This window comes from Paenibacillus pseudetheri (assembly GCF_924513355.1).
Lineage (GTDB): Bacteria > Bacillota > Bacilli > Paenibacillales > Paenibacillaceae > Paenibacillus_AQ > Paenibacillus_AQ pseudetheri.
Genome location: NZ_CAKMAB010000002.1, coordinates 1 through 115,343 on the forward strand (window position 1 = coordinate 1; position 115,343 = coordinate 115,343).

Here is a 115,343-nt window from a genome sequence, read left to right on the forward strand (position 1 = left end):
AAAACGCAGAGCAGCGATTCTCCAATAACAGGAGAATCGCTGCTCTGTTGACGTTTTAAACTTTTAAGAGGATAGAGAGACTATCTCCGCTAGTAGAATATCTACTTATGGGACAGCCCCTTTTTTGAATAACAAGAAACTTCTTAAGTCCCTGCCTTAGCAACTTCATTATCAACAAGTTCTTTCATATAACGAAGTAAATCACCTTTAAGCTCATCATGCTGAAGTGCATAATGTATAGTGGTCTGGATGAATCCCATCTTTTCTCCTACATCATGGCGTTTGCCTTCAAAGTCATAAGCGATGATTCGCTCCACTTCACTTAAGCGGGAGATGGCATCGGTAAGCTGAATTTCTCCGCCTACACCTACCTGCTGCTCACCAAGCATATCAAAGATGCGTGGAGTTAAGATGTAACGTCCTAAAATCGCTAGATTAGAAGGAGCATCTTCTCTCTTTGGCTTCTCTACAAGACGATTGGCCTTATAGACCCGCTCAGCCAAAGGCGAAGCATCCACAACACCATACCGTGACACTTCTTCCCAAGGAACAGGCTGGACACCAACAATGGAAGATTTATATTCATCATAAACATCTATCATTTGTTTGAGACATGGTTTGTTTGCTTCCACAATATCATCACCTAGCAGTACAGCAAACGGTTCATTGCCTATGAATTTACGAGCACACCAAATCGCATGACCGAGTCCTCTAGGTTCTTTTTGGCGAATGTAATGAATGTCAGCCATCTCAGAAGATTTGCGAACGGATTCAAGAAGTTCCCACTTCTGCTTCTCAGCTAAGTTAAACTCTAGCTCAAAAGAATTATCAAAATGGTCTTCAATCGCACGTTTCCCTTTCCCCGTCACGATAATAATATCCTCGATTCCGGAAGCAACTGCTTCTTCGACGATATATTGGATCGTCGGTTTATCTACTATCGGTAGCATTTCTTTAGGCATTGCTTTGGTCGCAGGCAAAAAACGGGTACCAAGACCTGCAGCGGGAATAATAGCTTTACGGATCTTCATCACATTAACTCCTTCTGTCGGTTACTCTTCCATCTTAAATACTCTGTATAGTAAAATGGCATATTTCCTTTAATTATAGCAGTTATAACAGATTAATGTCAGAGTGTTTGTTATATTTGTATATCTATTCCAATCAAATCGGAGAGGGAGGAATTATATAAGTCTCTTACAAGATCCCCCCTTTGCTAACTTTCACCTATATACTATCTAGTATATGCAAGTAACAAAGAGGACGAGATCGTATCTATAAAAAAGGGCCAAGCAACTCCAGAATTACTCTGGTAGTCACCTAGCCCTATTTCTTAACCCTTATTACTTCGCGTTAACCAATTGTCCCCGAGTAACCCCCAGCTGGTTGGTAGCCTTCAAGCTCTTCCATACCTGCGTACCAGAGATCTCACCACGCAGTGCGCGGCTATACAGGCTAATTACTTCAGCCACTTGCTCTGGTGTCTCTTCCAGGAACTCCACGCGGTACGAGGATACGCCTAGATCACGGAAATTGTTCAAATACTCCGCACCGGACTGCTCCACTGCGTTATAGACAGTATTACGGCAGCCTTCATCTACACGAACTGGATGTGACATTCCTATACGGTCTTGCAGGGAAGCGCGATGCTCTTCACATGGACGGCCACAGTTCGTAAAGTTTGTGCCTTCACTCATGAAGGTACAGTATACACAGTGCTCAGTGTGGAACATCGGCAAATGCTGATGGATTACGATCTCCATACGAGAAGTATCGCTGTGCTCAAGCAGGTCGACCATCTGTTGAATGTTCAAGTCATAGGATGGTGTTACCATGTCACAGCCTGCCTCCAGGAACAGGTCCACTGCCTTATGGTTAGCGATATTCAGTGAGAAATCGCCGATTAGGCGAGGATGCACAGCATCCGGTTGCTCTTGACGGCGGCGCAGATAATAATACAGCGCACCGGTATTGCGCACTAACACGGCATCAGGCTGCAGGCGCAGAATATTGGCGTGGTAGCCGTTCTCACCCGGCATATGAATGCGCGGCGTGGCCAGCGCGATGCTGGCCCCTGCAGCCCGTACCGCATCTACCGCTGCCGGGAACTGCTTGATAAACTCGAAGTCGGCGTAGATGTTTCTCACGCCGGCCTCGAGCGCAGCCTGCACCTGCGGCAGGCTGCGGCACAGCGCGGTGAGCTCCGCTTCACCAGCGCGCTGCGGAGCGACGTCCCTACGGTTAGCGTCGCCGTAGACCTCGATCGCCCGTTTCACGTACACGGGCGGTTTCGGGCGCTCGCCCGCAAGCAGCTCCACCGCTTGGCGGCGGATGCTGTTCAGCTCGCGCATAGGGACGATGACGTCGCCTTGCAGATGCGACTCTAGCGCGTCAAGCTGGAACACGGTTCCGCCGAGGCGGCCGAATTGTTCTTCCAGCAGCGCGGTATCCATCGGACGCTTTTGTGCCGCTTCCAGCGCGAGCTCCGAGTCCACACGGACGGTAACGTTCTTCTGAACGTCCGTCCACCAGGTGGTCAGCTTCTCGCCAACGCAGCCCTGCACTCGCACATGTACCGGGAATACCCGGTAAGGCTTCTCTGTCTCATAAGTCTGACGCAACGCCTTGTCTAGCGCAGGGTCATTCGTCTTCCAAATGCGGTCACCGACATTTAGACGACGAAGATCCACATCATTACGACCCGCTACGATGTCGATGATCCAGCCTTCTCCGGCTTCGCCTTCGAGCTTCACACCTTTACGACGAAGGTCGTAAACGCGTCCACCTTCTTCTTTTTTCGTCGGATCCCCTGCATCAAACACGATTCCGTCTCCCCGCTTAAGCGGTGCATGAATACGGCAGACTACGCCATCACGAAGAATTTGTTCAACTGTTCCGAGATATACACCACGGCTTTTCGGGAAAGTCCCGTCTACGAGCTTTTTATTGTTCGTTCCATCTAGGAAACCATGCGTGAAACCGCGGGAGAAGCTTTGTTGCAGTTCACGAACTTCTTCCTTAGATGGTTTAGACATATCGCCATCAAAATACCGGTCAATTGCCTTACGGTACTTACTAACTACATTCGCAACGTATTCCGGGCTCTTGAGGCGCCCTTCGATTTTGAAAGAAGTTACACCCGCCTCGATCAGCTCAGGCATAAGATCAATAGCTGCCAAATCCTTAGGAGAGAGCAAATAAGTCACATCACCCATTGGTTTAACTTCTCCATCCACCATCAGATCATAAGGCAGACGGCAAGCTTGGGCACATTCTCCGCGGTTGGCGGAGCGTCCACCCCACATTTCCGAAGTTAGACATTGACCCGAATAAGAGACACATAAAGCTCCGTGCACGAATACTTCCATCGGCAGACGGGCTTGTTCCCCAATCGTCTTAATTTGCTTCAGATTGTTCTCACGACCCAGTACCACACGTTCCAAACTGAAAGGCTTAGTGAACTCGACCGCCTCCGGAGAAGTAATCGTCATCTGTGTCGATCCATGAATCGGGAAGTCAGGTGAGATTTCACGAATCATTTTGACCAAACCTAAATCCTGAACAATCACCGCATCCACGCCAGCATCTACACAAGCGTCAATCAGTTCTTTTGCATCGGACAGTTCATTTTCAAAAACCAGTATATTAAAGGTCAGGAAGCCCTTCACACCATAGCTATGCAAAAACGCCATAATTTCCGTCAGCTCGTCCATGCGAAAGTTGTTCGCTCTCGCCCGTGCATTAAACTTCTCTACGCCAAAAAAGATAGCATCCGCTCCGTTCGCTACCGCCGCACGCATGCAGTCCCAGTCACCTGCAGGTGCCAATAGCTCCACGTCTTCTCTGCGTATTTGTTGCTCTTTCATTTATATCCTCCCAAACCGCCATGTGGCGGGTCATTTCTAGTTGATTAACTTGATAATTGTATCAAATATCACATCTCAGCGCCATGTGTTTACCAACATTTATATAAAGAAAAGAACGCCCCACGCCATTTTGGCTACAAGGACGTTCTCGTCTAAATGAATTACACTCTACTATTAGTTAGTCATGAACTCCAAACACCTCTAAACTACTCATTCCCCGTAAACCGAAACGACTGCAGCGTTTTATCCAACAAAGCCTGCTGTTCTGTAGTGGCATTGGCATCATTCAGCGTAACAGTAATCGTGTAGACCACCTCATTTTTGCCAAAAACAACGTGCTTACTGCGGAGAGGAACACCATTCTTGATTTGATGCACAGTAAGGATCGTAGCAGGAACACCTGCAAAGGTAGACTCCACTATACTTTCAATGCGAGGACCTTTAGGATCATTATTTTTATTCTGATAAGAATCTTTGAGCATATTCACCGCATAATCGACTGAGCCCTCAGATTTCGAGTTAATCTGGAAACGTCCTCCGATGAACCGATACTCTACCAACTGTGTCTCGAATACATCTTGATTGGGTGTCCATAAACGTGGAATGTCGATGGCATAGCCGTATCTTTTGGATACTTTGGTTATCGTTTTATTCTTGATTGTCTTATAGTCATCGCTAGCGAGTCGCCCGAAGTTCTCCTTCAACAGATCAAAATCAATATCAATAGAGGATATAATAGCTTTGAATTTGGCCTTATCGTCTTCTTGTCCAGCAGGTGTCACATATTCAAAATAGTAACGGTACCCATTCTTGAGCACGAGTGCCTGATATTCTGTCGTCCAACCGTTGCCGAAATTCAGCTGTGTCTCACTTATTTGCGCAGGTACGCCGGAGATTTCAGACTTCATGCTACCTTTAACAACATAAGCGTCCGCTACAAAGTTCTCTTGCGTGTTTGTCTTCAGCTCTTCAGCCCAGCTCTCTAGTGTAGAACCAGCAGGTGCCGATGTAATCGCCACACTCAAATGACTTCCTTGTTTGCTTTCATAATAAAAATGCTGCTCATCCTTAGTCCAAGCGGCAGGAACCTGTAGTGAGATGCCATAGTCCTCATTATAGGCTTCACTCAAGCCATTCTTTACAGTAGAGAGATCACGGATTTTGTTATCCTTAGTGTCAAAAGAGGGTCGAAAAGAGCTCAGTAACCCCGCATATTTGTCTAAATCTTTATAATTAGTGGCTTTTTCATCGGTCAAATAAATCTCGTAAAGTCTACCTTCAGCATAGATCAGCCTGTTTTCCCAGAGTGCTCCGCTAGAATCTTTACTGACCAATCGTGCATAAGGTACAGAGGCTTTCGGGAACGACTCCCGGTCTAATATCAGCTCACTGCCTAACTCGACTTCCCGGACTAGTTGTTCTAATAGCCCATCTGCATCAACAGCAACTGCCTGATCACTTGCATGAATCTCCAAATAATAAAGATTGTCCGCACTGGAGAAGGTAGCCACACTCTCATCTCCACCGCTATTTCCAGCAATCAGTCCAGACGGATAATTTAGTGTCCATCGATAATAACTGTTCCCAATTTGCGTCTTCCCCACTTCGCTATCAATACCAGTATCCACTGGCACATCGCCTTCATTGTCTGCAGGAACTAAGGTAATGATGAGCTCATCCCCGTTACCGTTAGAGAGGGTTGCACCCAGTACACTCGCCACAAAACGCAGCGGCACCATCAGCACACCTGAAACCATCCGAGGCGCGGTGGTGAGTTTAACTTTAGTCTCATCCTTCCAGGCGCTAATACTACCAATCGTCATTAACCCTGTATGAGAGCCGTACGTTACTTTCACTACATCATTTCCTTCTAAGGAAACCGTGCTGCCAAATGTCTTTTTAAAAACCCCGAGCGGTACCATAACCGTTCCGTTCTCCATATAAGGCCGCTCGATAGTCACCTTCTTGCCATTCACCGTAGCTGAAGTACTGCCAACTTTAAGACTCAGCTGTAGCTTGTCTGTTTCTGCTGCCCGTGCGGTTTGTATCGGTAATATAGAAAATAGCAATAATAAGGCCAGCATCGCACACAATCCTTGTTTTAAAACTTTAAAGCCCATTTCCCGTCCCCCTCTCGAGTTTCCTGATCACTCTTCCGTATGCTCGTCCCCATCTGCTCCTGAACCCTCTTCACTTAATAGGGGGTCACCCTGAGTGAGCACCAGCTTACGGATGACGATATCCCCATCACTTTGCATAACCAGTCGTACCGTCGTACCTGGAGAATAGCTTTTAAACAATTCATTAATATCAACAAGTGAGACCACACGGTGGCCGTCAATGCTGTATAAGACATCGTCTTCGGCAACACCCGCCTTGTGTGCTTCAGCAGAAATCACTTTGGTTACAGTCAGGGGATCAAGCGTTGGCAAGCCCACAATCGAGGACCAACTCGGCTCTAACTCCAATCCAAGACTCGGGTGTTTTACTTCACCGTACTTAAAAAGCTGGTTCATAATATACTGCACGGTATCCGACGGTATAGAGAAGCCCATATTCTCTACGCCCACCGCTGAGTATTTCAGGCTGTTTATTCCCAGCACTTCGCCCTTCATATTCACTAGCGGGCCCCCACTATTTCCGGGATTAATCGCTGTGTCACTTTGGATCAGGCGGTAAGCCGCAGCTACTTCACGGTTAAGGCCACTAATAACCCCTACAGTCGCTGAATTCCTTAGAGAAAAGTTAATCGGTGTTCCGATGGCCACTACCTTCTCACCAACAACGGTTTTGCCGGTCGATGGAATAAACCTTGCAGGTTTAAGGGAGGTTGCATTGATTTTGATCAGGGCCAGATCACTAACTTCATCGAGATATGTTTCTTTAATGTTGTAGGTTTTGGAGTCCGACGTCACTACCAAGGCATTCTGCAGATCCTTGATGACATGTGCATTGGTTACGATCCATCCGTTCGATTTCACAATAATACCAGAGCCATGCGTCAGATTGTACCGATCATCCGGTCCGCTATTCCCGCCACTATCGTCTTTGCCGATAATGCCCACTACGGAGGGGGCGATACTTTTAATAATCCCTGGGACAGGGTCTTCAGCTGCTGTAGAATTTTTGATTTTGTTTTTCTGGGTTGTCGTCGCCTCGCTAACCGTCTTAGTCGTACTACCCAACGCATAAACCGACTCACTCCATACTCCGGACAGCAACACACCACACAGCAGCAGGCCCAATCCTTTCTTCACCAGCTTCTCCCCAATCCTCATCAACCTTCACCAGACCCTCTCTCTGCACATGGATAAATTTTACATTATATAATCTGAAAAAAGACACCTTCAATGCGCCCACGGCGTTAAAGGAGTCTTTTGGTGCAAAGCTGTTCAATTTAGTTCTTTCGTTAACTTAACCAATGCATCACCATGGCATAGTCAGAGATTATAAAAACCAACAAACTAACCGCTCCGAAACCAATGGCGAACTTGTTCTTCTGGGGAGCTCTCAGTAACCGAATAACTCCGACCAAAATTAGGATGGTGAATAAAATCATAAAAACATCAAAGGTATGAAATTTAGACGGTCCTTGCGCGGCAACTTCTGCAAGTAGCATTACCTTACCTCCTCAAAAATGTTGTCAAGCAAGATCCAGTATTGCCCATATCCTCTTCTATGTTATCGCTACCATTTGGGCGATGCAATAGGTTTTGTAGAAAAATTATGTATTTGTCGCAAAAAATATATTTTATGCCTGCAAAATTGAATGAATTGATGATATTGTTCATTGACGTTTGGTGCGTTTCAGTGAAAATGATGCGAGCGTAACAATTAATGCGCTATTTTATGAAGGTGATGAAAATGAAGTATCGGTTATGGATTAAAGCCTCCTCAAGTTAGCCGAGTATCGATTTGGTTTGACTTGAGTTTTTAGGGATGCTTTCCTCAATCTAGTAACCGAAGCTTTTGGTAGAGCTAAATGTATATTACAAATAGTTATTTATTTTTCAAGGAACCATCGAGCCTACTGTTATTCTATTACCCATTTAGTACACTTACAGCAACAGCATGCTCCTCATTCAATCTTACGACGGACATGCCCTACATATGCCTATCCCGTCTATTATTTGGTGTTCTTTTTATAGGAGTCATATAACGTTTACCAGAAACTCACATCAGATCGTATAATCACTCTAATTTACCGGTGAATACCAGCAATTGTACCGATTAATTGTTTTCCCAAAATAAAAGTTTCAAACAATAAACAATAAGGCCACGGCGAAATACCGTGACCTTTATTCTTTGGTAGTTATACTATCCAGCTATTTATAGCTTAGGTGGTTTCAGCCGTCTCAAGCATAAGCGCTTCGGTACGCTCCGTATCACGAATCAGAACTGGCTTCAGATACTTACCTGTGTAAGACTCCGTAACAGTAATGATCTTCTCTGGTGTTCCTGTTGCCAGTACGGTTCCGCCGCCACTGCCGCCCTCTGGTCCCATATCGATGATATAATCGGCAGTCTTAATAACGTCCAGATTATGCTCAATGACAAGAACCGATTCTCCGGAATCCACCAAGCGATGCAATACTTCTAGTAAACGACCAATGTCGTCCACATGCAGACCTGTTGTAGGCTCATCCAAAATATAGAGTGTCTTACCTGTACTACGACGGTATAGCTCAGAAGCCAACTTCACACGCTGCGCTTCACCACCGGATAATGTTGTTCCTGGCTGACCAATCTTAATGTAGCCAAGACCCACATCCATCAGCGTTTGCATTTTACGATGAATACGAGGGATATTCACGAAGAACTCTGTAGCATCCTCTACTGTCATCTCCAGCACGTCGGAAATGTTTTTCCCTTTATACTTCACTTCTAGTGTTTCCCGGTTATAACGTTTTCCTTTACATACCTCGCATGGAACGTATACGTCAGGCAAGAAGTGCATCTCAATCTTGATAATTCCATCCCCACGGCAAGCTTCACAGCGTCCACCTTTTACGTTAAAGCTAAAGCGTCCCTTTTGGAACCCACGTACCTTTGCCTCATTCGTCTTCGAGAACAGATCACGAATGTCGTCAAATACGCCGGTATAGGTTGCTGGGTTAGAGCGTGGTGTACGCCCGATTGGTGATTGGTCGATTTCAATAACCTTATCGAGATTTTCCAAGCCGCGAATTTCTTTGTGCTGACCCGGACGCACCTTCACAGCCTTATTCAGCTGCCGTGCCAAGCTCTTGTACAGAATTTCGTTAATAAGTGAAGATTTACCGGAGCCCGACACGCCAGTCACCGCTGTAAACACACCCAATGGTATCTTCACATTCACATTTTTCAGGTTATTCTCTTTCGCGCCACGGATTTCTATCCAACGATCATCGGTAGCACGACGCTTAGCGGTAACTGGAATAAACTTACGACCGCTTAAATATTCACCGGTTAAGGAATTCGGATCTTTCATAATCTCTTCTGGTGTTCCTTGCGCCATAACTTGTCCACCATGAATACCCGCACCCGGTCCAATATCAATAATATAATCGGCTGCCATCATCGTATCTTCGTCATGCTCTACAACAATCAACGTATTGCCTAGGTCACGCATATGAGCAAGCGTAGAGATCAGGCGATCATTATCCCGCTGATGCAGACCAATGCTTGGCTCATCCAGAATGTACAATACACCCATTAAGCTCGAACCAATCTGAGTTGCCAACCGGATACGCTGTGCTTCACCACCAGATAGTGAGCCTGCTGCGCGGCTAAGTGTCAAATAGTCCAATCCGACATTCACCAGGAACCCCAGACGATTGCAGATTTCCTTCAGAATGAGATTGGCGATAGCTGTCTCTTTCTCACTTAACTTTATTTCTTCAAACCAATGCTGACAGTCACCAATCGAGAGATCGGTAATATCCGAAATATTGCGTTCGTTGATCGTCACCGCCAAAATTTCTTTTTTCAGACGTTTGCCTTTACACACATGACAAGGCTTAGCACTCATAAATCCTTCGATAAATTCACGAATACCGTCAGATGCGGTCTCCCGGTAACGCCGCTCCAGGTTGGGAATAATCCCTTCAAAAGCAACCATCGCATCTTTCTTTTGTCCAAAATCATTCTCATATTTGAAGCGAACCTTCTCACTACCCGTACCATGCAGAAGTTTATTCATATGATCAGGTGTTAAACTGCTCACTGGAACGTTCTGTGGAATATTAAAGTGCTCACACACGGACTTCAGAAATTGCGGATAGTAATTAGATGTACTTCCAGTCCAAGCTAAAAAAGCACCCTCTTCAATGGATTTCTCAGCATCAGGAATAAGCAGGTCTGGATCGACCACCATTTTCATACCAAGTCCGTCGCACTCTGTACAGGCTCCAAACGGACTGTTGAATGAGAACATACGTGGTGCCAACTCTTCAATACTAAAACCACAAATCGGACAAGCAAAATTAGAACTGAACAGCAGCTCTTCCTGACCGATGATATCCACAAGGATTTTACCGCCCGAAAGCTTAAGCGCCGTCTCCAATGAATCCGTCAGCCGGGTCTCCATATCATCTTTAACGACGATCCGGTCCACAACAACTTCTATGGTGTGTTTTTTATTCTTCTCAAGTTCAATATCCTCAGACAGATCTCTTAGCTCACCGTCCACACGCACACGTACGAACCCTTGCTTAGAAATATCTGTGAAAAGTCCTTTGTGTTCCCCTTTACGCCCTGAAATGATAGGTGCCAGGATCTGCAAACGAGTCTTCTCTGGATACTGCATAATCCGGTCTACCATCTGTTCTACAGTCTGGGAGGTAATCTCAATTCCATGCTCTGGACAATGTGGGTGACCGATCCGTGCAAAAAGCAACCGCAAATAGTCATAGATTTCAGTTACCGTACCTACCGTAGAGCGCGGGTTGCGACTTGTTGTCTTCTGATCAATAGAGATTGCCGGGGATAATCCGTCTATCGAATCCACATCCGGCTTCTCCATTTGCCCCAAGAACTGACGAGCATAAGCTGACAAAGATTCAACATAACGCCGCTGTCCTTCAGCATAAATCGTATCAAATGCAAGCGAAGACTTACCCGAGCCGCTCAGCCCCGTCAGCACGACGAAACGGTCACGCGGAATCGTCACATCGATGTTTTTGAGATTATGCGCCCTCGCGCCTTTAATTACAATATTTTCGTTCGCCAACGGAACCTCTCCTTAATGAATCAAATATCAAAACTTTAACGATTTCAGAGCTTTATTAAAAGCGTTTTCGATCCCTCCCAAACCCTCCCTTCCAAGGGAGGGCCCCAAGGGTTGCACCCTCTGGACACCCGCATTTTTTGACGAAGGAGGTTGGGGGGACGGAACTTAGTGACAGTGGTGCTTGGAGCGCTTGTCCCTACGGGACCGCTTGAACGTTAGGCGCACACTAGCTAAGTGCGGGAAGTGTGAGATTACCGCAACTACTATAGCGTTGCGGAACGCTGTCCCTATGGGATGCGCGTAAGTGCCAAAAGCGTTGTGGAGCGCTGTCCCTATGGGATGCGTGGAACATCTATTATTCAAAAAGAACGGCCTGGGACAGCACCGTTCAATTACATATTTAAAATATCGGTGATGCGTTTATGGTTTATTACTCGGCCCGAAGCTCCAACAATGCATCACGCAGCTCTGCCGCGCGTTCGAATTGCAGGTTCTTCGCTGCGTCCTTCATCTCGGCTTCCAGACGCTGGATTAGACTTTGTTTTTCTTTCTTATTCATCTTGCCACCAACACCCGTGAGGTAATCCGCTTTAGACTCGGCAACCTTCGTTGCCTCAATGATGTCACGCACCTTTTTATTAATGGTGGTTGGGGTAATGCCGTGTTTCTCATTATGGGCGATCTGGATGGCGCGACGACGCGATGTTTCGCTCATCGCCTTCTCCATCGAATCAGTGATTCGATCACCGTACATGATTACACGACCCTCGGAGTTACGGGCCGCACGACCAATCGTCTGAATTAGGGAGCGTTCGGAACGAAGGAAGCCCTCTTTATCAGCATCGAGAATAGCGACCAGCGATACTTCCGGGAGGTCGAGACCTTCTCTTAGCAGGTTAATCCCTACTAAAACATGGAATGTACCAAGACGAAGATCACGTAAGATCGCCATCCGCTCCAGCGTTTTGATATCAGAGTGCATATAACGAACCTTAATTCCAATTTCCTTAAAGTAATCCGTCAGATCCTCCGACATCTTCTTCGTCAATGTTGTGACGAGTACGCGTTCGTCTCGTTCCACCCGATCACGAATTTCACTAATCAAGTCATCAATTTGTCCCTCTGTAGGACGAACCTCAATGATCGGATCCAAAAGACCTGTAGGCCGGATAATCTGCTGCACCATGGTGTCGCAGTGCTCCATTTCATAGGGTCCAGGTGTCGCTGAAACATATACGATCTGATTCACCTTTTCTTCGAATTCTTCGAACTGAAGTGGACGGTTATCCAGCGCAGACGGCAAACGGAAACCATGCTCAACCAATACCGTCTTACGCGCCCGGTCACCGTTATACATCGCCCGAATCTGCGGAAGCGTTACATGGGACTCATCAATAATGATCAGCATATCATCCGGAAAATAATCCATTAATGTATACGGAGTTGCCCCTGGTTCACGGAAGGTGAGCGGTCCGGAATAGTTCTCAATCCCAGAGCAGAAGCCCACTTCTTTCATCATCTCAATATCATAACGTGTCCGCTGTTCCAGACGCTGAGCTTCAAGAAGCTTTCCTGCGTCACGAAGAACCGTTAAGCGGTCTTCCAGCTCTTTTTCAATATTGACCAGTGCCACTCGCATCGTTTCTTCCTTGGTAACAAAGTGAGACGCCGGGAAAATAGCAACATGATCGCGCTCCCCGATCAGTTCACCCGTCAGTACATCAATCTCAGTGATTCGCTCAATTTCGTCACCGAACAATTCGACCCGTATGGCATGTTCACCCTGAGATGCCGGGAAGATCTCAACCACATCACCACGTACACGGAAGGTTCCGCGTACAAAATTGATATCATTACGCTGGTACTGGATATCCACTAGCCTGCTCAAAATCTCATTTCGGGGCTTCTCCATCCCTACCCGCAATGACAAAAGCAAGCTTCCGTATTCCATCGGCGAACCGAGGCCGTAAATACAAGACACACTCGCCACAATAATAACGTCACGCCGTTCGAACAAGGAACTCGTCGCGGAGTGGCGCAATTTATCAATCTCTTCATTAATACTGGAGTCTTTCTCGATATAAGTATCGGAGGAGGGAATATACGCCTCTGGTTGGTAATAGTCGTAGTAGCTGACGAAATAGTCTACCGAATTATGCGGAAAAAACTCCTTAAACTCACTCGCTAATTGGGCAGCCAAAGTCTTGTTGTGCGCAATAACTAACGTCGGGCGGTTTAATTTGGAAATAACTTGTGCAACGGTAAACGTCTTACCCGTACCCGTTGCGCCCAGCAGCGTCTGGTGCTTCTTGCCCTGCCGAATGCCTTGTAGTAATTCCTCTATGGCATGAGGCTGATCGCCCTGGGGTGTATACTCGGACTCCAACTCAAAAGTCTTTGTACTGACGACAATATCACTCATTTGCCCGTCTCCCCTCTATCGTCTAAACTAGATTAATATATTATAATTGTTGTCTGAATGTTCTCTCTCCATACGATAGCAAGCTAAAACGCCTTTGGCGTCCCTAAAGACGTTAAGCGTTTTGTGCGAGAATTATAAGGATTAATTAAGTATAACGTGAAACTTATACCTTCTTATAATTAAAAAATATGGAAGATAAGAATATGTGTTCCCGTTCATTATACAGTGTTGACTAGATCGTTGCAAACCATAATACATAGAAATGTTAGGAGCTTAAAGCATGGATATTACCTCAATAATCGGCCTATTGGCTGGACTGGCTGCGTTAATCGGCGGCTATCTGTGGGAAGGCGGAAGCCTCTCAGGACTGCTGCAGCTTAATGCAGCTTTGATTGTGTTCGGGGGTACATTTGCCGCTGTTATGATCAGCTTCCCGGCATCTAAGCTGCGCTCCATTCCAACAGCACTACGCATGGCTTTCGGCAGCAACCCTGATCGTGATGTAGAAAAAGCAGAAGAACTCATTTCAATGGCAACCTTGGCCCGTCGGGGCGGCGTTTTAATGTTAGAAAAACAAGCTGAAGAACATCCGGACCCTTTTACACGTGAAGGTCTACTTCTTATTGTCGACGGCACTGACCCTGAGCAGGTAAGACAAATTCTTGAATTAGAAATGGACGCACAGGAATTGAAGCATGAGAGTTATGCCAAGATTTTTGAAGCCGCAGGTGGATATGCACCAACGATGGGAATTATTGGGACGGTGATGGGTCTCATTCGTGTGCTTGGCAACCTTACAGATCCGTCAAATCTGGGCACATCTATCGCAGTTGCATTTACCGCAACACTGTACGGTGTAGCCATCGCTAATTTAATATTTTTACCCATCGCTTCCAAAATCAAATCCCGCAGTCAAAGCCAGCTACATAGTATGGAAATGCTGCTCGTCGGCATTCTTTCTTTGCAGAACGGGGATCATCCCTTGCTGGTGCGTAAAAAACTGAACTCATTCATCTCAGACACGGACACGAATGACCGTGCAGAAACTAGAGGTCTTTTATGAGACAAAGAGACCGGCGCAAACGGCGTGTAGAGACTCGGGAAAGCCGCGACCGCTGGATGATTACTTATGCTGATCTAATTACACTTTTACTTATATTTTTCGTTATATTGTATGCGATGAGCAGCCTGGATACTGACAAATATAATATTGTGACAGGCTCATTATCCGAGACCTTCAAGTCTGGCAGCACTGTCCTTGAGGGTGGGGACGGCATTTTAGATGCTGGGAAATCAACTGAGAACAAACCGGAAAGTACAGACGGGGATGGGAATGCAGCTGCAACTGCGGGACCGAATGATGGATCTGCTGAACAAACGGAGAACAAAACACCTTCGGTACGTGAGCTTGCTTTTCGAGAACAAGAGACTAAATTTGCTGAATTAATGGGTGTCATCACGAACTATGTAGAGGAAAATAATCTCGAAGAACAAATTTTTGTTGCCGACAAACCGCAAGGGATAGAAATCACACTCAGTGACCGTTTTCTCTTCGATATAGGTAAGGCAGACCTGAAGTCTCCAGCCCTCCCTGCTCTTCAGCAGTTATCTGGCTTATTCAGCGATATCGGCGCAAAGATCAGCATTGAAGGACATACCGACAATACGCCAGTATCTTCGGCTTCTCACTATAACGACAACTGGGAGCTGTCTGGTGCTCGTGCGCTGTCTGTACTGCGTTTTTTCTTAGATCGGGAGGGATTGAACCCCGACAATTTTCAATACGCAGGTTATGCTGATACCCAGCCCACCGCAGATAATACAACGGCAGCAGGTCAACAGAAGAACCGCCGTGTAGAGATCATTGTGCTTCGTCAGCTTCAAGAGGGTGACATTCAATCGAGGGATTAGGGAATCCCTCCCTGATTTCCCCAATTTAACGCAAAAATCACCACCACTATCTATATAAAAACACCAAACAGCAAGTCCCCAAAAACAGAAACTTGCTGCTACAAATATCACATGCGGCGAAATTAATATACAGTGAAAAATCCCAATTACTCTCCTACCAATGCACGATATCCGGCTGCATCCAGCAGATCTTTTACAGCATCAGCGTACTCTCCGTCCACTTCAATTTCAAAAATCCAACCTTCACCATACGGCTTATCGTTAATCAGCTCCGGACTAGCTTCTAATCCGTCATTAATCTTGGTAACCGTCCCTGAGACGGGTGAATACAGTTCCGAAACGGTCTTAACGGATTCGATACTGCCAACGCTGTCGCCAGCTGAAATGACCGAACCCACTTCTGGAAATTCCACAAATACGATATCGCCTAACAAATGCTGAGCATGATCCGTAATCCCAACACGTACTACGCGTCCTTCCACTTGCTCTGCCCACTCATGCTCTTCGCTGTAAAGAAGGTTATCTAAAACTTCACTCATTTCAAGCCGCCTCATTTCCAAATTGGAATTCTAAATTTAGTTATAGCCTAAGTGATCCCGGAGCATAATGTCAATATTACTAAAAGTAAAATAAATTTGTCGTTTTTTTGACTTTTTCTTGTTGACAGCGCCCTCCTATACCCGTTTAATGGAGACATACAAGAAGAAACGACGATGTCGTCTTTTTATAGACGATAACCGTTTCTCGAAGAAATATAAGGATAATGTATAAAGTGAAACATATACTTTCTTATATTTGAAACAAATACAGTTGCGGATGATGGCATAGGGAGAGACTGTCTCACTTGAAGACGGCGCCGAAGGAGTAAGCCCTAACAAGGGTGAATCTCTCAGGCAAAAGGACCTTTGTCGGACGTACCTCTGGAGAGCATCAGACGCGAGGCTGAGTGCGTCAGGTCACCAACGGGGAAACTTGCAGGTTAGTTACGCAGGGTAACTCTCAGGTACAAGGGACAGAGCAGAAAGCGATTAGTGCATTTATGCATGATTGCTTCTGCCTGTCCTTTTTTTCGTATGTAATCAGACTAGGGGAGTGACGATATGGATGCTTTGAAAAGAACGCCTTTTTATGATCTCTATTCCGCTTATGCGGAGTCTAGGTGCATTGATTTTGGCGGTTGGGAGCTGCCAGTACAGTTTACAGGTATCGTGAAGGAGCATGAAGCTGTTCGCCAGCATGCTGGACTGTTCGATGTATCGCATATGGGTGAATTCATGGTGATCGGAAGCGGCGCTGAAGCCTTTTTACAAAAAATGACGACCAACGATGTCAGCCGCCTCACGGATGGTGCGGCACAATATACGCTGCTCTGTTATCCAAACGGCGGTGTCGTTGACGATTTACTCGTGTATCGCTTAAGCGAAGGACGTTATATGCTCGTCGTAAATGCCTCCAACATCGATAAGGACTTTCAGTGGCTACAAGAGCATCTGACCTCTGAATTCGGTGAAGTCACACTCACTAATGTCTCTGACGAGACGCTTCTGCTCGCCTTGCAAGGTCCGCTGGCAGAGACCATACTCGCGAAAGTTACTGATGCTCCGATCTCGGCGCTCAAGCCTTTCCACTTCATCGAACACGCAGCCGTCTGCGGTGTAGAAGTACTGATCTCCCGTACGGGTTACACCGGCGAAGATGGCTTCGAGATCTACGCTCCACTAGAGGGTGCAGAAGCTTTGTGGAACGGTCTACTTGCAGCTGGCGCTCCTCACGGATTAACACCTGCTGGACTGGGCGCTCGTGATACGCTGCGTTTTGAGGCAAAATTGCCACTGTACGGTCAGGAGCTGTCGGCTGACATCACACCTCTTGAAGCAGGAATTCAGTTTTTCGTAAAGCTGGACAAAGCAGATTTCATCGGACGCGATGCGTTGATACAACAAAAAGAAGCCGGTCTTCCCCGCCGTCTTGTCGGTCTAGAAATGATTGATCGAGGCATTCCACGCTCCCATTATCCAGTCTATGCGGACGGCATCAAAATCGGAGAGGTCACAACTGGAACCCAATCACCAACGCTCAAACGCAACCTGGGATTAGCTTTGCTTGATACAGCTTACAGTGAAATTGGCACAGAGGTATTCGTAGAGATACGCGGCAAGCAGCTTAAGGCTGTCGTGATTAAGGCCCCTTTTTACAAGTATAAACGCCTTTAGCATCCATATTAGGACGGTTAGCTTTTAAGCGAGAAATAGAAGGATAAAGTATAGCGTGAAAATTGTACTTTCTTATATTTTAAAAAAAGCCAAGGAGTGAGACCTTAATGAAGCACCGTTATCTGCCCATGACAGCACAGGACCGCGTAGAGATGATGGAAGCCGTCGGGATTCAGTCCATAGATGAGCTGTTCTCCGATATTCCTGAAGCCGTCCGTTATCAAGGCACTATGCCGATGTCTGAACCACTCGATGAGTACGCCCTGCTACGTCACATGAAAGGTCTCGCTGACCGAAATGCTGACTTCGATTCGCACGCCAGCTTCCTCGGCGCCGGATTATACGACCATCACATCCCTGTGGTGATCAACCATGTCATTTCCCGTTCGGAATTCTACACTGCTTACACTCCTTACCAACCAGAGATCAGCCAAGGCGAACTGCAAGCGATCTTCGAATTCCAATCCTACATTTGCGAACTAACCGGTATGAAAGTAGCCAACGCCAGTATGTATGATGGTGCAACCGCATTATCCGAAGCAGCAGTCCTCGCAGCTGGTGCTACCAAACGCAAAAAATTAATTGTCTCTTGCACCGTTCATCCTGAAGCGCGCCAAGTGTTACGCACATCGGCTAATGCTTGGGGTCTTGAGGTAGTGGAGATTGACTATAGAGACGGTGTTACCGATCAGGCTAAGCTTGCGGAGGCCATTGATAGTGATACTGCCGCAGTACTGATGCAATCGCCTAACTTCTTTGGCAGCATCGAAGATCTTAGCACCGTTGAGCCGCTGATCCATGCTGTTAAAGGGTTGTTCGTCGTCAGTGCAAATCCGATCGCTCTTGGCGTACTAGAAACACCAGGTAAGCTCGGAGCCGACATCGTAGTCGGTGACGCTCAGCCACTCGGTATTCCAGCTTCTCTAGGTGGGCCAACTTGTGGATTCTTCGCGGTAGCTGAGCACTTGATGCGTAAGATGCCGGGCCGTATCGTCGGCCAAACGGTTGACCGTAACGGTAAACGCGGCTTCGTTCTGACACTCCAAGCTCGTGAACAGCATATCCGTCGTGAAAAAGCGACATCGAATATTTGCTCCAATCAGGCGCTGCTCGCACTCTGCGCATCCGTCTACCTGTCCATAATGGGTAAAGAAGGGATGCGTGAAGTAGGCGAGCTGAACATTCGTAAAAGCCATTACACCGCTAATAAACTAAGCGCACTAACAGGGGCTGAACTTACCTTTTCCTCCCCATTCTTTAACGAGTTTGTCTTGAAGCTTCCGGAAGGAAGCAGCGTTAGTGCAATTAATTCGAAGCTGCTGAAGGAAGGTTATTTAGGCGGTTATGATCTGGGCCGTGATTATCCTGAACTTGCTGGACATATGCTGGTAGCCGTTACGGAAAAAAGAAGCAAAAACGAAATCGACCAATTCGCTAGCGCACTGGAGGGCTGTTTATGAAACTGGAGCAAAGTCTAATTTTTGAATTAAGCCGGCCTGGCCGTTCGGCCTATTCCTTGCCACTATGCGATGTGCCGCAGGAAGAAACCTTGGAATCTCTGATTCCATCAGGTTTACTCCGTAGCGACCCCGTCGTGCTTCCAGAAGTATCCGAAGTGGACGTCATTCGCCACTACACTTCCTTGTCACGCCGTAACTTCGGTGTGGATAATGGCTTCTATCCACTGGGTTCATGCACGATGAAATACAATCCTAAAATCAATGAAGATGTCGCCCGCTTCTCCGGCCTAGCTAAGATCCACCCTTACCAGCCGGAAGAAAGCATTCAGGGAGCACTCGAATTAATGTATACCCTGCAAAATGACTTGTCCGCACTAACCGGCATGGATGCTGTATCTTTACAGCCTGCCGCAGGTGCGCATGGTGAATGGACCGGCCTCATGATGATCCGCGCCTACCATGAAAGCCGTGGCGAGACCCGCACGAAGGTTATCGTGCCGGATTCCTCACACGGCACCAATCCTGCTAGTGCTTCAGCAGCAGGACTTGAAACGATCACGATCCCTTCCACAGATAAAGGGATGGTTGATCTTGAAGCACTGCGAGCAGCAGTCGGCAGCGATACTGCCGCATTGATGCTGACTAACCCAAGCACTCTCGGCTTGTTCGAGACTCAAATCGTCGAGATTGCTGAGATCGTGCACGAAGCAGGCGGCTTACTCTATTACGATGGAGCCAACTCCAATGCCATTATGGGCATTACCCGTCCCGGCGACATGGGCTTTGACGTTGTGCATTTGAACTTGCATAAGACAATGAGCACCCCGCACGGCGGCGGTGGCCCTGGAGCCGGACCTGTCGGCGTAAAATCCATCCTGATTCCATTCCTACCACAACCAACTGTGGTAAAAAACGAAGATAACAGCTTCTCACTCGACTTCGGCGGACCTGAATCCATTGGACGTGTGAAAGCTTTTTACGGAAACTTTGGTATTCTGGTTCGTGCCTACACCTATATCCGTACCTACGGTCCGAACGGACTGCGTGAGGTATCCGAAAATGCTGTGCTGAATGCTAACTATATGATGCATCGCCTGGCGCCGTATTTTGAAATCCCATATCCGGGTGTATGTAAGCATGAATTCGTTATGTCCGGCAAAAACCTCAAGCAGTATGGGGTGCGCACCTTAGACGTTGCTAAACGATTGCTCGATTTCGGCTACCACCCGCCAACCGTGTACTTCCCATTGACTGTAGAGGAATGCATGATGATCGAGCCAACGGAAACCGAAAGTAAAGAAACACTGGACGGCTTCATTGATACGATGATCCAGATCGTGAAAGAAGCGCAGGAGACACCGGAGGTCGTAATCAACGCACCGCATACCACAGAGATTAGCCGTTTGGATGAGACACAGGCTGCGCGTAAGCCGGTATTGAATTGTTCTTGTGGTTAATAGATAGTGAGCAATATTAAAAAAGCAGGCCACGATATCGGTTATCGTCGGCCTGCTTTTCGCACTGTCCAAATACGCAAGTAAATTCTCATTTTCTAAAAAATAAGGCCCTTCCCAGCAACATTTAAATTGTCTGAGAAGAGTCTGTTTCAGTTATTTATCACTATAACTTCTCGTTATTAAGCACCATGCGTCGGAGTTTCTACTTTCGCCACACCTTTACGTTCCTTAGCTGATTTACGGAAGTAGAACAACTCGTAAATCGCCGGCACTACAACCAGCGTAAGCAGCGTTGCGGCGGTCAAGCCGCCGATAACCACAATCGCCAAGCTTTGCGAGACAATGCTGCCCATCTCGGCATGGCCGAACAGCAGTGGAGTCATGGCGCAAATGGTAGCAATTGCCGTCATCAGAATCGGACGCATCCGTGTTCCGGCCGCTTCCAGAATGGCTTCGCGAATACCCATATGCGTTTCATTCTGCTTAATACGGTCGATAAGCACAATCGCATTCGTGACGACGATACCAATTAGCATCAGAGCCCCGAACAGGGCAGTGAAATCAGGTGTTACGTCGGATACGATCAGTCCAACAATCGCCCCAATCGCAGCCAATGGCAAGGAGAACATGATTGCCAGCGGAGCACGAAGGGTTTTGAAGGTGAGGACCATGATCAGATACACCAAACCGATGGAGATCAGCGCCGTCATACCAAGGTCCGCGAAATCCTCTGACTGATCAACCGAGGCTCCGCCTGCAAATAGAGTCACACCCTTTGGAAGGGTAAGACTATCGGTTTCCTTTTTAATACTCGCTCCGATTTCAGACACCTTCTTCGGATCCACTTCCGCTGTAATTCTTGCATATGGCTTCCCATCTTTATGGAACAATAGTGCTGGTTCATTGCGAACCTCATAGGTTGCTAGTTGTGACAACGGCTTTGGACCTTCAGCAGTCATGAGCGTCATTGCCTTTAAATCTTGCTCTGACTTCGGCTCTACCATAGGATCTAACACTACTCCAGCAGGAGTACCGTCCAGTTCGATTTGCCCCATAGGGATCGGATTCAGCATAGCCGACAATTGCATAGTAATTTCTTGTGCATTCGTCTGTGCCGGATCTACCTTAAACGAAAATACAGGTTTGGTATCCTCCATATTGCTACTGACCTTCTGAATACCCTCCACAGTCTTCAACTTATTCGTAACTTCTGCTGCAACAGCAGTAATATCTGTAAGATTATCACCCACGATATCAATATATTCGCTAGTGGAGCTTGAACCCATCATACTCATTTGATTGGCAACCAATGTTGCCCCTGCATAGGAATCCTTCACATCACGAACATAATCAATGAACGCCTCAGCATCTGCACCTTTTTTCATCACAACGGTATAATCCACTAAGGTCTCCGAGCTGACAGAGCCCCACTGGGCCGCATCTGCACTGTTCCCTGATTGCATGATCACCGTTTCCGCTTCTGGCTGTTTCATCAGGTCTTGCTCTAGCTGCTTTCCTTTTTCCAAAATCTCTTTAACAGGAACATCCTTCGGGTAATTCAACTGAACAGAGACATAGCTGGCATCTGAAGCATCAAGCGCACCTTTTGGCATAGTCACATAAGCAGCGATGGAGCCAATCAGAAGGAGAAGACCTAGCGATAAAGTAATCCATTTCCGGCGCAGATTCCAATCGAGGAATCGGGTGAACCATTTAGACGGCTCGTGTTCTTTCATTGAAGTTCTTCTCAGCAGCCATGAGCTTAACAGTGGCACTACCGTCAAAGCTACAACGAGTGAAGTAAGCAATGAATACGTGACTGTTAAAGCAAACGGAAGTAGGAACGCCTGTAAACTACCACGCAGCAGACCCATCGGCAGAAATACCGCTACCGTTGCAATCGTAGATGAAGTAATCGCTCTAGCTACTTCCCCAGTTGCGCTTATAATCATTTCACGGGAGAAGGGTTCTTTTTGCAGCCTACGGTAAATGTTCTCAATCACTACGATACTATCATCAACCAAGCGACCGACCGCAACGGCCACACCTCCGAGCGTAATAATATTCAGACTTATGCCTGATATATCAAGCAGATATAAGGTAACTGCTAGTGAAAGCGGGATAGAAACCGCCGTAATCAGGGTTGCCCGCAGGTTGCGTAGGAACAGCAGAATGACGATCGTCGCAAACAATGCGCCCAGCAATACCTCACGCATCATACTGTTTACCGAGGTAACCACCATATCCGATGTGCTGAATACTACCGCTGCTTCTGCATTTGGAATGGTTTTGTTAATATGAGCTACGGTATCCTGTATATGATCTCCGACACTTACTGCATTCGCATTAGCTTCTTTGGTTACTATGGCGAAAAGAACATCTTTCCCATTCGAGCGGCTAACGCTTTCTTGATCTTCCTTCAATTCGACGGTAGCAATATCCTGCAGCTTAACGCCTGCGGAAACAGGGAGCTTCTTCAGCGTATCAATACTATCTATCGTAGAAACCACATTGATGTTGCCTGTCTGGCCGCCAATCGTCTGCTCCCCAAGAGATGCCGATACATTACGTCCTTGAAGTAACCCTAGTACTTGAGGTGTTGTAATTCCCTTCTCGGCCATTAATTTTGGATCTAGCTTCACTCGCACTTGCGGAGTTACTTTCCCGTATAAAGCGACGTTGGCTACACCTTCTGCTTGTTGCATCTCTGGAATAATCGTTTCTTCCGCAAGCTTAAGGTTTTCTTTAGTCAGACCTTCGTCAAACGAAAGGGTGACCTGCGACACGGGAATCATGGAAGTATTCAGTTGAAGTACAAAAGGAGCCATTACCCCTTCAGGGAACTGCAACGAATCTACAACCTTTTGCACCTCCCCAGCAGCATCCTTCATATTCGTCTTTGAATCATAAAAAATGTTCACCTGTGCGTATCCGTCTCCGGAAGTGGACAATATTTCTTTCTTCCCCTTAACAAAAGCGGCCCCAGCCTCAATCGGCTTTGTAACCTTCGTCTCCATCGCGTAGGCATCTTGACCCGGACCGAGTACCGTTACAGTCACTTGAGGATTATCTGCCTCTGGCATAAATTCCATCGGTAGCGAAGTGTAACTCATCCCTCCCACTACAAGCGCCATTACCACTAAAAGCCCTACCGCCGCCTTGTTACCGAACGACCATTTGGTTAACCATTTCATTTTCGTTTCCCCTTCCACCCCGTATATTTCTGGTACTCCTCTTATGACTGCCCCATTATGTATTATTTTCCATCCCGAGATTTAGTTTAGACATTTTTGGCCGAAGTCAAAACAGCCCTACGGCTGGTTTTATACTCAGTCTTAAGACGGGGAGCTTTCTCCTTCCGAAGGATAGGGAATTAGAGCAAACAAAAAAAGAGCACCCCATAAGCCATGTGACAATGGCTTTCGGGGCACCCATTTGGTATGATTTTTATTTTCCTCCCGCGCGCACTGGATCACGGAACATAAATTTCAATAGCGGCGGTGTTACAAGTGTTGTTACAATGACAACAATAATGACGGAAGTAAAATACTGCTGCTGCAACAACCCGCTTTGCAGACCTGTTGCCGCGATGATCAATGCAACCTCACCCCTAGAAATCATCCCTGAACCAATAATAAGCGACGAATGATTATTAAAACCTGTAAGACGCGCACCCAGACCGCCACCAAACAACTTGGTCAGAATGGCAATCACCGTTAACAAGAGGACGAATCCTAGTTGACTGCCAACCCCTTCAAAGGAAACATTAAGTCCGATACTGACAAAGAAGACCGGAACAAAAATAGAATAGGCAATAGGCTCAAGCTTAGATTCCACAGTGTGCTTAAAGGAGGTTTGTGAAATAGCAATCCCAGCTGCAAAAGCACCGATGATGCCTGCCATCCCCATAATTTCAGCAAAATACGCGAACGCAAAGCAAATCATTAGCGCCGCCGCGATAACAGCCTCTGTCACCTTTAGCGGAGCCATCCATTTCATAACCCGAGGCACAACGAACCAACCCACAACAAGCGCTACAGCGAAGAACAACACCTTTTTCGTAATCAAAAGACCAATGGATACTGATTCTCCTGTGCCGAAAAAGCTCATTAATACAGCGAGTAAAATAACAACCAGAATATCATCAACTACAGCGGCTCCCAGAATGGTAGAACCTTCACGTGTATTCAATTTATTCATATCCTTCAGCACCTGAACCGATATGCTGACCGATGTTGCACTAAGAATGACACCCATAAACATTGCATTATGATAAGCAAAACCAAACATTTCTCCGATGGCGAATCCACCCAGAAAAGGTAAAATAATTCCTCCGACGGCTACTGCAAAAGCTGACTTCCAGTTCTTGCGCAGTTGATCCAGATCTGTCTCAAGCCCTGCTATAAACATTAACAATAGAACACCGATCTCCGAAAAATAATGAATAAATTCTCCATTTTGAATCCAACCCAGTACCGCAGGACCCAGTATAATACCGACAATTAGCTTACCCAGTACCGACGGTTGTCCCAATCGTACAGATAAATCACCAGCTAGCTTGGTGAATAGTATAATCAGCATAAGATAAAGAACAAACTCCATGTTTCATCCACTCCCTTGTTGTATATAAGAACTGCCAACTAGGGACTTCTCCAAGCCAAAAAAAGACAAAGAGGAGCCCTTGTTGACAGGCTCCTCCAAAAATCAAAAAATTATTCAATTTAACATTATTAAATATATTATAACCGTAATATAAAAGACTGTAAACAAGATACGCCGATAATATACAATATGCAAATTTTTATCAGTAAAGAATCTTCTTCTCTATTTTAGATAAAACACCTCGCGTAAAGGCAACATTGGCACCTCATCATTGAAATCAAATGACCCTTCAACCATCTTTGAGGTAATGGCATTCCATCGGTTGCAGGCGTCGCTTTTGGCAATATAATTGAAAGCTGCTTCCGTGTCCTCACATTCAAAGCAATAAAAAAACTGATTGCCATTCTGAAAGATAGAATAGTTAGAAATACCAGCCTTACTGTGCTCCTCCAAAACTTCTGGCCAAGGATTTAAATGCATCGCTACATACTCTTCAAGACATTCTTCCTTCACCCGCCATGTCCAAGCCAATTTATTGCTGCTCATCTGTCCATCCTCCTAGAAATATCCTCTATTGTACCTGAAGGTAACAGCCCAAGCTATGAATATCTAGCCTTAGCTTTCTAAGCATTGATTCCCGCTTCACTTGGGCGGAGAATGGCAGAACCAATCGCCAGCAGCACAGCAGCCATAAGACCTAAGATGGCAAACGGTAACCACAACTCATTCCAGCCCCCACCGGTAGCAGCGATGTCGACGGCTTGGATAGCCCATTTTTGCGGAACAAAGTTAGCCGCCTTCTGCATATAGTCCGGCATGATGGATAAAGGCCAGAAGCAGCCTCCAAGCATACAAGTCGGTGTGATAATAAGGGAATTCAGCATACCCGCATTATTAGGATTACGAATTAATCCTGCCACTGTACTCGCGATCCCCATAGACACCAGCATAAATGCCGCAAGAACAAGGAAATATAGATAGATTGGAACTTCATAATCATAGTGCAGCACCCAGCGACCTAAGGCGAGCACTACGACGATCTGAATCAGTCCGACCATGAAGCTGCCCAGAAAATTACCAATCGCAATTTCATAAGAACGAACCGGAGCACTGAACATCCGCATCATGGTCCGCCCTTTTCGATCATCCATAATCAGAGACACAGAACTCGTGACCAGTGTCATGAGGAACATTAGCGTTAAGCCCGTAACGACTCCCAGTCCCTCCCGAGGATATAGATTATAATCAGTTCGAATGCTGCCTATACTGTGCTGTTCCGCTCTTTGCATAACCGTAGTGAACTGTGCGTCAACGTCGCTAGATCCGTCATTAACTGCTCCTATGATCGCGGCCGTACTCCTCATTTCATCAGCAATTGCGCTCGCTTTTAATTTAATCATAACGGAAGTTTCATTCGTCTTCAGCTCATACACACTAATTTGTGGTTCTTCTCCAGCAAGTAGTGCCGAAGTGAAGCCTGCTGGAATTAGAATCCCCGCTTCTCCATTCTGATCGACAACACCTTCTCTTAAAGCAGTCTCGTCAGTCTTTTCTACAAATTTATATTCTCCGGAATTCTTTAGTTCAGTGAGCAAATGCTTACCTGCTGCCCCGTTATCCATATTCGAATACAGCACAACAGCTGGGTTCTCTCCCATCGTTCCAGTAACGGAAACAATACCTGCAAGTACAATACAAGGAAGCAGAATATAGATGAGCACCCCCTTCCTAGTACCAATGGTTCGTTTCACCATGTTCCAAGCAATCGTTAAGATTTTATCCATGATAACCCACCTTCCGGTACGAAATAGCCGCTGCACTGAACAACACAAGACAGATCAGCGATAATACTCCCAAATTCGGCATGATTTGCGATACATCGGCATGTAACATCATTTTCAAGATAGCCTGCATTGCCCAATGGTTTATCGTAAACGCCCCTATAGAATTCACCCACGATTCAGGAAGAGGTGCCATCCCACCACTAATGAAGGTCATACTCACAGTGAGTACTGTAACTACACTTCTTGCGCTTGCTCCAGTCTTGCTGAACATAGAAATAACGATAGATAATGTCATCGAAGCTACAATCATCAGCAGGCAAAATAGGAGTAACATGCCCGGCCGATTTCCCCAATTTACGCCGAAGAGTACATTCGTTAAAATAATAATCGCTGCACACTGCACTATACTTACAACACCTACGCCAAGCATTTTACCAATGAATAGCTCAGATCCTTTAACGGGCATTGCATTGATCCGGAAAAGGGTATGATTTTCTTTTTCATTAAAAAGAGAAGTACATACCGTCAAGCCGCTATATAGCAGGAACATCAGCATCATGGACACCGCATAGAACTGGGAAGAAGTATATGAATATCCTCCCTCGCTCAGTTCTCCAAGCTTTACGGAAGGCTCATTACTGGTGGAACTAGGTGCCATAACGTTCAAAGCTTCTGGACCCAGTGTCATCGCCACAGACTGTTTATAATTAAGATTCCTCAGAAAATTATCGAAGACCGTCCCTGCCACCCTGTTATCTGTACTTTTTTGGCCCAGTATAAATTCCAGCTGTGCGGCTTCTCCGCTCTGTACCTTACTATCAAAGCCTGGAGGAACAACAACCGCATAACCATATTTCCCTGTTCGCAGACCGCTTTCTGCCGCCTCTCGACTTTCTAACATAATTGGAGTAATGATATCTTTAAGCTCAGTTAACTTCAAAAAGCTGTCCATCATCACCGAGCTCTCATAGCCCTCGCCAGAAGGATTAACAACCGCCACTCGCACAACATCAATAGTAGAAGAGCCTTTGTCACCAACGACACCAGATAGCGAAGCACCTAAGAGAAAGATCAATAACAGGGGCAGCAAAAACATATTTAATATCATAGAACGTGAGCTAAATAACCTCCGCAGCTCATAGATCATAATCGTCCAAGTGTTCATCAGAATAATCCCCCTCTCTTAATCTCGTAAGGTCCGTCCGGTCAAGTTTAGAAACAACGTCTCCAGATCAGGTTCTTCAATATTTAGCGAGCCGATAACCCCTTTATGCTTGGCAAAAATAAAAAGGATATCTTGTAGCTCCCCTTGTGAAGAAGGCAGATACAGCTCGACTACTTCATCCTTTGCTTCTACGCGTCTGATTCTAGGGTGAAGGGTCAGCTCTTGGACAAGCTCCGGTGTGATATTAGCAGCTTTAATGATGATTTTTTCTTCCTTGGCAACCCGTTCTCGTAGTTCTTTTTCTGTGCCGCAAGCAATGATATGCCCTTTATCCATAATGGCTACCCGATCGCAAATGGCCGCAACCTCCTCCATATAGTGACTGGTATAGATAATCGTTGAGCCGAGTCGATTGAGCTCCTTAACGGATTCAAGGATATGATTACGAGATTGCGGATCAATCCCCACGGTAGGTTCATCCATAATAATCAGCTTCGGACGATGCATAATAGCGCAGGCAATGTTCAGACGTCTCTTCATCCCTCCGGAGAAGGTTGAGGGTTTCTCTTTAGCACGGTCGCTAAGGCCTGTGAACGCAAGAGCTTCTTCTACCCGTTCCTTTAAGAGCTTGCCACGCAAACCATATAATCTTCCGAAAAAGGTAACGTTATCCGCCGCTGTCATCGTGTCGTATAAGGCTAATTCCTGTGGAACCAAACCAATTCTTTTCTTCACCTCAAGTGATTTCGAGGTCACGGGCAGACCGTCGATTACAATGTCTCCCCCGTCAATCTTAAGCAAGCCGCAGATCATACTGATCGTTGTACTTTTACCCGCTCCGTTCGGGCCTAGCAAGCCAAAGATTTCTCCTTCTTCTATCGTCATATTCACATGATCCACTGTTAATTTACCTTCATATCGTTTCACCACATCGGTTAATACGGCGATCGCCATCTTTTTATCGCTCCTGTCTCTGCGCTTCTATATTTACAATTTTAGCTTAAAGGGATTGACCACGGAGGTACGAAAAGTCATCTTTTGAAGGTGACTTAAGTCATCTCCTGAAGAAGTAGGCGAATATGCTAAAATTAGAAGAAACTCTATAAAGGATGTCTTAGGCGTGACTAGAGAGCTGACCCTATTGCGATACCTACTCATTATAATTCCTGCTTGTATTAGCATTTACATCTATCCATATGCCGACTATGGAATCTTCACGTTGCATATTCTGATGCTTCTATTCCTTGTGGTCATGGTGCCAAAACTACCCCGTTCCTTTCATGCCTTAATAAGCATTGTGGAAATACTGTTCACTGCCTGGTTATGTTACCAGTACGGCAGCATAATGATTTTCCCGGCGATTTCAGCATTACTTTATTATTCTAGACTTCAGCCCCAAGCAGTACCTCTCGTGTTTACGGTTGTGCATCTGATTACCTTGAACATAGCGCTCTGGGATTCTCCAAAGCTTATAATCACTTTTATTAACATTACTTTTCTGCTCATCGCCTATCTCAACGAATTGCTGCAGAGAGCTGGTCGGGGCCGTGAGAACACCCTCCATCTATACGATGAGCTGCGAAAAAAGCATTTCGAGCTGGATGAAGCCCGCAACCGATTGCTGGAGTTTAACGCCCAAATAGAAGATGCAGCCCAGTCCAAAGAACGGGTGCGCATCTCTCGCCAGCTCCATGATGATATCGGCCACCGCCTCATTCGTATTAAAATGATGATGGAAGCCGCGCTGCTCACCTTACCCACCTCCCCTGAAAGCGGAATGCAGATGATGGAGCTCATTCGAGATCAATTGTCAGCCAGCATGGACGATATGCGCTCTGCAGTGAAGCGTATCAACTATACGCCACAATTAGAGGGAGCTTATGCGTTAGACCGTCTGCTAGAAGAGATCGGCCGCGATACGGGAATCGAGACCTCATACCAAGTGCATGGGATACCTTACCCGCTATATCCTAGTATTCAGGTGATCTTGTATAAGAACGCCCGAGAAGCCATAACCAATGCCCTACGTCACGGAAATGCAACGGCGATTTCGATTAAAGTCTACTTTAGTGATACTGGAGTTACGATGGGGGTCAGCAACAACGGAACACTTCCCGAAGGCAATAAACTAACCAAACTGCCAGAAAGTGGAGGGGTCGGGATGAAAGGAATGTTCGAACGAACACATCTGATCGGCGGAACCTTGGAATGGCGGCAGGAGCCTCAATTCACCATTGTTACGCGTTTGCCCATTTATAAGCAGGGCGAGATTGTATAGGGAGCGTAGAACTTGAAGTAAAGAAGAAATCTATATTATGAAGAAGGAGCCACACTAATGATTAAGGTGATGATTGTAGATGACGATCCTTTTATTCGTCAAAGTCTGCAGGTACTGATAGGGATGGACCCCGATATTGAAGTGATCGGAGCTGCTAGTGACGGAAACGAGGCCTTGAATTTGCTCCAAGCGGGAGATATGGCGGATGTGATTCTGATGGATATTCGGATGCCAGGCTGCGGGGGTGTTGAAGGGACAGAGAAAATTAAGCAGGCTTTTCCTCAGGTTTCGATACTGATGCTGACTACCTTCGATGACGATGAGTATATCATTGAGGCGCTGCGAAACGGAGCCAGCGGATATTTGCTCAAAAACATACCGCCTGACCGTATCATACAAGGTGTCAAAACAGTTAATGAAGGCAACATGCTAATCCACCCTGATATCGCGCGCAAACTAGCCACCTTTCTACAGCCCGCGGCCCGTCCTGAATCTCCACAGGTACAGCCACTGGAATCTTTTGGACTAACCAAAATGGAACTAGCCGTTGTCGCCTCCATCGCTGAGGGGCATACCAACAAAGAAATCGCCGGACAGCTGTTCCTAAGCGAGGGTACGGTCAAAAATTACATAACGGATATTCTAAGTAAATTAGAGCTGCGAGATCGTACGCAAATCGCTATTTTTTATTTGAAGGGTGGGCGGGGATAACTTCCTGTTTCACAGAGGTGACTAATATAGCTTCAGGTTGAATTACACCAGCAAGATAATGCCTCTCCCTTGCAAGCCATACTACAACAAAGCCCGGACTCTATTTCCAGAGTCCGGGCTTAACTTTAGTTATCCTTCCGCCGATTCCTTTTTGGTTTCAGCGGCTTTGTTCCGTTTGAGTCGGCCGTTCGGATGATTCCGGCTGCGAGTTCCTGTCTTCATTGCGATGATGCTGAAGATACTGGATGGCTTCGCCTCCGCAGTAACCGCTCCATCTGTCTCCGGTACCAGAATAATACCAAGCTGATGATGGTCCCCGTCGTAGATCGGGCTCTGAAGGTATTTGCTCTCCCCTTCACGGTTCTGTACCTCCAGCTTGCAGAACGCCGGATTCATGCGCAGCGCCTCATGTAGCTGCGCGGCATCGGTCAACAGAACCCCGTTGACCTTCAGTAAAATCTCGCCGGGCAGAATGCCCAGCTCCTGTCCGGGACTGCCCGGCAGCACGGCCAGCACCTTGCGGCCGCGCGGTGGATGCACGAAGATGGGGCTGATGCTGCGCTCTTCCAGAGCGCTGTACCAGCTTAACCCTTCGTGCAGCACCATCGCTGCGAGCGCCGCGAGCAGGGTCAGCGGGCTCCACCAAGCGGCAAGCAGGCTTAAGCCGAGCAGGACGATGCTGTACATCAGCAGCCGTCCTGAAGTGCGGGCCGCCTTGCGCCCGGGCAGCATGCCCTGCGTCATCTCGCTGAAGCCGATGATGACGGGCAAAGAGACAATGCCAAGCCCGCCGCCCAGCAGCGGCTGCCATGGCAGATCCGTTCCTGCGCCCGAAGGGATCAGCAGGAACAGCGGCAGCGGCCAGAAGGCCTGCAGCTGATAGCCGCCGACAACCATGCCGCGCTTGCCCTTCAAGAAGAGGGGCGTCGCAAGCTTCGCCCCTTGCCAGCGGGCCAGCAGCGCCTCCGCCATGTGCAGTAGCGCAGCTAGCACTAGCAATGCGGGAATATCCATCTCCCGTATGGCTGTTGTAATATTTCCGACCGTTCCGTTATGTAAGGCATCCGGAAAGAAAGACAGTACAAATTGAATCACGCCTAGCAGACCTATAGAATAAGCAAAGCACAAATACCGTACACGCAATAGCGATAACAGCACACTGACCACCCAAATGCAGGCCACAGCTGTACCTGATAAGGATACTCCTAACAATATGGCTGCAATAGAAACCACTAGTCCCATTACCAGCCCGCTCCACACCGTTCGCCACGTTTCTTGACCCCAGCTATGTAACTTCACATGAATTAGCTTACGTTCTAATGCCACCTGCCGACGGTAATACAACGCAATAAATATAATAGCAATATAGTAATATGGCTGGATCAATAAGTGTAAGAACGCAGTGCCCAAGCTTCCTAACCATTCCTGAATCACATTCAAACTGTTCGTCACACTCCTTCCTACTCTACAAAAAAACTTTCATGAACCCCTGTTCACATACAAGAATGAAATTGTTCATCCCTCTTATTCATTCATACCTTTCACTTTGGCTAAATCAGAGAAAGCCTGTAAAAGTGTAGCATTTTGTACAGATATCCTCTTCATTAGGAGCGAATACTGCAAATGTACAGGAATAACCTCACTTATAGCTCGAAAGCTCCCCATGGAGCAAGTATTACTGCAGGTTCGCAGGAATTATCGCTTCGGCCATCTTCGTACCATAAAAAAATGTATTATTGCAGGTTTATTCGACGGTTATCCTTACTAAGTAGTTAACCATCAGCAGCTTTAAGCTACACCATGCGTGTGCTATACCTTTGATCGATTCTTATATCTAGAAAAAAAAGAAGGCTGAATTCAGCCTTCTTACTTTTTCGACGCTGCCGCCTTAATTTCCTTCTGAATTTCAGCAATCCCTCTATTCCGTTGGTTGTCGTTGGCAGGGTCCTGAATCACTTTGATCAGTGCCACCTCCAGCGCCTCCGCAGTCTTGGCATCAATCATGCCTGTGACTTGAAGTTTCGCTTCACTCTGGAATTTCTTCACTGCATTCTTAGTGCCAGTATCGAAATAGCCATCTTTGCGACCAGGCTTGTAGCCTAAGCCATCCAGCATCGTCTGTGCACTCTTTACATCACCGTTGTTCATGTTATATTGCAGCGTCACGCTCTTGTTAATCGGAGCCACTGAGAAGTAATCCGGCTGCGCTACCGCGATATCCGGTTTAATTCCCTTTCCGTGGATCCATGTGCCGTCCGGTGTAAGCCATTTAGCAATGGTAACCTTCAGCAAGCTGCCATCTCCAAGCTGTTTGTCAAAGCTTGTCTGCACCGTGCCTTTACCAAATGAATTATCACCAATTAGCTTGGCTCCCGCTGACTGCTGCAGGGCACCCGCCAATATTTCCGAGGCGCTCGCGCTACCTTTATTCATCAGCACTACCACTGGATAAGCTTTGCTTGATCCTTTGGAGGTGCTAACTTCGCGTTTTTTATCTTTGTACTCTATTTGAACTATGTTTTTGCCAGCTGGAACGAACTCTTCAGCCATTTCAATAACAATCGGGAGAACACCACCTGGATCATTGCGGACATCAATGACAAGTCCCTTCATCCCTTGCTTCTCCAGCTTCCCAAGCTCTTCCTTGAATCGTTCTGCAGTATTCAGGGAGAATTGGGTAACCTCGATAACACCTACTCCGTCTTTTTCCATCTTAGAGTAGACCGTCTCGAGCTTCACATCATCCCGGGTAAGAACGAACTCGAGAGGCTCTACAGAGCCGGAACGTTGTATTTTCAAGGTAGCTTTACTGCCCTTAGGACCACGGATCTTGGCAACAGCTGCATTAAGCTCCTTGCCTTCGAGCGATTCGCCGTTAACGGAAAGGATGACGTCTTTGGCCTGAATCCCAGCTTTCTCAGCAGGCGAGCCCTTGATCGGGGAGACCACGACTACCTTACCATTATCCGAAGAGACCTCCGCACCGATACCTGAAAAGGAACCTTCAATGCTTTCTTCGAATTTCTCAGCTGTTTCTTTACCCATATAGTTGGAATAGGGATCGCCTAGCGCTTCCATCATACCGTTGACAGCACCATCTATCAGCTTCTCCCGATCTACCGTCTCGTAGTAATTGCTCTCAATCAAACTGAGAGCAGTCCCAAGCTTCTGGGATTCCTTCTGCTGTAGACCTGCAACCTGCAACGCAGAGGCTAATCCTTGTCCTGCAGCTTGTCCAAAGACATGAGTATAACCCGTCACGCCCAAGGTTACTAAACTACCGCATAGCAGGGCGGCGATAATCATAAACGCCGCGGTGCTTTTTTTTAACATGATGTTCCCACCGTCCCTTCTTGTCCATCTTGTAAACAACATCCTAAGTCCGTCCTGAAAGGTACGGTATCTCTTCCAGTATATGCCGTACAATCAAATAATATGAGTTATAAGTTCGTTAAAAATTAGAGATAAGGCATAGGATTCACTGTCTTACCATCAATCCGCACTTCAAAATGAAGGTGAGGACCCGTTGAATTACCTGTGGAACCAGATTCAGCAATCACATCTCCGCGATTAACTTTATCCCCAGAACTAACCCTAATACCGCCTTTGCGTATATGTCCGTAGAGGGTCCAAACCCCGCCTCCATGATCAATAATTACACAATAACCATAGCCGCTATACCATTCAGCTACGATTACTGTTCCGGAATCAGCTGCATGAATACTGGTTCCTTGTGGAACCGCAAAATCGACCCCGGTGTGTACTTTACCCCTCTCACCTGTGATCGGATGTGTCCGTGGTCCATAAGAGGACGAGATCCTTGCGGATCCTACAGGAAGTAGAAACGGTCCATCTCCGCCTGAATATCCCGTTTCACTAGAGCTATAGCTAGAACTACTGCTCCCCTTACTAGCTGCAGCTGCAGCCTTTTTGGCAGCCGCCGCAGCTCTACGAGCCGCTTCCGCCTTAGCCGCTGCTGCTCTGCGAGCGGCTTCCTCTGCCTTAATCTTATCCTTTTGCGTTTCCAGCGCAGAACGTTCGCTTGCCAGTTTGACCAGCTTTTCATTCTGCTCTTCACTTAAATCATCACTTTCTTGAATTTGCTTATCATAGAATGCGATAAGCTCCTGTTTCTCAGATTCTTTCTCCTTCAGCAGACTTCTCTGTTGTTCCAAAGAAGTGTACAGCTGCTTGGCTTGGGCATATTGCCCTTCAAGCTCTTGTTTCTTCTCTATCACCGTCTGCTTGTCCAGCTTATGTTGCACTAGCAGCTCCTGATCCTGATCCACAATCATCTTAAGTGAATCCGCGCGATCTAGAAAATCAGCGAAGCTTGTCGATGAGAGCAAAACATCCAAGTAAGAAACCGCTCCATCGGTATACATTAACCGAACACGAGATCCTAAGACTTCCTCTCTAGAGGCGACTCGTGCTTCTGCTTTATCCAATTCCGTTGCCGTAACATTCAGAGATTGTTCTGTATCGGAAATTTTTGTAGAGATTTCGGTCATTTTGCCCTTAACTTGATCCACTTGCTGTAAGACATACTGCAGATTGAGATTCGTTTTATTCTTATAATGCTGTGCTTCCTGCGTTTGGGACGCCGCTTTCTCCTGTTGCGCCTTAGCGTCCTGCACCTCTTTTTGCAGCTGCTTTAGCTGCTTGTCGATTTCGGCAACACTTGTTTTTTTGGCATATCCGTCAGAGGGCTGGAATATAGTGACAGCTAGTAACATTACGGCTAGTCCGGCGGCAATCTTCTTCAACTTGCACTCCCCATCCTTCACTTTTTAATATTAAACTTTCAAGAACCTACGAATAGAAACCGTACTTCCCCAGACGCCGATCAGCACGCCAAGTCCAACTAGTACACCAACGACCAGCACCCAAATACTATCGAACGGAATTAGCTGCAATTGGAGCATAGGATCTCCCTGTACAGTCGATTCCAACATGCTGTAACCCACATACAAGACGACGGAGGTAATGAGCGATCCGATCAGACCGATCAATGCCCCTTCTATAAAGAAAGGCCAGCGAATAAAATAATTTGTCGCGCCTACGAGCTTCATAATGCCAATCTCCTTACGACGGGCAAGTATCGTAACCCGAATCGTATTAGAGATGAGGAACATAGACATGAGCCCCAGACCTGCTACAAAAATAAAACCAATGTTTCGTACAGCGCGTGTTATTTTGAACAAGGTTTCTATCGAGCCCTTGCCATATTTCACTTTGTAAATGGGCTGATCAGTATGTGTCTTGTTGAGTGCTTCAATCTTCTCAGCCACAAATGCTACCGTAGTAGGTTCGACAACTTCTACCTTAAGCGTATCTGGGAGAGGGTTATTGTCTTCATCGAACCCTTCCAGAAGCTCAGCCGCGTCCTCACCCATATCTGCACGGAGATCTTTAAGTCCTTGATCCTTAGAGATGAATGTAATCTTGCTGACCTCCGGCATATTGCCAATTTCAGTCTGCAAAGTCTCACGCAACTTCTGATCTACATTTAGTGCCAAATGTACATTAATCTGTACCTGGCTGTCTGCCTCATCCGCTACAGCATTCACATTAAGAACAAGAAGAATAAATACACCTAGGACAAAAAGAGAGACGACGATGGAAGTGATCGAAGCAATCGACATCCAGCCATTACGGAATACGCTTTTGAAGCCTTCCCGCAAGTGTCGCAAGAAGGTCTTAAAACTCATAGCCATATTCCCCTCTCGCCTGGTCTCTCACAATGTTTCCGTTCTCAATCGCAAGCACCCGCTTGCGCATTTTATTCACGATATCTCTATTATGGGTAGCCATTACAATTGTTGTTCCACGAAAATTAATTTCGTCCAGCAGCTGCATAATGCCCCATGAAGTCTCAGGGTCCAAGTTACCTGTAGGCTCGTCCGCAATAATAACAGATGGGTTATTAACGATAGCCCGAGCAATTGCAATACGCTGCTGTTCTCCACCTGAGAGCTGTGAGGGCTCACGATTCGCTTTATTTTTGAGTCCAACCAGATCGAGAACTTCATTCACACGTTTCTTGATGACCTTCTTCGGTGCTTCAATAACTTCCATGGCAAAGGCAACATTCTCATACGCCGTCATCCTTGGCAATAACCGGAAATCTTGAAACACAACGCCGATATTACGGCGCACATATGGGATTTTACGTTGTTTAAGCTTCCCTATGTTAAAGCCTCCCACAGAAATTTGACCTTTAGTTGGCACTTCTTCTCTATAAATCAATTTCATAAAAGTAGATTTACCCGCGCCGGATGGACCGACAACATACACAAATTCATTGCGGTCAATTTTTACTGAAACTCCTTGCAGTGCGTGAGTTCCGTTAGGATACGTCTTCCATACATCTTGCATTTCAATCATTTTCTCACTTCCCAATTATGACATTTTCCACTTGTGTGAATCGACAGGGTACAGCTTAAGTTTCCATAAACTTCAATATTTCCGCAATGTATCTATTGTAACAAATCTGTAACCGATTGAGTACCCCGTAACTGCCCCACTATTCGAAAGTTTTGTAATGTCTGTACATATACATATAAAAAGCACCTACGGTGCCGCTCGCAGAGGCCATCCAGGAAGGAGATTATTCATGAAAAAAATCCATCTTACCCTCATAATAGTCATTGCACTCATTCTTATCGGCTCATTAATCTATGGGGGACTTCAACTATATGGCCATAAAAACACGCTTCCAAAAGGTACAACCCTCGCCGGATGGGAGGTGGGCGGGCTGAATATCTCAGAGGTACGTTCCGAACTGGAGAAGAAGCTACAGGCCCTTGAATCTATCCCCCTTGTATTGAAGTTCAAAGAGAATTCTGAGCTTACCCTCAAGCTTAAACAGGCTGGAATGACCTATGAAGCCACGGATTTTGAACAAGGCCTACAAGATCTCACAGAAGGGCGGCTATGGGATCGGGTTAAAGCCCGGTACAACTTCCCCCAGAATTGGAGTCTTGAAGCCCATCTGGAGATTGCCCAATTACAGACCATCCTAAGTCCTGCTTGGGAGAGAGAATCCTTTGGTGATCCCGTAGATGCTACGCGGCGAATTACCGGGGATGATCGTATAGTGTATACGTCCGAGAAGACTTCCCTTGAGGTGGATTGGACAGGAATGGTGACCTCACTATGGGCCGCTGCCCCCACTCGTTTTAGTCGTCTACTCTCGCTGCAAGAGAAGGGGATCACTTTGGAGGTTCCATTAACCATATTACAGCCGGACATCACTCTAAACGCTCTAAAAGAGCAAGGCATTGAGCGAAAAATCATGCAATTCAGCACCTCTCTCGGCGCAAGTGGACCTGGGCGAATCTACAACGTTGAATCAGCGGCTAAAGCTGTGAACGGAACCGTGCTCCCACCTGGCGCCGTTTTTGACTATGGCAAAGCTATTGAAAAAGCAAAAATAGAATACGGCTTCCGCGAAGCGCCAGTCATTGTGAACGGTAAGCTACAAGCCGGCGTCGGCGGCGGAATCTGCCAAGTTTCCAGTACGCTGTACAACGCTGCTCTGCGCACCGGACTGGAGATCGTGGAGCGCCGCAACCACTCCTTGCCTGTCAACTATCTACCCAAAGGCCAGGATGCGACGTTCGCTGAAGGCTATATCAACTTCCGTTTTCGCAATACGACTGGCAAATATCTAGTCATTAAAGCGGCTGTGCAAGGTCGATCACTAACGATTAAGCTCTTCGGTACCTTTCCGCAAAATGTCACTTATAAGGTCCATTCACAAATCGTAGAGGTGCTGCCTCCAGTCGACAAGTACGTAAACGACCCTTCCCTCCCTCGCGGAGGCTCACGCGTTATAAAAAGTGGGAAAACCGGATATGTTGTTGAGACTTACAGCACCCGGTTTGTTGACGGTAAATCCATTGAGGTGAAGAAATTATCCCGCGATGTGTATTACGCACAAAAACGATTAATCGCCATAAATCGTGGGAGCGCAAGCAAATCTGTTATTCCAGAAGCACCTAGAAAGCAGTTGGTAGAGGATGGCGTTCGAAGTGAATAGATTACCTACAAAAAAAACGGTCAGACCTCGTGAGGTTCGGACCGTTTTTGCTTGTGAAACTATTTTACCTGTAGATGACCTTTCTCGCCTTTAAAATTTACGATTCGGGGGTACATTAGAAATAGACCTATAATCAGAAAGGATGAACACCATGTCAACAGCTCTTGTAAATGATCTCTCTAATATTGTCCGCAGTGCACCTGCTATTTTTGCCTCACGTACTTGCAGAGAAGCCCTTCGCGTAATGTTCCAGCATCCAGAATCTAAATGCATCGTCGTCTGTAACGCCACGAATGAGCCGCTTGGATTGTTAATGAGCGAACGTTTCTTTTTAAAAGCCACAGGAAGATCAGGAGTAGATCTGTTCTACAAAGAACCTGCCATGAAGCTTATGAACAAAACGCCACTCATTTTTGATATCTCCACTCCACTTGAATCCGTATTAGCTACTGCTATGAGCCGCCCAGATCCTATGAAGAATGACTGTGTCATTATTACCCGTAAAGGCAAATTCGCTGGTGTTGTTTATATCTCTGACCTGAAGCGCAGTTAGTTCATAGCCCCTGCCATCTTCTTTCCTCCAATACCTTCCCCTTTCCTTAGAAAAGAATATCCGGTGACGTGTCGATTCTCCAGTATCCCTCCACTTTCTTCAGCTTCACATACACCGACTCACTGCTTTCTTGCGCATCTGGATAAGGAACAGTCAGTTCAAATTCAGCGGTTGTCGCAGTTTTGGAGAGCATGCGGGCGGTGGCTTTTTCATACATTAATAAATTGCCCACATCTGCATTAACCTGTGACATCCTTCCGTTATACTCCAAAAATTGAGTCTGCACATAATATGCCGCTGCATTGTGAGTGTAGGCTTTTTTTATGTAATTCATCAGCTTCGTTTTTGTGCCAATGTCACTGGAAAGATAACGGTACTCCTGCGCTTTATACATGAAGGTTTCTATCGGGAAGATGTTTCCGCCTCGATTACTATAGAAATAAAGAGCTCTTGCATGGACTACCAGCGGAATGATGCTTTTCACCGTCAAATTATTGATGGTAGCAGGGCCCTCTTTCCCAGGTGCAGACACAGCCACCTTCTTGATTGCCGTACTTCCTGCTGACGGTGAAGCTGCCATAGCTCCCCCACTTGCTGAGATCAGGCCTATGGAAAGGGCCAACGAACCAATCATCCACTTTTTGTTCATTCGAAATTCCTCCTTTGTTATCCAAGCTAAAACGCCTTCGGCGTCCTTAAAGGACGGTAAGCGTTTATGCGAGAAATATAAAGATAATGTAACGCGTGAAACTTATACTTTTTATATTTTGAAAAATACAGGCGATAGCCACTGTTCCAGCTTATGCACCCCGCAAGCTAAAATACCCAATAAACTGAGGGATGAAAACGCATTTATATTTTTTAGTAACAAATAAACTCCACCCTCCTGATTTACAGGAAAAGTGGAGTCGTAAAATAGTGTTATTACAACGGTGTGAGACTTAATTCGAAGATGGAGTAACAACCTCATAATAAGCTGTGAAAGCTACGTTAGCAGTCAAGATACTTTCAGGAATATCCTTAGATCGCTCTTCATAGGATTGTTGGAAATTAAACGAGTCTACATTCACGATACGGGCCAGCGTTTGTAGCTCATCCATCCACTGCCGTATGCTTGTATAGGTGCCCTCTACTACAGCAGTCATTTTGATTTGTTTAACCGTCGGGAACAACACCTCAGCCGAACCAGTCATTTGCTGAATCGGATTAGCCTCATCCAAAATAAAGCTGACATCCTTTAAGCGTGCCTGTGAGGACATCCCAAGCGCTCGTAAATCATCAATCAATCCTTCGCTATCATCGCCTTTCGGGAGTGCTGCCAGAAGTTCCTGTTGTTCAGAATCTAAAGAAGTAGCGCTGCTTTTTAGCTCGTTAATTTTAGTTTGAAGAATCTCTGCTTCTTTTTCCAGCTGGCTGATCTTGGCGTTCTGTGCGGATATTTCCTTATTTGTCGGTTGAACACCCAGCATATAAAAGGCAAACAACATCAAGAACAGAATCAATACACCCAGTACGATTGGAGAGCGATACTTATTGAACTGTTCCATCGCTGTTCACCTCCTCTTGGCTTGCATCCGTTCCATTTGTCTGTTGATTATTTGCTACTAAGCTTACTTTATAAATGGCTGTATACATATTTAAGGAAGTGGCTGCATTCGTTGGCCCCGCACTCTGATCCACAGTTCCTTCGGTCAGCTTCGAAATTGACGCGTCCACTGTAAAAGTCATCTGACGCAGTTGTCTTAAATAGTTAGAGGCATCTACCATAGTAGGTACATTTACAGTCAGGTCAATCGATGTCCGGTGGGTGTAGTTAATGTCACGGAGCAGAGAACCCGGTGGTAACCCTTCGACTAATTCATCTAGAATAGGAACAGCAAATACTTTATTGTTCTGAATCTCTGCTATTGCCGTCTTCCGATCTAACTGCCCAGGTCCGCTGTTCTTAAGTTTCCCAAGCTCTACCTGTAGCATTAAACTGCGATCCTGTAAGCCTTGCAGCTCCTCTTTACCATTAGAGATTTGACCCTTATTAGCCGAAAAATAAATCCCCGTCCCAATCGTTCCCACCAGCCAGATCGCCACAAGACCCATGGTCACATAGGGGAATAATAACGTCTCCCGATCTTCTCTTGGCAATAGGTCAATCGTGTCCACGCTGATGATGCTTTTTAGAGCTGTCCCTGCTGCTACTCGGTAATCATTTAGCTCAAGATCAGATACAGCATCTTTTCCCATCTGATCTAGGCTTATCGGTGTAATGTCGAGTTCTGCCAGCGACTGCTGAAGCTCTAGATCTAGCTGTTTACGAATGGAGGGGGTACCTGTTATGACTAAGTTTTTGATACGAGTCGAGCCATCGTGCAAGCTGTATTGGTAGAAGCTGAGCATCCGCGAGATTTCTGCAGTGATCTCCACCATTTGCTCCGGTGATAATTGCTCTTCCACAGCAACTGCTGTTTCTGCCAAAACCTCACTGTCTGCCATAAATTCCAATGCCGTCGCAACATTTCTACCTTTATGCAGATCAAGCAAGTTAATCGTACGAATGAACACCGGATTCCCGTTTCTGAACATATAAACGTCCATGACGGATGACTCTAGATTAATCAGCATCGTTTCCGCAAAGCTTTCCCCATGTCCAGTTGCTATACTTCGCGCCAAAGCGGTTGCCGAAATTTCAACACTGCTAATTCGAAGACCCGCACGCTCCAGAATTTCCACATAATCCTGTATCGATTTCCGCGGTGCGGCAAATACGAGCAAATGGCTGTGCTCCTCATCCACTTCGAGCGTCACATAGTCATAAACAGGATTTTCAAATGGCAAATGCAGCCCCGTCTCCACTTCGAGCTTTACGAGCTGCTCTACTTGCTTATCGTTGGTACTTGGGATACTCATTTTGCGGATAATGATCTGCGAAGGTGGAATGGATAAGGAAACCTTGCTGCCTCTTAGCCCTTCCTTCTTCACCCACTGCCTTACACGATCATAAAGCGCCTCGCTATCCGCCACCTGATTCTCAATGATCATGCCTGGAAGGAGCGGGAGATACCGTTTTTTGCGGACTTCCCATGACTGTTTATTCTTAAAACTAATATAGCGAATTCCGGTAGCTTCAATTGAAAGCCCGGCCACTTTAGGGCCTAATCCAAGCATATGTCGATGTCCTCCTATCCGATGAGCGAGAAATACGCGCCAATGATGTGTGAACCATATCCGTAACTAATTAAAGCACCTATTGTTAACCATGGACCAAAAGGAACCGGTTGTTTGCGTTTGATGATTCCGAGCAGCATTAGCAGTCCTCCGACCACACTTCCAAGCAGACAAGCCATCAGAAAAGCCAAAATCACATTCGGAAATCCGATGACCAAGCCCAGCAGCGCAAATAGCTTCACATCCCCGGCACCCATCCCTCCTAACAGAACAAAGGGGATAAGAATCCCTCCCCCAAGCACAGCTCCCAGCAAGTGATGCCATAACGGCCCCTCTGCAAAGAGCAGTACGAGAATAAGCAGTATCGGCAAAAAGAATAGCAATACCTTGTTCGGAATCAGCATGTACTTCAAATCTGCAACCGTCACAATAACCGCCAGACTCACCAGAATGAATCCGAGAATCCCCTTCCCCGTCAGCCCAAATTGCAAGTACACCCATAGAAAAAGCAAACCCGTTACCGCTTCTCCTAGTGGATATAAAGGCGACACCCTTGTGCCGCAGTAACGACACTTGCCTCCTGACAGCAGGAAGCTTATCACCGGAAACAAATCCCGCGCCTTTAGCCGAGTATTACAGTTAGGGCAATGGGACGGCGGGTTGAGCAAAGATTCCTTTGCTGGCACGCGCAGTGCCACTACGTTATAAAAGGAGCCTAGAATCAGGCCCAGTAAGGTGATGTAACTTGCGATGAATATCGTCATGAATTTCCTCTGTTGGCTTTCTGGATTTTAAAAAAGGAATCGGGAAGTCCGATTCCTTAGGGGTTGATATCAAGTAGATACTATTCTTGTTTCAAAACCTTAGCACCATCATAAGTCAACGCTGTACTCCCAGTTGGGTTATCACTGTTGTAAAACGCAACTGATACTAGAACACCTTTATCATTAAATTTAACAATTCCACCAGTTATCTCTTTTTTATTACTCGGTAAATAAATTGTACTTTCCAAGTAACCATTTTGAGTCAGATCTTTTGTCGAAGTATCTGCATCTTTAATAACTATGTCTTGGCTGATGAAATTCCCATTATTTTCAGCTGTTACAAACAATCTTGCAGCATCATAAACTTGACGTGCAGTTGCTAAATCAGAATCAGCTTTAGACTTAGTAATGATATTACCAATCATCGGTATCGCAATAACCGCAATAATCCCCAAAATAACGATAACCGCCAATAACTCGATCAGCGTAAACCCTTTTTGATTTTCCTCTTTGCTCAATCTTCTCTTAATCGCTTGTGCTAACATTTAATTTCCCCCTCTAAGTGATGTGTGATGATAACGCATGTATCTTGGATTTCCGTGAATCCCACTACACTAAACATCCACGTCCAGCGCCAGCAAAAGCTCTGTGCCTCTGCCCCGCTGCCCCCGGGCGTCACCCCTCTCAATATCTTCAAGAAACCACAAGGTTCACATATTACCGTACAGACTGAACATCGGCAGCATAATGGCGGCCACAATCACACCTACAACACCTGCTAGAAAAGCAATCAGCAATGGTTCAAGCAGTGACTTCAAACGATCAACGGTATTTTCTACGTCCATCTCATAGAAATCAGCTACCTTAGACAACATCGTGTCGAGCGCCCCCGTCTCTTCGCCAATTGCAATCATCTGTGTAACAAGCGGTGGGAAAACCCAGGCTTTTTTTAGAGGTTCAGAAAGTGGGTTTCCTTGTCTCAGCGAATCACCTGCACTTCGGATAAATCCCCCAATGACCTTATTTCCTGCTACCTCTTCTACAATCACCAAGGATTGCAGGATCGGAACTGAGCTGGCATATAGAGATGAAAAAGTACGCGTAAACTGAGCAATCGAGCCTTTTTGATTCAGCTTGCCGAACACCGGAACCTTCAGCTTGGCATAATCGAGTGCGTAGGCACCCTTTTCTGTGCGTTTTGTAATCTGAAAAGCTATCACTAGGAGAAGAACTCCGAGTATCCAGAAATACCATTGGCCTTGAATGCTTTTACTAAGTGCCAATACCATCTTTGTAATCGCCGGAAGCTCTGCATTCATCGATTCGAACATCGTTACAAACTGTGGAACTATAGCCCAGAGGAGGTATATAACCGCTCCAATTGCCATAACCCCGACGGTGATCGGGTAAGTGAGCGCAGATTTAATTTTCTCCGTCGTGGAATGCTGCTTCTCAAAAAACATCGCCAATCTGTCGAGCGTCCCCTCAATATCACCGGATTCCTCACCGGCCCGGATCATGCTGACGAATAGCTGCGGGAAGATTTTTTTATGATCCTGAACAGCTTGTGAGAACGAGATCCCGCGCATCAGGCTTGAATTCACTTCCACAAGTGCTTTACGGAGCGGTTTGCTCTCAGTCTGCTCGGCCAAAATACGCGTCGCATCCACAATTGACACCCCAGCACGCATTAGCGTGGCAAACTGCCTGCAATAAATGATGAAATGAAGCGGTTTGACTGGATTGCCAATATAAATATCCATTGAAAGAATCGTTGTTTTGCGTTCGATCAGCGAGAATACCGTAAGGCCCCGCTTGCGTAACTCCTCCATTGCCGTAGGCTTATCTGTTGCGGTTAGCTTTCCTTTAATGGATTTACCTGCGGTTGTCTTTACTTGATATTCAAAAAGAGGCATCAGCCGCTCACCTCCGCCATAAATGCTTTTGCTGCAGCCGGATGTATGAGTTCCTGTGATAAATACTCACGGATACTCATTTCCAACGTATGCATGCCTTGCGAGCGTCCGGTTTGCATCACATTTTTAATCTGATGTGTCTTTTCGGTCCGAATAAGATTGGCTATGGCTGGTGTATTCACTAATATCTCCGTTGCACATATCCGCCCGCGTCCTCCAGCTCTTGGAAACAACCGCTGACTCACAACTGCCAGTAATACTGAGGCTAGCTGTGAACGAATCTGTCCCTGCTGATGACCCGGAAAAGCGTCAATAATTCGATCAATCGTCTGTGGTGCATCTGTTGTATGTAAGGTTGCCATCACAAGATGACCTGTCTCCGCGGCAGTAACTGCTGCTGTAATGGTCTCCAGATCCCGCATCTCTCCAACGAGAATAACATCCGGATCCTGACGTAACGCGGCACGTAATCCGCTCGCAAAGCTAGCTGTGTCGCTGCCCACTTCACGTTGATCCACTAGACAGGTTCCATGACTATGCAGAAATTCTATAGGATCTTCAAGTGTCACAATATGCTTGCTTTCGGTCTTGTTAATGTAATTCAGCATAGCTGCTAACGTAGAGGATTTACCGCTGCCCGTAGGCCCTGTAACTAGTATCAAACCCTGTGGTTTAAGTGACAAAGTGGACAAAATTGGAGGCATCGACAGCTGTTCTAGACTTGGAATCTCTGCTGGAATTGCCCGGGCAGCTATACTAATCTCGCCCCGTTGACGATAGACATTCACCCGAAATCTTACACCGCCATCCAGCGGATAAGAGAAATCCACCTCACCTGTATTCCGAAACACTTCGTTTCGTTCACTGCCAAGCAGCGCTTCTGCCATTTCTGCAGCTTCATCGGCTGTTACTGGTGCACCCTCAAGTGGGTGAAGCGTTCCATCCATACGTATCACCGGAGGCGATCCTACAGAGATATGTAAGTCGGAAGCTTTGGAGGAGTAAGCCGTCTGCAAAAGCTGTCTAATATCCCGCGTATACGTTGGCATCCGCTGCTCCCCCTATTTTAAAATGAAAAACACCTAATAGATTCTAATGTGAGACCGTCTCGCGCATTACTTCTTGAAGCGTTGTAATCCCTTGACTAACTTTGAATAAGCCATCATCCATCAGTTGAACAAGTCCACGCGCTTTACCTGCGACACGGAGTTCTTCTACTGAAGCAGTGTTCGTAATAAGCTGCCGCAAATGATCGTCAATGCTGAGTACCTCATGAATCGCTATTCGGCCTCGATAACCAGAACTGCTACAGCTACCGCAACCTCGGCCACGATGCAATTCATCTGCTGGCAACCCCAAGCTACGTAACATAATCGCTTCCTGCTCAGACGGTTTGTAGGTTTCTTTACAGTCGGTACAGATTTTACGAACGAGCCGCTGCGCTACCACACCAATCAGTGAAGAGGCAATCAGATAAGGCTCTACCCCCATATCTCGCAATCGAGAGACGGAGCTAATCGCATCGTTTGTATGTAAAGTAGACAACACTAGATGGCCCGTTAATGAGGCGCGAACCGCAATTTCAGCAGTTTCCGCATCCCGTATCTCACCGACCATTACAATATTCGGATCTTGTCGGAGAATCGAACGTAGTCCCGCCGCAAAGGTTAACCCAATAGCCGAGTTTACGTGTACCTGGTTTACACCCTCAAGCTGGTATTCCACTGGATCTTCAACCGTGATAATATTTGCACTTTCTACATTGAGTTGATTCAGCGCTGAATATAAAGTCGTTGTTTTTCCACTACCTGTAGGTCCAGTGATTAGCAGAATTCCATAAGGACGAGCAATCATTTCCTTAAAAGCTTCCGCATTCCCCTCACTGAATCCCAAAGCATCTACAGATTTAACCCCAGTACTCAAATCTAGCAATCGCAGCACAATCTTCTCTCCGTGCATCGTCGGCAATGAGGACACACGAATATCTACCATTTTGTAATCAAACTGCATTTTGATTCGGCCGTCCTGCGGCAAACGTCGTTCTGCGATATTCAGTCGGGCCATTATTTTCAGACGAGCGGTGATAAAGCCCTGCATCTGCTTAGGAATAATCCGCTCTGTCCGTAAGGTTCCATCAATGCGGTAGCGGATCGTTAGATTATTCTCACCTGGATCCATATGTATATCAGATGCCCGTAGCGCAACAGCCTGCTGAATCATCTGATTGACCAAACGAACAATTGGAGAATCCTCGTCTGTAATCTCCGTTTCTTCTATTTCTTCTTGTGTCGGGAGCTCTACTAGCATTTGATTCATAGAATCACGCATACCATAATGACGAGCAATCGCCCGCTGCAGCTCATCTCTGGTAGAAATAGCAGGTTCGATCCGGAACCCTGTACTCATTCGCAAATCTTCTATCGCAAAATAATCCAGCGGATCGGCCATCGCAACCATCAGCTTACCGCCTTCTTTTAAGAAGGGAAGTACTTGATAACGCTTAGCCATACTTTCAGGGATAATCTGCGTAATCGCAGGATCAATCTGATATTTAAATAAACTGACATGCGGAATGCCGAGCTGGAATTCAAGCACTTCAATCAGCTGCTGCTCCGTGATATAGCCTTGAGAGATTAGCAGATCGCCAAGCTTACGCTTGCTCTTACGCTGTTCCGCAAGTGCTTCAAGCAGTTGTTCCTGCGAAATAATACTATTTTCTACCAGCAAATCTCCAAGTCTCTTTTTCGCGATGGCCATGTCCGTTCAGCTCCGTATGCCGTTATTGGTTATACTTTTACACTGACCTGAATAATGGATAATACTAGGAATAACCAAAGATAAATTACCAGTTCTATTTCTGCAAAATATGAAAATTATTTTTTCCATAATTAAGGATCCATCAAATTTGTCAAACTAGCGTATTTTTCAACATACTCGGGACTTTAGTAATAAATTTATAGGTATATTTCAATAGATTTATGTTGTCTATCAATGCTGAATGTCCTAGAATGTATATAACATAGATTGGATAATTTTACAACGAATTCAGCTGAAAAAACTGTCGGAAACTAGCATATACGACCTCCAATGCGACCATATCTGCCAATAGTTAACAATCAGGGAGAGATGACCATGAAATTTGCCAACAACAAAAGGATCTATCTTTTTACAGTAACCCTTCTGCTTCTCCTTCTGCTTGTTCTACCACTCAAAAATCACTTCACGAATGTCGAAGCCAGTTCAAGTGATTACCAGATTCGAATGCTGGAGGTTACGGAAAGTGGGGTTAGTGAGCTTGCTTCTTTAACCTCAGGATTAGCTAATTTTACGATTGATACGATGAGTATGAAACGCTTTGTGGCGCTGCGGGATGATCTGGACGGGAGATACGATGCGATTTACATCGGGAAGGGGACTTACAGTCCTGCACAGGTGAGTGATCAGAGACCAGCCTCAGAGGAGAATAGAGCTAAGGCACTGGACACCAAAAGCATGAAGAACGATATCACTCAGCTGAAGGCCGATCAAATTACGAAGGAATTTATCGACAAGGGGTTATATGTTTTCTTTCATAGTCAGCCCTTCATAGACAAGCCTATAAAACCACAGGCTCAACAAGGTATATTGTACAGCTCTTTTAACAGCTACCGTCTTTCCTCATCCAACCCAAAAGTTAAGTTTGTGGATGATACTGGACTCGCAAATATCTTTACCGATTTAAAACAACAGGACTCTAAATACATAAACGATCTGAAGCAACGCCCTCGTCTTCAAATTACGAACAGAATTCCCAACTATGACCCTGATGCAACTAACAGCAAAATCTATGTTCCTGGGGAGAAGCTTTCTTTTAATTTCAGTATCACCAACGCACCTGAATTACAAAGCTCTCCGCTCTCAGTCAAACTATATATCGGTCTTGATAAGTCCACACAAATGGGAGAAAAACAGGTCGTTGCTGAAACAGAACTTAACACATCCAGTGGAACTATCGAATACGCTTTGCCAAAAACGTACTCCGGGTTACTCTACTGGAAGCTAGAAATCAATGATTATCATGGTTCGCAATTAAAGGACTTCGATAGTGGCGTAATTCGTTACCGTGGAGAAAAGACTATCGTAAATATTCTTCAAGTTATGCCTGACACTTTAACGGAAAGCAGCCTCTTATATACTAGTAATATGGATCCGCTGTTTTTGAATACAACTGATTATCAACTTAATATAGCAGTCAAAACTATGTCCCAATTTAACACATATGTGAATGAAAAATATGCTGCAACACAAAGCTACGGACTAAATGGGACCTATGACATGCTCATCTTTGGATTTGTAGACGAATACTACAAAAAATCTAATTTAAACACTAATGCGATCAACGCTATTACACAATTTACTAGCACCTTTAAACAAAGCGCCTTGTTCACTCACGATACCATCATTAATTTAGATGCGAATAAAAAGAACTGGATCAATAATTTCATGGGCATCACTGGCCAGATGAACCCCGAGACCAACTTAGGCCACAATGCCATCAATCTTTCCACAAAAGTTAAGCCGGTGAATGACGGGCTTTTGATGCAATATCCTTTTTATCTGAGAAAGAGGGACGACAGTAACAAGCAGATCGATATCATTCAGCCACAAATTGCCCCAACACATAACCAGTACTTTACGCTTAATCTGGAAGATCCTGAGGTGGTCTCCTGGTATAACATTGAGAGTATGCCTCAAGGCACCTCAATTAAACCAAATGGAGAATATAATAAATACCAGCGCGACACCGATGATAGCTGGAATCAATATTACACCTATTCGAAGGGGAACATTACCTACTCAGGTACAGGTCACTTTTTTGGAGTAAGTGATATTCCAGCCAATCTAAAAAGATTCCCTGTCTGGGAACAACAATTGTTCGTTAACACCATGTATCGTGCTTTTATCGGTGCCAATCATGCTCCTGAGATTACCGTGCATACACCGACCAATAATTCATCTATTCCTTCTTATCAAAAAACATTGCTTGTCGACTACACAGTAACTGACTTGGACTTTAACGATCGGGATCTGACTACTGAAGTCCGTTTCAAAACAAATGGTAAGTATTTGGATGCGCCAGTAGTGAGCAAAACGAGCATTAAATCAGGCCAAAATATTTATCAATCATTTAACAATCCACTTCCGGAGGGTGGTGCACTTGATATTGAGATTAACGCATGGGACCAAAACGGTGCGCTCTCAAGTAAAACGATCAGAGTAAATGTCCTGCAAATAAACTCTAACTTGAGTGTGACACGATCTCTTTCTGAGAAGGCTACTATAACTGGAAAAGTAGAGCGGGGAGAAAATGTAACCCTTAGTTATTCCATTACACCAAAACCTGTACCTTTTGAAAACGTCAGCACCGCCAATCAGGCCTACAACACACAACTGATATCGGATATTGTATTTACCGAGAACTTTCCACCTAACCTGGAGATTGCAGGAGAACTACCTGCCGGTACGATCGTCACGGGGAATGTGAATAGCGGATATAGATTGACACGTAATCTAAGTAACATAACTTATTCATTAAAAACGGAGAATGGCAAACAGATCTATAAACCTGACTCTGAGCAACCCATAACGTTCCAAATTACGGTTACTCCGACTCAGACCCAGACTTATACTTTAAATGATTCCAAGCTTACTTATGTCGATATTCATGCTACATTGCCACCGCTGGCAATCACAAATGAATACAACGCATTTATCCTTCAGACAACCTCACTTCGTGGAGGAACTATCAAGGGACCACTAGCTTCCGGGGGCACAGTCAACTTCAACAACGCTGGGATTGATGTAAATGGACGATACAAAGGCAGTGTCCCATACGGTATTGTCACGGGTGGAGATGTTAATCTTCCTGAAGGTACAGTTTACGGAAACGTATTGTATGCTGGAAAAGTTCTGAATCTAAAAAATGGTTCTATTCAAGATGGTAAGCCAATACAAGGAACTCTTTTAGATTTCAGTAAGCATGGCGATTATTTTCGTGGACTCTCAGATGCCATTGCTAATTTGCCTGCCAACGGTTCGGCGATTCCAGATGGATACGGATCAATCACCTTATCAGGTAACTCATCCATTAACATCTTTGATATCAAAGTCGCCGACCTTAGCAAACTTACGAGTTCAAGACTTACTGTTCCGGCAGGATCAACAGTAATTGTTAATGTGAAAGATGATAAAGACACTGAGTCGTTCTTACATTTCCCACTCGGAGATGACGGCAGCCGTGTGCTATTCAACTTCCCTAAGTCTACTTCTGAAAGTTTTGCTAAGCTTAGGATTTCTCAAGCCAACGTATACGGGACTATTCTAGCACCACGGTCTGCTATAACATTCGATGGAGGACAGGTGTATGGAACAATCATTGGTGCTTCAATGACTATGAGTTCAGCAACTTTATTCCATTATCCTTTTACCGGTAACCTACCAGCAGAGATCTATCCGCTACCTGTCCCAGCACCAACAGATCCTTCATCAGCTAATTTATCGCGTACTACGATTTCGTTTGAGACCTTAACCTTTACAGCAGAATATAAAATTAATGCTCTGCAATTAGAAAGCAGGACCATCTATGTCGGAGAAGGAATGCGTTTAATTCCTACAGTCGTACCTTCAGATATCCCTGATCAGGCGTTTTTGTGGACAACTACCGATACTAATTATGTACAGTTGGATTCAAGCTGTGGTTACATCACAGGTCTCGCCAAAGGCACAGCAACTGTCCATGTATCTACACTAGATGGTAGCGGCAAACAGGCTACAGCAACTATAACAGTAGCTGAACGAACTCCACGATCCTTAACGATTGACGGAGATGAGACTGGTGAAGTTAACGATTCTATTCCTTTAAGCGCTATCTATGTGCAAGACAATCTAAACAATCAGGGACCAGAGACCAATATAACCTATACCTGGTCCGTCACCAATGTCACCACTGGAGCAAGCACTGCTGTAATTAATACCAATCCAGACTACCCAGGTAATGACACCAGAAAGGTATTCAGTGCTACACAGTCAGGAACTTACTCAGTGAAACTCATTGTAAATTCTAGTAATCGTAATCCAATCACTGCAGAAAAGACAATCGTAATTACTAACCCGATAACCTCACTGTTAATCGACGGACCAACGACAGTATTAATAGGGGGGCAAATCGATCTAAGCGCAATTAGAAATCCTACGGATGCTGATCCAGCAACACTAAGCTGGAGATTCGTGAAATCAACGGATCCTAAGATTACAGATGACACCATTACGAATGAGCACATTGCTACGCTTACGCCTTCTAGTGATGGTTCAACCGCTAAATTGACGGCTGGTAATACCGCTAAAGATGGTCTGCTGATTGAGGTTTCATTCAATGAAATTACTTCAACCCACACGGTAAACATTGTCTATGCTTTGACAGGGTTAAGATTTAGTGATCAGTCCATCACGCTAGAGGTAGGCAATACTTATCCATTAACAAATATTTTATGGGCATTCCCAACCTCTATCTCAATCGATCAAATCAAAGAACACTTGAGTTGGGTAAGCGACAATTCGGCAATCGCCAGTGTCGATAATGGAACCAATATTGATACCAGAGGAATTGTTACAGGCGTTAAAAAGGGATCATCAATCATCACAGTAACCTATACCGGAAGCACAGGTAAAACCGTACAAGCAGATATTACGGTTAAGGTTGTAGAACCCCAGAATGACGATCGTTACTAAACTTCACATTTTTAAAAAAGAAACATCCAACAAAAAACAGGGTATCCCTAAGCAGTCGCTTACGGATACCCTGTTTTCAACTAGTCTTAATGACTTACAAGTTCCAGAGGCCCGACATTTACGTTCACCTGCTGCACGCGCGGGAGGCTAGACTGCTGATGAGTAAAAACATCCTGATTATATTGAATCTGAAAACGGTGACCTAGATGATATCGATCCTCATCCTGATTATCGAAATTAAAGCCGAGTGCCGGATCTAAGGGCTTAGTTACTCCTCCTAATACTGCGTTTACTGTAAGATCTCCTTTGGCAAAGAAGCCTCCGTTTAACCAAAAGATCGATCCAACTCCGTACAAATTAGCATCACTATCCGTGTAAAAAAAAGCTTTCATATAAAAAGAGTCCTGCTCATCCTTTTTCTTAGGTGGGTTAGTAAAAGTATCAATCCGGTTAATGAGCACATCTCCCTGAGATATGAGGACTAATTCCTTACTACTTAAACCTTGAATCACAGCGTCCTCTACTTTCGTTTCTCCTAAAACAAACATAGTAGCGTTGAATTTCACTTGGCCTTTAATAGTAACATTACCTGTAACGAGAATATTAGCTTGAATCTCCAAAAATTTAGTACTATCTGGGCTAAAGTTATTTACCTCCAGATCACCATTAACTAAAATCCATTTAGGCTTATTAGAAGGATTACCTGTTTTAGCTTCATCACTAAACTTTAACTGTTTGTAATTAATTCCATCGATAAGCAGATTACCGTTATAAATCGTAGATTTATTCAAATCCTTATCCAACAAGGAGTTCTGATATATTTGCAATTGTTCTAAGTATTTGCTGTGCTCTAGTTTGTAATTATCCTTCTCTTCTTCTGTTGGATCATCTTCAAGTACTGGCTCAGTGTAGGGTGGATTCTCATCGGGTAATCTATCTAATGTGGTTGTACTTAAGTAATTACCCAATTGCTTACCTTTAATAGCCTGCTCAAGTTCAGCCTTTTTCCCAGTCAACCCTGTCGCTTCCTCCACTTTATCAAGAAACGATTCCAGCACATTAATCTGCACAAACTTTTTTTGCGGGTTGATGAACACCTGCTCTTTATTAACTCCCAGTATGTTAGGAAGAATAATTGAGGCATTGTTTTTATTTACTGCTGCGTTAATAATTCCATTTCCAGAATATTTAATACTTTCAAGTGATTGCACATGCACTTCAGGAAGAGGTTCCGTAGATGCTGGACTGACAGGTTCTTTTAGTAATTCTACTTTAGGATATTGAGTCTTTTCTTTAAGATCTTTCACTCCCTTATATGTATAAACAGCCGTATCACTGATGTTTAGTTGTTCACCCGCATATATATTGCCGTGAAGACCAGGCGCTCCGTTTAATGTTAATACTTTTTCTGATCCGAAAGCGTATTTGAGAAAATCAGGATAGGTATCAATGACGATCTTTTGTCTCAACTGTCTTTTCACACCATTTACTGTGGCTTGCGCTTCAATATTGACATAATATTTTTGCTTATCCTGTTTCTCATAGGTGATGCTCTTGATCGTACCATCTGCTCCCGATAATCCCGTACTTACACCATTGTTGACTCCGACAATTTTGGTGGTCACCTCATCGACAATACCTTTAATCTCATCTTCCATATGATCAGGATCTATATCCGTACGACCATCCAGCTTCGTCTGTATATAAGCGACTGCTTCGTCCAGCCCCTTCTGCGCAAGGTGTAAACTTTGCACATCATTCTCTCTGGTTTCCGTTCGTTGTGCCCCGCCCATCGTTGCCCCAAGCACAGCTAGTCCAAGTATCGTAAGTAGAAGAGCAACAAACATAACCAATACTAGAGCCGACCCTCTTTCGTTATTCCTCATCCCTCCTACTCCTCCTAGAATCCGAATTTGCTTTTCAACTCCAATGGGTAATCCCTTCCGCCGTAGCTCTGAACTAGCGATAAATCTATGGATATTAGACCACTATCACAAGGAATGCTATTCTGACATTCTAGAGTAATAGCAGAACCTTGTGCTAACCTAGAAGTAATCTTAGTTCTTGTGTCCGCTGGAGGGTCAATCACATCGGGTGGAGTTATCGTAAGAATGCCATTAGCAATACGAATCCGCGATTTGGTGCCGTCCTGGCGCTCTAACGTAATGAAGCTATCAATAATCTGGGTCTTATCAGCATTTTGGATCAACGTTGGGGTAACTTTATCAGGCGCAAAGGTATATAACTCCGTAATTATTGCGGACATTAACAAATCCCCTTCATCCCGCAAAGAATTTTCAATCGATATTTTATGATAGCTGCGTAAGCCTAACATCGTTATCCCTGAAATAATTCCTGCGGCAACTGTAAACAACGATAGGGCCACAATTAGCTCCACTAAAGTAAATCCACCCTCCCTGCGGAGAAGGTTAGCGAATTTTTTCATCGGTAATATATCCCTCCACAACAGGTTCACTTTGGGGTCCTCCGGAAGAATCCGCTCTGCTGACTTTGACCAACACTGGCAACAAATATGCTGCCATCTTCTGTTTCTCCGGATCACTAGAGTTTAAGCTTTGATTATGTAGATCACGCTGATATTCAATTTCTATTTGATAGTTCACCCCATTGATAGCAGGGTTTAAAACTTGGCTTAAGGTTTCTGTATCTTGAACAAGCACTATGTAATCATCGCATTTCGGAGATTCCGCTGTATCCTGTTTGCATTTCGATGCCTCTATCGCATCGTTGCCCTTCGTTATGAAATAATCCTTCATCTTGTCAAAATCCTGCTTCTCCACATAAAACAGCGCGTTCCGTGCCAGATTGACCATAATCGTCTTGTTCTGGTTCGATTTAGAGTAACTCATAGCGTTTGTAAAGTAAGACGTAAGTACCAGTGAAACTATCGATAAGATCACAATAGCGGCCAGCACTTCGATCAATGTAAATCCTTTTTCCTGCTTTAGGCCTGATTTCATCCTACTTTCTTCCTCCCGCCTACGAGAATGCTTTCATATTTGCACGTTTTTTCCTTAATTTTCTACTTCCATTATATTCTCTCATATCCAGCTACAGCAATCCTCAAAACCCTTATAATTCAGATATTTCTACAATATCTCTCACTTTTGCTCTGTGCTATCATTTGGAAAGAGAGGGGATGGATGAAATGGCTTTAATAGAGTGCAAATTTTATTCGGAAGTACTAGGATTGAATACCTCAATGACTGTAATTTTGCCGCAAAAAACAACCACACAAATCGGGATGAGCAACGTAACTAGAGGCGAACTTCACCCTACGCTGTATTTGCTGCACGGTTTGTCAGACGATGATTCGATCTGGCTTCGCCGGACTTCTATAGAACGATATGTAGCAGAGATGGGAATAGCTGTAGTTATGCCGAATGTACATCGCAGTTTCTACACGGATATGGCGGTTGGCGGCCGTTATTGGACCTTTATTAGTGAAGAGTTGCCAATGCTTGCGCGCTCGTTTTTCCCACTGTCCGATAAACGTGAGGAGAACTTTGTAGCTGGACTATCGATGGGTGGTTACGGGGCGATCAAGCTGGGACTGCGTAAACCCGAATCTTTTGCAGCAGCAGCGAGTTTGTCGGGAGCACTGGATATGGCGCATCGTTTCATGAACTGGGAAAATCCTCCCGTCAAAACCAAAGAATTCGATATGATCTTCGGAAAAGAAGATATCACCGGAACGCCCGAAGATCTACTATGGCTTCTTGAGGAAGCAGACCGCTCTACGGGACCAAAACCAGCGTTGTATCAATGCTGTGGCACCGAAGATTTCCTGTATAGCGATAACCTGAAATTCCGCGATGCGTGCCGAGCAACCTCCCTTGATTTCACCTACGCTGAAGGTCCTGGCAACCATGAATGGGGCTATTGGGATGCCAAAATCCGCGATGTGCTGGCATGGCTGCCTTTGAAGAGTAATTAACTGCTTTGAAAAGACAAGAAAAAGGTGCAGCCATAAGCTACACCTTAATATATGCTCTACCTTAGAGCCCTCTTCGGAGGGTTCTTTTGTTGTCTTCGACCTTTTATTTTGTAATTCTTTTAAATAATCCTGTCTGTTCCATAATCCCCTTTTCAGCAGCAAATCTTTCAATACTGGATGCACCAAAGAATCCATCTATGCCTTCTGTCCGTTCAATTACATACGCCGCATCTTCTGGTTCAGCAATCGGTCCACCGTGGCAAATCACCATAATATCGGGATTCACTGCTTTCCCTGCTTTAATAATCGCTTCAATTCTTTCTACACAATCATCTAAAGTAAGAGCTGTCTTAGCTCCAATTGTACCCTTAGTAGTTAAGCCCATATGCGCCACCAAAATATCTGCACCTGCTTCTGCCATAGCCTCAGCTTGCTCAGGATCAAACACATAAGGAGTTGTGAGCATATCCAATTCATGTGCTGCTCTAATCATTTCTACTTCTAAACCATATCCCATCCCTGTCTCTTCCAGGTTCTGTCTGAATACGCCATCGATCAAACCAACGGTTGGGAAGTTTTGTACGCCACTGAAACCTTGTTCCTTAAGCCCCTTCAAATAAACCTCCATCACTCTAAAAGGATCTGTTCCACATACGCCTGCTAATACGGGAGTATTTTTCACAACAGGTAATACCTCTGAACCCATTTCGACTACGATTTGGTTGGCATCCCCATAAGATAATAACCCCGCGAGTGATCCACGACCTGCCATTCTGTATCTTCCTGAATTATAAACAATCAGCATATCTGCTCCGCCAGCTTCACTGCTTTTTGCAGTAATCCCTGTACCAGCCCCAACACCTAAAAGAATCTTTCCATTTGCCACTTCTTCTCTAAACTTCGCCATGATTTCTGTTCTTGTATTTTTGTTCATGTGTAACGCCTCCATCATTATTAAAATGTTCTGTGATTAGTGTTATTTGCTCATGAGATCTATTAGCTTCTGCGCTGCGGCTTCTGCAAACTCTACATCATTAATGGCACAATCCATTTCGATAACCTCGACAACATTTCTGTTCACACCATTTCTCAAGGTATCAAATAACATTTGATCTTCCTCTACGCCATAAAAAGCTTCCCCTGCAACATCAATGCCGGATATCCCTTTAAGAGGCAACATTAATACCGTTTTCTCTTTGGCCATATTTAATTTCTCGACAAGCTTTTTGCCGATAGCTTCATTTTCTTCTACCGTTGTTCTCATCAAAGTAACTGTAGGGTTATGCTTATAGAACTTATGTCCAGCAAATTTCTCGGGTACCGTATCATAAGGGCCAAAGTTGCACATATCAAGCGCGCCTACCGATACAACCTGTGGAATATGATGTTTTCCAGCAGCTTCTAACCGATGAGGTCCAGCATTTAGCACACCACCAATAATTTCGTCCGCCCATTCTGTTGTGGTCAGATCCAATACGCCTTCAATAAAACCAGCCTCGATTAGCGCTTCCATGGACTGGCCACCTACACCTGTAGCATGGAATACAAGCACTTCATATCCTCTAGCTTCAAGATAGTTACGGGCTGCCGTTACACAAGGTGTTGTTACCCCAAACATTGTTGTAGCTACTAGTGGCTTTTTCTCTATCACTTGTTTATTCTCAAATTTAAGCATACCGGCGATGGCGAAGGCTGCATTGGTAAAAATCTTTGTTGAAATGGAGTTCAGTCCTGCAACATCTACTACGGATGGCATCATGACAATATCACTAGTGCCTACATATGGAGCAGTATTCCCTGAAGCTACGGTCGAAACCATCACTTTTGGTACACCAATAGGCAATGCCCGCATACCAGGGGTTACAAGTGAAGTCCCTCCAGTGCCCCCAAAGGAGATAATTCCATCAAATTTGCCTTGCTTGTATAATTCAGGTACTAATTTTTCCATACCTTTAGATAATAATTCTGTTGCTAGTGCTCTATCTTTCTTGGCAACGAGCTCATCTATACTTACACCCGCGGCTGCTGCTACTTCTCGGTTAGAGATATCCGGTGTAAAAGTGGGTTCAAACACACCCGTATGAATCGTGAACGTACCCAGTTCCAAGCTTTCCAGCAAATTTTTAATGTAGAGATATTCTTCACCCTTGGTGTCAAAAGTTCCGGCAATGGCAATCGTCTTCATTTCTTCAACCTCCTCTTCAAATATCTGCAACAAGTATAAATGCCTTCGGCGTCCTTTCGAGGACGGCAAGCGTTTAAACGAGAAATATAAGGATAATGTATAATGTGAAACTTATACTTTCTTATATTTCAAAAAAGCATGATCAACTTATGAGTTAATCATACTTCTTTGATTTATGAATGAAAACGCTTTTATGTCCTATGTTTTTGTGTTTATGTTAGATTTATATTGTTTTGGAGAGAACCCTTTATACTTCTTAAACATTTTGCTAAACTGCGCATAGTCTTGGTACCCAACTAATGGCGCTAGCTCAGATAACTGGATATGGTCTCTATGTAATATTTCCGCTGCCTTATCCATCCGAAATTGTACGAGATACGTTTGAAAGCTGCAGCCTACTTTTTTGGTAAACAAACTACTTAAGTAACTTCGGGATACATGCGCCACCTTAGCTAAATCTGCAAACAAGATCTCATTCATATAATTTTGAGCTACGTATTCTTTTACAAATTCAACATAATCATAGTGCTTTGTGATGCCATCTAACATTTTGACCATAAAATCATCTTCATCCAGCGTCCCCGACACTTTAAAAGCTTTGGTTATATTAGTAATCGACTTCTCCGATGGAATTCTTTCAAAAGCAGAGCCCCCGATGTACCCCATCAAGTTTTGATTATTGCTGTACATATACTGCACATCAATTGGCGTTTTCACGGGACCACCATAAACTAATTTAATTAAATCTGGCTTTAGCGCATTGCATGTATTAAAAATCTTGTCCGCCTTAGCCTTGGCAGCTTCCAGAGAGAATACTTTTTTGGCTCCTAATAATCCCCCTTCAGTTAAGCCTAAATGTGCACAAATAATATCTGCTCCTGCCTCGATCATCTGAGCAGCTTGAATTTCGTCAAATACAAAAGCAATGGTAAACAAATCCTTTTCATGGGCGATCCTTATAGCTTCTACTTCGAGTAGATAACCATTACCTTCTTCTCCGAGCGCTTCTCCAAATTGACCATCTATTAATCCAACTGTGGGGTAGTTATTAATTCCGGAAAATCCCTTATTCTTTATCTCACTAATGTAGGTTTCCATATCTTTTGTCGGATCGGTTGCATTAAGGCCAAAAATAATAGGAATATCTCTTACCAAAGGGATGATTTCCCTAGACGCGAAGTCCATCACCATATCATTACTATTGCAAAATGGCAAAATCCCAGCGAGAGAGCTCCTCCCCATCTGCCGGAATTTACCCGAGTTTAACATCAGAAGGAAGTCTGCTCCCCCCTGCTTCGCATACTTTGCCGTTATTCCCGCACCTGTGGCTACTCCAATAATATGATTCCCCAGTTCTAATTGCGATCTAAGCTCGTCTAGGATCTGCTCTCTACTCATACTTACGCCCCTCCTAACCCTCCTCTAAGGATAACCGTAAAGAACACTGTGAATCCAGTCGTGTTGAAATTAGAGCCCCTTTAGATAAAAAAAATCTCGCCTACGACCTATTAAAGTCTGAGGCGAGATTTGATATTGATACGGTTTACAATATAGCGTCACCGTGTTTTACAACCCATTCATTAGCTTCGTGCAGTGCCTGCTCCGCGCGTTCGATTGCAGCTTTCACCTGAACGGTGGCTGTGCCGCCATAAACATTGCGGGCGTTAACTACAGCTTCCGGTTGAAGAACCGCATAGATATTCTCGTCGAACAGCGGTGAGAATTGCATGAACTCTTCCAACGTCAGATCCAGCAGGAACTTGCCTTCGTTAATGCAGTAGAGCACTGTTTTTCCGATTACTTCATGTGCTTGGCGGAAAGGAAGACCTTTGCCTACCAAGAAGTCGGCAATATCCGTTGCATTCGAGAAGTCCGTGTTCACGGCTTCACGCATACGTCCCTTGTTCACCTTCATGGTGGAGATCATCGGCGCGAACAATTGCAGCGCACCAGTCAACGTAGTAACAGTATCGAACATGCCCTCTTTATCTTCCTGCATATCCTTGTTGTACGCTAGTGGCAGAGATTTCAGAACAGTTAGCAAGCCAATCAGGTTGCCGTATACGCGACCTGTTTTGCCCCGTACCAATTCTGGAACGTCAGGGTTCTTCTTCTGTGGCATAATGCTGCTGCCTGTGCAGAATGCATCATCCAGTTCCACAAAGCTGAACTCCGTGCTGCTCCACAACACTAGTTCCTCGCTGAGTCTGGATAGGTGAGTCATTACAAGCGCAGCATTTGCCAGAAACTCAACGATGAAATCGCGGTCGCTGACAGCATCCAGGCTGTTCTCGTACACACTGTCAAAGCCCAATTGCTCTGCTACAAAATGGCGGTCAATCGGGAAGGTCGTTCCCGCAAGCGCTCCTGCTCCGAGTGGCAGAACGTTGATCCGTTTGTAGCTGTCCGTCAAACGCTCCGCATCGCGGCGGAACATGGATACGTAAGCCAACAAGTGATGAGCAAACAGGATCGGTTGTGCCCGCTGCAAATGCGTGTAACCAGGGATGATCGTCTCCACATTATCTTTGGCCTGCTCGATCAAAGCTTCCTGCAATTCATGCAGCAAGCTAACTAGCTCAACTACACGGCCCCGTAGGTAAAGGTGCATATCCGTTGCCACCTGATCGTTACGGCTACGTCCTGTGTGCAGTTTACCACCGACCGGACCGATTTCCTCGATCAGATGTTTTTCAATATTCATATGGATGTCTTCATCCGCTACGGAGAAAACAACCTCTCCAGCGTTAACCTTGTCCAATACTTTGTTCAGACCTTGCTTAATCATCTCCACATCTTCTTGTGGAAGGATTCCGCATTTGCCCAGCATCGTAACATGCGCCAGACTGCCTTGTACATCTTCTTTGGCCAAAGCTTTATCAAATCCAATAGAAGCCGTATATTCTTCCACCAGCCTGTTTGTTCCTTTAGTAAACCGTCCGCCCCAAAGCTTGCTCACCTGTAGTTTCCTCCTCTTGGACGCCAGAGGGCCGCTCCTATCCTGACGGGAGGAACGGCCTTCGGGGTTGCCCGTTTAAATTTATGTTATCGTACTATTTCGAAGCTCCATTTACGCCTGTAGAAACTTTAAGGCGCAATGCGTTCAAGTGGATAAAACCAGTTGCATCCCCTTGATCATAAGCTTGTGTAGGATCAGCTTCCATCGTTGCAATTTCAGGGTTGTACAGGCTGACTGGGCTCTTCACTCCAGCGCCGATGATGTTGCCTTTGTACAGTTTAAGACGAACAGTACCCGTTACATTTTGCTGGCTCTGTGTTACAAGAGCTTGCAGTGCAATACGCTCTGGTGCGAACCAGAAACCGTTATACACCAAAGTGCTGTAACGAGTGATCAGGCTGTCACGCAGGTTCATCACTTCACGGTCCATCGTGATGGACTCCATTTTGCGATGAGCAACAAACAGAATCGTTCCACCTGGGGTCTCATACACTCCACGGCTCTTCATGCCGACAAAACGGTTCTCAACCATATCCACGCGTCCGATACCGTGTTTACCACCTAGCTCATTCAGTTTCTCCATCACTTGAAGTGGGGATAAGGATTCACCATTCAGGGCTACGCAGTCTCCCTTAACGAAATCGAGTTCCAAATATTCCGCTTCATCCGGAGCATCCTCAGGAGCGTTGCTCAGTAGGAACATTCCTTTGTTCTCTGGTGCACTTGGATCGAACCAAGGATCTTCCAATACGCCGCTCTCATAGCTGATGTGCAGCAGGTTACGGTCCATCGAATACGGCTTCGCCGCAGATGCTTGTACCGGAATATCATTAGCTTCCGCATAAGCGATCATTTCCGCACGACCCGGGAATTGATTGCGGAACTCTTCCAAACGCCAAGGCGCAATTACTTTAATGTTTGGTGCTAGAGCAGCTACGCCAAGTTCAAAACGCACTTGGTCGTTCCCTTTACCTGTCGCGCCGTGCGCGATAGCCGTGGCGCCTTCAGCGATGGCGATATCCACCATACGCTTAGCGATCAGTGGACGAGCAATACTAGTTCCGAGCAAGTATTGGCCTTCGTAAAGCGCGCCGGATTGGAACATTGGGTAGATGAATTCGCTAGCGAATTCATCACGCAGATCGTCGACGTATACTTTCGATGCGCCAGTAGCGAGTGCCTTTTCTTCCAGACCATCGAGCTCTTCCTTTTGGCCGATATCGGCTGTAAAGGCAATGATCTCAGCATCATAAGTTTCTTTAAGCCATTTCAAAATAACGGATGTATCTAGTCCGCCGGAATAGGCGAGTACAATTTTTTCTTTAGCCATGGTGTGGCAACTTCCTTTCGTGTGGGGGGTATAAATTAGAATAAACGTGCCTTTGCTAGCACTCTGACGATAAATCGCAATTACACTGAACGTTTGAACTTCCGGTCGTTGTTATCATCAGATTTCTTTTATTTCAAACCGCATTATGCGGATGAAATCTGATGATAGCTTATGCTTTCGAAGTGAGCTTTCCTCCGGAAAGCTTTTAGGCGAACGCTACGCTCCTACAGTTCCAAAAATTCCGCTCCATTACTCCATCGTCCAAAACCTAACTTCGCTCAACATTAATTCAATTTATATAGTGATTTATATAATTCGACTTAGATTAAGCTTCTGTGATCATCAAATTCAAACATTGGATCTAAAGCAACAACTAGATATCGAAATATTGTATTGAATATTTATTGCTGGGCACAATGCGATATGCGGAAAATCTCCCTATAATAAGCTGATTATTACACAAAGATTCAGGTTTATAGGGAATTCCTCCCTATATAATTCTGTATTCGTACCATTTCCACTCAAACCAGCCAATTTACAGGGGGTTTTTCCCTATAGTCCATTTTAAAGACAATAAATCAATTCTTTATAGGGAGGTTTTCCATATAGTTCCCTATTTTGGTAAGTTAAGTTTTATCCTAATATTCTATTACTCTATAAATTTTTCCTTAACTCATTAGGGCAGCCATTAAAGCTTTTTGCGCATGCAGGCGGTTCTCAGCCTGATCAAAGATGACCGAGTTAGGACCATCAATCACGCCTGTGCTGACCTCTTCCTCACGGTGGGCTGGCAGGCAGTGCAGGAAGAGATAATCGCTCTTCGCGCCTTTTACAAGCTCCTCGTTGACCTGATAGTCCTTGAATGCCGCTTCACGCGCCTTTTGCTCCTCTTCGAAGCCCATGCTCGCCCACACATCGGTGTAGATGACGTCAGCGTCTTGTACAGCTTCTTGCGGGCTGCGAGTGACCACAATCTTTGCTCCGGTTTTTTTAGCGATCTCACGGGCTTCTGCTACAACCGCTGCATCCGGCTCATAACCTTCCGGTCCAGCGATAGATACATCCACGCCCAGCTTAGCTCCGCCAATCATCAGGGAATGCGCCATATTGTTGCCATCGCCGATATAAGCCAGCTTCAGGCCTTTAAGTTTCCCTTTGTGCTCATAAATAGTCTGGTAATCCGCCAGCACTTGGCAAGGATGTGCCAGGTCGCTCAGGCCGTTGATTACTGGAATAGAAGCATAACGAGCCAGATCCTCTACTTTGTCATGGCCGAAGGTACGGATCATAATTCCGTCGAGGTAACGTGACATTACTTGTGCTGTATCGCCAACCGTTTCACCACGTCCAAGCTGAATGTCATTTTTGCTCAAGAAAAGGGCATGCCCTCCCAGCTGATACATTCCAACTTCAAACGACACGCGCGTACGAGTAGAGGATTTTTCAAAAATAAGACCAATCGTTTTCCCCTTCAACGGCTGAAATTCTTCGCCATTTTTCTGCTTCTTCTTCAGCTCAATCGCCGAATCAATCAGATACGTAATTTCCTCCGGGCTGTAATCGTTCAGCTCCAGTAAATCACGGCCTTTCAGTTGCTGCGCAATGGTGATCTTGTTACTCTGTACGCCCTGACTCATGAGCTTACCTCCCCGTTTGCTTGTTTAGCATAAGTATGAATGAGTTCGGAGACGATGTCTACCGCTTGGTCGATCTCCTCTTTACTTACATATAGATTAGGCAGCAAGCGAAGGACATTAGGACCTGCTGTCACGAACAACAGACCTTTCTTTTGTCCAGCCAAAACAATATCGCCCGCTGGTGATTGACATTCAATCCCGATCAATAGCCCTTTACCACGGATATCCTTCACAAACGAACAGTCCGCCAGCTTCTCTTTCAAAAGACCTGTCAGATACTTACCCATTTCTTCGGCACGCTGTGGAAGCTCATCCTCCAGCATCGTCTCAATCGTCGCTGCCATAACCGCTGTTGCGAGCGGTGTTCCTCCGAAGGTGGACGCATGGCTGCCCGGTGAAAAAGCTTCACGCAAATACCCTTTGCCAAGCATTAAGCCCGCTGGGAACCCACTAGCAATCCCTTTAGCCAAAGTGAAAATATCTGGTTCAATTCCATAATGCTGATGAGCGAACAACTTGCCTGTACGTCCCATACCTGTCTGTACCTCATCTACAATCAGAAGCAATCCGTGTTTCTTGCACAGTGCCACTACAGCGTTCAAAAACTCAGGCTCTACCTCAAGCACGCCACCCTCTGCAAGCACCATCTCTAGCATGATAGCAGCGGTATGATCCCCGATAGCAGCTTCTAACGCTGGCAGATCATGTAAGGGTACAGTCTTGAAGCCTGCTGGAAGCGGCAGGAAACCTTCTTTTACCTTTTGCTGACCTGTAGCTGTTAGTGTGGCTAGTGTACGTCCATGGAAGGATTGTTCGAATGTGATGATTTCATAACGGTCGACACCTTTTACCTTCTGGTGATAACGACGAGCCAGCTTAATAGCAGCCTCATTCGCTTCTGCCCCACTATTGCAGAAAAACACTTGATCAGCGCAGCTATTCTCTGTCAAAAGGTTTGCAACTTTGTCCTGTCCAGGAATATGGAACAGGTTCGAGACATGCCAGAGCGTATCAATCTGATCCTTTAGCTTCGCACCGACTTTTTCAGGAGCATGACCTAGACTGGTCACAGCTAATCCACTTGTGAAATCAAGATACTTGTTGCCCTTATCATCCCATACCCAGGTGCCCTTGCCTTTCACTAAGCTGAGATCATATCTGGCGTAAGAAGGGAATACCGCGCTCAGCTTGCCTGCTGCAACATCCGGTGTACCTGATCCTACTGTATCGGTCTGCTGTGCCCCTGCTTGCGGATCCAATTCAGCTTGTGTAAGCTTGCTCATTCTAAGTCACTCTCCCATCTTGTGCTCCTGTGTACCAGGCTGCACCTCTAAATGATATTCATCTATGATTCTACGAACGAATAATACGTGTGCCTATTGCTTCACCTTGTAGTACTCGGCTAAGCACCCGCGGTTCTTTTCCATCCACAATGATAACCTCTGAAACGCTGCCTTGAATGCAATCGATAGCTGCCCGTACTTTAGGGATCATGCCGCCGTAGATTTCTCCACTTTCAATTAAAGCTTCGATTTCCTGTACGGTAACGGATGGAAGCACAATCTTTTGACCCTCCACCGTACTCATGATACCAGGTACATCTGTGACTACAATCATTTGGGGAGACTGTACATAAGAAGCGACTGCCCCTGCTGCTGTATCTGCATTAATATTGTAGCGCTGACCTGCAGCATCTACACCGATCGGTGCAATGACAGGAATATAACCCATCCCAACAATACCAGTTACAATCTCAGCTTTTACTTCCGTTACTTCTCCTACCAAACCTACTTCAGCGCTATTAGCTACGGGTCTAGCAGTAATCATATTTCCATCGATGCCGGATAGTCCTAGAGCTAGACCACCACTTCCTTGAATTCGTCTTACAATCGCCTTGTTGATACTCCCTGCCAGCGTCATCTCTACGACATCTAGTACTGCCTCGGTGGTTACTCGCAGACCGTTCACGAAGCTGCTTTCAATGCCCAGCTTTGCTAGATTCTCTGAAATGGCTGGCCCTCCGCCATGAACAATCACAGGCTGAATGCCTTCCTGCTGCAAATCTCGTAAATCTTCGAAAAAAGAATCAGGAAGAGCAGCCAACGTACTGCCCCCGCATTTCATCACAAACAATCCACTACCATCTAATGCATCTATAAGTTCAAGCTCGCTATTTAGCGTCATATGTTCGGTATCCTTCCCTTGTGGGCTTAATCACGCCACAAATTAGGTACGATATGCAGCGTTAATACGCACATAATCGTAAGTTAGGTCACAGCCCCAAGCTGTAGCCTTTCCGGTTCCATCATGCAAATCTACAGTGATCAGCACAGTTTCACTTTTTTGCAAATAGGCCAAAGCCTTCTCCTCATCAAAAGCAACCGGCTTCGAGTGCAGTAGCACCTCAATATCACCTAAAGAAATGTTTACACGTTCAGGCGATACCGGAACACCCGCGCGTCCAACCGCAGCAATGATCCGTCCCCAGTTCGCATCCGCTCCAAAAATAGCAGATTTCACTAGACTAGAACCCACCACTGTCTTGGCAATCGCTGCAGCAGCTTCGTCATGAACAGCACCATTCACTTGAACCTCAATCAGGTGAGTTGCACCTTCTCCATCACGAGCAATCGCTTTGGCAAGCGTCTGGCAGACATACGTGAATCCTGCAGCAAAAGCGTCCCAATCCGGATGCAATCGGGTCAGCTTCTCATTACCTGCAAGCCCACTAGCCATCGACACTAACATATCATTGGTGCTAGTATCTCCATCCACTGTAATCATATTGAAAGTAACATTGGTAGCAGAACGAAGTAGACTGTGTAAATCCTCCGCTGAAATATCAGCATCTGTTGTCATAAATCCAAGCATGGTAGCCATGTTAGGATGAATCATCCCAGAGCCCTTCGCGGCTCCAGCAATAGTAACTTCTACACCGCCAACAAGCACCTTCACGGCAACCTCTTTTTTAACTAAATCAGTTGTAAGTATGGCCTGACAAAATTCTTCCGCTCCAGCAGCCCCACCGTCCAGCTTCTCTGGCAATGCAGCAATACCGCTACGTACGCAATCCATCTTCAGCAGCTCACCGATCACACCAGTCGAAGCAACAGCAACATCATTAACCTCTACACCCAAATGTTGAGCCGCAGCAGCGCGCATCTCATAAGCATCGGCCTCGCCTTGTTCACCTGTGCAGGCATTAGCATTCCCGCTGTTCACGACTACCGCCTGCAACGTTCCGTTCACAATACTTTCTCGCGTCACCTTCAGCGGAGCCGCCTGAAAAACATTTGTCGTATACACGGCAGCAGCCGTAGCTGGAACCTCACAAAGAATCACTCCGAGATCGTTGCGGTCTGTTTTTTTCAATCCACAGTGCAGTCCTCCGGACTTAAATCCTTTAGGTGAAGTAATGCTTCCACCTTCCAAGGCAGTAAACAATTCAATCTCGCTCATGTTATTTGTACCGCTGATCCTTATGGATACACAGGTGTGTAGCCGAGGCCAAGGGTTTCCTCCCATCCCATCATCAAATTAAGGTTCTGTATTGCCTGACCTGCCGCACCTTTTACAACGTTATCAATGACGGAGACTATGGTCACCCGCCCTGTACGAGCATCTGTCGCAAATCCGATATCACAATAATTAGAGCCGCTAACTTCTTTTGTCGCTGGAATCACACCTACATCGCGCACCCGCACATAAGGTCTGCCCGCATAATATTCACGATATAAATCCACAAAATCCTGATCCGTATAATTGCCCTTCATTCCTGCATACATCGTACTCATAATTCCTCGGCTCATCGGCACGAGATGTGTGGTGAACGTTACGGTTACCTTTTCTCCAGCAATCTCCGTGAGTGTCTGCTCGATTTCTGGTATATGTTGATGTTTATTTATTTTATAAGTTTTTAAGTTCTCGTTTATCTCTGCATAATGCACCATCAGGCTCGTTCCGCGTCCTGCACCGGTAACCCCGGATTTAGCATCAATAATAATACTGTCATGTTTAATCCAGCCTGCCTGAATCGCAGGAATTAGTCCAAGAAGTGTAGCCGTAGGATAACAGCCTGGATTAGATATAAAATCAACCCCAGCCGCACGCTCTCCGAACACCTCGCAAAGTCCGTATACAGCCTGCTCTAGATATTCATCAGCCGGAGCCGGATGTTTATACCAGTGCTCATACTCTGAACCGTCCTTTAATCGAAAGTCACCGGACAGATCCACTACCTTAAGTCCAGCTTCCAGCAGCTGCGGCACCAGCTTGGCACTTACACCAGACGGCGTAGCCGTAAAAACCACATCCGCCCGCTCAGCCATCTGCGCCGGATCAACGCCATCCAGCCTTCGGTCAATAATGCCCGTCAAATGAGGAAACCCTTCCTCTATCGCATCCCCTGCACTAGATGAGGAAATTACCGAAGTAATCTCTACTTTTGGATGACTTTGTAGTAGCCGAATCAGCTCTACGCCTCCATAACCCGTTGATCCAACAATCGCCGTCCTCAGCTTGCCTTCCACTGTCATCCCCACTTCCTGCTTATCATGAATATATTATTTAATATAATGCATTCCGTCTTAGAAATATGTATTATTATACATCCCTATTAATATAAATACAACACATTGTGTGAACTTTATTATCCCTAAATATAACCTTATTTACAAAAAAAGAGAAGCATCGCCTCCCACTTAGGAGAGATTACGCTTCTCTTTTAAACCCTTCACCTAACACTTCATGTGCTTCGGTAATAACAACAAATGCACTTGTATCTACAGATTGGACTATCGCCTTTAGCCTTGATACTTCATTCTGGCCTACCACTACCATCAGAACGGTACGTGCATCGCCGGTATACCCGCCATGTGCATCCAGCTTCGTCAAACCACGATCCAAATCATTTAATATCGCTTCAGATATTTCTTCCGTCTTGTCAGAGATTATGTACGCAACCTTCGTATAGCGGAAGCCGACTTCTATCGCGTTAATGGCCTTCCCTGTCACAAACAATCCGATCAGTGCATATAACGCTTGCTCCATACCGAGTATAAAGGCAGCCAGCGCAATGACTGTACCATCCAGCAGCACTACGGAAATCGAGAAGCTAAGACCGGATAGCTTTTGAATAATCTGCGCCAAAATCGTAAGGCCACCTGTCGAGCCCCGTCCCCGGAACACAAGTCCCAGCCCCACCCCGACACAGATACCGCCATAAATGGAGGCTAAGAGTGGATTGGTTGTAGGTGCAGGTAAATCTTTTGTCACAAGGATAAACAACGGCAGCACAAAGCTCCCAAGTAGCGAGCGCACTCCATATTGCTTACCTAAGAAAATTACCCCGAGTACAAACAGCGGAATATTAAGCGCCCATTGCGTATACGCTGGTTCAGCTCCAAACCAGGCTTCAGCCAAAACAGACAGACCAGACACACCACCAGAAGCAATATGATTCGGCAGAAAAAAGAGATTAAACCCCAGCGCTGTCACTAACGAGCCAAGCAGGATTAGTGTCGTATCCACTACATGTCGGAGTGGCCCATTAAGAGGAATCAGTGGGGGCTTATTACGTGAATTGATTTTTTGCATTTCATGGCGCTCCTTAAAGTGTCATCTTGCTCTACGTAAGAAGAAACGGCTATTCCATCCATATCAAAGAATGGTATCCGTTTCCCCTTAAAAAATATAAAGATAAAGTATGGAGTAAGCTTATACTTTCCTATATTCTCGAAAAAACCCCTTAATCCGCCTCAACCTTGATCTGGCTACGCAAGTACCCATCAATGAATGCATCAATATCTCCGTCCATCACAGAACCCACATTCCCCGTTTCCACGGAAGTACGGTGATCTTTAACCATGTTGTACGGATGGAATACGTAAGAACGAATCTGACTGCCCCAAGCAATGTCTGATTGCTCGCCGCGAATCTCATCCAAATGCTGTTGCTGTTCTTGCAGTTTGCGCTCATAGAGCTTGGAACGCAGCATCTTCATCGCCTGCTCGCGGTTTTTGATCTGTGAACGTTCGTTCTGACAGGTTACCACCACGCCCGAGGGCAAGTGAGTAATCCGTACCGCAGAGTCCGTGGTATTAATATGCTGTCCACCGGCGCCGCTCGCCCGATACGTATCGATTTTCAGATCCTCAGTACGAATCTCAACGTCTACATCATCGGCAATTTCCGGAACGACATCACAGGATACAAAAGAAGTATGCCTTCTGCCCGAAGAGTCAAACGGAGAGATCCGTACAAGCCGATGGACACCCTTCTCAGCTTTTAGGTATCCGTAGGCGTTGAAGCCTTTAATAAGTAGCGTGACACTCTTAATTCCTGCTTCATCACCCGGTAAATAGTCCAACACCTCAACCTTGAATCCACGTTTTTCAGCCCAGCGCGTGTACATACGTAGCAGCATTTGTCCCCAGTCTTGGGATTCCGTTCCGCCAGCACCCGGATGAAGCTCAAGAATTGCATTCAGCTTGTCATACGGCTGGTTAAGCAGCAATTGCAGCTCAAATTCGTCCACTTTACGGCCTAAGCCGCTGATTGTTTCCCCAATTTCCGCTGCCAGATCCGCATCGCCCTCTTCATCAGCGAGCTCTGCCATCATCGCAGCATCATCGTATTCCTGTTGAAGCTTCTCGTATTGATCTACGGAAGATTTCACAGCGTTCATCTCGGCAATTACGCTTTGCGCTTGCTCACTATTATCCCAGAATCCTGGAGCCGCCATTTTCTCTTCAAAGTTAGAAATCATCTCTTGCTTAAGATCTAAGTCAAAGAGACCCCCTAAGGTCAGTTAGTTTCTTGCCTATTTCACGCAGATCCTGCTTTACATTTGGTTCTATCATAGGTCACTTCACCTTTCAAAATAGGTTGATACGGTCTTTGCTCTAATGGATAGTTAGTGGGTGAGTGAATGTTCAGCCATTCCGAGAAGGATTGGACTTCCGATCGCTGTTATCCTCAGATTCCTTGATTAGATAACCGCACTTGCGGTTGGAATCTGAAGATAAAGGCGAGCGCTACGCTTCTCCAGTTCCAAACTTTCTCTCCATTCCACATTCACTCAAGTGCTAAAGATCCAAAAAAGCGACTGGGCCGTAAACGGGGGATACCCCCGGGCCCAGCCGCTCTTTATGGTTAGTATACCCATGGAAGCGATAATAAGGACTAGATGAGAGGCAAGAACAAAGAAAACCACATTCCAATGCCAACCTCATCTATCCTTAGAACGCTAAATATGTGTATTCCTAAACGTTTGTCTTATGCGTTTTGACCGTGGCAATTCTTGTACTTCTTGCCGCTTCCGCAAGGGCAAAGATCGTTACGGCCAGTCACAGCCTCAACATGAACCGGACGTTTCTCAACAGGTTCGCTGTTTGTAGAGATCTTGTCTTCATCAATAACGGATTGACGTTCCTGATTCGCCTCGATGTGTGCCTTCATAATATAAGTAGCTACTTCTTCTTGAATCGTAGCAGTCATAGTATTAAACATCTCAAAACCTTCGAATTGATACTCACGAAGTGGATCCGTACCACCGTAAGCACGCAAGTGAATCCCTTGACGCAATTGATCCATTGCATCAATATGATCCATCCATTTGCTATCTACGGAACGAAGCACGATTACCTTCTCGAATTCACGAACAAGTTCTGAACCCAGACGTTCTTCACGTGCAGCATATTTCTCAAGCACACGTGCGAAAATGAACTCAATGATCTCCTCTGCTTCCTTACCCCATAGAATATCACGGGTCAAAGCACCTTCTTCAAGCAGCTTGCTGTTTACGTAATCAGCAACTTCTTGCAGTTCCCAGTTCTCAGGAATATCATCGCTACAGTGTGCGAGAACGATACGCTCAATCACAGGCTTGATCATTTCAAGCACGATATCTTTAATATTATCGGACTCCAGAATCTCACGGCGTTGTTTATAAATAATTTCACGCTGTTGATTCATCACGTCATCATATTGCAATACGACTTTACGGATATCAAAGTTATTGCCTTCAACACGTTTCTGAGCAGATTCTACAGCACGTGTGATCATGCGGCTCTCAATCGGCTGATCTTCCTCGAATCCGAGACGATCCATCATAGTCAGAACGTTGTCAGCACCAAAACGCTTCATGAGCTCATCGCCAAGCGACAAGTAGAATTGTGTAGAACCAGGGTCACCTTGACGACCCGCACGACCGCGCAGCTGGTTATCAATCCGGCGCGATTCATGACGCTCTGTACCAATGATATGCAGACCTCCAAGATCCGTCACACCTTCACCCAGAACGATGTCCGTACCACGTCCAGCCATGTTGGTAGCAATCGTAACTGTACCTGGCTGACCTGCATGGGTAATGATTTCTGCTTCCGCAGCATGATGCTTCGCGTTAAGTACTTGGTGTCTAACACCTTTGCGCTTCAGCATTTCAGATACGAGCTCTGAATTCTCGATCGACACTGTACCAACCAGGACAGGCTGGTTCTTTTTGTGACGTTCTACAATTTCTTCCACAACAGCCTTGAACTTACCGTTCTCACTCTTGTAGACAACATCCGGCATATCATCGCGCTTGTTCGGCTTATTGGTAGGAACCTGAAGAACCTCAAGACCATAAATCTTCTTGAATTCTTCTTCCTCAGTCTTCGCTGTACCTGTCATACCGCCCAGTTTGCGATACATACGGAAGTAGTTCTGGAAAGTAATCGTAGCAAGCGTCATACTCTCGTTCTGTACTTCGATTTCTTCCTTCGCTTCAATCGCTTGGTGCAACCCATCGCTATAGCGACGACCCGACATTAGGCGTCCCGTAAATTCATCAACAATAACGACCTCACCCTCATTCACAACGTAATCTACGTCACGACGCATAATTACATTTGCTTTCAGGGCTTGGACGATATGGTGATTCAAGGTTACATGACTGTGATCATACAAGTTCTCGATACCAAAAGCGCGCTCAGCAGTAGCTACACCTTTTTCAGTCAAGGCTACAGACTTCACTTTAATATCTACCGTATAGTCTTCTTCAGCCTTAAGCTTCTTCACGAAACGGTCTGCTGAAAAATACAATTCTGTAGACTTCTCAGCTTGTCCGGAAATAATAAGAGGTGTACGTGCTTCATCAATAAGAATAGAGTCCACTTCATCAATAATACAGAAATACAGAGGGCGCTGAACCATTTGCTCTTTATAAAGCACCATGTTGTCACGCAAATAATCGAAACCAAATTCGTTGTTCGTGCCATACGTAATATCGCAGGCATAAGCAGCTTGTTTATCAGCATGGTCCATACCGCTTAGGTTAACCCCAACCGTCATGCCCAGGAAGTTATAGATTTGTGCCATTTGTGCGCTGTCGCGCTGAGCCAAATAGTCATTGACCGTTACTACGTGTACGCCTTTACCTAGCAAAGCATTCAAATACACTGGCAATGTACCTACTAGTGTCTTACCTTCACCAGTTTTCATCTCGGAGATTCGGCCTTCATGCAGAGCCATACCACCAATTAACTGCACATCAAAATGCCGCATACCCAGTGTCCGCTTGGAAGCTTCACGTACGGTTGCAAATGCCTCAGGAAGAATTTCTTCCAGAGTTTCGCCTTTTTCAATACGGGTACGGAATTCTGCTGTCTTAGCTTGTAACTGTTCATCAGATAGCTTTACAAATTCCGGTTCCAATCCATTAATTACATCGACTGTCTTCATGAGACGTTTAACGTCACGATCGTTGGTGTCTCCGAATATTTTCTTTACAAGTCCTAGCATGGTTAACCCCTTTCATGCAACACAGATGGTGGAACCGAGCCCATCCTCACAAAATTGAAAGGGCCATTTATAAATTCGATTCCGCTGCTTCATAAATTGTAACAGTTTGTAAGAGATGCCGCAATACAAGGTGTATCAGCCACATTTTTCAATATAGTCACTTATACGCACAAGAGCCCTATTCGCTTGCAGCGAATAGGGGCTCGGTTTAAATTTCTTAGGTTCTGACTAACTCTCGAGGCCCTTTATACTTAGAGCATAACTGGCATCATTGTAACTTAGCCCTGTTCAATCAGTCCATATTTACCATCATCACGTTTGTAAACTACGCTCACTTCAGAGGTGTCGATATTGGAAAACACAAAGAAATTATGCCCTACCATGTTCATTTGAAGAATTGCTTCTTCCACATCCATCGGTTTCATCGTAAAGCGTTTGTTCCGCACAACTTCTAAATCATCATAATCTTGTTCTTCTACAGCAACAGCGGTACTAGCTCCATCCACAAACAGCGTCTTGAGTCCCTCTTGACGGAACTTACGGTTGATCTTCGTTTTGTGTTTGCGAATTTGACGTTCCAGCTTGTCCACAACGGCATCTATGGAAGCATACATGTCATCGCTGCGGTCTTCGGCACGAAGCGTCACGCCAGCAAGCGGAATGGTTACTTCCACCGTATGAAGGCCGCGAACTACGCCAAGCGTCACAGACCCTTCAGAGGTAGGGGGTGCTTCGAAATACTTCTCAAGTTTGCTGAGCTTCTTATCAACATATTCTCTCAAAGCGTCGGTCACGTCAATTTGTTGACCTCGAATGGTGAATTGCATGGCCACTCCTCCTTTAGTTACACCTTCATTATACCAAATTGTTAAGGCTAAGTAAAAAGTAATTCCTTACAGCCCTTACAATTAGATAACAAATATTGTCGTAGTGTTCACAAATAAAACAAGTCCGGTAAGAGCAACTATTCGCCTCACCGGACCAAGAGTAAACCTGTCGTTATTATAGAACGAATTCCATTCTTATATTCCCAAACTGAGACAGTATAAGATTAAGTTACTTAGTATGAATTCGGATGATTTCTACAGGTGACAATTGTGTACCTGATCCTGTAATAACGTATACCTTATAGGCAGTATTCGCAGTCAATCCAGTCAAAGTATGCTTATGCTTTACACCAGGAGCAAAAGTAAGTGTGTCCGTCCATGGAGCAGTCAATGCTGTACCAGCACTATTCTGACCTAAAGAAATTTGCGCTGCACTAGGCGCTTTTTCATTAGCAGGCAATACTACATATCTTACTGGGGTGGGAGCGGCACCTGTCAAACCATATTTAACATATACATCTGCTGTAACTGTACCTACTTGTCCTGGTTCAAAAAGCGTAATCGAGTTTGCAGTTGCCTGAGCAGTAGTTAATCGGACTGTAGTTACATCAGAAAGTTTACCTGAAGCATCAGCTACTGCAATGTAAGTCGCATACTCCGTACCAGGATTCAATCCGTAAACCGAGAATGTAACCTTAGTATTACCTACAGCAGCAGCGCTACCATGATATACGCTTGCAGTTCCGTCACTAAGTTGTCCTTTTTCTACTTGCAGGGCACTTGGTGCACTTACATTAGTAGTATAAGGAGCTACAACATAGTACACTAAGCCTGTTACCGAAGATGTCAGGTATACATCGGCTGTTACCGAACCAACGTTACCATAGGTTGCCCCAGTTACGGTTGGTTTTGTTTCATTTTCTCCGCCACCGTTACCGCCGCCAGATCCACCACCAGTACTGCCACCTGGAGTAGCTGTTGGCGTTGGGGTAGCTGTTGGAGTCGGAGTAGCCGTTGGCGTTGGGGTAGGAATTACTCCACCGCCTGTGCCGCTACCTGGGTAATAGATGACTGAGGTATTGATGATACCTACAGCCTCTGCACGTGTTAACGATCTCTTAGGACCGAAGGTTCCATCCGGATAACCGTTAATAATCTTCTTATCCGCTGCAGCGGCTACTGCACCTTTTGCCCATGCTGCAATTTGTGCATTGTCTTTAAATTTGCTAGTAGTGCTATTGGTGCTCAATTTAAGTAATTTCGCAGCCATTACTGCTGCCTCTTGTCTTGTGAGCGGACTATTAGGACGGAACGTATTGTCCTCGTATCCTCCGATATAGCCAGCTTCCACGGCTTTAGCCACTTCACTGTAGTTCCAGTTTGTGCTTTTCATATCTTTAAAGCTTACAGTTGCTTTTTCTTTAAAACCGAACAGGCGATTTACCAGAGTCACATACTCTCCACGTGTAATTGCCTTGTTGGGTTTAACTGTACCATCTGGGTATCCTCCAAGGTATCCACTATCTAACCATTCCTGTAGCTGAGCTTGGGCCCAGTGACCTTGAATATCCTTAGGTACGGAGGCAGCAGATACGCTGCCAAGAGATCCTAATAACATGCTAACTCCTAAAACTCCGGTCATGAGACCGCGCAACTTCTTTTTCATCCTGCTAATCATCCTCCTAAAAGTTTTGATAGCATAGGCTATATGAATCTCTCATGGAAGTATTGGCCTAGGCTAACATAGTGTGCGTCGAGGCAAGATAAACAGCTCAACGTAAAGCTATTACCCACATTTCGGAGAGTTCTAACATTTTCCATATTAAAAATTTACAAAGTACGCTATTTTCTTTCTATTAACTGCCTTGATAGAGGCTTATGAGCACACAAAATATCCCCACAAAGAGAAGCTTTACTTCGATGCATACTCAGGTACTTTGCGGGGGCCCCAAACACATAAAAAAAGGACCTTGGGAGAATTCCCAAGATCCTTGCTAGCGCTGTCTAAATTGCTAACCATCTACTTATATGTAGGTCGGCTTAGCCGTATGATTATAATTTGATTACGTTAGCTGCTTGTGGTCCGCGTGCGCCTTCAACGATATCGAACTCTACGGATTGGCCTTCATCCAAAGTCTTGAAACCGTCAGTTTGAATCGCGGAAAAGTGTACGAATACGTCGCCACCGTCTGCAGTCTCGATAAAACCATAACCTTTTTCTGCGTTAAACCATTTTACTTTACCTTCCATTGATTAAACATTCCCTTCGTCATCAGATGAACGTGAGTCTTGCTCACAAATCGACTATACCACCGTAACTTCTTCATTGTCAATTGGAAAAGTAAATGTTTACATGCAATAATTTACCACGTAGAATAGGACGTTTAATTTACCATAATCAAGAAATGGCTGAGGCGTAAGGATCAAAAAAAGAGCAGACGGTATTTAATACCCGTCTACTCCTATAGCGAAACACTGAAATATATTATTTTCTGCGATCCATTAGAAAGCTATCTGGAGTGTAAGCAGCCTCGTATGCGCTGCGCTGTGCTTTGGCTTGATTGCGCTTCTGCAACCAGTCCAGAGCCTCGAGGCAAAGAGTGTTCATGCGAGCAGTGATTTCTGAATCGTGATGCAAAATTCGTTCAATTTCGACCTTTTGCGCTTCCGTTGCAGGAACCAACGAGAACTGTCGGATAATGTCATCAATCAATTTCTGACGCTCGTCCACGAAAGACTCTAACTCTTCAAATTCGACTTCGTATAACCGCTCCATTATATTCTGCGTCAATTGCTTCAACTCTACAACAAGCTTATCTTTATCCATTTGCACTTTCCGTAGATAACGGCTCTAGCCCCTGAGTTGTCGCGATCTTCGAAGCCTGTAGCCAAGTTTCTCGCAATTCCGTTAAGTAGCCCAACGCTTCTTCTGCCTTAACTAGATCTTTACGAATATTAGCCTCAACCAGCAGAAAATTCGTATATTCATACATTGAGTATAAATTTTTTGATATTTCATAAGTATAATCAAGGGTACTCATTAACTCGCTGATAATAGTCTGAGCTTTGCCAAGGTTAAGATTAGTCTTCTCCAAATCATGCTTTCTCAGCCCGTCCATTGCCGTTCTCACGAAACGAATTGCACCGTCATACAACATTACAACCAACTGTGCAGGCGTGGAAGTTTGGATAGATGATTGTCGGTATTTCTCATAAGGAGATGTAAGCAAGATTGTCTCACCCTTTATTTTAAGATAGTCCCAAGCTGGACATCAGGCTGGAGGACTGTGTCGTCAGTTTGTTCATTGCACTTTCCATCGCTGAGAATTGCTTGTAGTAACGATTTTCTACCATTTGAAGGTTTTTCTGCATAGTAGTGATTCGACTATTATAACTTTTAAGTTGTTTCCCAATAATACTTTCCTCTTTAAAGGTACTATTTAAATCCATTGAGAATTTGTTGGTACCAGCACGATCAGAGATCATATCTAAGGTGCTCGTAATGTTATTTGCTATTTTATTAAAGATACCTGATTGTGGAGCATTTGCGGTACCTTGAAATAAATCAATAGCGAGCTGTGGATTTGCACTTAAAGCATTTTTCAACTTCGTCTCATCCGATATAACTAACTTACCGTTCTCCATATAATTCCCTGTGGTTATACCAATTGCATTAAGGCTTCCAAGCTTCTCCGTTATCGCTTCTCTCATTTTTGATAGAAGACTAGTGACAATGTCGTTGTTTTTGAACAAACCACTTTTGGCTTTTTCAGTCCAACTATCAATTTCTCCTTCTTTCATTTCCTTTTTCTGCTCATCTGATAGTGGTTTAAAGTCACGATACTTAGTTTCATTAACTTTGCTATTAAGTGCTTTTATTAGAGCGTTATAGTCCTCCATAAACCCCTTGATGGTTTCCAGCGCTTTATCTGGATCACTTTGAGTTTTAACATTGGTAGGAATGTCTGTACCGCTGCTATTGGTCACATCCAGTAATGTTAGTTGAACCCCATTGATAGTGAAGACGTTGCTGGTAACGTTTTTGATAGCCTCTCCATTAATCGTGACTTCTGCATTCTCACCCTTAGTAACCTCTTTGATCGCATCCGCGCCTTCTGCAAAAGGTACTGCTCCTTTGAATAGGCCTAAAAATTCATAGGAGGCTCCACTCATTTTCACCTCTCCAGCGGAATTACCGGTAATCGTTAGTTTACCATCTACAAAACTTGCCGTCACGTTGACATCTGGTTTTGTATTTATCGCTGTCACAACATCTGCTATTGTGGTGGAGGCTTTAAATGAAAAGCTCTTCCCGTTAATATTAAAACTATAATATTTCACCGGAGCAGCCGGATCAGGTTCTTTCCCATCCAACATTTTTTGCAAATCAGCGAGTGTTTTATCACTTGTGACACCTATGCCTGCCCCGTTAGTTTCCACCACTGTTTTCTTTGAAAAAAGTGCCAGTAATGAATTGCTACCAGCTGGGGTCTCAACTTTAACTGTCCCTTCTGCACCACCAATTTTAGAGGCGATTGATAACTTCCCTGTAATCTCATCATAACTTGCAACAGCATTAGCCTTTGTATTAGAATTGATCGCTGCTACCAGAGAAGATATAGAAGTGAGACCATTAAACAGAGAATTACCCGCGCTATCCTTAAAACTCACTCCATTAATAGTGATGTCAAATCCTTTCTTAAGATATGCAGCCTCTTCTTCTTCAGAAAGCTCTGACAAATCCACCCCATCTAACTGTGCCAATGAAGTTGAACTGGGTATACCTTGACCTAAGCCGATGGTTTGAAGAGTAGTTGTGGTAGCAAGTTTAGTCACACTTACCTTCATATCAACTTTAGTTGCATTTGCAGTGGCTTCGGCCTTCACTGCAGTTGTATTCCCCGTGGTCACAGCTTTATTCACATTTAAGGAATCGGACTTTTTATATTTATCATTTAATTTATTTGTACGAAAATCATAGAGCACACTGTTCAGCTCTCGGTATCCTTCTCTAGTCCACTGTAATACTTGCTTATCCTGATTGAGTTTATCCAGTGGTACACGCTTAGTTGCCATCATGCTCTTGACCATACTATCAATATCCATACCCGAAAATCCATTGATTCTTGTAACCAAATCAGCACCTCCAAATGTTAGATTTTCTCGTCTACAAGTATGCCTGCAATTTCCATCATTTTAGCAACGAGATCCAGCGTTTTTTCTGGTGGAACTTCACGAATTAATTCACCAGTATCTTTATTAAGTACCTTTACCATAATATCATGCGTCTTCTCGTGGATACTGATCTCCAACGTAGTCTGAGGTCCTTGTAGAGATTTCACTGCTCGCTCAATGGTTCGAATAAGCTGTTCTTCAGCAACAGATACGTTCACACCTTGCTTCTCTCTCAAGCTCATCTCCTTAGTATTTTGAATTGGAGTGAGTGATTTTATCTGTGGCGTAGACTCTGTGCTGTGATTGCTCTCTGTACCGCTAGGTCTGTTTAACGTAGAACTGGCAGTGAGTGAAAACTGTACATTCATTATCCTGGCCTCCAGCAACGCTATTTATATTGTATATATCGGTTTCATTTAGGGATAATTTAGGATTTGATACCTGTCAAGAAAAAAAAGAAAAAAAGCCCCGGGTTTCCCCGGGGCTTTGGTCAAACAAGAAGAAATTAACGAAGCAATTGTAGAACACCTTGTGGTTGTTGGTTAGCTTGAGCCAACATAGCTTGTGAAGCTTGAGCAAGAATGTTGTTTTTCGTTTGTTGCATCATTTCTTTAGCCATGTCAACGTCACGAATACGGGACTCAGCTGCACTCAAGTTCTCGGAAGCAGCACCCAAGTTGTTGATGGTGTGTTCCAAACGGTTTTGCATAGCACCCAGACTACTACGTTGGGAAGAAACTTTTTGCATAGCGTTTTGAACGGTTTCGATTGCAGTAGCCGCACCAAACTTGCTGGAAATATCAATGGTTTTTACGCCAAGAGCTTCTGCACGCATATCTCCCATGGAAATAAATGCGGTTTGACCAGCATTCGCACCAATTTGTGTCATAATGGAGTCATCCAATTTATCATTAGCAGCTTCATCTTTACCAAATACAAAAGTCATACTTTCTCCGACTTTCATAGCGTTCATACTAGTAACAGCTAAAGATGCAGCACCAGCAAGAATATCTGTTCCAAATGCAACAGCAGTATCTGTAATTGTGATGTTAGTAGCAGCAGTCGTTATTTCTTTACCATTTGGTCCAATAATTTTGTAATCAGTAGCATCAAATGCTCCTGCAGCCCCATTAGTACCAGTTCTTACAATCATGTAAGCACCGTCAACATTAGATTTTGTAGCAGCTGTACCAGCTTTTGTATTCAAAGCAGTTATTTCTGAAGCAGCAATTTTGACACCAGAGTTATTGTTAACTTTAGCAGTACCAGCTACTGCTTCAGTTACACCCTTTGCAGAACCATCCAACAACTTCTTGGTATTGAACTCAGTAGTGTTACCAATACGGTCCAATTCAGTAACCAATTGTTTTACTTCGGATTGAAGTTCTTTACGGTCAGCATCTGTATTAGTATCATTGGAGGATTGAACAGACAGCTCACGCATACGTTGCAGGATGCTGTGGGATTCGTTCAATGCGCCTTCAGCGGTTTGAATCAAAGAGATCGCATCTTGTGAGTTCTTGGAAGCCATATCCAAACCACGGATTTGACCACGCATTTTTTCGGAGATTGCCAGACCGGCAGCATCGTCACCGGCACGGTTGATACGAAGACCGGAAGACAATTTCTCGATATTTTTGTTAGTGTTAGCTGTGTTTGCAGTCAGTTGACGGTGAGTGTTCATCGCCGCGATATTGTGGTTGATAATCATTTGATATTTCCTCCCTGAAATTAAGTTAGTTCCACATCCATGTGGTAAACGCCGATCCATTAAGGTCGGCCGCCCTGCCGGCTCAGCGTCTAATACATATATCGACGGCATGCACCCAACTGTTTAGAGCAATTCGAAGTTTTTTTTAAATTTCTTGGTTAAATTCTCCAAAATAAAACAAAAAACCTGAATCTGCGTTTAAACAGTCCCAGGTTCTACATTATATATGCGAAATATGTTAATTAATCATTCTTATTTACACCACGAAGTCGATTGATCAATGCGTTAAGATCAGTCTGCTGTGGAGCAACAGACTCACGGTTAGCCTCTTGAATCGAGAGGTATACCTCTTTACGAAAAATATCGACATGCTTGGGTGCAGAAATCCCAACCTTTACTGTGTCACCATCCACGCTTAAAATTGTCAGCTCGATCTGATCTTGAATGACGATGGACTCCCCTTTTTTGCGGGAAAGTACGAGCATATCATCCACCGTCCTTTCCATCGATAACCAACTGCTCTTGCAGTAGGCTATGCTTCGTATGATAAGGTGCTTTATGCAGCACGATTTGTTTGCCAGAATGCCCTACAGGATTCAGTACAATAGGAGCTAAAAGGTTAATCGTGGACAGCTCGACTTGTTCCTTCAATGTAATAACACACCGAACAATAACCTCATTGTCTATACCTAGTTCTTCAGCTTCTTCATTCAGTAACTCAAACTCATAGGACGGATAAAAAACAAATGGATCACCCAAAAGAAAAGATAGTCCTTTATTTTTAATTGACTGCAGATACCAAAAGGGTGTCTCCGCCATCGCGATCAAAGCAAAGTCTGTTTCTTCATCAAAACCAGGTAGTCCCTTGGGAAAATGATATACTTGCTCCTCATTTACTTCCAGTTTGCCCCAAGATAGTGTTTCTATATTCAAATTATTCACTCCTCAAAAGTTTTGCATCGCAAAACTAACTTCTTACAAAATCCTAGTACATTATATATAGCACAAAAGCTATAGAGGCGCTTGGCACATCTATAGCTTAAGAAGCTACAATTGAACATTCAATTCTGGTGGAATAAACTGAATCGAAGCGTATTGCTGCATATAAATATTTAACTTGCCACGGGTATATTCAATTTCCGGATTATGTATCTCCACCTGAATATCCACTTTTGCGGCTCGATAATCAATTTGCGGGGCTCTCGTTTCAATGTGAATATCCACATTATCGTATGATGCCGGGCCGCGAATCTCAGGAAAAGAATTTGGTTCGGTATCTGTACCGTACACTTCTGCAATCGTATTACCCGGTCTAAAAAACTCAGCCATCCGATTCCCTTGCTCAACCTTTCGGGCAATGCCCTGAAGGTATAACTGCTGAATGCCAGAATAAATCCGTTTGTTCATATCCAGCATCTTTCCACCGTTATAAGCCTCCCAAGCACGGGACTGATCTATTGTCAGCTCGGGCCTAGTGGATTGAACTGTTAGTTCACCCGGAGTAGTTGTTACACTAAACTCCGCCTTAGGCTGAGCGATCGAATATGCGCCCGGATCAGCGTCAATACCTAACAGAGCAGGAGTCTGACGAATTTGCAACATCGGCTGTATCAATGAGAATCCACCTCTTCTATCTAATAAAGTCTACAAGAGTGGTAGATATAATTTTTGCACCTACAGACAGAGAGGCATTATAGATATTCTCTTGAATCTTTGAATTCATAATCAAACCTTCGTAGTCGGCATCTTCGGTCTTGGCTTGAAGATCCGTTAGGTTTACATTCAAATCACTAAGCCGATCCTGCATCAGCTCTACGCGATTAGTTTTGGCCCCTATTTCAGAGCGAGCCGTAAGAATTTTTTCCATCCTTGTATCAATTGAACCAAGCTGTGCCGATATGCCTGTGAAATTACCTGACTTTAACGCACCTGATAATTGATTAATAATTGCAAACAGATTATCCGCATCCCCAGTGTTACCGAATACGTCATTACCTGTCGTACTAATAGGCATACGCACATCTTCACCTACAATAAACTGAATCTGCCCGGCATCTGTTGTAATCGGCTTAGATACATCATATGTACCATCTGCACCTTTAACGAAATCATAAGGTTTCGTGTTATATTGCTCGCCATTAAAGATATACTTGCCATTAAGCGTACTGTTAGCTATATCCACAAGTTGGCCTTTTAACTGCAACACTTCTGCATTGATACTGTCTAGTGCTGACTGCGGATTAGTACCTGTCGAAGCTTGTACTGTCAACTCACGAATCTTCTGAACAACGTCCCCAGCTTGACCTAGGACGGTATCATTATAATCCAGCCATGAAAGAGCGCTGTCTACATTCTTAGTATATTGCTCATTAGATGAAAGCTCCGCACGGTAGCGTAGGGAATACGTAATCCCTACCGGATCATCGGAAGGCTTATTGATTTTGCGACCACTTGAAAGCTGTAGCTGTGTGTCGTTCATCGTACGTGCATTACGGTTTAGGTTAAGCAGAAGCTGTGAATTCATCATGTTAGAGGTTACTCTCAACATATGCTATATCTCCTTTTATCTGCCGACTGTGCCGGTGGAATTAATCAATTTGTCGAGCAGTTCATCAAAAGTAGTCATAAAACGCGCAGCGGCACTATAAGCGTGCTGGAACACGAGCATATTCGACATTTCTTCATCTAGCGATACTCCGCTAACAGATTGACGACGAGAATTAACTTGCTCTACAAGATAATCTGAGTTATCAGTTTGACGTGCAGCCTCTTGTGATTGAATACCTAGCTGACCCACCATGGAGCCAAGAAGTCCACCAACAGTATTGCTAATGCTACCGTCCGGCGTTGTAAATTTACTATCCTTGAGGTTCGTCAGTAATAATGCCAAGGTGTTATTTCCTTTTACGACTTGCGTATTCCCAGCTGCATCTACAGTAGTGCGCAACGAGGTTGCGAATAAGTTAACATCTGCAGCAATTTCCGGATTCAATTTGATCGTTCCAGCATCACCAGAAGTTACAAAGAAATCACGACCAGAGCTTCCATCCATCGCATAACCTAATTTGTGAAGTCCGTTCAAGCCTTTGACAATGGTCTTAGCGTCCTCATACATCGTTGCTCCCTTAGGCATTGCTTGACCAGCGGCCAAAGTAACTACGGTGCCATCTGCTTGAGTAATCTTAGCATCATTAGTCAACACCGTACCCTCAGGAAGATTAGAACCTGCCGGTATTGTAACTTCAACGTTACCAGTAGCAATCGTACTAGCCATATCGTTGAGTTGTTTCTTGTAGTCGGTCACATACGTATTTTTGGAGAAAATCATTCCGTAAGCTTCGCCGCCCTTCAAAGTTCCAGCGGCATAAGCATTATTAAGAAATGCACTATCTACGTTTGCAGTAACTTCTCCACCCTCTACCAGTGGCTGTCCACCCAGAGAAACGTTATAACCAGCTTCTGTCTCCACGACGGTAATATTAGCAATCTTGGATAGCTTGTCCGCCATCAGATCACGTTGATCGCGTAGATCATTCGCCTGATCACCCATACCTTCGATCTTATAGATCGATTTATTCAAGTCTGCGATAGCGGTCAGGTAGCCCTGAGCCTCTTTTGCTTTAACCTCAATATTAGTAGTTAGATCCCGATCAAGATTATCTAATTGCTTGCTCATATAATTCATGGCATCAGTCAAAGATTGTGCAGTTTGTACTACAATCTTACGAGCAGTAGGATCTTCCGGGTTCTTACTAAGATCTGACCATGATTTCCAGAAATTATCCAGAACTGTACGAATACCTGTATCCGATGGCTCGTTAACAATCGCTTCCAGCTTAGAGAGTGTGTCTGCTTGAAGTTTCCAGTTTCCAAATGCAGAATTCTCACCACGGTACTGATCATCCAGAAACATTTCCCGAATCCGATCGATAGATGAGAATTCCACCCCTGTACCCATTTGACCAGGAACGGTAGATTTATTAAATCCGTACGCTTCAATAGGTAAAGCGGCCTTCATATTAACACGTTGACGAGTATAACCCTCGGTATTCGCATTTGCGATATTGTGTCCAGTCGTATTAAGAGCTGCAGTCTGAGTAAAAAGGCTGCGTCTCGCGGTCTCTATCGAGTGAAATGTGGATGTCATGCTTCTTACTCCTCCTTATGTTCTGCTCCAGCAGAACACTTCATCAGTACAATTCTAGCCTCGTGCATCAAAAATCCCCGACCGATTTACGCCATTGCCCTTATCGGACGGATGATGATATGTGATATCCTGATTCGGTCTTCCGACTAGCAGATCCAAAGAATAATCTATAAAAGTAAGCGACTGCTCTATCAGCTTCTGATTAAGCTCATTTGCTTCTTTCAAGCGGTGCAAAGTGCCAGAAAGCTTCTGCTGAATATGCAGCAGTCGTGCCTTGTCTTCAGGGTCAAATATAAGTCTGGACAGCTCAGTTAGGTTCAGGTTCAAGTTGGAACGAATACCCACGCCTTGCAGAACTGTATATGCTGCCGCGATCCGCTGTTCCTCGAGCTGTCCAATCAGCTTCATTAGCTTGGACTCACGGTTCAGGATGTCGATTAATCCATCCACCTTGTTGTCCATAATCGTCTGTTTTTTCTCAGCGGCCAGCTCCAGCATTTGGTTATGCACTTCGTCCAGCCGCTCCAATAGTTCTATTAATGTCGTCAATGCCATGGATGGTTTCACCTAATTCTCGGAGGATCGCTTAAAGTAAGGGGCGAGTTTCTCTGCTAGCTTAGCTGCATCTACTTGATAGGTACCTGCGGAGACCTGTTGCTTCAAACTGTCGATCTTAAGTGCACGTTCAGCATCATTACCAGAATTCTGTGCTTGCAAGAGCTGAATTGCTTCATCAGAGATCGAAACCTCATCCTTGCGTGAACTTTTCTTCATTTGTTCCTGCCTTTGCGCATCCGCGCTGCGTTGATACGGATTCATCGCGTTAATTCGTCCGGTCTCGTTAATTTTCATAACTTCACCTTCCTTCTAATATAAAAAAGCCGATAATCTTTACTAAGTTTATCGGCGTAGACTGAAACATACTTTATAGCTGCAAACGTTTTTTTGCAGATTTTATAGGTCACGCAACTTATCTATGGCGCGATATGCACCGTCTGTTGTCTTTTTGGTAGAATCCTCAGCAGCACTTTCCTTGGCGGCATTCGTGAGATCTTTCCTTAGCCGAGAACGGCAGCTATCACACATATGCCCATCGCGAATCAGCGTTCCACACACCTCGCAGGGATACATCATATTAGGAGCATTAGCTATAGATATCCGGCCCTCTCGAATAAAGCGGGTGATCTCCTTAATCGAAATTCCCGTAGCATCGGACAGCTCTTGAATGTTGGTTCCTTTGTTCTCCCGCAAATAATCGACGCAGATCTCATATTCATGCTCCAGCTCTTTGATGCAAGGCTGGCACAAACCCATAAGATTCTTAACAAACAACCGGCCGCACCTTGGACAATTGTCTAGATTCATAACAAGCAGCCGCTCCTCTCCGTACATTCTGTACAACGCATAATATTCTTATGCTCCTAGATTACATGATTGCAGGGAATTCGTCTATGGGACGGAAGAAACCCTATTAAGTGTATGTTTCTCTTAAAAATTGAATGGAGCTGTTCACAATCATGCATTTTTGCTCCTCTTAGGAACGTGCCCAAGTTAAGCTATACACCTCTACCGCATAACCATAATCTGAACCCATTTGTTGTATTATTTCAGCGCACGCACGAATGGTACTGCCCGTCGTATAAATATCATCAACAATAATAATCCGAACAGGACGATTTAGAGGTACCTCCCTTTTCATCCAATCCGCAAATTGTGTTGTTACTGCCGGATTCTCTGCAAAAGCGTGCTTCATATCTGTTAGTCGTTCCGCTCGGCTCTTAAAGCTCTGTTTCCCCGTATGGTGTGTGCGAATCAGCAACGGAAGCTGTGGAACCTTCCTACGTCTAGATAACACATCCGCCAATCTTTCCGCTTGATTAAACCCCCGCTCCATAAGCCGGGAATTACTGACAGGCACCGGCACTAACAAATCAGCAGACCAAGAGCGATGGATTATGGATGGTTTTCGGGATAAAAGAGCACTATGCTTCTCTTCTTTCAAAGTTAGATACGCTCTATCCAGCATGAGGCCAAGTAAAGGTGCATATCTTTCATTTCCGCGATATTTATACTGACCCAGCCATTCTCTCATAACGCTAGTGTAGGCCACTGCACTCCGGTTACAAATAATCGGTGACGGTTCACTACTACGGGCACAGTCGGGACAGCCCACATGCCGACCACATTTCAGGCAACGAGGGGAACGTATCCAAGGAATGGATTCTACGCATATTCTGCAAACTCCAGGAAATTGTGAGGATCCAGGATTACGCTTGCCACAGGTTAAGCATGGAGTTACGGAAGGGGACAAGAGTGCCCGAGATTTGGTTAACCATGAGAACAGGGAGCTCATCTCGGCGCCTCCTTGCTAATGTATCCTTTACGGCGAGCGATGATGTTCATAGTACGTATCTGGGAGATCGCTCCTCGCTGTGATCGGGTCCACTGGGGAGAGGCAAATACAACACGCCCAGCAGGATCATCCTTAGATCGCCCGGCACGACCCGCCATCTGAACCAAGGAGGCTTCGTCAAAGAGATCGCTATCCGCATCCAAAATAAATACATCGCTGCGTGGCACTGTAACTCCTCGTTCCAGAATTGTAGTGGTTACTAATAGGGAGATAGCACGGTTGCGAAAAGCAGTTACCTTTTCCGCCCGGAAGGGATCTTTGGAGGAAGTACCCTCGATAACTACGCCAGGAAAGCTCCGACGAAGCAGCACCAGTAATCCTTCAATATGAGCAATACGAGATACAAAGCAAAAGATTTGCGCCTCGCGCTCGAGCGACTTACGAAGCGTATGTATGAGAGATCTAGGTAAAATCCCACGCTTTAGGCATGTTTGAACGGATGTCATGGTCAGATGCTGCGGTACAGGCAAAGGATGACCATGGAAGCGGACAGGCACTCTGGCATGTGGAAGTCTACCTGAGCGTACCAACCGCTGCATTTCTTGCGGTGGTGTGGCTGATAAGTAGATAAAAGAACCATCTACCTTACAAGCTTGTTCTGCGGCATAAGCCAGCATAGGATCATTGTGGTAAGGAAATGCGTCCAGCTCGTCTATGATAACGAGATCAAAGGCTCGATGGAAGCGCAGCAGCTGATGGGTGGTCGCGAGCGTTAAGCGACCACTCACCCAGCGTTCTGTGCTGCCGCCATAAAGCACGGCGAGAATCTCCGCCGGGAAAGCCTTCGCGAGCCGCGGGGCGAGCTCGAGTACGACGTCGCGGCGCGGCGTCGCTACGAGCGCCCGCCCACCGGCGGCGAGCACGGCCTCTAGGAGCGGGAAGATCATCTCCGTCTTCCCGGCTCCCGTCACCGCCCAGAGCAGGAAACGCTCTGGGCACATTTTGGCGGAGCGCTCGCGCCGCTCCGCCAGAAAACCCAGCGCAGCGCCAGCGGCTCCCGCCTGCGCTGGACTTAACCCCCACCGGCCTGCGGCCACGGTGGGGTCAAGGGCGGCCGTGCATCGCACGGCCGGAAGCGCTGCGCTGCGTAGCAGCAGCGCGCAAGCCCGGCTGCGCCCAAGTGCGAGGCAGGCCTCGCAATAGGCGCAGCCCATAAGGCCGCACGCGGCGCATGCCGTGCGGCCGGTCGGAGCGCTGCCGCAACGCAGGCAGCGCGAAATCGCGCGGCGAGCGACAGCGCCGCGCCACAATACGTGCGGCAGCCTAGCCGCCGCACGCGCCAGAGCGCCAGCGCTCGCAGGGAGCTGGCGGGCCCATGCCCCATGCGCAGCCGGGGCGTGACTACCAACGGCGGCGGCAAACGTAAGCCGCCCCTGCAAATGCGCCAGTTGTGCCGCCTGGCGCCAACGACCTGTCAGCTCTGGCAATCCTTCTGCCAGTAACGCCTCTATTTCCGGCTGCAGCAAAGAGCGGCCGGCCACCGCATGTACGAGTTGTTCTACCTCCGATTCAAGCAAAGCATAATCGAGATCATTTCCTCTGCAATCATTGTTTTTCTTAGACGATTCTATAAATCCCCCCCTTAGTTCAGAAGCCCGCCATAGTGACACCCTCTGACTAAGCCACTCTTCCTCGGCTATTCCTCCTGCTTCCCTCTCTTCCTTCAACTCTGGCTCAAGAACACTGCTTACGTATTGACCCCACTCCTTAGCCCCCCAGTTCCTCATTCCGTCTCTTTGTTTAAAACGATCGCGCAGCTTCACCGCCCAGCCCAGCGGCAGTGCAGGAGATAATAAGACCAGCTTGTCCACCGTCACTAAGTCTCTACCTTGACTCTCCGGCCCAGCGCCAGACCGCCACCATCTATCTACTGTAAGATCTAAAGAAATCCAAGCACTCCAGAACCCTCTACATTCCAAGGCATATACAGCAACTTGCATAAAATCGGCCTCCTTAAGTCTCACCATTAATCGCTCTTGCCCACATCACTTTCCCTGCCTCAAACGCAAAAAGCACACTTCTCCATTTCTTGGAGAGTGTGCTTCACCCGTTACTCACATATTTACTTAAAATCTGTCGCGCTTTGATTCGCATCCCCTACTTCCTGCCATCCCCATAAAAGGCAACGAAACAGACTGCCCTGACAACCGCAAGTCTACCACAATCCCTTGTCGCTGCAACTCTTCTTCACTCACCTGAAAAGTGTACATAGATGTTGCAAGATCGATAGAGCAGCCACTATCAGCCAGCCTGGAAACAATTCCAAGGGTTCCATCGCTCGAGCCATCATCCATGAACGTTACTCGAAATCGTTTTCCAGTTAAAAAAGCTTGAAATGTCAGCGCCCGAATGTACCATTCCACAACAGATGCATGATTGCGGGTAATCAAAATATAATGAATCCATTTCACGGACTGCGGTGTCTGCCGCACCTTCTGCCGATTATGCAGCATATGAATAATCACTGCAGCGGATACATAAACAGCCGCAATCCATATCAACTGGGCTACCATGGAGATGCACCTCCTCTGTATACCAACACTATATGCCGGCTTTAAAAGGTCGGTGACTGCCCAGAGTTCCTATCAAGCATAAACGCCTTCGGCATCCTTGCAAGGACGGTAAACGTTTAAGCTAGAAATATAAGACATAAAGTATGGTGTGAAACTTATACTTTCTTATATTTTCAAGGAACAAGCTGTGCTCTCCTTGATTTCATTCCTATATGTAACGTAAATCTGTAGATATTTTTATAAGGTTACCCAACCATATTTGATCGAATTGATTACGGCTTGCGTACGATCATCCACTTCCATTTTTTGCAAAATACTACTCACATGGTTTTTAACTGTTTTTTCACTAATAAACAAATACTCACCGATCATTTTGTTACTCTTACCTTCCGCCATCAGCCGCAGTACTTCTGCTTCACGACGTGTTAGAGGATTGTTGTCACCGGCCACAAACTTAACACCGGCTTCCTTCACTACCGTATCTGCAGCCACTCCAGTCTCATTAAGGTACGTCATGCGCCGCAATTGATTGATAAGCTTTCCGGTAACCTTTGGATGTATAAAAGCGTGTCCCTCACAGACCGAACGGATCGCATTAATAAGGGATTCAGCCTCCATATCCTTCAATAAATAACCATTAGCACCCTTACGAAGGGTTTCAAACACATAACTCTCATCATCATGAATCGATAAAATAATTACCTTAACCTCCGGGAACATTTCCCGCAGTTTTTGAGTGGCCTCCACGCCATTCTCAATAGGCATATTAATATCCATCAGTACGATGTCTGGTTTAGTTCCATTACAGAACTCTAATACCTGGATACCGTCACCACATTCACCGATGACTTCGATATCCTCCTCCATATTCAAAATACGTTTCAGCCCTTCACGAAAAAGCTGATGATCATCCGCCAAAAGAACTTTAATGGGCGTTTTAGTAGAGTTTAAGTTCTCCATCACATTACTCCTTCCCTTTCTCCACGTTCGTCGGAATGTGGATCACAATTGTTGTCCCCTGATTCTCGGCTGATATGATTTCCATTCTGCCTTCAAGCAGCTCTACACGTTCCCGCATACCTACTAGCCCGAAGCTTTCACGATTGCCCTGCGGATTCTTTAATTTCTGCACATTAAAACCTAATCCATTATCCTTAATCACAATCTTAATTAACTGCGCTTGGTAAGTAATCTCTACCAATACGAAACTCGGGTAGGCGTGTTTAGCTGCATTAGACAAAGCTTCCTGGACCAATCGGTATACCGCTGCCTCCATGGCTGAAGATAGTCGATGTTCCTGACCTCTGGTTTCCAAGGTCGTCCTTAGCTTCGTCTTCTCCTCAAAATCATGTACATATTTCCGCAAAGTCGGAATTAATCCCAAATCATCGAGAGCCATCGGTCGTAAATTAAAGATGACCTTACGCATTTCTTCCAGACTGTATCGAACCTGTCCTTTCAAATCTATTACTTCGTCTTGCACCAACCCAAATTCCTGCTTTACCAGCATTCTTTCTACAATTTCCGTCCTAAGGACTAGATTCGCCAGCATTTGAGCAGGACCATCATGAATTTCCCGGGCAATTCTCTTCCGTTCTTCTTCTTGAGCCAGGATTATCTTGAGTCCTATCATCTGTCTGTTCTTCGCAGATTCGACAATTCTCGTCACCTGACCTAGTTCTCCCGACAAATATTCGAGCACTACGCTCATTTGCGAACCAATGGACTCTGCACGCTCTACAGAATTTTCGACACTGCGCACTCGCATTTGTAATTCATCACGTCTTGATCGAAGATAGACCTCTCGCTCACGCGTCATCATGAGTTCGAGCTGTAGCTCCGTAGCCTTCTCATAGGCAATACGGATATCCTTCTCCGAGTAGCGGACAAAGTCCCGGCTGACCTCTGTCAGCCGGATTCTGGAGCGGTGATACTGCAGCTCCAGCTTGTCTACTTTTTTCAATGTCTCATCCGTTTCGTCCATGACCCGCTGCAGTTCTTTGTTGAGTGCAGCAAGTTCATCACGCGCAACCTGCAATATTTCAAAAATCTGATACTTGCTGCTCTCCATCACGTCGATGGTATTTTTAATGACGCGATCAATCGCATCGGCTTGAAATTCCACGGATGCTTGCCCCTTTTCTATCGAATCGTTATAAAGGTTTTCCTTTATATTAACATATCACGATTCGATAGTTACGGTCTTCGTTTTCTGTTCCCATTTTACAGTTAATCCTAGCTGTTCAGAAACTAGTCTTAATGGCACTAAAGTCCTACCTTGTAAAATGATTGGTGCTACTTCAGCACTCTGACGTTTACCGTTCAGCAGATATTCCTTTTTATTTACGGTAAGGTCCAGTGCCTTGGCTCCGCGTAATACCATGATCTTCTTATTCACCTGATCCCAAGTAGCGCTGCCTCCGAAAGCATCAAGGACATACCGAATTGGCACATAAGTACTGCCGTCTTTTACAATTGGAGCTACATCAATAGCTTTCTTTGTTCCGTTTACGGTCATTGCTTTCGAGCCAATGCTCATGGAAGCCGTACCTTTCGGTAAGCCTGCATCACTAGAAAGCGATGGCATTGTAAACTTGATATTATCAACGGCAACTGTACCCGTCTTCGCCCGTTCATCTTGGCCTTCCTCTACGTTGACTACATAGAGTCTCTTCAGCGTTGCTGGGAATTTAATGCCTGAGCCTGACAAGTCAATGTTAATGTTCTTCCAACCATTCCAATCGATGATCTTCGCAAGATCCACATAAGCTGTAGCTCCACTGTTGTCTACAAATTCAGCACGTAACCAGTTCAAGCTCATATCGCCCATCACATCAACCGACATCGAAGTTGCAAGCGCTGGAACTGTTTTTCCGCTTGTACCATTAAGCTGAGCATAAGCATACATTTTCCCGCTTCCAGCCGTCATATCATAACTGAGTGACAGCACCTTGGAGCCTACTCTTTCAGCCGTTCCATCCACTATTGTTGCAGTACCCTGTACCGCTGGAACATTGGTAGTAAAGTCAATTGGATAGCTTACCTTCTCGAAATCTTCCCATGTTGTAGCTGCTGCTGTTGATAATACTACGACTGCACTAAATCCATCATAACGGGCAATAGCGTAACCTGTAGTAACCCCTGCATCAACGGCGTTTACAGTTAACTTGCCATCTTTTACAGCTCCCTTAAAGCCTACAAACTCCCACTTCAGGGCTGAATCCGGAACATTAATAGTTGTTCCACTCTTCGTAGCTGCCGTAACAGGGACAGACACAGTAGTTCCGGTTGTCAGTGGAGCTGTAGCTGTACCTACACTCATACTGGATAGATCTTCTCCACCCAGAACTGTAACGGTTGTAGAGGCGCTTGCAGCACCGCTTTTAGCTGTTAAGGTGACGGTACCTGGCTTCACTGCTGTTACTTCTCCCGCACTTACAGTTGCGCTTCCGCCGCTTGATACCCAAGTAGGATTACCTGCTGCTACATCAATAGGGTTGTAGTAAGTGTCATAACCTTTTAAAGAATACGTTGCCTTTTGTCCAACCAGCAGTGCGGAACTTCCGCTAATTTTGATCCCTTTCACTTCACCTTGCGGTGCGTTAGTGTAGACACCAAGCCCGTTAACGATGCTACGTTGCTCTGTACCATACTCTGTATTAAAAGTTAGTGTAGTAGAGGTTTCACCGAGGGGCCGGTCTACCATCGTTGTAGAACCACCTCCATCGAGATTAAGACCTTTCCAGACTCCGATATTCGTCATAAATGATTGCAGTTCGGTTAGAGACATCCCTGAACTATTGCCATTTTTCTCAGTAGCTATGATATATACATAACGTCCGTCTTGAGAATATCCTAAAGCCGTACGAGCACGATAGCCTCCAATGCTACTAGTAGAACGAGAGAACGTTGCTGCTTTTCCGTTATTTACTAGAATCGTATGTCCGCCAATCATTGTTTGTAGATTCGCAGGATCTAGCGATTGCTGTGTAGTCTTAGATTTCAGAGAGTACACACTTGTTACAGGTTGTCCTACCGTCAAATGGGCAGTAACATATCGTGCGGCTAAGCCATGTGCCCGCAAAATATAAGCCCCCTTTGGAACTGCCGTAGGGAGTGCAGCATTTTCTGAAATTTGAGTAACTACACCATTCTCAACAAGAACCTCTGTTGGAGTGGTAGAGCTATTTTTAGGGCGGTCGAGTGCAGTCCATACATCTGTGTAGATATACATAGCATTAGCATGACTATAAGTCGAGCTTCCGCCTTCAGGGCTATAAGCACCTTTATTGATACCGGAGATCTCAAACTGTGCGCCATCTGGCGCGGTTACCATCCCCTCAAAGCTGTACTCGTCAATAATAGGTTTGCGATCTTTTGTCACTGCAAAGGCATACATTCCATCCAATTGTGAAGGGGTAGACACCAGTACTCCACCTGATACTTGTCCACCGATCGGAGCACCCTCTCCACCTGTATTAAAATAATCGCCATTTACTGCGGCCACGGCTCCAGTTTCCTTGGCCATCCCGCCAGTACTTTGCCGCGTAGTCAGGTTTCCACCTTTACCAGTCATTACATCTAAAGAAACATATGGATTGTTAAGATCTACACGAATGACATCCGCAAGCCCAGAAGCACTCGCCCCAGAACGTGTAGTAGTATATTTATATTTCATCATAATGGCGCCCGAAGTAATCACTTCTTCTCCCAGCTTACTTACTTTAAAAGGAGCTGTGGCTGCAGCTGCGATTGGTGCAGACCCCTGACCAAACAGCATCATACCTTCACTGCCGATTACCGGCATAATCCATAACACACCAGCCAATGAAGCAGCAATCCACTTTTTAGTGGAAGATAATCTTATTCCCCGTACAACCTCGCTACTCTTCTTCTCCATGAAAACTTCATTCATTTCAACGTAACTCTCCCATCTCTTTTGTACTCTATCAGTCCATATCAATGTCTGGAAACTGGTTCCTATTTTTCTAGTACTCTTTTAATAGACTGAAAACAAGCCAAAAAGTTGCGAAATTGAGAGATTTCAAGCTTTATAGAATCGAAATTGTCATAATTAAACGACAAAAAAAGCCCGGCATAATTGCCGGACTTTACCATTTATTTCGTTGTTTATAAGAGTTGTTTACAAGTAATCTGCCTGTTTCAGCATCCGCTGCAGCATCACGGCAGCTTGTGCACGCGTGGCATTTCCCTGGGGTTGAAATTGACTTGTTGTCATACCCAAGATAATCCCTGATTGCACTGCCTTTGCGACGAACTCCGCACTTTGATTCTGAATCTTTGCCTTGTCCTTGAATTTTGCAAGTGTTGAGGCAGAAGTACCGCTTAGGGTAATAGGATGATTGGTATATTCCATCGCTCGGATCATCATGATCGCCATCTGCTCGCGTGTTATATTATCATTCGGACGGAAGGTACCATCCGTATTCCCTGTAATAATACCTGCCTTAGCCGCTGCGCCAATGTAGTCTCCCGTTTGTGTGGAAGGCTGCACATCCCGGAAACGTTGTGCGGTTTCACGATCTCCTAACAAACCTAGACCTCGACTGAGCATTATAGCAAACTCAGCACGGGTAATTTTTTTCTCCGGATTAAACGTACTACCGTAGCTGCTATCAATAATATTCTTTGCGTTAAGCTCAGCTACGATAGCATTACTCCAATGCTTACCCATATCCGTGAAAGCACGGGTGGATAAGAACGTCCCTAATATCTGATTACCAGCGGTACGAGCACGGATAACCGTATAGTTACCGACCGTACTGACCTTTGTAGGTAGATAAGCCGCATCGTAGTAGGAAAGGTCCAATCTGGCCGCAGATGTCTGCGCACTATTTAATGAAGAAGTAGTACGTACGGTATATTCTCCTGGTACAGTCAGTGCCTTAGCATTCGAATAATTACCGCTAACGATCGCCGTCACCCGAACATCCATAAGACTAGTAATGGTTCGCATACCCATTGTTTGTAGCTTTTGCTCAAAAGGTGTAAATGTACCTGCTGGAACTTTATCCAAGCGGAACACGAGCGAGATATTTTTACTGTCCGAGATCAGGCTGCTCGCCAGCCCATTCATATCAATATCATCGAGCCCTACGCTAAATAGGTTATCTCCATGACGAATCATGAACTTAGTATTTTTATTACGATTTACCGCGTCTAGTAATGGTTTTAGCGGAGCAGTCACAAAAGCTGCTTGCTCCGTGGAAGGAACCTCAAAAGCCAATACATCATTATTCATCTTATACAGATATTCATAACTGGCAGCTATTCGATCTGCGTTTAAAGTATATCTTTTTACAGATTGATTATATACAGAACGGTCATCCACAATTTGCGAGGAATCGCTCTTTAATAGTGCATACTCTTTTCCAAATTCACTCGTTGCAAGTGTTCCCAGATAGGATGGACGATTTCCAGATCCAGTGGTCACGCCGGTTAGATTCTGAACTGATAAAGCTGAGAATGAGGATAGTGTATTCCCACTCAAATCCTTAATCGTCCCGGTACCAGACATATAGGACAGGTCCACTGTTTGACCGGTCTTTACAACCGAGGATAACGTTATTTTTAGAATATTACCTGAGATATAGTAGGATTGCACTCCCAAGCTACTGCCATCTGCTCTAACTCCAAACTGATTGGCGTAGAGGGAACCGGATGCCTGCATATTCTTTGCAAAAGTAACTGTTAACTCGTCACCTGAAACTGTCGCTGAATTAATCTCCGGTATAGTAGTGCCGCTGTTTTCTGAGATGGATACAGGCTGCAGGTTAATATACGCTGCCCGATTCCCATTCAAATCACTTATCCCGGCAGAACCCGGCACATAAGATATGGTCACATTCTGTTTAACCGCGAGCGCTGTCTGAAGCGTTAAAGTAACCTGAGTGCCGCTGGCCGATACATTAGTCACATAATTAGGCGTGCTGCCCACTAACACAGAGAATTGGCTATTCAGTGGGAGATTGGTTGTAGACAAGCCTTCATTATAATTCAGAATGATTTTAGTGCCGCCTCCGGTTGCACTTTGAAACACTGGCGCAATCGTATCGTTACTGTTACGGATATTGAAATCAGTAAAGTCCGCAATATTTTGTCCATAAGAATTCAGCAAAGGATACGAACCTGCATAGTAGGACACCCGAACGTTCTGTCCATTTGATGCTTCACTGCCCAATGTTAAATATACTGTATTGCCACTGGAACTGATCGAGTTGACCCCAAGTGAGCTTCCATCTGCAGTCACTGAGAACTGGTTATGAGCGTAATAAGAAACGGGCTTTAGTGTATCGTTAAAATTTAATACTACTGATCTTCCCGTGATTCTCCCGTCTTTAGGTGTCGGCATGGAGGACTCGATGGAGTTCGTAATCTGTTTAGAGCTAAAAGTGCTCGCTGCATTTCCGCTTGGATCCTGAATCGTCCGCAATCCGCCATTATAGCTGACCTTTACAATCTGCCCAACTGCTACTCCTGTACTCAGCACCAAGTAGGTACTGTCTCCCTGAATATAAACACTTTCTATCGCTCGATTCTCGTCGTTCACCGTAACTCCAAAGCTTGAGGTTAACAGCGCTATGGATGAATTGAGAGACTCATTATATTTCAGACGAATGGTTCGGTTATTCTCAAGCTGTGCTGATGTGAGCTGTGGAGCTGTCTTATCCAGAGACAAGGTCTTGAAGCTCCATGAATTTTTACCACTTAATCCGTCATATAGAACGTTAGCATCACTTGCGTCTACAAAAGCCCCTTTAGCGATATCAATGTAATAAGTTGAATCACTATCTAACGCTACAGAAGGTGTGATTATAAATTCTTTGGCTGTAGTGGTACTCCGAGTAACGTTAACCGGCACCTGAGATCCTCCGCTTTTATATAGAGCCACACCATTGGCCACTGCACTGTTGTAATTCACATCCCGATTAAAAGCGATCGAAAAGGATCTGTTGTTAGCAATAGATTCACTTCGATCAGATGGATTCAAAGCACTTACGCCAAGTCCAGTCAAAGATACCGTTGTGAAGGTCCAAGTGTACGGGCCCGAGGCAGGAAATACATTTCCATCTTGATCATAAAAAGCACCCTGGGGGATCGTAACTGTATATTGTGTGCCGTTTAGCAGAGGTGAGGCTGATGATGCTGGATTCAATGTTATGGTTCTGCTGCTTCCTCCAGTAACGGCTGGGGAGTTCACATTAAGCCATCTTGTTCTAGCATCGTTAGCTGCCCCTGGGGACACCGTAATTACACCTGATGCAGGCATCATAGGACGGTCAAAAGTGAGCTGTAGCGCTCCTGTGGTAGATATACCACCTGCACCGTTAGCCGGTGATGGAGTCATCGGAATTTCAGCTACACCTTTCGTAGAGAAACTCCATACATTCCCGCTAGAAATACCAGCAAACGTCCGATTATCGGCATCCTTAAAAGCGTAGGCATCAATAAGAACATAATAATTCCCTCCGGCTGCCAAAGCCTTATCCAATGATAATTTAACTGTAGTAGAGTTTGCATCCGTTTGAACGTTAACTCTAGTGTCATCATCCTTGATTTTGAACTCTTGCACTGTTGTATTATCTGCTGAGGATAGGATTCGGATAGAGCCCCCACCTTTTAACAGCTGCTTATTTAGTGTCAGGCTAAGTTCCTTTAAACTCCCGGCATCTACTCTTGCATTACTAGCCGGTGAAAAGTTGCCTGCCGTGATAGCCGTATTACTCTCAGGAGCGGTGGTAAATGCCCATGAAGTAAGTCCTGATTCATTACCCTCATTATCTTTGAACAATCCTTTGGGAATTGTGACAGTGTATACCTTATTCGGAGTGAACTGTTGGTTTGGCCCTAATTTAAGCTCGTAGTCTTTTGAACTACCAATTAAACCATAACTACCAATAGGAATCGTGACAAAAGGTGTACTATCACCCTGACCCGTGATCGTAATTTCTCCAGCCTGTGGGTTTACTTGACGATCAAAGCTTAATTTAAGAGATGATCCGATATTTACATAGGTTGCTCCAGGTGCTGGCGACACGCTTATGCCAAACTCTGCTGCAGCATGTACTGCCGATATTCCAATTCCGATAGAAGGATACCCTGCTCCAAGTACCAGTTCTCCCGCTAGAAAAAGTGCCGTCCATATTGAAACTTTTCTTTTCATGCCGTGATAGACTCCTCTCAAACCATACTAACGTCTTTATGTATATTCTTATATTTCGGTTAAAGGGCTTGCAAAGTTTAGTAGTCTACTTTTCTATGATTAGAATCAATCCAAATACTGACCATTATATAAAAATAGCCCGCAGAGCTGACACTAAGTGCCAACTTGCGGGCTTAACGAATTATAAGAACATATAATTAACTACAATCCTGCCTGACCTCTGAGTAATTCCGCTTTATCTACGCGTTCCCAAGGAAGATCAACATCAGTCCGTCCAAAATGGCCGTATGCTGCAGTCTGTCTATAGATCGGTTTACGTAAATCAAGCATGGAGATAATACCCGCAGGGCGAAGATCAAAGTTGTTGCTGATCAGTTGAACCATTTTTTCCTCACTGATTTTACCTGTTCCGTATGTATCCACATTAATCGAGACAGGAGTAGCCACACCAATGGCATAAGCAAGCTGGATCTCACATTTATCAGCTAGACCTGCAGCTACAAGATTCTTCGCCACATAACGAGCTGCATAAGCCGCAGAACGGTCCACTTTAGTTGGATCCTTACCAGAGAATGCACCGCCGCCGTGACGAGCATATCCGCCATACGTATCAACGATAATCTTCCGTCCAGTCAGACCGGCATCCCCTTGAGGACCACCAATCACAAATCGTCCTGTTGGGTTAATAAAATACTTAGTTTCAGCATCGAGCAGTTCCGCAGGAACAACCGGCATAATTACATGCTCTTTAATATCTGCCTGAATTTGTTCAAGAGAAATTTCTTCCGCATGCTGTGTAGATACTACGATAGCATCCACGCGTACAGGCTTCTCATCTTGATACTCGATCGTAACTTGTGTCTTCCCGTCAGGACGCAAATATTCCAAAGTCCCGTTCTTACGAACTTCAGATAAGCGGCGAGCAATACGGTGAGATAAAGCGATCGGTAACGGCATCAGTTCTGGTGTCTCATTCGTAGCAAAACCGAACATCAAGCCTTGATCACCCGCGCCAATATTTGCTGTTTCTTCAGCCAATTGTGCTGGATCACGGTGCTCGAGAGCAGAGTTTACACCTTGAGCAATATCAGCTGACTGTTCATTCAGTGAGCTCAACACTGCACAGGTATTATAATCAAAACCATATTTTGCACGAGTGTAGCCAATTTCTTTAATGGTATTGCGTACGATGGCAGGAATATCTACATACTCAGATTTGGTACTGATTTCCCCGATCACCAAAACAAGACCAGTTGCTACTGCTACTTCGCAGGCTACACGTGCATTTGGATCATTAGCTAAAAATGCATCGAGTACCGCATCGGAAATCTGGTCACAGATTTTATCCGGATGCCCCTCCGTCACGGACTCGGAAGTAAACAAATGACGCCCTTTAATAGACAAGTATAACAACCTCCCTTATGGTTAGTCTGACACTGTATAAGGAGTTCCTTTATAATCACACAGGCCAAATAAAAAAAATATAAAACAAAACAACTCAGAAGCCTGTTTCTTTTTATGAAGGATGATTGCAGTATTTCATGTTTATATTCACTAAACTCTTCAAAAAATGAACCTTTCCCATATGGAAAAGGTCTAAGGCTTTCCTCAAAAGTCATATTATCTTATTTGGGGGGTGGTGTCAATTACTCCGAAGCCCCTCCATCACAGTATAAATATTGATTCCACAGTATTAAAAAGAAATATCAGATAGGATTAATAAGAATTCCTTCACCCTGATATTATTAAAGAAGAGACTGTTCTGCTTGCTTAATGAGTCTCTTCGTGATTTCTCCGCCAACAGAGCCATTATCTCTTGAACTAAGATGTCCAAGATACTGGCTACGGCTAGAACCCCTACCTCCGATTGCTCCTAATTCAGAAGCAAACTCTGTGTCTGCTCCGCCTCCATAATGCGCTCCATATAAACCGAATTCAGCTGCAATTTCATATTGCATTTGCTTCAGCATTGCCCGACTTTCTGGTACCACTGTACGATTATTACGTGCCATGTTACAGCACCTCCTGTGAATTTGTAAGATTACAGGAATATTGTGCGTCCAACATCTACTCTTCAATCGCGCCAATGATTTGTAACTTTGGAAATCAGTTTGAAGGTATGATTAAGTACTTTTACGGGCATTATGAATATATACTATTACAAATTATTTTAGTGTATATCCACCACGAACCATGACAACAAGGCCAAGAGTTTGTCCTGATTGCACAGTAATACCACGACCATCACGAGGGAAAGATAATAAATGGTTAGTCGGCGCAGCTACTCCATTGGCAAGATCTTTACCATCAGTTAAATCAGCAACACCATTTGCATCCTGAGAGTAGATAACCGCTTTACCCGCACGAACGATAAATTCAGCGCCTGCGGAAGCAATTAAGGTTTGTCCTGGTTTCACATCGACAATTACGGATTCATTACTGCTAGTAGTTGGGTTTGTTGTAGCTGTTGGAGCTGAGCTTGGACTCGGAGTAGCTGTAGCTACTGGAGCTGTGCCTGTACCACCTGTAAGTGCCTTCTGAATTTGCTGATCAACATAGCTTTTGGTAACCACTGGATCATCTGCTGTGCCAGGCTGTGAACCCACACCTGCACCTTCAGCAGTAACATTCAGCAGCGAACCAGCCCATACACCACCAGCCAGCAATACAGCTGCTGTTGATACTTTCCATACCGATTTCAATGAAATTCCTCCTCTTATGGGGGTAAATGCCTATAAAAAAAGAATAGCCTCCGAAGAGGCTATTCTGTGCTTCGGTAATCGGAGATTACTTAGCGGAGATTTCTGTTTCACCTTTGATAACATTGTTGTCAGTATCAGTAAGTTTAGCGTCTTTTACGACTTTAATTATGATTCTGTTAACATCATTACTATTAAGATCAAGTACTTCATTTGTAGTTACTTTGTTGTCGATGGCATGTTTCTTGAACTTAACAGACCATTTACCTTTGTCAGAACCATACTCAATCTTAGTGATTGAATAGATATCATTTTGATCAACAGCAGTTGTATCGGAGTTGATGAAGAATTTCAGATCTCTCTTCATATCAACATCAGTAGTCTTCTCGTTCAGATCCTTAGTGAATCCGAGGATCAGTTCAGTAGAACTACCGCTGGATACTACAGCAGAAGTGAAGACTGGAGCAATTCTGCTAGTCAACTTACCTGTTTTCTTAGAAGCGGAACCATCGATTGGGTTGCCCGCTACATCAGTAACACCATTAACTACGAATTCATAGTTATCAGTCTTCTCAACACTGGAGCTTGGAATGTGTACATATGCACGAGCATAAGTTGGGTTAGTTGCACTTTCAATCTTCGCACCACTAGCATTTAAAGTATCGATAGTTACGAAAGATCCATTAGGCAGACCTTTGTTACCTAATGTGTAACTATTAATATCTCTAATGGAAGTACTATTCAAGCCACCTGCATCATACAGATTGACTTCGATTGTGATATCGCTATAAGTTGCTGTTCCTACAGTCAGTTGGCTATCTTTGAACACGATGCCACTATTATCAGCATTGAAGCTGTACAATGCTGGTACAGTAGTATCATTCGAAGCACTACCGATAGAAACAGTCAATACAGTTGCAGTGGACTCATTAGCCGAGAAGGACTTATCTTTGAATAGTCCTTGTGGCAAACGTACAGAGTACGATCCAGCAGGAACATTCACGCCAGTCAATGTAAATGCTTTGCCGCTTCCCACTACGCTACTAGCGCTGTGTGTCAATTTAGTGGATTCACCATTTTTTTCGTTGATCAGGTATACATCACCTTTACCAGCATAAACGACATCTTTGGAGAATTTAAGAACAAGACCTTTATTAGTTGCAGTAGTTGTGTAAGTAGCAGTAGTTACTGTAGGAGCTACTGTATCCTTAGTAAAGGTGATATCTTTTTTAGTTTCAGTACCTAGGATGTTACCCAGAGTATCCTTAACTGTTGCTCCGAAAAGAACTGATCCAGTAAATGTACCAGTGCTAGGGAAGCTGCTCAAAGGAGTTTCCAAAGTGAACTTCTTACCATTGTCAGAAGTAACTACACGGAAAGTACCTTGGCTTTCACCTACAGCGTTAAGCAAACGAACATTACCTACTAGGGAAGCACGCTCAACGTTTTTATCGAATTCAACTTCGACAAATTTGTCGCTGATAGCTGTTACGCTCTTGATTACTGGAGCAGCTACATCAGATACTACAGTAACTGTAGTTTTGATTGGGTTAGGGTTAGCTACATTACCAGCATAGTCAGTAACGTTTGTAAGCGATACGTCATAAGTCTTACCGCTTTCCAAAGTATCTGCAGTCAATTTGAACTCAGTGTAAGTATCATTTTGAACAGATACAGAAGCACTCTTACCATTTACGTAAGCAATAATACCAGTTGTTTTAACCGGCTCGCTGAATTTAACATAAACATCTTTAGTTGTTGCTTTAGCTGTGGAGCTAACAGATGCAACAGTTGGTGCAACTGTATCAGCTACAGTCAACAACGAAGTGAATGCAGGAACCTTTTCGCCAGCACTAGTAGTCACAGCGTCACTTACAACAACTGTGTAGTTACCTTTAAGTGCTTTAACACCCGGCAAAGTAATTACAGCTTCAGTGTTGTCTGCATTGAAAGAAACATTTGCATTAGCAACTTCATCTTCTTTGTTGCCAACCTTAGTTACTTTTACAACGCCTTCGATAACTTTACTGGATTCAGCCAAAGTATCAGTAGCGATCGAACGGTTGAATTTAACTACAACTTGCTTAGCGTTTGGAGCTTCTACAGAAACAACCTTAGGAGCTGCCAAAGTTACTTTTGCAGTGTAATCTTTTTCAAGGTGTTTAAAGTTGATTGTAGTTTCAACACCTGCTACAAGAGCAGTTGTCAATTCAACAGTTGTAGTAGTTTTGTCAGAGAAAGTAACAACTACTTTAGTTGGGCTTACTGCTTCAGCAGATGCTACTGTTGCCTTTTGACCAAGTTGATCAACTGCATAAGCTGTTTCAACTACCAAAGAACGGCTAGCGTTAGCTTTGAAGTTAGTGTCTTTTGCAATCAAACCAGCATTGATTACCGCTTGAGCATAACCTTTAGCCCATGCAGATGCAGTGTTGTCAGTTGTAGCTGGTGTTTCCAGTTTCAAAGCGCGGAACAATACAGCCGCTACTTCTTCAACTGTTACTTTACCGTTGTAGTCGAAGATACCTTTAACAGTATCTTTACCTTGCATCAAGTTAGCTGCAGTAACAGCTTCGATGTAAGGAACTGCCCAGTTCTTAGCGTTGTAACCTTTGTCTTTGTAAGACAATTTGTTAGTTACTTCAGTAAGATCGAACAATTTAGTAACGATCTTCGCGAATTCAGCGCGAGTAAGATCTTTTTCAAGGTGAGCTTGACCATCTGGGTACCCATTGAGAATACCTTTTGCTGCCAAAGCGTCAAATTTTTGTTGCGGAGTTGCTGCTGCGTCACCAAACGCTACAGAGGCAAACATCGAGAATGCCATTGCTGTAGATAATGCTACGGATAAAATTTTCTTCATAACCTTTTTTTCTCCTCCTTGGACGTTCATAAACTGAGATTTTTCTTTAGTTGAGTAGCTCGTGTCACTCATTAGCCGATGCACCCCCTTTCCAGAGTTGAGCAAATTAAGTATAAATAATGTCTGTGACGGGTATCACAGAAACTGGTAAATAATGATCAGGACATGACAATACTAGATTCCTAATTATACCTAAGTATTATACAATGTGCCTCAAGTCACGTAAAGCTAATTTTTCCATTTTGTTAAATTGGCTTTACCACTGGTTAATTTCAACTGCCTGTGTAAGTGACTCTACACCTTAAACGCAGAAGATTTGGAAAAGTTGCGGTTTCTTAAAAAATAATTTCTTTTTTATTTTCCCGATACATTCCCAATAGAAGATACATATGTATGTTCTACTAACTATTGTTAATCTTGGGTTGCTACGGAAAACAGTATACCATAGTCGCTTTCCAATCGTCATTATACAATATTTACTAAGAATCATTAACACTAGTGCTATTTATTTAAACATTCCTACAAATTTTGAGTATGCAGGAGAGGATCTCCCTGTTTCTCAAATCACCGTAAGTCGATTATATGAGGTTCCCCTTCTGAGATTCGCCCCTTAGTTCTAAAGCTGTAATCTAGAAACTTTTTCTTCTAGGTTCAATCTAACATGCTCTTTCTTGGTTAGCCTTCTGTTCCTCTTGCATCGATGATTCGTAAGCTAATGGCTACTACTTACCTTCACGATTCGAAGCTTTCCATACTGATAACATCCATGCTGAACGCAACAAAAAAGCGCCGTTGCCGGCGCTTGCTTCTATTACAGTATGATCTAACGAATCTTCATAGATAACTGGATCAATTCCTGACGCTTTTCAGGACTTGAGTTTACATTGTCATACATTGCATCAATAGCTGCGCGATTCTCGCGGTAGCTCTTCTCATGTTTGATTGTAGTATGAGACCATTCGATCAGAGCGTTCTCAGCAACGACAAGCTCATTGTAAGAATCATGGAATCCTGTAGCCTGCACAAGTTCCTCCATAACCTCCTGTGTAATCTCCTGTAGTACCCGCTTAGCCGCAATTTCCTTTTCTAACACTTTTGCTCTATTCTCAAACATATTCTTGGCTTTCATGTAATCCAACTGTGCTTTTGCTAAAATCGGTTTCATGTTTGGCTTTCACCTTTCAGAAAATAATATTTTCTCAGTTATTGTATCGTAAAACGAAGCAGAATACAAAATATATGTCTCTGGTAAGTTTACACTTTTCTCTAAGTTGACTATTATCCAACTGTAAAAATGAATAATATTAACCATTTAATTGGAATAAAGAACGACCAATCCGCAGATGTTTCTTACGAAATTGGCCGTTTTTTTATTCTAATGCTTTAATTAAAAGTTTTCGGGAAAATACTTGTGCTCTTTTTGAGCAGTTCTACAGCAATCTTACCAGCCTCTGCACGTGTAAGCTTACCTTTTGGATTAAAATTATATACTGGCTTCTTTTGCCCTGTAATCGTCACTGCGCTGCCTTCCATGATCTTAGCCTTGGAAACTGCTTCAATAGCTGGCCGAGAGTAGAAATCCATATTACCGGTGTCTACAAAAGATTTAGATAGACTGGTTAACAACTTATTGTCATTTGTAGACATTTTCAGCTTAAGTGCCCGAGCGATCATCACAGCCGCCTGTTCTCGCGTAACAGGTTGATCCGGACCAAAGAAACCATCGCTTAATCCAGTAATAATACCAGCTCTTGCTGCTGTCTCAATATGTTTGAAGTCCCAAGTTGTAGAAACTGCTTCAGGTACAATATCGAAGAACGTCTGCTGATTATTATTATAATTTAATGGAAGGCTCAAGCCCTTCACTAACAACGTAGCGAATTCTCCACGTGTTGTTGTATTATCGGCACCAAATTGGTCAAAACGCAAATTTTTCATAATGCCTTTAGAGTAAAGACCATTCAAAATATTTCTTGCCCATGGATGATTAGTAATATCAGTATATCCACGACGAAGTTTCATGACAGTGTAATATCCGAATTGATCAAATGGAACAGTAATTGTGTGTTTCTTCGTATCTACTTCCCCGCCAATATTCTCCCATTGCCCTGAATCTGTATAACGGAACACTGTGATTGTGGAACCAACCTCATCAACAATATTTGGATTAAAGGTTAGTGTAAGATCACCTCGCTGAGATGGTACAATTTTGCGTTCAGCTTCAATTTGTGTGAAATTACCTTCTATAGAATAAGGAGCTATCCCATTAGTGGCTGGTTTATAAAGAGCAGTCCCCTTCGTACCTTTCTCTCCAAGTCCACCACTGAGCCAATAGATATCGGAAACACGTGAGAAGTTATTAGTTTCTACTGTTGAGTTAAAACGTAATACAAGATCTGAAGGGATCAACAACGTACTCAAGCCGCCTGGAGTCCGTGCATCAGCATCGACGTTAATAGTATTGCCATAATCATTTTTACGTTCAACAACACCATCCAATGGATCAGCAATACCGAACAATAGTTTTGTATCTGGATAGTACTTAGCTGCACCTGAGGTAGTATAGCCTTTCATAAGTGTACCTTTAGGGAAGCTCAGCTCTAGTCCCTTATTAAACGCACTATACTTCGTTGCAACTTTCTCAGCCATATACTGCGTATCTACTTGAACGGCACTCGCATAATACACGCTTATCTTATCACTGAGAGTAGAATCAGCGCGAACAATTTGAATTTTAATTGTTGTGGCTTTATCTGCTTTTAAACCTACATAATCCAGAGTGAAACGATTCGGCAGATCAGTGCGCTTTTCAGCCTCATATTTATCAATAATGACTTTTGTAGCACCTTCAGCTTCAATATCAAAACGAACAAAGTTTTTGTTAACGACGATCTGTTCACCTACGGTTGCCACCGGGGACAGTACGCGATAGGGAGAAACTTCACGAACAACTTCCAGACGCTGATTCGTACGTGCACCTGTGTCATTGATTAATTCAAGATTATATACAATGCTTCCAGCAGTTTCAGCTGGGATATCACGAATTCGAAGCATAAATTCCGTGCTGTTACCGGAGAAATCATAATAATATTTTTGATTATTATAGGTGAATTCATTTAGCTTCCTGTGTCCAGAGGCATTTCCAGTCAAAACTTCACTACCAAAGGAAAGGAACAGGTCTGATCCTTGGTACAGGTTAAGCTTAGTAGCCGCCCCGCCTCTTAACACCAAATCATATTTAGTTTGGCTAGTAACAAATTTTTCATCCTTATAAATGAACTCAGAAGTCAATCCAAGAATGTCATTAAGCTCTTTATCAGTGTAATCCTTCACTAAATCATGGGTAAAATCGAACCGTCCCTTAGATATAGCCGGATGGAACTGTGACAAATTAGAGACATTCGTATCGATGATATAAATTCGCAGTTCTTTTCGAACTTCCCTTTTATTATTTGCCTTATCCATCGAGGTTCCAACAAACACAATCTTGTTCTCACCATAAACTAGTGGACCTGCGGAGGATATTGGTAAATCAAAGGAAAACTTTGGATTCGTCAGTGTTACATTAAATTCATAGCCATTTGGTTTTGCAGTTGTTTTTATTTTATCGTTCGAAATCCCATTAATAAAGAATTGAGGATTACCGATGCTTTCAAATCCAATATACTCACCAGAAATAGTCATACTATTAGAGCCAGTAGCAGAATTAAAAGTATAGGTCTGTCCATCATTCAAATTAGCTACATAGATATAGTTCTTAGAAACATAGGCGATATCGGCATTATAAAAGGATTGAGACCCCGAAAATTGAAATTTCACCTTTTGCTGGCCATTTGAGAATCCTTCAACTTTATACACCTTTTCATTAGCTTTTAAGCCTGTGACATTAGGCTGTTCTGTCAGGACTAGCGAAGCACCCAGTGGTAGGTAAGAACCCTGCAATATCGCTCCTGCTTTTGGGGCAACATTTGTTTTCACCAAAATGTAGAAATCGGGTTTTTCAACCTGAGAACCATTCAACGCTAGTTTTGAAACGGAAGAAATATCAACACTTGCAGCTTCTTTATATCCTGAAAGATAAAACATATCTGTAATCACAGTCTCATCTTTCAAATATTTATAACTTTCTTTGGTTGAAGTCTCGTAAGAACCATATTTAATGGACAGTACCACGTTGCCAGATCCCGAAGTAAGGGTAAATGGCGATGTAGTTATGAAAGAAACCAGTCGGTATTGAGGAGTCACACCATCTGGACCCGGAATAACTATTTCCTTCTGATCTCCAGCATTACCTTCCACTGGTACATAAACACCATCTGCCGAAATCGTGTATGATTTCAACACTTTAACTGGAACTACCTGATCATTAATCTTGACAGTATGATCAGCTTCAAAGGATTTATCACTTGCGCTATAAGGTAAAAGAACTTGTCCTATGATATTAGCAGTAGTATCTGAAGCAGTCAGTGTAGGAACATTATCAAGAATGTTATGAGCTTTATAGTTCGATCCATCACCATGATAGATCTGCAAGTCAGTAAAAGGTCTGTTTGTATTAAAGTAATAAATTGAACGTTTAATAGTAATCGAGTCCGCTGCATTCTGCACAACGATCTCCAACGTGTTTTCCCCTGATTTCAGCGTTAATGCTGGAGTGAAAAATGTACCATCCTCAAGTAGCGAGGTTTGCAGTGATGATCCTCCATTCAATGAAACGCCCACTCGAGTAGCATTGGTCACATTACCTTGTAGCGTAATCTGTTGATTAGGAACAACAACCTTAGTTCCCTCATTCAAATTTATAGCAGAAGGTCCGCCTCCAAGAACTTGCAGAGAGGAAATATAAGGAACCTTATCATAGAGAACATAAAATGATTCTGAGCGTTCTAAAGTACCTTGCATTCCAGAAAAAGTAATCTTATTGTATCCTGTAAACAATGTGAGCCCACTAGCAATAAAACGGTTAGTAGGATTTGTTGTATCAGTGGTTACTGCGCCCGTAGTCGAATGGGTAGCATCTGTAACCCATTTACTACCATTTTGAGTCAATTGCTGTACAGTAACTTTCATTGTAGAAGTTGTTACCTGTGCATACGTACCGGTAATCGAAAAATTCGGATTGCTTGTCTTATAAACGGTTTGTCTTGAAATATTATATTGGGCATTCGGATCGCTATCCGGCACAATCTCCTGTTTCAGCTCAATTGTATTTCGCAGCGTGAGATCATCCGGACTGAAGTATGTCGTGGTAGCCGCTGCCGCTATCGGCGTGTATTTACCTGGGAACATAGAAACGATCAAAGCCGCCAGCATCAGCCAAACGAACGGTCTCTTAAAGCGTTGCATGTGTTATATCTCTCCTTTGAGTATAAGTTCTCGTAAACCTTCACTTTGTTCTTTATCGGTCATATGTATCAATATTTTTAGGGAAAACAACAAAAAACTCATCCGAAATCGGATGAGTTTTGTTAAGTTTAGAAAATTTTAGAATAATTGCTTGGTCGTTTAGGACTTAGAGCCTCTTTCCGGATTAGCCTTCATACGCATTCTTAAAAAGAAATTAATCACTGGACGTTTAGTCTTACCAATCAAGCCTGTAATTTCAGCACCGATTTGCAAGAAGAAGAGCATGATACAGATGACCACGAACGTAACCCAGTTCGCTTCATAAAGAGCTGCGGATGATTGAATGACCGCTAAAATACCGAAAAATGCAGCAATACCATAAATAATAAGTACAGTCTGGCGGTGGCTAAAGCCAAGCTCGCGTAGACAGTGATGCAAGTGACCTTTATCTGGTGCGAAGATTGGTTTCTTCTGCAGCTTACGGCGCACGATCGCAAAGAACGTGTCCGACAATGGTACACCGATAATAAGCAAAGGTGTAATAAACGAAACCACTGCAATCTGTTTAAATCCTAGCAAAGCAAGTAATGCCAAGCAAAAGCCTAAGAACAGCGAACCCGTATCTCCCATGAAAATCTTAGCAGGATGGAAGTTAAAGAACAGGAATCCGATGATGCTGCCCAGAAGCAACAGACACAGCATTGCTACCATGGTGTTTCCCATCACGAAAGCCATTGCCGCAATCGTAGCAATTGCAATTCCTGATACACCAGCCGCGAGCCCGTCCAGCCCGTCGATCAGATTAACGGCATTGGTAACACCGACAATCCAGAAAATCGTAAGCGGGATAGCAATCCAGCTCTCCAGTGAGGAATACGTATTGTTAAATGGAATATTCACAAAGTCTACAGTAATACCAAAACCGAAAACAACGATACAGGCTGCGATAATTTGGCCCAGTAGCTTCACTTTTGCTGATAATTCGAATCGGTCATCGAGTGCACCGATAAGTACAATCAGTCCGCCACCACACAGCAGCGCTTTGATGAAGTTGACCTCCCGCGGAGTGAACTCGTATGGAATAATCGGCAATACGGCAAGCAGGCCTAACACAAACGCTAGAAAAATAGCTAATCCGCCAAGGCGGGGCATAATTTTCGTGTGCACTTTACGAGCATTCGGCACATCTGTTGCACCAATCTTAATGGCGAATTTCTTCACCAAAGGTGTGAGGCCAAGTGCGAGTCCCATGCATACGATAAATCCAGCGATGTATATGATTAACATTTGATCAGTCGACCCCCATTTCTCTACCGCATTGAATTATACGCTGTTACAAAAACAAATTCCAATCCTTTATTTAGGCTATTTTTCTCATTTTCTAGGTGAATATCGGCATTTTGCTAGACTTTTGTTACTTTATCTTTCTCACGCACCACTTTTAATGCGAATTTCGGCAGTGCAAGCATTCGTTTGTACCGTGTAGGTTCTTTTAGGAGACGGTACAACCACTCAATTCTCATTTTTTGGAAGACTAATGGCGCTCTTTTGCTCTTCCCAGAGATTACGTCAAAGCTGCCGCCGACCCCCATCATGATCGGAACGCCCAGTTTGGACTTATATTTAGCAATCCAAGGTTCCTGACTATCCGCACCTCTGGCAACAAATAATAAGTCAGGATTAGCCTTAACAATTCCAGCAATAATCTCTTCATCTGCATCCGGACCAAAATAACCGTCGTGATATCCTGCAATGATAACACCCGGATATTGCAATTGTAACCTTTCAGCGGTTTCCCGAATCACTTCAGGAGTAGAACCAAGGAGATATACCTTCCAGTTATATCTTTCACCCTGTCGCATCAATTCATGTAACAAATCATAGCCTGCTACCCGTTCTGATACCGGCTCATTACAATAATTAGCAGCCCATACAACGCCTGTCCCATCGGGGACAACCAATTCAGCCGATTTCATAATATCCATATAAGCTGGATCTTCCAGTGCAGCCATAACCATAATTGGATTAGCTGTAATCACTTGATGCGGGATACGGGTATGAACAGCCTCCGTCAAATAGGCAACCGTTGCTGCCATATCAACTTTCGAGACTCTAATTCCAAAAATAGGAACTGTAGGTACCGCGCTTTCTGCTTTCACTTTAGATCATCCTTTATGGTGAAAATATTCTACGATTTGCCGAGCTGGTGCCCCTGATTCTTGAATCAACTTGGAAATGACATCTTCCCTAGCTGTTCTCCATTCCTGCCCTGTGTTCAAAAGATGAACAATCTCGGCATCAACATGTTCAGCATCAAGTGTGTTTGTTGCTCCAACAGGATGGCACTGAATTCTATCTAGAAAATGATCGATCTTCGGATCATAAGAAATACCAATCAGTGGAACACGTCTTCCAGCCGCGTAGATCAAGCTATGAAGTCGCATACCAATCAGAACATCGCATTGTCCCACTTCCCGTAGCATCTGCTGCGGGTGAATAGCATCCTCACAAATACTGACCTGCCCACCATGCTCGGTTATACTTCCCTTCAACTTATCCATCACATAACGTGAAGCCTCATTGTCCGAAGGGGTGTGAAAAGGGAGAAATCGCAAATGTAACGGAACCTCACGGTTGGCCTTAATCAAGCCTTGTGCAAGAGCCTCTAGTTCTCTGCGGTCTTGCTCCCAATAACGTACCGATATCCCGATCACCGGAAGTGAATTAGATAATTCTGAGGATCGTGTAGATGCATCCGTGTCCTCTGGCAAAGACAAGCCCATAACCGGATCAGGAACAACTTCTACGTTCTTCTGTTCTAGTCCCATAGATAGGAGTAGCTCGCGGGATTGTTCATCCCGCACAGATATATAGGTACATTTACGAAACACGGATTTGATTAAAGGGTGAAAAAGTTTGCGATTCACTGGCCCGATACCTTGAGCATAGATAAAGGTTGGTCTCCCCATCCACTGCGCAAGCTTGATAATACCTAAATAGTAAGGAATACTCTTGCTGCCTGTGACATCCTGCAGCAAGCTCCCCCCGCCGCTGATCAGACCAGCGCTCTCATAAATAGCTTGACGAACCTCAACAAGCTTCATCCGGTGCACGGATTTCACTCCATATGTGGCGCTGGTCCACTCAGGATCGATGGACAACACTATAGGCTCAATGGATACACCCAAAGCTTGAGATTGTTTCTGCAGTGCAATTAGAATGGACTGCAACACCGCCTCATCTCCACTGTTACGGAAACCATAGTAACCTGAGATAACTATCTTTTTAGGAGTGGCGACCATCGTTTCCAACACCCTTCTGCAATCTGCCA

General features: G+C 44.8%; 87 protein-coding genes and 1 riboswitch (1 of these 88 running past the window's edge). Of the genes, 11 read left to right on the top strand and 76 right to left on the bottom strand.

Features of this window, described 5'->3' with window-relative positions; genetic code table 11:
• Positions 1–143: 143 nt before the first annotated feature.
• The 7 genes from galU to uvrB all read right to left on the bottom strand — a co-directional run bounded on the left by galU (position 144) and on the right by uvrB (position 13,498).
• Positions 144–1,031 (bottom strand): UTP--glucose-1-phosphate uridylyltransferase GalU, encoded by an 888-nt coding sequence (gene galU / locus L1028_RS01560; protein ID WP_234530334.1) that lies wholly within the window; start codon positions 1,029–1,031, stop codon positions 144–146.
• Positions 1,032–1,343: 312 nt separating this feature from the next.
• Positions 1,344–3,866 carry a U32 family peptidase gene (locus L1028_RS01565; protein ID WP_234530336.1) on the bottom strand — a complete coding sequence of 841 codons (2,523 nt, stop codon included), beginning with the start codon at positions 3,864–3,866 and terminating at the stop codon, positions 1,344–1,346.
• Between the two features lie 206 nt (positions 3,867–4,072).
• On the bottom strand, positions 4,073–5,986 hold the full coding sequence (locus tag L1028_RS01570; RefSeq protein WP_234530338.1) for a stalk domain-containing protein: 1,914 nt from the start codon (positions 5,984–5,986) through the stop codon (positions 4,073–4,075).
• Positions 5,987–6,013: 27 nt separating this feature from the next.
• Complete coding sequence (locus L1028_RS01575; RefSeq protein ID WP_423802999.1) at positions 6,014–7,147, bottom strand: S1C family serine protease; 1,134 nt, start codon at positions 7,145–7,147, stop codon at positions 6,014–6,016.
• A 128-nt stretch (positions 7,148–7,275) separates the two neighbouring features.
• A complete protein-coding gene (locus L1028_RS01580) occupies positions 7,276–7,485 on the bottom strand; it encodes a DUF2759 family protein (protein ID WP_042131279.1) in 210 nt (69 codons plus the stop codon).
• Between the two features lie 717 nt (positions 7,486–8,202).
• Positions 8,203–11,076: an excinuclease ABC subunit UvrA gene (gene uvrA, locus L1028_RS01585; RefSeq protein ID WP_234530362.1), complete on the bottom strand. Its 2,874-nt coding sequence runs from the start codon at positions 11,074–11,076 to the stop codon at positions 8,203–8,205.
• 430 nt (positions 11,077–11,506) lie between these two features.
• On the bottom strand, positions 11,507–13,498 hold the full coding sequence (uvrB, locus tag L1028_RS01590) for an excinuclease ABC subunit UvrB (protein ID WP_234530365.1): 1,992 nt from the start codon (positions 13,496–13,498) through the stop codon (positions 11,507–11,509).
• A gap of 280 nt (positions 13,499–13,778) precedes the next feature.
• On the opposite strand from uvrB, the gene L1028_RS01595 reads away from it, so the two are divergent.
• Positions 13,779–14,561, top strand: coding sequence for a flagellar motor protein (locus L1028_RS01595; RefSeq protein ID WP_234530367.1), 783 nt, complete (start codon positions 13,779–13,781; stop codon positions 14,559–14,561).
• The gene (locus L1028_RS01600) at positions 14,558–15,409 is read left to right on the top strand and encodes a flagellar motor protein MotB (RefSeq protein ID WP_234530369.1); all 852 of its coding nucleotides are present in this window, start codon (positions 14,558–14,560) and stop codon (positions 15,407–15,409) included. The genes L1028_RS01595 and L1028_RS01600 overlap by 4 nt, the downstream gene beginning before the upstream one ends.
• A 146-nt stretch (positions 15,410–15,555) precedes the next feature.
• On the opposite strand, the gene gcvH is transcribed toward L1028_RS01600, so the two are convergent.
• Positions 15,556–15,948 carry a glycine cleavage system protein GcvH gene (gcvH, locus tag L1028_RS01605; protein ID WP_234530371.1) on the bottom strand — a complete coding sequence of 131 codons (393 nt, stop codon included), beginning with the start codon at positions 15,946–15,948 and terminating at the stop codon, positions 15,556–15,558.
• A gap of 277 nt (positions 15,949–16,225) precedes the next feature.
• Positions 16,226–16,324: riboswitch (glycine riboswitch) on the top strand.
• A 185-nt stretch (positions 16,325–16,509) separates the two neighbouring features.
• Here gcvH and gcvT point away from each other — a divergent pair.
• The 3 genes from gcvT to gcvPB all read left to right on the top strand — a co-directional run bounded on the left by gcvT (position 16,510) and on the right by gcvPB (position 20,539).
• Positions 16,510–17,622, top strand: a complete 1,113-nt coding sequence (gcvT, locus tag L1028_RS01610) for a glycine cleavage system aminomethyltransferase GcvT (RefSeq protein ID WP_234530373.1) — start codon at positions 16,510–16,512, stop codon at positions 17,620–17,622.
• A gap of 107 nt (positions 17,623–17,729) precedes the next feature.
• Entirely contained in the window at positions 17,730–19,082 is a 1,353-nt protein-coding gene (gcvPA, locus tag L1028_RS01615; protein ID WP_234530375.1) for an aminomethyl-transferring glycine dehydrogenase subunit GcvPA, read from the top strand.
• Positions 19,079–20,539 carry an aminomethyl-transferring glycine dehydrogenase subunit GcvPB gene (gene gcvPB, locus L1028_RS01620; protein WP_234530377.1) on the top strand — a complete coding sequence of 487 codons (1,461 nt, stop codon included), beginning with the start codon at positions 19,079–19,081 and terminating at the stop codon, positions 20,537–20,539. Before gcvPA ends, gcvPB begins: the two co-directional genes overlap by 4 nt.
• A 179-nt stretch (positions 20,540–20,718) precedes the next feature.
• Here gcvPB and L1028_RS01625 read toward each other — a convergent pair whose 3' ends face one another.
• The 6 genes from L1028_RS01625 to L1028_RS01650 all read right to left on the bottom strand — a co-directional run bounded on the left by L1028_RS01625 (position 20,719) and on the right by L1028_RS01650 (position 29,044).
• Entirely contained in the window at positions 20,719–23,733 is a 3,015-nt protein-coding gene (locus L1028_RS01625) for an efflux RND transporter permease subunit (RefSeq protein WP_234530379.1), read from the bottom strand.
• A gap of 253 nt (positions 23,734–23,986) precedes the next feature.
• Positions 23,987–25,141: a cation:proton antiporter gene (locus L1028_RS01630; RefSeq protein ID WP_234530381.1), complete on the bottom strand. Its 1,155-nt coding sequence runs from the start codon at positions 25,139–25,141 to the stop codon at positions 23,987–23,989.
• A 222-nt stretch (positions 25,142–25,363) separates the two neighbouring features.
• Positions 25,364–25,687: an L-rhamnose mutarotase gene (locus L1028_RS01635; protein WP_234530391.1), complete on the bottom strand. Its 324-nt coding sequence runs from the start codon at positions 25,685–25,687 to the stop codon at positions 25,364–25,366.
• Positions 25,688–25,764: 77 nt separating this feature from the next.
• Positions 25,765–26,925 carry an ABC transporter permease gene (locus tag L1028_RS01640; protein WP_234530393.1) on the bottom strand — a complete coding sequence of 387 codons (1,161 nt, stop codon included), beginning with the start codon at positions 26,923–26,925 and terminating at the stop codon, positions 25,765–25,767.
• Positions 26,918–28,090, bottom strand: a complete 1,173-nt coding sequence (locus tag L1028_RS01645) for an ABC transporter permease (RefSeq protein WP_234530395.1) — start codon at positions 28,088–28,090, stop codon at positions 26,918–26,920. Before L1028_RS01645 ends, L1028_RS01640 begins: the two co-directional genes overlap by 8 nt.
• A gap of 18 nt (positions 28,091–28,108) precedes the next feature.
• The gene (locus L1028_RS01650; protein ID WP_234530397.1) at positions 28,109–29,044 is read right to left on the bottom strand and encodes an ABC transporter ATP-binding protein; all 936 of its coding nucleotides are present in this window, start codon (positions 29,042–29,044) and stop codon (positions 28,109–28,111) included.
• Between the two features lie 166 nt (positions 29,045–29,210).
• Between L1028_RS01650 and L1028_RS01655 the strand changes: the two genes are divergently transcribed.
• Both L1028_RS01655 and L1028_RS01660 read left to right on the top strand, forming a co-directional pair.
• Positions 29,211–30,368, top strand: coding sequence for a sensor histidine kinase (locus L1028_RS01655; RefSeq protein ID WP_234530399.1), 1,158 nt, complete (start codon positions 29,211–29,213; stop codon positions 30,366–30,368).
• Positions 30,369–30,425: 57 nt separating this feature from the next.
• Positions 30,426–31,079, top strand: coding sequence for a response regulator (locus tag L1028_RS01660; RefSeq protein WP_234530401.1), 654 nt, complete (start codon positions 30,426–30,428; stop codon positions 31,077–31,079).
• Between the two features lie 129 nt (positions 31,080–31,208).
• Here L1028_RS01660 and L1028_RS01665 read toward each other — a convergent pair whose 3' ends face one another.
• The 5 genes from L1028_RS01665 to ftsE form a co-directional block, all read right to left on the bottom strand.
• Entirely contained in the window at positions 31,209–32,519 is a 1,311-nt protein-coding gene (locus L1028_RS01665; protein WP_423803000.1) for a PDZ domain-containing protein, read from the bottom strand.
• A gap of 426 nt (positions 32,520–32,945) precedes the next feature.
• The gene (locus tag L1028_RS01670; RefSeq protein WP_234530405.1) at positions 32,946–34,412 is read right to left on the bottom strand and encodes a S41 family peptidase; all 1,467 of its coding nucleotides are present in this window, start codon (positions 34,410–34,412) and stop codon (positions 32,946–32,948) included.
• Positions 34,413–34,537: 125 nt separating this feature from the next.
• Complete coding sequence (locus L1028_RS01675; protein ID WP_234530407.1) at positions 34,538–35,845, bottom strand: murein hydrolase activator EnvC family protein; 1,308 nt, start codon at positions 35,843–35,845, stop codon at positions 34,538–34,540.
• Between the two features lie 30 nt (positions 35,846–35,875).
• The gene (ftsX, locus tag L1028_RS01680; protein ID WP_234530417.1) at positions 35,876–36,790 is read right to left on the bottom strand and encodes a permease-like cell division protein FtsX; all 915 of its coding nucleotides are present in this window, start codon (positions 36,788–36,790) and stop codon (positions 35,876–35,878) included.
• Complete coding sequence (ftsE, locus tag L1028_RS01685; RefSeq protein WP_094870886.1) at positions 36,780–37,466, bottom strand: cell division ATP-binding protein FtsE; 687 nt, start codon at positions 37,464–37,466, stop codon at positions 36,780–36,782. Before ftsE ends, ftsX begins: the two co-directional genes overlap by 11 nt.
• A 229-nt stretch (positions 37,467–37,695) precedes the next feature.
• On the opposite strand from ftsE, the gene L1028_RS01690 reads away from it, so the two are divergent.
• A complete protein-coding gene (locus L1028_RS01690; protein ID WP_234530430.1) occupies positions 37,696–39,123 on the top strand; it encodes a VanW family protein in 1,428 nt (475 codons plus the stop codon).
• A gap of 151 nt (positions 39,124–39,274) precedes the next feature.
• Positions 39,275–39,676, top strand: coding sequence for a CBS domain-containing protein (locus L1028_RS01695; RefSeq protein WP_234530431.1), 402 nt, complete (start codon positions 39,275–39,277; stop codon positions 39,674–39,676).
• A 46-nt stretch (positions 39,677–39,722) separates the two neighbouring features.
• Here L1028_RS01695 and L1028_RS01700 read toward each other — a convergent pair whose 3' ends face one another.
• From L1028_RS01700 to L1028_RS01735, 8 genes are all read right to left on the bottom strand, one after another.
• A complete protein-coding gene (locus L1028_RS01700) occupies positions 39,723–40,325 on the bottom strand; it encodes an IseA DL-endopeptidase inhibitor family protein (RefSeq protein ID WP_234530434.1) in 603 nt (200 codons plus the stop codon).
• A gap of 292 nt (positions 40,326–40,617) precedes the next feature.
• The gene (gene pilO, locus L1028_RS01705; protein WP_234530436.1) at positions 40,618–41,223 is read right to left on the bottom strand and encodes a type 4a pilus biogenesis protein PilO; all 606 of its coding nucleotides are present in this window, start codon (positions 41,221–41,223) and stop codon (positions 40,618–40,620) included.
• Positions 41,207–42,835, bottom strand: a complete 1,629-nt coding sequence (gene pilM / locus L1028_RS01710; RefSeq protein ID WP_234530456.1) for a pilus assembly protein PilM — start codon at positions 42,833–42,835, stop codon at positions 41,207–41,209. The genes pilO and pilM overlap by 17 nt, the downstream gene beginning before the upstream one ends.
• Positions 42,836–42,849: 14 nt before the next feature.
• Entirely contained in the window at positions 42,850–43,599 is a 750-nt protein-coding gene (locus tag L1028_RS01715; RefSeq protein WP_234530458.1) for a prepilin peptidase, read from the bottom strand.
• 80 nt (positions 43,600–43,679) lie between these two features.
• The gene (locus L1028_RS31225) at positions 43,680–44,144 is read right to left on the bottom strand and encodes a type II secretion system protein (RefSeq protein ID WP_279306821.1); all 465 of its coding nucleotides are present in this window, start codon (positions 44,142–44,144) and stop codon (positions 43,680–43,682) included.
• 165 nt (positions 44,145–44,309) lie between these two features.
• A complete protein-coding gene (locus L1028_RS01725; protein ID WP_234530460.1) occupies positions 44,310–45,515 on the bottom strand; it encodes a type II secretion system F family protein in 1,206 nt (401 codons plus the stop codon).
• Positions 45,515–46,564, bottom strand: a complete 1,050-nt coding sequence (locus L1028_RS01730) for a type IV pilus twitching motility protein PilT (RefSeq protein ID WP_234530462.1) — start codon at positions 46,562–46,564, stop codon at positions 45,515–45,517. The genes L1028_RS01725 and L1028_RS01730 overlap by 1 nt, the downstream gene beginning before the upstream one ends.
• Positions 46,565–46,607: 43 nt before the next feature.
• Complete coding sequence (locus tag L1028_RS01735) at positions 46,608–48,272, bottom strand: GspE/PulE family protein (protein WP_234530472.1); 1,665 nt, start codon at positions 48,270–48,272, stop codon at positions 46,608–46,610.
• A 375-nt stretch (positions 48,273–48,647) separates the two neighbouring features.
• On the opposite strand from L1028_RS01735, the gene L1028_RS01740 reads away from it, so the two are divergent.
• Entirely contained in the window at positions 48,648–53,282 is a 4,635-nt protein-coding gene (locus tag L1028_RS01740; RefSeq protein WP_234530473.1) for a choice-of-anchor A family protein, read from the top strand.
• A gap of 86 nt (positions 53,283–53,368) precedes the next feature.
• Here L1028_RS01740 and L1028_RS01745 read toward each other — a convergent pair whose 3' ends face one another.
• Genes L1028_RS01745 through L1028_RS01755 form a run of 3 tightly spaced genes read right to left on the bottom strand, consistent with a single transcriptional unit; the run spans position 53,369 to position 56,263 of the window.
• On the bottom strand, positions 53,369–55,168 hold the full coding sequence (locus L1028_RS01745) for a hypothetical protein (protein WP_234530474.1): 1,800 nt from the start codon (positions 55,166–55,168) through the stop codon (positions 53,369–53,371).
• 14 nt (positions 55,169–55,182) lie between these two features.
• Positions 55,183–55,728: a type II secretion system protein gene (locus tag L1028_RS01750; protein WP_234530476.1), complete on the bottom strand. Its 546-nt coding sequence runs from the start codon at positions 55,726–55,728 to the stop codon at positions 55,183–55,185.
• Complete coding sequence (locus L1028_RS01755; RefSeq protein ID WP_234530478.1) at positions 55,712–56,263, bottom strand: type IV pilus modification PilV family protein; 552 nt, start codon at positions 56,261–56,263, stop codon at positions 55,712–55,714. The genes L1028_RS01750 and L1028_RS01755 overlap by 17 nt, the downstream gene beginning before the upstream one ends.
• A 188-nt stretch (positions 56,264–56,451) precedes the next feature.
• Here L1028_RS01755 and L1028_RS01760 point away from each other — a divergent pair, with 188 nt between their 5' ends.
• On the top strand, positions 56,452–57,240 hold the full coding sequence (locus tag L1028_RS01760; protein ID WP_234530480.1) for an alpha/beta hydrolase: 789 nt from the start codon (positions 56,452–56,454) through the stop codon (positions 57,238–57,240).
• Positions 57,241–57,343: 103 nt separating this feature from the next.
• Here L1028_RS01760 and L1028_RS01765 read toward each other — a convergent pair whose 3' ends face one another.
• The 46 genes from L1028_RS01765 to L1028_RS01990 form a co-directional block, all read right to left on the bottom strand.
• The gene (locus L1028_RS01765) at positions 57,344–58,174 is read right to left on the bottom strand and encodes a phosphoenolpyruvate hydrolase family protein (RefSeq protein WP_234530482.1); all 831 of its coding nucleotides are present in this window, start codon (positions 58,172–58,174) and stop codon (positions 57,344–57,346) included.
• A gap of 42 nt (positions 58,175–58,216) precedes the next feature.
• Positions 58,217–59,425: a Tm-1-like ATP-binding domain-containing protein gene (locus L1028_RS01770; protein WP_234530484.1), complete on the bottom strand. Its 1,209-nt coding sequence runs from the start codon at positions 59,423–59,425 to the stop codon at positions 58,217–58,219.
• A 198-nt stretch (positions 59,426–59,623) separates the two neighbouring features.
• Positions 59,624–60,823, bottom strand: a complete 1,200-nt coding sequence (locus L1028_RS01775) for a phosphoenolpyruvate hydrolase family protein (protein WP_234530486.1) — start codon at positions 60,821–60,823, stop codon at positions 59,624–59,626.
• 145 nt (positions 60,824–60,968) lie between these two features.
• Entirely contained in the window at positions 60,969–62,384 is a 1,416-nt protein-coding gene (argH, locus tag L1028_RS01780; RefSeq protein WP_234530488.1) for an argininosuccinate lyase, read from the bottom strand.
• A 94-nt stretch (positions 62,385–62,478) separates the two neighbouring features.
• A complete protein-coding gene (locus L1028_RS01785; RefSeq protein ID WP_234530490.1) occupies positions 62,479–63,714 on the bottom strand; it encodes an argininosuccinate synthase in 1,236 nt (411 codons plus the stop codon).
• A 668-nt stretch (positions 63,715–64,382) separates the two neighbouring features.
• Entirely contained in the window at positions 64,383–65,351 is a 969-nt protein-coding gene (argF, locus tag L1028_RS01790; protein ID WP_234530500.1) for an ornithine carbamoyltransferase, read from the bottom strand.
• Positions 65,348–66,634, bottom strand: a complete 1,287-nt coding sequence (locus tag L1028_RS01795; RefSeq protein ID WP_234530502.1) for an aspartate aminotransferase family protein — start codon at positions 66,632–66,634, stop codon at positions 65,348–65,350. Before L1028_RS01795 ends, argF begins: the two co-directional genes overlap by 4 nt.
• 70 nt (positions 66,635–66,704) lie before the next feature.
• Positions 66,705–67,535, bottom strand: a complete 831-nt coding sequence (argB, locus tag L1028_RS01800) for an acetylglutamate kinase (protein ID WP_234530504.1) — start codon at positions 67,533–67,535, stop codon at positions 66,705–66,707.
• 42 nt (positions 67,536–67,577) lie between these two features.
• Complete coding sequence (gene argJ / locus L1028_RS01805) at positions 67,578–68,810, bottom strand: bifunctional ornithine acetyltransferase/N-acetylglutamate synthase (protein ID WP_234530506.1); 1,233 nt, start codon at positions 68,808–68,810, stop codon at positions 67,578–67,580.
• A gap of 20 nt (positions 68,811–68,830) precedes the next feature.
• On the bottom strand, positions 68,831–69,886 hold the full coding sequence (gene argC, locus L1028_RS01810) for an N-acetyl-gamma-glutamyl-phosphate reductase (RefSeq protein WP_423803001.1): 1,056 nt from the start codon (positions 69,884–69,886) through the stop codon (positions 68,831–68,833).
• Between the two features lie 175 nt (positions 69,887–70,061).
• Positions 70,062–70,946 carry a YitT family protein gene (locus L1028_RS01815; RefSeq protein ID WP_234530507.1) on the bottom strand — a complete coding sequence of 295 codons (885 nt, stop codon included), beginning with the start codon at positions 70,944–70,946 and terminating at the stop codon, positions 70,062–70,064.
• Positions 70,947–71,097: 151 nt separating this feature from the next.
• Positions 71,098–72,211 (bottom strand): peptide chain release factor 2 gene (gene prfB, locus L1028_RS01820; RefSeq protein ID WP_234530509.1). Its coding sequence is split into 2 segments (ribosomal slippage): positions 71,098–72,138 and positions 72,140–72,211, totalling 1,113 coding nucleotides; the frame shifts between segments, so codons are not numbered across the junction.
• A 415-nt stretch (positions 72,212–72,626) separates the two neighbouring features.
• Positions 72,627–75,134 carry a preprotein translocase subunit SecA gene (gene secA / locus L1028_RS01825; RefSeq protein ID WP_234530520.1) on the bottom strand — a complete coding sequence of 836 codons (2,508 nt, stop codon included), beginning with the start codon at positions 75,132–75,134 and terminating at the stop codon, positions 72,627–72,629.
• Between the two features lie 278 nt (positions 75,135–75,412).
• Entirely contained in the window at positions 75,413–75,961 is a 549-nt protein-coding gene (gene hpf, locus L1028_RS01830; protein ID WP_042131328.1) for a ribosome hibernation-promoting factor, HPF/YfiA family, read from the bottom strand.
• 229 nt (positions 75,962–76,190) lie between these two features.
• Positions 76,191–77,627: an S-layer homology domain-containing protein gene (locus L1028_RS01835; protein ID WP_234530522.1), complete on the bottom strand. Its 1,437-nt coding sequence runs from the start codon at positions 77,625–77,627 to the stop codon at positions 76,191–76,193.
• 386 nt (positions 77,628–78,013) lie between these two features.
• Positions 78,014–78,211 carry a cold shock domain-containing protein gene (locus L1028_RS01840; protein WP_019915069.1) on the bottom strand — a complete coding sequence of 66 codons (198 nt, stop codon included), beginning with the start codon at positions 78,209–78,211 and terminating at the stop codon, positions 78,014–78,016.
• Positions 78,212–78,446: 235 nt separating this feature from the next.
• The gene (gene fliT / locus L1028_RS01845; RefSeq protein WP_234530524.1) at positions 78,447–78,788 is read right to left on the bottom strand and encodes a flagellar protein FliT; all 342 of its coding nucleotides are present in this window, start codon (positions 78,786–78,788) and stop codon (positions 78,447–78,449) included.
• A complete protein-coding gene (fliS, locus tag L1028_RS01850) occupies positions 78,781–79,191 on the bottom strand; it encodes a flagellar export chaperone FliS (protein WP_234530533.1) in 411 nt (136 codons plus the stop codon). Before fliS ends, fliT begins: the two co-directional genes overlap by 8 nt.
• Positions 79,192–79,210: 19 nt before the next feature.
• Entirely contained in the window at positions 79,211–81,097 is a 1,887-nt protein-coding gene (fliD, locus tag L1028_RS01855; RefSeq protein ID WP_234530543.1) for a flagellar filament capping protein FliD, read from the bottom strand.
• 17 nt (positions 81,098–81,114) lie between these two features.
• The gene (locus L1028_RS01860) at positions 81,115–81,504 is read right to left on the bottom strand and encodes a flagellar protein FlaG (protein WP_234530545.1); all 390 of its coding nucleotides are present in this window, start codon (positions 81,502–81,504) and stop codon (positions 81,115–81,117) included.
• Between the two features lie 137 nt (positions 81,505–81,641).
• Complete coding sequence (locus L1028_RS01865) at positions 81,642–82,847, bottom strand: flagellin N-terminal helical domain-containing protein (protein WP_234531153.1); 1,206 nt, start codon at positions 82,845–82,847, stop codon at positions 81,642–81,644.
• A gap of 242 nt (positions 82,848–83,089) precedes the next feature.
• Entirely contained in the window at positions 83,090–83,332 is a 243-nt protein-coding gene (csrA, locus tag L1028_RS01870) for a carbon storage regulator CsrA (RefSeq protein WP_234531154.1), read from the bottom strand.
• Between the two features lies 1 nt (position 83,333).
• Positions 83,334–83,780 carry a flagellar assembly protein FliW gene (gene fliW / locus L1028_RS01875; protein ID WP_234530557.1) on the bottom strand — a complete coding sequence of 149 codons (447 nt, stop codon included), beginning with the start codon at positions 83,778–83,780 and terminating at the stop codon, positions 83,334–83,336.
• A gap of 114 nt (positions 83,781–83,894) precedes the next feature.
• Positions 83,895–84,461, bottom strand: a complete 567-nt coding sequence (locus tag L1028_RS01880) for a DUF6470 family protein (RefSeq protein WP_234530559.1) — start codon at positions 84,459–84,461, stop codon at positions 83,895–83,897.
• Between the two features lie 16 nt (positions 84,462–84,477).
• A complete protein-coding gene (gene flgL / locus L1028_RS01885; RefSeq protein WP_234530561.1) occupies positions 84,478–85,395 on the bottom strand; it encodes a flagellar hook-associated protein FlgL in 918 nt (305 codons plus the stop codon).
• 15 nt (positions 85,396–85,410) lie between these two features.
• On the bottom strand, positions 85,411–86,994 hold the full coding sequence (gene flgK / locus L1028_RS01890) for a flagellar hook-associated protein FlgK (protein WP_234530563.1): 1,584 nt from the start codon (positions 86,992–86,994) through the stop codon (positions 85,411–85,413).
• A gap of 54 nt (positions 86,995–87,048) precedes the next feature.
• Positions 87,049–87,549 carry a flagellar protein FlgN gene (locus L1028_RS01895; RefSeq protein ID WP_234530565.1) on the bottom strand — a complete coding sequence of 167 codons (501 nt, stop codon included), beginning with the start codon at positions 87,547–87,549 and terminating at the stop codon, positions 87,049–87,051.
• A gap of 12 nt (positions 87,550–87,561) precedes the next feature.
• Positions 87,562–87,846, bottom strand: a complete 285-nt coding sequence (gene flgM / locus L1028_RS01900; RefSeq protein ID WP_234530575.1) for a flagellar biosynthesis anti-sigma factor FlgM — start codon at positions 87,844–87,846, stop codon at positions 87,562–87,564.
• A 102-nt stretch (positions 87,847–87,948) separates the two neighbouring features.
• A complete protein-coding gene (locus L1028_RS01905) occupies positions 87,949–88,359 on the bottom strand; it encodes a TIGR03826 family flagellar region protein (protein ID WP_234530577.1) in 411 nt (136 codons plus the stop codon).
• A gap of 169 nt (positions 88,360–88,528) precedes the next feature.
• Complete coding sequence (locus L1028_RS01910; RefSeq protein WP_234530579.1) at positions 88,529–89,347, bottom strand: ComF family protein; 819 nt, start codon at positions 89,345–89,347, stop codon at positions 88,529–88,531.
• Positions 89,344–91,347: an ATP-dependent helicase ComFA gene (locus L1028_RS31595; RefSeq protein ID WP_234530591.1), complete on the bottom strand. Its 2,004-nt coding sequence runs from the start codon at positions 91,345–91,347 to the stop codon at positions 89,344–89,346. Before L1028_RS31595 ends, L1028_RS01910 begins: the two co-directional genes overlap by 4 nt.
• Before the next feature lie 126 nt (positions 91,348–91,473).
• Positions 91,474–91,920: a glycosyltransferase family A protein gene (locus tag L1028_RS01920; protein ID WP_234530593.1), complete on the bottom strand. Its 447-nt coding sequence runs from the start codon at positions 91,918–91,920 to the stop codon at positions 91,474–91,476.
• A gap of 237 nt (positions 91,921–92,157) precedes the next feature.
• Complete coding sequence (locus L1028_RS01925) at positions 92,158–92,880, bottom strand: response regulator (protein WP_042131342.1); 723 nt, start codon at positions 92,878–92,880, stop codon at positions 92,158–92,160.
• A 4-nt stretch (positions 92,881–92,884) separates the two neighbouring features.
• On the bottom strand, positions 92,885–94,045 hold the full coding sequence (locus L1028_RS01930) for a sensor histidine kinase (protein ID WP_042131343.1): 1,161 nt from the start codon (positions 94,043–94,045) through the stop codon (positions 92,885–92,887).
• A gap of 57 nt (positions 94,046–94,102) precedes the next feature.
• Positions 94,103–96,820, bottom strand: a complete 2,718-nt coding sequence (locus L1028_RS01935) for a stalk domain-containing protein (RefSeq protein WP_234530604.1) — start codon at positions 96,818–96,820, stop codon at positions 94,103–94,105.
• A gap of 243 nt (positions 96,821–97,063) precedes the next feature.
• The gene (locus L1028_RS01940) at positions 97,064–101,104 is read right to left on the bottom strand and encodes an Ig-like domain-containing protein (RefSeq protein ID WP_234530606.1); all 4,041 of its coding nucleotides are present in this window, start codon (positions 101,102–101,104) and stop codon (positions 97,064–97,066) included.
• A gap of 201 nt (positions 101,105–101,305) precedes the next feature.
• Positions 101,306–102,508 (bottom strand): methionine adenosyltransferase, encoded by a 1,203-nt coding sequence (gene metK, locus L1028_RS01945; protein WP_042192431.1) that lies wholly within the window; start codon positions 102,506–102,508, stop codon positions 101,306–101,308.
• A gap of 341 nt (positions 102,509–102,849) precedes the next feature.
• A complete protein-coding gene (locus tag L1028_RS01950; protein WP_234530608.1) occupies positions 102,850–103,116 on the bottom strand; it encodes an alpha/beta-type small acid-soluble spore protein in 267 nt (88 codons plus the stop codon).
• Between the two features lie 153 nt (positions 103,117–103,269).
• Positions 103,270–103,806: a hypothetical protein gene (locus tag L1028_RS01955; protein ID WP_234530610.1), complete on the bottom strand. Its 537-nt coding sequence runs from the start codon at positions 103,804–103,806 to the stop codon at positions 103,270–103,272.
• An 85-nt stretch (positions 103,807–103,891) separates the two neighbouring features.
• On the bottom strand, positions 103,892–106,666 hold the full coding sequence (locus L1028_RS01960) for an Ig-like domain-containing domain (protein ID WP_234530620.1): 2,775 nt from the start codon (positions 106,664–106,666) through the stop codon (positions 103,892–103,894).
• An 823-nt stretch (positions 106,667–107,489) separates the two neighbouring features.
• Positions 107,490–107,831, bottom strand: coding sequence for a hypothetical protein (locus L1028_RS01965; RefSeq protein WP_234530632.1), 342 nt, complete (start codon positions 107,829–107,831; stop codon positions 107,490–107,492).
• A 218-nt stretch (positions 107,832–108,049) separates the two neighbouring features.
• Entirely contained in the window at positions 108,050–112,012 is a 3,963-nt protein-coding gene (locus tag L1028_RS01970) for an S-layer homology domain-containing protein (RefSeq protein WP_234530642.1), read from the bottom strand.
• A 159-nt stretch (positions 112,013–112,171) separates the two neighbouring features.
• A complete protein-coding gene (locus L1028_RS01975) occupies positions 112,172–113,299 on the bottom strand; it encodes a glycosyltransferase family 4 protein (protein WP_234530644.1) in 1,128 nt (375 codons plus the stop codon).
• A gap of 116 nt (positions 113,300–113,415) precedes the next feature.
• The gene (locus L1028_RS01980; protein ID WP_234530646.1) at positions 113,416–114,171 is read right to left on the bottom strand and encodes a WecB/TagA/CpsF family glycosyltransferase; all 756 of its coding nucleotides are present in this window, start codon (positions 114,169–114,171) and stop codon (positions 113,416–113,418) included.
• A gap of 6 nt (positions 114,172–114,177) precedes the next feature.
• A complete protein-coding gene (csaB, locus tag L1028_RS01985) occupies positions 114,178–115,314 on the bottom strand; it encodes a polysaccharide pyruvyl transferase CsaB (RefSeq protein ID WP_234530649.1) in 1,137 nt (378 codons plus the stop codon).
• On the bottom strand, positions 115,290–115,343 hold the final stretch of the coding sequence (locus L1028_RS01990; RefSeq protein ID WP_234530651.1) for a DUF5693 family protein. It continues 1,983 nt past the right edge of the window; 54 of the gene's 2,037 nt are visible here — the last part of the coding sequence; the start codon falls outside the window, past its right edge; it ends in the stop codon at positions 115,290–115,292. The genes csaB and L1028_RS01990 overlap by 25 nt, the downstream gene beginning before the upstream one ends.

Excerpts from the sequence above, each read along its gene's own strand:
- galU (WP_234530334.1), bottom strand. The coding sequence starts at position 1,031 with ATGAAGATCCGTAAAGCTATTATTCCCGCTGCAGGTCTTGGTACCCGT.
- L1028_RS01565 (WP_234530336.1), bottom strand. The coding sequence starts at position 3,866 with ATGAAAGAGCAACAAATACGCAGAGAAGACGTGGAGCTATTGGCACCT.
- L1028_RS01570 (WP_234530338.1), bottom strand. The coding sequence starts at position 5,986 with ATGGGCTTTAAAGTTTTAAAACAAGGATTGTGTGCGATGCTGGCCTTA.
- L1028_RS01580 (WP_042131279.1), bottom strand. The coding sequence starts at position 7,485 with ATGCTACTTGCAGAAGTTGCCGCGCAAGGACCGTCTAAATTTCATACC.
- uvrB (WP_234530365.1), bottom strand. The coding sequence starts at position 13,498 with ATGAGTGATATTGTCGTCAGTACAAAGACTTTTGAGTTGGAGTCCGAG.
- L1028_RS01595 (WP_234530367.1), top strand. The coding sequence starts at position 13,779 with ATGGATATTACCTCAATAATCGGCCTATTGGCTGGACTGGCTGCGTTA.
- L1028_RS01600 (WP_234530369.1), top strand. The coding sequence starts at position 14,558 with ATGAGACAAAGAGACCGGCGCAAACGGCGTGTAGAGACTCGGGAAAGC.
- gcvH (WP_234530371.1), bottom strand. The coding sequence starts at position 15,948 with ATGAGTGAAGTTTTAGATAACCTTCTTTACAGCGAAGAGCATGAGTGG.
- gcvT (WP_234530373.1), top strand. The coding sequence starts at position 16,510 with ATGGATGCTTTGAAAAGAACGCCTTTTTATGATCTCTATTCCGCTTAT.
- gcvPA (WP_234530375.1), top strand. The coding sequence starts at position 17,730 with ATGAAGCACCGTTATCTGCCCATGACAGCACAGGACCGCGTAGAGATG.
- gcvPB (WP_234530377.1), top strand. The coding sequence starts at position 19,079 with ATGAAACTGGAGCAAAGTCTAATTTTTGAATTAAGCCGGCCTGGCCGT.
- L1028_RS01625 (WP_234530379.1), bottom strand. The coding sequence starts at position 23,733 with ATGAAATGGTTAACCAAATGGTCGTTCGGTAACAAGGCGGCGGTAGGG.
- L1028_RS01630 (WP_234530381.1), bottom strand. The coding sequence starts at position 25,141 with ATGGAGTTTGTTCTTTATCTTATGCTGATTATACTATTCACCAAGCTA.
- L1028_RS01635 (WP_234530391.1), bottom strand. The coding sequence starts at position 25,687 with ATGAGCAGCAATAAATTGGCTTGGACATGGCGGGTGAAGGAAGAATGT.
- L1028_RS01640 (WP_234530393.1), bottom strand. The coding sequence starts at position 26,925 with ATGGATAAAATCTTAACGATTGCTTGGAACATGGTGAAACGAACCATT.
- L1028_RS01645 (WP_234530395.1), bottom strand. The coding sequence starts at position 28,090 with ATGAACACTTGGACGATTATGATCTATGAGCTGCGGAGGTTATTTAGC.
- L1028_RS01650 (WP_234530397.1), bottom strand. The coding sequence starts at position 29,044 with ATGGCGATCGCCGTATTAACCGATGTGGTGAAACGATATGAAGGTAAA.
- L1028_RS01660 (WP_234530401.1), top strand. The coding sequence starts at position 30,426 with ATGATTAAGGTGATGATTGTAGATGACGATCCTTTTATTCGTCAAAGT.
- L1028_RS01670 (WP_234530405.1), bottom strand. The coding sequence starts at position 34,412 with ATGTTAAAAAAAAGCACCGCGGCGTTTATGATTATCGCCGCCCTGCTA.
- ftsX (WP_234530417.1), bottom strand. The coding sequence starts at position 36,790 with ATGAGTTTTAAGACCTTCTTGCGACACTTGCGGGAAGGCTTCAAAAGC.
- ftsE (WP_094870886.1), bottom strand. The coding sequence starts at position 37,466 with ATGATTGAAATGCAAGATGTATGGAAGACGTATCCTAACGGAACTCAC.
- L1028_RS01690 (WP_234530430.1), top strand. The coding sequence starts at position 37,696 with ATGAAAAAAATCCATCTTACCCTCATAATAGTCATTGCACTCATTCTT.
- L1028_RS01695 (WP_234530431.1), top strand. The coding sequence starts at position 39,275 with ATGTCAACAGCTCTTGTAAATGATCTCTCTAATATTGTCCGCAGTGCA.
- L1028_RS01700 (WP_234530434.1), bottom strand. The coding sequence starts at position 40,325 with ATGAACAAAAAGTGGATGATTGGTTCGTTGGCCCTTTCCATAGGCCTG.
- pilO (WP_234530436.1), bottom strand. The coding sequence starts at position 41,223 with ATGGAACAGTTCAATAAGTATCGCTCTCCAATCGTACTGGGTGTATTG.
- pilM (WP_234530456.1), bottom strand. The coding sequence starts at position 42,835 with ATGCTTGGATTAGGCCCTAAAGTGGCCGGGCTTTCAATTGAAGCTACC.
- L1028_RS01715 (WP_234530458.1), bottom strand. The coding sequence starts at position 43,599 with ATGACGATATTCATCGCAAGTTACATCACCTTACTGGGCCTGATTCTA.
- L1028_RS31225 (WP_279306821.1), bottom strand. The coding sequence starts at position 44,144 with ATGTTAGCACAAGCGATTAAGAGAAGATTGAGCAAAGAGGAAAATCAA.
- L1028_RS01725 (WP_234530460.1), bottom strand. The coding sequence starts at position 45,515 with ATGCCTCTTTTTGAATATCAAGTAAAGACAACCGCAGGTAAATCCATT.
- L1028_RS01730 (WP_234530462.1), bottom strand. The coding sequence starts at position 46,564 with ATGCCAACGTATACGCGGGATATTAGACAGCTTTTGCAGACGGCTTAC.
- L1028_RS01735 (WP_234530472.1), bottom strand. The coding sequence starts at position 48,272 with ATGGCCATCGCGAAAAAGAGACTTGGAGATTTGCTGGTAGAAAATAGT.
- L1028_RS01740 (WP_234530473.1), top strand. The coding sequence starts at position 48,648 with ATGAAATTTGCCAACAACAAAAGGATCTATCTTTTTACAGTAACCCTT.
- L1028_RS01745 (WP_234530474.1), bottom strand. The coding sequence starts at position 55,168 with ATGAGGAATAACGAAAGAGGGTCGGCTCTAGTATTGGTTATGTTTGTT.
- L1028_RS01750 (WP_234530476.1), bottom strand. The coding sequence starts at position 55,728 with ATGAAAAAATTCGCTAACCTTCTCCGCAGGGAGGGTGGATTTACTTTA.
- L1028_RS01755 (WP_234530478.1), bottom strand. The coding sequence starts at position 56,263 with ATGAAATCAGGCCTAAAGCAGGAAAAAGGATTTACATTGATCGAAGTG.
- L1028_RS01760 (WP_234530480.1), top strand. The coding sequence starts at position 56,452 with ATGGCTTTAATAGAGTGCAAATTTTATTCGGAAGTACTAGGATTGAAT.
- L1028_RS01765 (WP_234530482.1), bottom strand. The coding sequence starts at position 58,174 with ATGAACAAAAATACAAGAACAGAAATCATGGCGAAGTTTAGAGAAGAA.
- L1028_RS01770 (WP_234530484.1), bottom strand. The coding sequence starts at position 59,425 with ATGAAGACGATTGCCATTGCCGGAACTTTTGACACCAAGGGTGAAGAA.
- L1028_RS01775 (WP_234530486.1), bottom strand. The coding sequence starts at position 60,823 with ATGAGTAGAGAGCAGATCCTAGACGAGCTTAGATCGCAATTAGAACTG.
- L1028_RS01785 (WP_234530490.1), bottom strand. The coding sequence starts at position 63,714 with ATGGCTAAAGAAAAAATTGTACTCGCCTATTCCGGCGGACTAGATACA.
- argF (WP_234530500.1), bottom strand. The coding sequence starts at position 65,351 with ATGAGTCAGGGCGTACAGAGTAACAAGATCACCATTGCGCAGCAACTG.
- L1028_RS01795 (WP_234530502.1), bottom strand. The coding sequence starts at position 66,634 with ATGAGCAAGCTTACACAAGCTGAATTGGATCCGCAAGCAGGGGCACAG.
- argB (WP_234530504.1), bottom strand. The coding sequence starts at position 67,535 with ATGACGCTAAATAGCGAGCTTGAACTTATAGATGCATTAGATGGTAGT.
- argJ (WP_234530506.1), bottom strand. The coding sequence starts at position 68,810 with ATGAGCGAGATTGAATTGTTTACTGCCTTGGAAGGTGGAAGCATTACT.
- argC (WP_423803001.1), bottom strand. The coding sequence starts at position 69,886 with ATGACAGTGGAAGGCAAGCTGAGGACGGCGATTGTTGGATCAACGGGT.
- L1028_RS01815 (WP_234530507.1), bottom strand. The coding sequence starts at position 70,946 with ATGCAAAAAATCAATTCACGTAATAAGCCCCCACTGATTCCTCTTAAT.
- secA (WP_234530520.1), bottom strand. The coding sequence starts at position 75,134 with ATGCTAGGACTTGTAAAGAAAATATTCGGAGACACCAACGATCGTGAC.
- hpf (WP_042131328.1), bottom strand. The coding sequence starts at position 75,961 with ATGCAATTCACCATTCGAGGTCAACAAATTGACGTGACCGACGCTTTG.
- L1028_RS01835 (WP_234530522.1), bottom strand. The coding sequence starts at position 77,627 with ATGAAAAAGAAGTTGCGCGGTCTCATGACCGGAGTTTTAGGAGTTAGC.
- L1028_RS01840 (WP_019915069.1), bottom strand. The coding sequence starts at position 78,211 with ATGGAAGGTAAAGTAAAATGGTTTAACGCAGAAAAAGGTTATGGTTTT.
- fliT (WP_234530524.1), bottom strand. The coding sequence starts at position 78,788 with ATGGATAAAGATAAGCTTGTTGTAGAGTTGAAGCAATTGACGCAGAAT.
- L1028_RS01860 (WP_234530545.1), bottom strand. The coding sequence starts at position 81,504 with ATGAATGTACAGTTTTCACTCACTGCCAGTTCTACGTTAAACAGACCT.
- L1028_RS01865 (WP_234531153.1), bottom strand. The coding sequence starts at position 82,847 with ATGATTATCAACCACAATATCGCGGCGATGAACACTCACCGTCAACTG.
- csrA (WP_234531154.1), bottom strand. The coding sequence starts at position 83,332 with ATGCTCGTACTTTCCCGCAAAAAAGGGGAGTCCATCGTCATTCAAGAT.
- flgL (WP_234530561.1), bottom strand. The coding sequence starts at position 85,395 with ATGTTGAGAGTAACCTCTAACATGATGAATTCACAGCTTCTGCTTAAC.
- flgK (WP_234530563.1), bottom strand. The coding sequence starts at position 86,994 with ATGACATCCACATTTCACTCGATAGAGACCGCGAGACGCAGCCTTTTT.
- L1028_RS01895 (WP_234530565.1), bottom strand. The coding sequence starts at position 87,549 with ATGGCATTGACGACATTAATAGAACTATTGGAGCGGCTGGACGAAGTG.
- flgM (WP_234530575.1), bottom strand. The coding sequence starts at position 87,846 with ATGAAAATTAACGAGACCGGACGAATTAACGCGATGAATCCGTATCAA.
- L1028_RS01905 (WP_234530577.1), bottom strand. The coding sequence starts at position 88,359 with ATGAATCTAGACAATTGTCCAAGGTGCGGCCGGTTGTTTGTTAAGAAT.
- L1028_RS01910 (WP_234530579.1), bottom strand. The coding sequence starts at position 89,347 with ATGAGCTCCCTGTTCTCATGGTTAACCAAATCTCGGGCACTCTTGTCC.
- L1028_RS31595 (WP_234530591.1), bottom strand. The coding sequence starts at position 91,347 with ATGCAAGTTGCTGTATATGCCTTGGAATGTAGAGGGTTCTGGAGTGCT.
- L1028_RS01920 (WP_234530593.1), bottom strand. The coding sequence starts at position 91,920 with ATGGTAGCCCAGTTGATATGGATTGCGGCTGTTTATGTATCCGCTGCA.
- L1028_RS01925 (WP_042131342.1), bottom strand. The coding sequence starts at position 92,880 with ATGGAGAACTTAAACTCTACTAAAACGCCCATTAAAGTTCTTTTGGCG.
- L1028_RS01935 (WP_234530604.1), bottom strand. The coding sequence starts at position 96,820 with ATGGAGAAGAAGAGTAGCGAGGTTGTACGGGGAATAAGATTATCTTCC.
- L1028_RS01940 (WP_234530606.1), bottom strand. The coding sequence starts at position 101,104 with ATGAAAAGAAAAGTTTCAATATGGACGGCACTTTTTCTAGCGGGAGAA.
- L1028_RS01950 (WP_234530608.1), bottom strand. The coding sequence starts at position 103,116 with ATGGCACGTAATAATCGTACAGTGGTACCAGAAAGTCGGGCAATGCTG.
- L1028_RS01960 (WP_234530620.1), bottom strand. The coding sequence starts at position 106,666 with ATGAAGAAAATTTTATCCGTAGCATTATCTACAGCAATGGCATTCTCG.
- L1028_RS01965 (WP_234530632.1), bottom strand. The coding sequence starts at position 107,831 with ATGAAACCGATTTTAGCAAAAGCACAGTTGGATTACATGAAAGCCAAG.
- L1028_RS01970 (WP_234530642.1), bottom strand. The coding sequence starts at position 112,012 with ATGCAACGCTTTAAGAGACCGTTCGTTTGGCTGATGCTGGCGGCTTTG.
- L1028_RS01975 (WP_234530644.1), bottom strand. The coding sequence starts at position 113,299 with ATGTTAATCATATACATCGCTGGATTTATCGTATGCATGGGACTCGCA.
- csaB (WP_234530649.1), bottom strand. The coding sequence starts at position 115,314 with ATGGTCGCCACTCCTAAAAAGATAGTTATCTCAGGTTACTATGGTTTC.